Source organism: Streptomyces sp. NPDC005811 (genome assembly GCF_040630405.1).
Classification (GTDB): Bacteria; Actinomycetota; Actinomycetes; order Streptomycetales; family Streptomycetaceae; genus Streptomyces.
Genome location: NZ_JBEXXK010000013.1, coordinates 57341 through 172683 on the forward strand (window position 1 = coordinate 57341; position 115343 = coordinate 172683).

At 71.7% G+C, this 115343-nt stretch carries 96 protein-coding genes, 1 pseudogene and 1 riboswitch (2 of these 98 running past the window's edge); of the genes and pseudogenes, 30 read left to right on the forward strand and 67 right to left on the reverse strand.

The genetic code is table 11. The annotated features are described in order from the left end of the window. Positions 1–1757: the 5' portion of an APC family permease gene (locus tag ABZ490_RS15960; RefSeq protein ID WP_358989662.1), read on the reverse strand. 325 nt of this gene lie to the left of the window's left edge; only the first 1757 of its 2082 coding nucleotides appear in the window; the start codon lies at positions 1755–1757; its stop codon lies beyond the left edge, outside the window. A gap of 414 nt (positions 1758–2171) precedes the next feature. Here ABZ490_RS15960 and ABZ490_RS15965 point away from each other — a divergent pair, with 414 nt between their 5' ends. Continuing rightward, positions 2172–2840, forward strand: coding sequence for a TrkA family potassium uptake protein (locus ABZ490_RS15965; RefSeq protein ID WP_358989664.1), 669 nt, complete (start codon positions 2172–2174; stop codon positions 2838–2840). Beyond that, on the forward strand, positions 2840–3508 hold the full coding sequence (locus ABZ490_RS15970; protein WP_133914085.1) for a TrkA family potassium uptake protein: 669 nt from the start codon (positions 2840–2842) through the stop codon (positions 3506–3508). Before ABZ490_RS15965 ends, ABZ490_RS15970 begins: the two co-directional genes overlap by 1 nt. Positions 3509–3600: 92 nt before the next feature. On the opposite strand, the gene ABZ490_RS15975 is transcribed toward ABZ490_RS15970, so the two are convergent. From ABZ490_RS15975 to ABZ490_RS16005, 7 genes are all read right to left on the reverse strand, one after another. Continuing rightward, a complete protein-coding gene (locus ABZ490_RS15975; protein ID WP_358989667.1) occupies positions 3601–4350 on the reverse strand; it encodes a DUF3159 domain-containing protein in 750 nt (249 codons plus the stop codon). A 3-nt stretch (positions 4351–4353) separates the two neighbouring features. After that, on the reverse strand, positions 4354–4752 hold the full coding sequence (locus ABZ490_RS15980) for an OB-fold nucleic acid binding domain-containing protein (RefSeq protein ID WP_358989669.1): 399 nt from the start codon (positions 4750–4752) through the stop codon (positions 4354–4356). 51 nt (positions 4753–4803) lie between these two features. Next, complete coding sequence (locus ABZ490_RS15985) at positions 4804–5520, reverse strand: response regulator (RefSeq protein ID WP_358989671.1); 717 nt, start codon at positions 5518–5520, stop codon at positions 4804–4806. After that, entirely contained in the window at positions 5514–8111 is a 2598-nt protein-coding gene (locus ABZ490_RS15990; RefSeq protein WP_358989673.1) for an ATP-binding protein, read from the reverse strand. The genes ABZ490_RS15985 and ABZ490_RS15990 overlap by 7 nt, the downstream gene beginning before the upstream one ends. Positions 8112–8380: 269 nt before the next feature. Beyond that, a complete protein-coding gene (locus ABZ490_RS15995) occupies positions 8381–9148 on the reverse strand; it encodes a DUF3710 domain-containing protein (RefSeq protein WP_358989675.1) in 768 nt (255 codons plus the stop codon). Position 9149: 1 nt separating this feature from the next. After that, positions 9150–9692, reverse strand: coding sequence for a dUTP diphosphatase (dut, locus tag ABZ490_RS16000; protein ID WP_358989677.1), 543 nt, complete (start codon positions 9690–9692; stop codon positions 9150–9152). Further along, positions 9689–10273 (reverse strand): PaaI family thioesterase, encoded by a 585-nt coding sequence (locus ABZ490_RS16005; RefSeq protein ID WP_358989679.1) that lies wholly within the window; start codon positions 10271–10273, stop codon positions 9689–9691. Before ABZ490_RS16005 ends, dut begins: the two co-directional genes overlap by 4 nt. Before the next feature lie 58 nt (positions 10274–10331). On the opposite strand from ABZ490_RS16005, the gene ABZ490_RS16010 reads away from it, so the two are divergent. Continuing rightward, a complete protein-coding gene (locus ABZ490_RS16010; RefSeq protein WP_055633557.1) occupies positions 10332–10796 on the forward strand; it encodes a DUF3093 domain-containing protein in 465 nt (154 codons plus the stop codon). Between the two features lie 16 nt (positions 10797–10812). Here ABZ490_RS16010 and ABZ490_RS16015 read toward each other — a convergent pair whose 3' ends face one another. The 4 genes from ABZ490_RS16015 to ABZ490_RS16030 all read right to left on the reverse strand — a co-directional run bounded on the left by ABZ490_RS16015 (position 10813) and on the right by ABZ490_RS16030 (position 14379). Further along, entirely contained in the window at positions 10813–11760 is a 948-nt protein-coding gene (locus tag ABZ490_RS16015) for a hypothetical protein (protein ID WP_358989682.1), read from the reverse strand. 13 nt (positions 11761–11773) lie between these two features. Continuing rightward, positions 11774–12070, reverse strand: a complete 297-nt coding sequence (locus ABZ490_RS16020) for a DUF4193 domain-containing protein (protein ID WP_003993510.1) — start codon at positions 12068–12070, stop codon at positions 11774–11776. Between the two features lie 396 nt (positions 12071–12466). Next, complete coding sequence (locus tag ABZ490_RS16025; RefSeq protein ID WP_358989684.1) at positions 12467–13720, reverse strand: HAMP domain-containing sensor histidine kinase; 1254 nt, start codon at positions 13718–13720, stop codon at positions 12467–12469. A 5-nt stretch (positions 13721–13725) separates the two neighbouring features. Continuing rightward, entirely contained in the window at positions 13726–14379 is a 654-nt protein-coding gene (locus tag ABZ490_RS16030; protein ID WP_003993508.1) for a response regulator transcription factor, read from the reverse strand. A gap of 412 nt (positions 14380–14791) precedes the next feature. On the opposite strand from ABZ490_RS16030, the gene ABZ490_RS16035 reads away from it, so the two are divergent. Continuing rightward, the gene (locus ABZ490_RS16035) at positions 14792–14965 is read left to right on the forward strand and encodes a hypothetical protein (protein WP_358989686.1); all 174 of its coding nucleotides are present in this window, start codon (positions 14792–14794) and stop codon (positions 14963–14965) included. Between the two features lie 111 nt (positions 14966–15076). On the opposite strand, the gene ABZ490_RS16040 is transcribed toward ABZ490_RS16035, so the two are convergent. Together ABZ490_RS16040 and ABZ490_RS16045 are read right to left on the reverse strand one after the other, a co-directional pair. After that, positions 15077–15892, reverse strand: a complete 816-nt coding sequence (locus ABZ490_RS16040; protein ID WP_358989688.1) for an inositol monophosphatase family protein — start codon at positions 15890–15892, stop codon at positions 15077–15079. An 8-nt stretch (positions 15893–15900) separates the two neighbouring features. Next, complete coding sequence (locus ABZ490_RS16045) at positions 15901–17028, reverse strand: ferrochelatase (protein WP_358989690.1); 1128 nt, start codon at positions 17026–17028, stop codon at positions 15901–15903. Positions 17029–17287: 259 nt separating this feature from the next. Between ABZ490_RS16045 and ABZ490_RS16050 the strand changes: the two genes are divergently transcribed. The 3 genes from ABZ490_RS16050 to sepH all read left to right on the forward strand — a co-directional run bounded on the left by ABZ490_RS16050 (position 17288) and on the right by sepH (position 21284). Next, complete coding sequence (locus ABZ490_RS16050) at positions 17288–18526, forward strand: MFS transporter (protein ID WP_358989692.1); 1239 nt, start codon at positions 17288–17290, stop codon at positions 18524–18526. Next, positions 18486–19805, forward strand: a complete 1320-nt coding sequence (locus ABZ490_RS16055) for a D-arabinono-1,4-lactone oxidase (RefSeq protein WP_358989694.1) — start codon at positions 18486–18488, stop codon at positions 19803–19805. The genes ABZ490_RS16050 and ABZ490_RS16055 overlap by 41 nt, the downstream gene beginning before the upstream one ends. Before the next feature lie 441 nt (positions 19806–20246). Further along, positions 20247–21284, forward strand: coding sequence for a septation protein SepH (gene sepH, locus ABZ490_RS16060; RefSeq protein ID WP_358989696.1), 1038 nt, complete (start codon positions 20247–20249; stop codon positions 21282–21284). Between the two features lie 137 nt (positions 21285–21421). On the opposite strand, the gene ABZ490_RS16065 is transcribed toward sepH, so the two are convergent. Then, complete coding sequence (locus ABZ490_RS16065) at positions 21422–22273, reverse strand: sulfurtransferase (RefSeq protein WP_358989697.1); 852 nt, start codon at positions 22271–22273, stop codon at positions 21422–21424. Between the two features lie 221 nt (positions 22274–22494). Here ABZ490_RS16065 and ABZ490_RS16070 point away from each other — a divergent pair, with 221 nt between their 5' ends. Beyond that, positions 22495–23298, forward strand: coding sequence for a VOC family protein (locus tag ABZ490_RS16070; RefSeq protein WP_358989699.1), 804 nt, complete (start codon positions 22495–22497; stop codon positions 23296–23298). 10 nt (positions 23299–23308) lie between these two features. Here ABZ490_RS16070 and ABZ490_RS16075 read toward each other — a convergent pair whose 3' ends face one another. From ABZ490_RS16075 to ABZ490_RS16090, 4 genes are all read right to left on the reverse strand, one after another. Continuing rightward, positions 23309–23953 carry a thymidine kinase gene (locus tag ABZ490_RS16075; protein ID WP_358989702.1) on the reverse strand — a complete coding sequence of 215 codons (645 nt, stop codon included), beginning with the start codon at positions 23951–23953 and terminating at the stop codon, positions 23309–23311. Between the two features lie 44 nt (positions 23954–23997). Next, positions 23998–25188, reverse strand: a complete 1191-nt coding sequence (locus tag ABZ490_RS16080; protein WP_358989704.1) for a nucleotide pyrophosphatase/phosphodiesterase family protein — start codon at positions 25186–25188, stop codon at positions 23998–24000. Beyond that, on the reverse strand, positions 25188–25784 hold the full coding sequence (locus ABZ490_RS16085) for a DUF5998 family protein (protein WP_358989706.1): 597 nt from the start codon (positions 25782–25784) through the stop codon (positions 25188–25190). Before ABZ490_RS16085 ends, ABZ490_RS16080 begins: the two co-directional genes overlap by 1 nt. Positions 25785–25859: 75 nt before the next feature. Further along, positions 25860–28679, reverse strand: a complete 2820-nt coding sequence (locus ABZ490_RS16090) for a GNAT family N-acetyltransferase (protein WP_358989708.1) — start codon at positions 28677–28679, stop codon at positions 25860–25862. A gap of 193 nt (positions 28680–28872) precedes the next feature. Here ABZ490_RS16090 and ABZ490_RS16095 point away from each other — a divergent pair, with 193 nt between their 5' ends. After that, the gene (locus ABZ490_RS16095) at positions 28873–29154 is read left to right on the forward strand and encodes an HPr family phosphocarrier protein (RefSeq protein WP_358989710.1); all 282 of its coding nucleotides are present in this window, start codon (positions 28873–28875) and stop codon (positions 29152–29154) included. Between the two features lie 184 nt (positions 29155–29338). Here the strand turns inward: ABZ490_RS16095 and ABZ490_RS16100 are convergent, their stop codons facing one another. From ABZ490_RS16100 to ABZ490_RS16115, 4 genes are all read right to left on the reverse strand, one after another. After that, positions 29339–30034, reverse strand: coding sequence for a GntR family transcriptional regulator (locus tag ABZ490_RS16100; RefSeq protein WP_358989712.1), 696 nt, complete (start codon positions 30032–30034; stop codon positions 29339–29341). 199 nt (positions 30035–30233) lie between these two features. Further along, the gene (locus ABZ490_RS16105; protein ID WP_358989714.1) at positions 30234–30977 is read right to left on the reverse strand and encodes a M23 family metallopeptidase; all 744 of its coding nucleotides are present in this window, start codon (positions 30975–30977) and stop codon (positions 30234–30236) included. Positions 30978–30991: 14 nt separating this feature from the next. After that, positions 30992–31154, reverse strand: a riboswitch (cyclic di-AMP (ydaO/yuaA leader). Positions 31155–31356: 202 nt separating this feature from the next. Then, on the reverse strand, positions 31357–32745 hold the full coding sequence (locus ABZ490_RS16110) for a pitrilysin family protein (RefSeq protein WP_358989716.1): 1389 nt from the start codon (positions 32743–32745) through the stop codon (positions 31357–31359). Continuing rightward, a complete protein-coding gene (locus tag ABZ490_RS16115) occupies positions 32742–34091 on the reverse strand; it encodes a pitrilysin family protein (RefSeq protein WP_358989718.1) in 1350 nt (449 codons plus the stop codon). Before ABZ490_RS16115 ends, ABZ490_RS16110 begins: the two co-directional genes overlap by 4 nt. A gap of 268 nt (positions 34092–34359) precedes the next feature. On the opposite strand from ABZ490_RS16115, the gene ABZ490_RS16120 reads away from it, so the two are divergent. Then, on the forward strand, positions 34360–36816 hold the full coding sequence (locus ABZ490_RS16120) for a DNA topoisomerase IV subunit A (protein WP_358989720.1): 2457 nt from the start codon (positions 34360–34362) through the stop codon (positions 36814–36816). On the opposite strand, the gene ABZ490_RS16125 is transcribed toward ABZ490_RS16120, so the two are convergent. Further along, the gene (locus ABZ490_RS16125; protein WP_358989722.1) at positions 36813–37883 is read right to left on the reverse strand and encodes a CobW family GTP-binding protein; all 1071 of its coding nucleotides are present in this window, start codon (positions 37881–37883) and stop codon (positions 36813–36815) included. The genes ABZ490_RS16120 and ABZ490_RS16125 overlap by 4 nt on opposite strands. A 321-nt stretch (positions 37884–38204) precedes the next feature. Here ABZ490_RS16125 and ABZ490_RS16130 point away from each other — a divergent pair, with 321 nt between their 5' ends. Both ABZ490_RS16130 and ABZ490_RS16135 read left to right on the forward strand, forming a co-directional pair. Next, entirely contained in the window at positions 38205–38762 is a 558-nt protein-coding gene (locus ABZ490_RS16130; RefSeq protein ID WP_358989724.1) for a DUF6082 family protein, read from the forward strand. Between the two features lie 212 nt (positions 38763–38974). Next, a complete protein-coding gene (locus ABZ490_RS16135) occupies positions 38975–39214 on the forward strand; it encodes a hypothetical protein (protein ID WP_358989726.1) in 240 nt (79 codons plus the stop codon). Between the two features lie 166 nt (positions 39215–39380). Here ABZ490_RS16135 and ABZ490_RS16140 read toward each other — a convergent pair whose 3' ends face one another. After that, on the reverse strand, positions 39381–40559 hold the full coding sequence (locus ABZ490_RS16140; protein WP_358989728.1) for a citrate synthase: 1179 nt from the start codon (positions 40557–40559) through the stop codon (positions 39381–39383). Between the two features lie 121 nt (positions 40560–40680). Here ABZ490_RS16140 and ABZ490_RS16145 point away from each other — a divergent pair, with 121 nt between their 5' ends. The 4 genes from ABZ490_RS16145 to ABZ490_RS16160 all read left to right on the forward strand — a co-directional run bounded on the left by ABZ490_RS16145 (position 40681) and on the right by ABZ490_RS16160 (position 45513). Continuing rightward, entirely contained in the window at positions 40681–41934 is a 1254-nt protein-coding gene (locus tag ABZ490_RS16145) for a citrate synthase (protein WP_358989730.1), read from the forward strand. 127 nt (positions 41935–42061) lie between these two features. Then, positions 42062–43003 carry a sucrase ferredoxin gene (locus tag ABZ490_RS16150; protein WP_358989732.1) on the forward strand — a complete coding sequence of 314 codons (942 nt, stop codon included), beginning with the start codon at positions 42062–42064 and terminating at the stop codon, positions 43001–43003. Positions 43004–43165: 162 nt separating this feature from the next. Next, complete coding sequence (locus tag ABZ490_RS16155) at positions 43166–44836, forward strand: sensor histidine kinase (protein WP_358989734.1); 1671 nt, start codon at positions 43166–43168, stop codon at positions 44834–44836. After that, positions 44833–45513, forward strand: coding sequence for a response regulator (locus tag ABZ490_RS16160; protein ID WP_358989736.1), 681 nt, complete (start codon positions 44833–44835; stop codon positions 45511–45513). Before ABZ490_RS16155 ends, ABZ490_RS16160 begins: the two co-directional genes overlap by 4 nt. 21 nt (positions 45514–45534) lie before the next feature. Here the strand turns inward: ABZ490_RS16160 and ABZ490_RS16165 are convergent, their stop codons facing one another. The 3 genes from ABZ490_RS16165 to ABZ490_RS16175 form a co-directional block, all read right to left on the reverse strand. Next, the gene (locus tag ABZ490_RS16165) at positions 45535–46590 is read right to left on the reverse strand and encodes an ABC transporter substrate-binding protein (protein ID WP_358989738.1); all 1056 of its coding nucleotides are present in this window, start codon (positions 46588–46590) and stop codon (positions 45535–45537) included. A gap of 111 nt (positions 46591–46701) precedes the next feature. Beyond that, positions 46702–47565 (reverse strand): ABC transporter permease, encoded by an 864-nt coding sequence (locus ABZ490_RS16170; RefSeq protein ID WP_358989740.1) that lies wholly within the window; start codon positions 47563–47565, stop codon positions 46702–46704. Further along, positions 47555–48370: an ABC transporter ATP-binding protein gene (locus ABZ490_RS16175; RefSeq protein ID WP_358989742.1), complete on the reverse strand. Its 816-nt coding sequence runs from the start codon at positions 48368–48370 to the stop codon at positions 47555–47557. The genes ABZ490_RS16170 and ABZ490_RS16175 overlap by 11 nt, the downstream gene beginning before the upstream one ends. A 161-nt stretch (positions 48371–48531) precedes the next feature. Here ABZ490_RS16175 and ABZ490_RS16180 point away from each other — a divergent pair, with 161 nt between their 5' ends. After that, entirely contained in the window at positions 48532–49224 is a 693-nt protein-coding gene (locus ABZ490_RS16180; protein ID WP_358989744.1) for a response regulator, read from the forward strand. A 14-nt stretch (positions 49225–49238) separates the two neighbouring features. Here ABZ490_RS16180 and ABZ490_RS16185 read toward each other — a convergent pair whose 3' ends face one another. From ABZ490_RS16185 to ABZ490_RS16210, 6 genes are all read right to left on the reverse strand, one after another. Beyond that, the gene (locus tag ABZ490_RS16185) at positions 49239–50831 is read right to left on the reverse strand and encodes a cation acetate symporter (protein WP_358989746.1); all 1593 of its coding nucleotides are present in this window, start codon (positions 50829–50831) and stop codon (positions 49239–49241) included. Beyond that, positions 50828–51397 (reverse strand): DUF485 domain-containing protein, encoded by a 570-nt coding sequence (locus ABZ490_RS16190; RefSeq protein WP_358989748.1) that lies wholly within the window; start codon positions 51395–51397, stop codon positions 50828–50830. Before ABZ490_RS16190 ends, ABZ490_RS16185 begins: the two co-directional genes overlap by 4 nt. Positions 51398–51476: 79 nt before the next feature. Next, positions 51477–52160 carry a response regulator transcription factor gene (locus ABZ490_RS16195; RefSeq protein WP_358989750.1) on the reverse strand — a complete coding sequence of 228 codons (684 nt, stop codon included), beginning with the start codon at positions 52158–52160 and terminating at the stop codon, positions 51477–51479. Then, complete coding sequence (locus tag ABZ490_RS16200) at positions 52157–53308, reverse strand: histidine kinase (protein WP_358989752.1); 1152 nt, start codon at positions 53306–53308, stop codon at positions 52157–52159. Before ABZ490_RS16200 ends, ABZ490_RS16195 begins: the two co-directional genes overlap by 4 nt. Then, positions 53305–53829 (reverse strand): DUF1453 domain-containing protein, encoded by a 525-nt coding sequence (locus tag ABZ490_RS16205; RefSeq protein ID WP_358989754.1) that lies wholly within the window; start codon positions 53827–53829, stop codon positions 53305–53307. The genes ABZ490_RS16200 and ABZ490_RS16205 overlap by 4 nt, the downstream gene beginning before the upstream one ends. Before the next feature lie 298 nt (positions 53830–54127). Further along, positions 54128–56251 carry a DNA topoisomerase IV subunit B gene (locus ABZ490_RS16210; protein WP_358989756.1) on the reverse strand — a complete coding sequence of 708 codons (2124 nt, stop codon included), beginning with the start codon at positions 56249–56251 and terminating at the stop codon, positions 54128–54130. A 444-nt stretch (positions 56252–56695) separates the two neighbouring features. Between ABZ490_RS16210 and ABZ490_RS16215 the strand changes: the two genes are divergently transcribed. Further along, positions 56696–56926, forward strand: a complete 231-nt coding sequence (locus ABZ490_RS16215; protein WP_067247462.1) for a hypothetical protein — start codon at positions 56696–56698, stop codon at positions 56924–56926. Between the two features lie 165 nt (positions 56927–57091). On the opposite strand, the gene ABZ490_RS16220 is transcribed toward ABZ490_RS16215, so the two are convergent. From ABZ490_RS16220 to ABZ490_RS16250, 7 genes are all read right to left on the reverse strand, one after another. Continuing rightward, on the reverse strand, positions 57092–57982 hold the full coding sequence (locus ABZ490_RS16220) for a serine protease (RefSeq protein WP_358989758.1): 891 nt from the start codon (positions 57980–57982) through the stop codon (positions 57092–57094). Between the two features lie 175 nt (positions 57983–58157). Next, positions 58158–59708 (reverse strand): RNA polymerase sigma factor, encoded by a 1551-nt coding sequence (locus ABZ490_RS16225; RefSeq protein WP_358989760.1) that lies wholly within the window; start codon positions 59706–59708, stop codon positions 58158–58160. A 433-nt stretch (positions 59709–60141) separates the two neighbouring features. Then, complete coding sequence (locus tag ABZ490_RS16230; RefSeq protein WP_358989762.1) at positions 60142–61029, reverse strand: FCD domain-containing protein; 888 nt, start codon at positions 61027–61029, stop codon at positions 60142–60144. A 163-nt stretch (positions 61030–61192) separates the two neighbouring features. Then, complete coding sequence (locus ABZ490_RS16235) at positions 61193–63253, reverse strand: ABC transporter ATP-binding protein (protein WP_358989764.1); 2061 nt, start codon at positions 63251–63253, stop codon at positions 61193–61195. Between the two features lie 143 nt (positions 63254–63396). Then, positions 63397–64155, reverse strand: a complete 759-nt coding sequence (locus tag ABZ490_RS16240; RefSeq protein WP_358989766.1) for an NUDIX hydrolase — start codon at positions 64153–64155, stop codon at positions 63397–63399. A 131-nt stretch (positions 64156–64286) separates the two neighbouring features. Continuing rightward, the gene (locus tag ABZ490_RS16245; protein ID WP_358989898.1) at positions 64287–66212 is read right to left on the reverse strand and encodes a glycogen debranching N-terminal domain-containing protein; all 1926 of its coding nucleotides are present in this window, start codon (positions 66210–66212) and stop codon (positions 64287–64289) included. 411 nt (positions 66213–66623) lie between these two features. Beyond that, the gene (locus tag ABZ490_RS16250; RefSeq protein WP_358989768.1) at positions 66624–68258 is read right to left on the reverse strand and encodes a DUF4192 domain-containing protein; all 1635 of its coding nucleotides are present in this window, start codon (positions 68256–68258) and stop codon (positions 66624–66626) included. Between the two features lie 122 nt (positions 68259–68380). Here ABZ490_RS16250 and ABZ490_RS16255 point away from each other — a divergent pair, with 122 nt between their 5' ends. Further along, positions 68381–70561 (forward strand): RecQ family ATP-dependent DNA helicase, encoded by a 2181-nt coding sequence (locus ABZ490_RS16255; protein WP_358989770.1) that lies wholly within the window; start codon positions 68381–68383, stop codon positions 70559–70561. A 255-nt stretch (positions 70562–70816) separates the two neighbouring features. Continuing rightward, the gene (locus ABZ490_RS16260; RefSeq protein ID WP_358989772.1) at positions 70817–71437 is read left to right on the forward strand and encodes a hypothetical protein; all 621 of its coding nucleotides are present in this window, start codon (positions 70817–70819) and stop codon (positions 71435–71437) included. 387 nt (positions 71438–71824) lie between these two features. Here ABZ490_RS16260 and ABZ490_RS16265 read toward each other — a convergent pair whose 3' ends face one another. The 3 genes from ABZ490_RS16265 to ABZ490_RS16275 form a co-directional block, all read right to left on the reverse strand. Next, positions 71825–72451: a hypothetical protein gene (locus tag ABZ490_RS16265; RefSeq protein ID WP_358989774.1), complete on the reverse strand. Its 627-nt coding sequence runs from the start codon at positions 72449–72451 to the stop codon at positions 71825–71827. A gap of 68 nt (positions 72452–72519) precedes the next feature. Then, complete coding sequence (locus ABZ490_RS16270; protein ID WP_358989776.1) at positions 72520–73221, reverse strand: ribonuclease HII; 702 nt, start codon at positions 73219–73221, stop codon at positions 72520–72522. A gap of 94 nt (positions 73222–73315) precedes the next feature. Beyond that, complete coding sequence (locus ABZ490_RS16275; protein ID WP_358989778.1) at positions 73316–73939, reverse strand: TetR/AcrR family transcriptional regulator; 624 nt, start codon at positions 73937–73939, stop codon at positions 73316–73318. Between the two features lie 189 nt (positions 73940–74128). Between ABZ490_RS16275 and ABZ490_RS16280 the strand changes: the two genes are divergently transcribed. Then, on the forward strand, positions 74129–75676 hold the full coding sequence (locus ABZ490_RS16280; RefSeq protein WP_358989780.1) for an MFS transporter: 1548 nt from the start codon (positions 74129–74131) through the stop codon (positions 75674–75676). A 298-nt stretch (positions 75677–75974) separates the two neighbouring features. Here ABZ490_RS16280 and ABZ490_RS16285 read toward each other — a convergent pair whose 3' ends face one another. From ABZ490_RS16285 to ABZ490_RS16295, 3 genes are all read right to left on the reverse strand, one after another. Next, positions 75975–76880 (reverse strand): ADP-ribosylglycohydrolase family protein, encoded by a 906-nt coding sequence (locus tag ABZ490_RS16285; protein WP_358989782.1) that lies wholly within the window; start codon positions 76878–76880, stop codon positions 75975–75977. Beyond that, positions 76870–77553, reverse strand: coding sequence for a histidine phosphatase family protein (locus tag ABZ490_RS16290; protein ID WP_358989784.1), 684 nt, complete (start codon positions 77551–77553; stop codon positions 76870–76872). The genes ABZ490_RS16285 and ABZ490_RS16290 overlap by 11 nt, the downstream gene beginning before the upstream one ends. A 130-nt stretch (positions 77554–77683) precedes the next feature. Next, positions 77684–78289, reverse strand: a complete 606-nt coding sequence (locus ABZ490_RS16295) for a YdbC family protein (RefSeq protein WP_358989786.1) — start codon at positions 78287–78289, stop codon at positions 77684–77686. A gap of 153 nt (positions 78290–78442) precedes the next feature. On the opposite strand from ABZ490_RS16295, the gene ABZ490_RS16300 reads away from it, so the two are divergent. Beyond that, positions 78443–78973 carry a TerD family protein gene (locus ABZ490_RS16300; RefSeq protein WP_358989788.1) on the forward strand — a complete coding sequence of 177 codons (531 nt, stop codon included), beginning with the start codon at positions 78443–78445 and terminating at the stop codon, positions 78971–78973. Positions 78974–79063: 90 nt separating this feature from the next. Here the strand turns inward: ABZ490_RS16300 and ABZ490_RS16305 are convergent, their stop codons facing one another. Next, positions 79064–81967 (reverse strand): vitamin B12-dependent ribonucleotide reductase, encoded by a 2904-nt coding sequence (locus tag ABZ490_RS16305; RefSeq protein ID WP_358989790.1) that lies wholly within the window; start codon positions 81965–81967, stop codon positions 79064–79066. Between the two features lie 164 nt (positions 81968–82131). Continuing rightward, on the reverse strand, positions 82132–82701 hold the full coding sequence (nrdR, locus tag ABZ490_RS16310; RefSeq protein ID WP_358989792.1) for a transcriptional regulator NrdR: 570 nt from the start codon (positions 82699–82701) through the stop codon (positions 82132–82134). A 586-nt stretch (positions 82702–83287) separates the two neighbouring features. Here nrdR and lexA point away from each other — a divergent pair. Continuing rightward, a complete protein-coding gene (lexA, locus tag ABZ490_RS16315; RefSeq protein ID WP_055635752.1) occupies positions 83288–84067 on the forward strand; it encodes a transcriptional repressor LexA in 780 nt (259 codons plus the stop codon). 84 nt (positions 84068–84151) lie between these two features. Here lexA and ABZ490_RS16320 read toward each other — a convergent pair whose 3' ends face one another. The 4 genes from ABZ490_RS16320 to ABZ490_RS16335 all read right to left on the reverse strand — a co-directional run bounded on the left by ABZ490_RS16320 (position 84152) and on the right by ABZ490_RS16335 (position 91096). Continuing rightward, a complete protein-coding gene (locus tag ABZ490_RS16320) occupies positions 84152–86134 on the reverse strand; it encodes an ATP-dependent DNA helicase (RefSeq protein ID WP_358989795.1) in 1983 nt (660 codons plus the stop codon). 238 nt (positions 86135–86372) lie between these two features. Continuing rightward, the gene (locus tag ABZ490_RS16325; protein ID WP_358989901.1) at positions 86373–87053 is read right to left on the reverse strand and encodes a GNAT family N-acetyltransferase; all 681 of its coding nucleotides are present in this window, start codon (positions 87051–87053) and stop codon (positions 86373–86375) included. Between the two features lie 9 nt (positions 87054–87062). Then, positions 87063–89231, reverse strand: a complete 2169-nt coding sequence (locus ABZ490_RS16330; protein WP_358989797.1) for an IucA/IucC family protein — start codon at positions 89229–89231, stop codon at positions 87063–87065. 356 nt (positions 89232–89587) lie between these two features. After that, positions 89588–91096: a diaminobutyrate--2-oxoglutarate transaminase family protein gene (locus ABZ490_RS16335; RefSeq protein ID WP_358989904.1), complete on the reverse strand. Its 1509-nt coding sequence runs from the start codon at positions 91094–91096 to the stop codon at positions 89588–89590. Between the two features lie 389 nt (positions 91097–91485). On the opposite strand from ABZ490_RS16335, the gene ABZ490_RS16340 reads away from it, so the two are divergent. Continuing rightward, on the forward strand, positions 91486–92706 hold the full coding sequence (locus tag ABZ490_RS16340) for a hypothetical protein (RefSeq protein WP_358989799.1): 1221 nt from the start codon (positions 91486–91488) through the stop codon (positions 92704–92706). A gap of 86 nt (positions 92707–92792) precedes the next feature. Here ABZ490_RS16340 and hflX read toward each other — a convergent pair whose 3' ends face one another. The 6 genes from hflX to miaA form a co-directional block, all read right to left on the reverse strand. Further along, on the reverse strand, positions 92793–94286 hold the full coding sequence (hflX, locus tag ABZ490_RS16345) for a GTPase HflX (protein WP_358989801.1): 1494 nt from the start codon (positions 94284–94286) through the stop codon (positions 92793–92795). A 204-nt stretch (positions 94287–94490) separates the two neighbouring features. Continuing rightward, positions 94491–96062 carry a M1 family metallopeptidase gene (locus ABZ490_RS16350; RefSeq protein WP_358989803.1) on the reverse strand — a complete coding sequence of 524 codons (1572 nt, stop codon included), beginning with the start codon at positions 96060–96062 and terminating at the stop codon, positions 94491–94493. Between the two features lie 131 nt (positions 96063–96193). Beyond that, the gene (locus ABZ490_RS16355) at positions 96194–98392 is read right to left on the reverse strand and encodes an HD domain-containing protein (RefSeq protein WP_358989805.1); all 2199 of its coding nucleotides are present in this window, start codon (positions 98390–98392) and stop codon (positions 96194–96196) included. Between the two features lie 298 nt (positions 98393–98690). Further along, entirely contained in the window at positions 98691–99560 is an 870-nt protein-coding gene (gene dapF, locus ABZ490_RS16360; protein WP_358989807.1) for a diaminopimelate epimerase, read from the reverse strand. Positions 99561–99594: 34 nt separating this feature from the next. Beyond that, positions 99595–100116: a hypothetical protein gene (locus tag ABZ490_RS16365; protein WP_358989907.1), complete on the reverse strand. Its 522-nt coding sequence runs from the start codon at positions 100114–100116 to the stop codon at positions 99595–99597. A gap of 108 nt (positions 100117–100224) precedes the next feature. Then, positions 100225–101163 carry a tRNA (adenosine(37)-N6)-dimethylallyltransferase MiaA gene (gene miaA, locus ABZ490_RS16370; protein WP_358989809.1) on the reverse strand — a complete coding sequence of 313 codons (939 nt, stop codon included), beginning with the start codon at positions 101161–101163 and terminating at the stop codon, positions 100225–100227. A 103-nt stretch (positions 101164–101266) separates the two neighbouring features. On the opposite strand from miaA, the gene ABZ490_RS16375 reads away from it, so the two are divergent. Beyond that, entirely contained in the window at positions 101267–101539 is a 273-nt protein-coding gene (locus ABZ490_RS16375) for an Rv0909 family putative TA system antitoxin (protein WP_358989811.1), read from the forward strand. A 15-nt stretch (positions 101540–101554) separates the two neighbouring features. Here ABZ490_RS16375 and ABZ490_RS16380 read toward each other — a convergent pair whose 3' ends face one another. The 5 genes from ABZ490_RS16380 to ABZ490_RS16400 all read right to left on the reverse strand — a co-directional run bounded on the left by ABZ490_RS16380 (position 101555) and on the right by ABZ490_RS16400 (position 105730). Continuing rightward, on the reverse strand, positions 101555–102271 hold the full coding sequence (locus tag ABZ490_RS16380) for a class III extradiol dioxygenase subunit B-like domain-containing protein (RefSeq protein ID WP_358989812.1): 717 nt from the start codon (positions 102269–102271) through the stop codon (positions 101555–101557). Between the two features lie 367 nt (positions 102272–102638). Next, entirely contained in the window at positions 102639–104168 is a 1530-nt protein-coding gene (gene miaB / locus ABZ490_RS16385; protein ID WP_358989814.1) for a tRNA (N6-isopentenyl adenosine(37)-C2)-methylthiotransferase MiaB, read from the reverse strand. Positions 104169–104222: 54 nt separating this feature from the next. After that, entirely contained in the window at positions 104223–104486 is a 264-nt protein-coding gene (locus ABZ490_RS16390) for a hypothetical protein (RefSeq protein ID WP_358989816.1), read from the reverse strand. Next, the gene (locus ABZ490_RS16395; RefSeq protein ID WP_358989818.1) at positions 104483–104863 is read right to left on the reverse strand and encodes a VOC family protein; all 381 of its coding nucleotides are present in this window, start codon (positions 104861–104863) and stop codon (positions 104483–104485) included. Before ABZ490_RS16395 ends, ABZ490_RS16390 begins: the two co-directional genes overlap by 4 nt. A 66-nt stretch (positions 104864–104929) precedes the next feature. After that, a complete protein-coding gene (locus tag ABZ490_RS16400; protein ID WP_358989820.1) occupies positions 104930–105730 on the reverse strand; it encodes a protein phosphatase 2C domain-containing protein in 801 nt (266 codons plus the stop codon). Between the two features lie 264 nt (positions 105731–105994). On the opposite strand from ABZ490_RS16400, the gene ABZ490_RS16405 reads away from it, so the two are divergent. Beyond that, positions 105995–108916, forward strand: coding sequence for a SpoIIE family protein phosphatase (locus ABZ490_RS16405; protein WP_358989822.1), 2922 nt, complete (start codon positions 105995–105997; stop codon positions 108914–108916). A 15-nt stretch (positions 108917–108931) separates the two neighbouring features. Here ABZ490_RS16405 and ABZ490_RS16410 read toward each other — a convergent pair whose 3' ends face one another. Then, the gene (locus ABZ490_RS16410; protein ID WP_358989909.1) at positions 108932–109582 is read right to left on the reverse strand and encodes a response regulator transcription factor; all 651 of its coding nucleotides are present in this window, start codon (positions 109580–109582) and stop codon (positions 108932–108934) included. 680 nt (positions 109583–110262) lie between these two features. Beyond that, positions 110263–111168: pseudogene (locus tag ABZ490_RS16415) on the reverse strand (sensor histidine kinase); the annotation flags it as partial. 183 nt (positions 111169–111351) lie between these two features. Here ABZ490_RS16415 and ABZ490_RS16420 point away from each other — a divergent pair. The 3 genes from ABZ490_RS16420 to ABZ490_RS16430 all read left to right on the forward strand — a co-directional run bounded on the left by ABZ490_RS16420 (position 111352) and on the right by ABZ490_RS16430 (position 114719). Beyond that, positions 111352–111837 carry a TrkA C-terminal domain-containing protein gene (locus tag ABZ490_RS16420; protein ID WP_358989824.1) on the forward strand — a complete coding sequence of 162 codons (486 nt, stop codon included), beginning with the start codon at positions 111352–111354 and terminating at the stop codon, positions 111835–111837. A 4-nt stretch (positions 111838–111841) separates the two neighbouring features. Further along, a complete protein-coding gene (locus ABZ490_RS16425; protein ID WP_358989826.1) occupies positions 111842–113068 on the forward strand; it encodes a cation:proton antiporter in 1227 nt (408 codons plus the stop codon). A gap of 253 nt (positions 113069–113321) precedes the next feature. Continuing rightward, positions 113322–114719 (forward strand): hypothetical protein, encoded by a 1398-nt coding sequence (locus ABZ490_RS16430; protein WP_358989828.1) that lies wholly within the window; start codon positions 113322–113324, stop codon positions 114717–114719. On the opposite strand, the gene ABZ490_RS16435 is transcribed toward ABZ490_RS16430, so the two are convergent. Next, positions 114716–115135, reverse strand: a complete 420-nt coding sequence (locus ABZ490_RS16435; protein ID WP_358989829.1) for a MazG nucleotide pyrophosphohydrolase domain-containing protein — start codon at positions 115133–115135, stop codon at positions 114716–114718. The genes ABZ490_RS16430 and ABZ490_RS16435 overlap by 4 nt on opposite strands. 102 nt (positions 115136–115237) lie before the next feature. On the opposite strand from ABZ490_RS16435, the gene ABZ490_RS16440 reads away from it, so the two are divergent. Continuing rightward, positions 115238–115343 carry the beginning of a TAXI family TRAP transporter solute-binding subunit gene (locus ABZ490_RS16440; protein ID WP_358989830.1) on the forward strand. 893 nt of this gene lie beyond the right edge of the window, so 106 of the gene's 999 nt are visible here — the first part of the coding sequence; it begins with the start codon at positions 115238–115240; its stop codon lies beyond the right edge, outside the window.

Genomic DNA, 115343 nt, shown 5'->3' on the forward strand with positions numbered 1-115343 from the left:
TCGATGATCGGCCGCGTGATCTCGCGGTACGGCGAGTCCAGGACCTTCAGCGGGACGTCGATCCCGCGCCGCTCCCACTCCTCGCGCAGCGCCTTCGTCTCGGTCGGGTCGACGTTGACGGTGAGTGCCTCCAGGGTGTCGGAGCGCATCAGCTTGGCGTAGGCGAGGGCCCGCAGGGTCGGGCGGTGGATCTTCGAGATCAGCACGACGGAGTGCACGCGGGACGGCCGTACGCTGTCGTCGCTCGGGCCCTCGGGCGCCGCGATCTCGTCGGAGACCCGGTCGTAGTGCTTACGGATCGCCGTCATCGTCGCGTAGAAGATCACCATGCCGAGCAGGGCGACCCAGGCGCCGTGCGTGAACTTGGTGACGAGGACGACGACCAGGACGAGGCCGGTGAAGAAGGCGCCGAAGGTGTTGATCGCCCGGGAGCGGACCATGTGGCGGCGCTTGGCCTGGTCGGTCTCGGTGGCCAGATGGCGGTTCCAGTGGCGGACCATGCCGGTCTGGCTGAGCGTGAAGGACACGAACACGCCGACGATGTAGAGCTGGATCAGACGGGTGGAGTCGGCGCCGTAGATGATGATCAGGAAGGTCGCCGCGCCGGCCAGGAGCACGATGCCGTTGGAGAAGGCGAGCCGGTCGCCGCGGGTGTGCAGCTGGCGGGGCAGGTAGCGGTCCTGGGCGAGGATCGAGCCGAGCACCGGGAAGCCGTTGTAGGCGGTGTTGGCGGCCAGGAACAGCACCAGCGCGGTGGCCGCCGCGAGGACCACGAAGAAGAAGCTGCCCTTGCCGAAGACGGCCTCGGCGACCTGGGTGATCACCGGGTTCTGGACGTAGTCGGGGCCGACCCCGACGCCGTTCTTCAGGAGGTCGACGGCCGGGTTCTCGGCCATGCGGACGTCGGTGGTCAGGGCGAGGACGATGATGCCGCAGAACATGGTGACGGCCAGCAGGCCCATCGCCGCGAGCGTGGTCGCCGCGTTCTTGGACTTGGGCTTGCGGAAGGCCGGCACACCGTTGGAGATCGCCTCGACGCCGGTGAGCGCCGCACAGCCGGAGGAGAAGGCGCGCAGCATCAGGAAGACCAGGGCGAAACCGGCCAGGCCCTGGTGCTCGGCCTTGATCGTGTACCCGGCGGTCGGCGCCCGCATGGTGTCGCCGAGGGCGAGCCCGCGGAACGCGCCCCAGGCGATCATGATGAAGACGCCCGCGACGAACACGTAGGTCGGGATGGCGAAGAGCTTCCCCGACTCCTTGACCCCGCGCAGGTTCATCAGCGTCAGCAGCACGACGACGGCGACCGCGCAGACCACCTTGTGCTCGACGACGAAGGGGATCGCGGAACCGAGGTTCTCGATGCCGGAGGCGATGGAGACGGCGACGGTGAGGACGTAGTCGACGAGCAGCGCGCTCGCGACGGTCAGGCCCGCCTTGGCGCCGAGGTTGGTGGTGGCCACCTCGTAGTCGCCGCCGCCGCTCGGGTAGGCGTGGACGTTCTGACGGTAGGAGGCGACCACCGTGAACATCAGCACGACGACCGCGAGGGCGATCCACGGACTGAAGTGGTAGGCCGACACGCCCGCGATGGACAGGACCAGCAGCACCTCCCCGGGCGCGTAGGCCACGGAGGACAGCGGGTCGGAAGCGAAGACGGGCAGGGCGATGCGCTTCGGCAGGAGCGTTTCTCCGAGCCGATCACTGCGCAGGGCGCGCCCGATGAGGATCCGTTTGGGCACGTCGGTCAGTTTGGACACAACAGAGGATCGTATGCCTTCGAACTGGGGCGCGCCCACCCTCCCCCGGGGTGAGCCGGGTGACGCAGCACGACGTCTGCCTCACGAGTGAAATCGGCCACGCGTCGGCTGCGGATTCCCTGGCCGCATCGATCGTCATGTCTATATGACAAACCCCGTCCCGCCGCCGCCCATCGGAGGTCCCATGCACACGACCGCGGAGCTGATCGGAGCCGTCGGTACCCTCGTCGGCCTCGGAATCCTTACCGTTCTCAGTCTCCTGAGCATCAGCCGGCGCTGATCGCGCAAAGCGTGCACGGGGGTGCCCTGCGCGGACCGCGGCTGTGTAGCTTGGGCGGCGGTCTGAGACTCTGTTCAGAGCCACGCCAGAGAATTTATTGACTTCTTGACTTCTTTACTTCCGGAAGGACGGTCGTGCACATCGTCATCATGGGCTGCGGCAGAGTGGGCTCCGCCCTCGCCCAGACCCTGGAGCAACAGGGGCACACGGTCGCCGTGATCGACCAGGACCCCACGGCCTTCCGACGACTGGGCTCCGGGTTCGGCGGCCGTCGTGTCACCGGGGTCGGCTTCGACCAGGACACCCTGCGCGAGGCGGGCATCGAGGAGGCCGGCGCGTTCGCCGCCGTCTCCAGCGGTGACAACTCCAACATCATCGCGGCCCGGGTGGCCCGCGAGATGTTCGGCATCGAGAACGTCGCCGCCCGGATCTACGACCCCCGGCGGGCCGAGGTCTACCAGCGCCTGGGCATCCCCACCGTCGCCACCGTCCGCTGGACGGCCGACCAGATGCTGCGCCGGCTGCTGCCCTCGGGCGCCGAGCCGCTGTGGCGCGACCCCACCGGCGGCGTCCAGCTGGCCGAGGTGCACGCGGCCCCGTCCTGGGTCGGCCACAAGATCAGCAAGCTCCAGGAGGAGACGGGCGTCCGGGTGGCGTTCCTGACCCGCCTCGGCGAGGCGATGCTGCCCACCTCGCAGACGGTGCTGCAGGAGGGCGACCTGGTGCATGTGATGATGCGTACCGACGAGGTCGAGAAGGTCGAGGCGTCGTTCGCCGAGGGCCCGAAGGAAGGCGGTCACTGATGAGGGTCGCCATCGCCGGAGCCGGTGCCGTCGGCCGCTCGATCGCGGGCGAGCTGCTGGAGAACGGCCACGAGGTCCTGCTCGTCGACAAGGCGCCGACCGCCATCTCGGTCGAGCGCGTCCCCCAGGCGGAGTGGCTGCTCGCCGACGCCTGCGAGATCACGTCGCTGGACGAGGCGGCGCTCCAGCGCTGCAACGTCGTGATCGCCGCCACCGGTGACGACAAGGTCAACCTGGTGGTGTCCCTGCTGGCGAAGACGGAGTACGGCGTCCCGCGCGTCGTCGCCCGGGTCAACAACCCCAAGAACGAGTGGCTCTTCAACGAGTCCTGGGGCGTCGACGTCGCGGTCTCCACACCCCGGCTGATGTCCGCCCTGGTCGAGGAGGCGGTCTCGGTCGGCGACCTGGTCCGGCTGCTGCGCTTCAGCCACGGCGACGCCAACCTCGTCGAGCTGACCCTCCCCGAGGAGTCGGCGCTGGCCGGCACCCAGGTCGGCGACGTCGAGTGGCCCGAGGACACCTCCCTGGTCACCATCATCCGCGGCACCAGGGTCCTCACCCCGACCAGGGAGGACTCCCTGGAACCGGGCGACGAACTGCTCTTCGTGGCCGCACAGGCGCGGGAGGAGCAGCTGGAGGACCTGTTGTCCGTACGGCGCGACACATAGCCCGTCTGGGGGTCCCCCCCTCCGGGGGAGTTTGAGGACGAGGCCCGTTTCAGGGCCGGAGCGGGGGTCCGGGGGCGGCAGCCCCCGGGCCCTCAGCCGTCCCTGCGGTGCCGTCCGCCCGCGGCCTCGGCGGCAGCCTTCTCCGCCTTCTCCTCCGCCTCCATCTCGGCGAACACGTCGATCGGCGCGGGCGCCTTCGCCAGGAAGACCCAGGTCAGCCAGACGGCCAGCAGGAAGGGCGGGATCTTCAGCGCGATCAGGACCCAGCCGAGCTGCGCGGTGTTCGCCCACCAGTACAGCGGGAAGAGGATCGCGCACTTGGCGAGCAGGATCAGGCCCCAGGCCCAGCTCGCCTTGGCGTACGCCTTCTTGCGGCCCGGGTTCCGCGTGCGCCAGGAGAGGTTCTCCTTGAAGACCGGGCCGAGGATCAGACCGATCAGCGGGACCCCGCACAGGGTCGTGATGATGTACGCCAGCGCCAGGCCCAGCGTGTAGATCATGCCGGGGAGGTAGAAGTCCTTGGCGTTGCCGGTCATCATCGCGAAGACGACGCCGAAGGCGACCCCGAAGACCCCGCTGAAGGCGTGCTTGACGGTGTCCCTCATCGCCAGCCGGACCACGACCAGGACCAGCGACACCGCGAGCGCGGCGATCGCGGACATGTGCAGGTCCTTGTTGATCGTGAAGATGGTGACGAAGAGCAGGCCGGGCACGACCGTCTCGATCATGCCCCGCAGGCCGCCGAACGCCTCGAACAGCGCGGCCTCGGTCACCGCCCGGGCGTCGGCCGCGGCGGTGTCCTCCGCGGTCGTGTCTTCGGTCGGCTTGTCGAGCGACGTCACCGGCTACTCCCTACCGAGGGGTCTCAGTTCGTACTTCGGGTTGAACAGCACCCGGCGGCCTCTGCTCATGGAGACCCGGCCCGATGCGATGAGCCTGCGCCCCGGCTCTATGCCCACGATGGAGCGCCGGCCCAGCCACACCACGTCCAGCGCGGCGCTGCCGTCGAACAGCTCGGCCTCCAGGGCCGGGACTCCGGCACGCGGACGCAGGGTGACCGTGCGCAAGGTACCAGTAACCGTGACGATCTGCCGGTCCTGGCAGTCGCCGATCCGGACACAGCCGGCCGTCTCGGCGTCCTCCCGCAGCTCCTGGGACTCCAGGTCCTCCTGGGACGAGGAGAGCCGGTCGAGCATGCGCCGGAACCGGCCCACCGGCTTCTCGGAACTCGGAACACCACTCATGTCCGAAAGCGTACCGGGGCCCGCCGACAAGGCCCTAACCCGTCCCGCGGCTCACTTCTCGAAGCGGTAGCCCATCCCCGGTTCGGTGATGAAGTGTCTCGGGTGCGCGGGATCCGTCTCCAGCTTCCGTCTGAGCTGGGCCATGTAGACCCGCAGGTAGTTCGTCTCGGTGCCGTACGACGGCCCCCACACCTCCTGGAGGAGCTGCTTCTGCCCGACCAGGCGCCCGGTGTTGCGCACCAGCACCTCCAGCAGATGCCACTCGGTCGGGGTGAGCCGGACGTCCCTGCCGTCCCGGTGGACCTTCTTCGCGGCGAGGTCGACGGTGAACCCGTCGGTCTCCACCAGGACGTCGTCCTCCCCGCCGCCGGCCGGCTCGGCCCGGCGCACGGCGGCCCGCAGCCGGGCCAGCAGTTCGTCCATGCCGAAGGGCTTGGTGACGTAGTCGTCGGCGCCCGCGTCGAGCGCCTCGACCTTCTCGTCCGAGGAGTGCCGGGCCGACAGCACCAGGATCGGCACCCGGGTCCAGCCCCGCAGCCCCCGGATCACCTCGACGCCGTCCATGTCGGGCAGTCCGAGGTCGAGGACCACCACGTCCGGGTGGCGGGCGGCGGCGAGCCGGAGGGCGGTGGCGCCGTCGTGGGCGGCGTCGACCTCGTACTTGCGTGCCTTGAGGTTGATCACGAGGGCGCGCACGATCTGCGGCTCGTCGTCGATCACCAGCACCCTGGTGGCGGTCTGGGAGGTTCCCCCAGCAGGACTCACCATGAAGCCTGCCTTTCCGGTCGTACCGAACGTCCTGGTGCCGCGGGCGGTGCCGCGGTGTCCGCGCCGGGCGGTGCCGGCGGCTGTGCCGTCACCGCCGCCGCGCGCAGTGTGAGGACCATGGTGAGGCCTCCGCCGGGTGTGTCCTCGGCGTCGAGGGTGCCGCCCATGGCCTCGGCGAAGCCCCGTGCGACCGCGAGGCCCAGTCCCACGCCCGCCCCGCGCGGTGCGTCGCCGTACCGCTGGAAGGGCGCGAAGATCCGCTCCTTGGCCTCGTCGGGGACACCCGGCCCGCGGTCCACCACCCGGACCTCGACCCGGTCGGACAGCGCGCTCGCGGCGACCAGCACCGGTTCGCCGGCCGGGCTGTACTTGACCGCGTTCTCGACCAGGTTGGCCACCGACCGCTCCAGCAGTCCGGCGTCGACGGCGACCATGGGCAGGGTCTCGGGGATGTCCAGCTCGACGCTCTCCTCCGGGTCGGGGACCCCGCCGAGGGCCATCGGCACCACCTCGTCGAGGTCGATCTCCCGGATGATCGGCGTGACCGTCCCGGTCTGGAGGCGGGACATGTCGAGCAGGTTGCCCACCAGGTGGTCGAGCCGGTCGGCGCCCTCCTCGATGCCTTCGAGCAGCTCCGCCCGGTCCTCCTCGGACCAGGCCACGTCGTCGGACCGCAGACTGGAGACCGCGGCCTTGATCCCGGCCAGCGGGGTGCGCAGATCGTGGCTGACGGCGGCCAGCAGCGCGGTGCGGATCCGGTTGCCCTCGGCCAGCGCGCGGGCGTGTTCGGCCTCCTCCTGGAGCCGTCTGCGGTCCAGGACGACGACGGCCTGCGCCGCGAACGCGGCCAGCACCCGGCGGTCCTCGGCGGGCAGTACCCGGCCGGTGAGCGCCAGCGCCGCGCGGTCGCCGACCGGGACGTCCACGTCCGCCTCGTCCGGGCGCTGCACCGGCCGTCCGAGGCCCACATGGCCCGCGCAGGTCCACGGGGCCCGGTCGTCCGCCCGCTCCAGCAGCGCCGCCGACTCCATGCCGAAGGTCTCCCGGACCCGTTCCAGCAGGGCCTCCAGGCTGGTCTCGCCGCGCAGCACATTGCCCGCGAGGAAGGACAGGATCTCCGACTCGGCCCTCAGCCGGGCCGCCTGGTGGGTGCGCCGGGCCGCCAGGTCGACCACCGACGCCACGGACACCCCCACGCCCACGAAGATCACTATGGCGATGATGTTCTTCGGGTCCGCGATCGTCCACCGGTGCAGGGGCGGGGTGTAGAAGAAGTTCAGCAGCAGCGAGCCCAGCGCCGCCGAGGCCAGCGCCGGCAGCAGCCCGCCGAGCAGCGCGGCCGCCACGGTCACCGCCAGGAACAGCAGCATGTCGTTGGCGAGCCCGAGGTGGACGGTGTTCAGCAGCAGCGCGAGGACCACCGGGCCGCCCAGGCCGACGAGCCAGCCCCAGATGATCCGGGCCCGGCCGAGCCGGGCGCCCCGGGCCACGGGCAGCCCCCGGCCCTTGGCCACCTCGCCGTGCGTGACGATGTGCACGTCGAGGTCGGGACCCGACTCGCGGGCGACCGTGGCGCCGACGCCCGGCCCGAAGACGTACTGCCAGGCCTTGCGGCGCGAGGAGCCGAGGACGATCTGGGTGGCGTTCACCCCCCGGGCGAAGTCGAGCAGCGCGGCCGGTATGTCGTCGCCGACCACATGGTGGAAGGTGCCGCCGAGGTCCTCCACGAGGGTGCGCTGGACGGCCAGTTCCTTGGGCGAGGCCGAGGTCAGTCCGTCGCTGCGCGCGATGTAGACGGCGAGGACCTCGCCGCCGGCGCCCTTCTCGGCGAGCCGGGCCGCGCGCCGGATGAGGGTGCGCCCCTCCGGGCCGCCGGTGAGCCCGACGACGATCCGCTCGCGCGAGCCCCAGATCGCCGACACCCGGTGCTCACTGCGGTACTGCTTCAGGTACGCGTCGACCCGGTCGGCCACCCAGAGCAGGGCGAGTTCCCGCAGGGCGGTGAGGTTGCCGGGCCGGAAGTAGTTGGACAGGGCCGCGTCGACCTTGTCCGGCCGGTAGATGTTGCCGTGCGCCATCCGGCGGCGCAGGGCCTCCGGTGACATGTCCACCAGCTCTATCTGGTCGGCCCGCCGGACGAACTCGTCGGGCACGGTCTCCTGCTGCCGTACGCCCGTGATGGACTCGACCACGTCCCCGAGGGACTCCAGATGCTGGATGTTGACGGTCGAGACGACGTCGACGCCGGCCGCGAGGAGTTCCTCCACGTCCTGCCAGCGCTTGGCGTTGCGCGAGCCGGGGACGTTGGTGTGCGCCAGTTCGTCCACCAGGGCGACCTGGGGACGGCGGGCGAGGACCGCGTCCACGTCCATCTCGGTGAAGACGCCGCCCCGGTACTCCAGCTCGCGGCGCGCGACCTGCTCGAGGCCGTGCAGCATCACCTCGGTGCGGGTGCGGCCGTGGTGCTCGACGAAGGCCACCACGCAGTCCGTACCGCGTTCCACCCGGCGGTGCGCCTCGGACAGCATGGCGTAGGTCTTGCCCACGCCGGGTGCCGCACCGAGGTAGATCCGAAGCTTGCCGCGCGCCATGGCCCCATTGTCTTCCCGTGACTCCTGCCTACGCAGCGTCGACCCTACGGCCATCGGGTCCGGCAAAGGGGGCGAGCGGTGCGCCGGGGGGCGCCTTTGACGCAACCCTGACGCGGCGGGTCTCCCGGGCGACGAACAGGCTGGTGGTCCCGGCCGGGCGGTTCTGCCGGGTCAGCGCCTCGGTGCCAAGCCCACCCGCACGAAAAGAGCCGCACCCCCCGGGGGGTACGGCTCTTCGTCTCGGCCTTTCCGGCCGGGCGCTGCTCGGCTCAGCGGACCTCGGTGATCTCCGGTCCGCGCTGGAGCTGGCCCATGCCTCCGGAGAAGCGGGAACCCTCGTCCTGCTGCTGGATGCCCTCGGGCACCATCTGCGCGTCGTTCGGCAGCTTGAGGACGATGGGGTCGCGCGGCGCCATCGGGCCGTCGCCGCGCACCACGACCGTGTCCCGGAAGATCTGCTCGAGCAGCCCGGCGGCCTGCGGCTGCACCGCGCCCTGACCGGAGATCACTCCGCGCAGGAACCAGCGGGGGCCGTCCACACCCACGAACCGGACGACATGGAAGCCGCCGGTGCCGTCCGGCAGCTGTACCGGGACCTGGGCCCGCAGCTCCCAGCCCAGCGGACCCTCGACCTCGTCGATGATGCCGCCCTGCTGGGTGATGCCCGAACCGATCTCCTCGCGCACCTCGCCCCAGATGCCCTCGCGCTTGGGCGCGGCGAAGGCCTGGAGCTGGACGGCGCTGTCGCGCAGGACGACGGTGGCGGCGACGATCGCGTCGCCCGCGACCTCGACGCGCAGCTCCATGCCGTCGACGCCCGGCACGAACAGACCGCCCAGGTCCACCCGGCCCTCGGCCGGGTCGCGGACCTCGGTGCTGTCCCAGGGTCCGTCGGGCCGCGGCTCGGGCTCGAGCCGGACGCGCTCACGCTCGCCCGTTACCTCTTCGTCCGCCTCAGTGTCGACACTGTCGACGACCTGCTCGGCCTCGCCGGCCGCGTCCTCGGCGGCACCCTTCTTCTTGCGACGTCCGAACACGTCACTGTCCTTCCCGGTCGGATACGACCGAAGCGTATCGATACCCACCCACACTGCCGCCCAGGGCGGCCTGACCGCTTGCATCGCCCACCGCGGCATGCCCGCCGGTGGACCCGAAGCCCCCCGCGGCCCGTGCCGATTCGGGAAGTTCCGCGACCTCCTGGAAGCGGACCCTCTCGACCTGCTGGACGACCAGTTGGGCAATCCGGTCGAAGCGCTCGAACCGCACGGACTCGCGCGGGTCGAGATTCACCACGATCACCTTGATCTCCCCACGGTACCCGGCATCAACCGTCCCCGGGGCATTCACGAGTCCGACTCCGCAGCGGGCCGCGAGCCCCGACCGGGGATGCACGAAGGCCGCGTACCCCTCGGGCAGCGCGATCGACACCCCCGTGGGCAGGACGGCCCGTTCGCCGGGCCCCAGTGCACAGGCCTCGGTGGTCCGCAGATCCGCCCCCGCGTCCCCGGGGTGCTCGTACGCCGGAAGCGGTACGTCGGGGTGGACGCGCCGGATCAGGACGTTCAGGGGGTCGCGGCTCACGGGTTCACCTCGAAGGCGCGCGTGCGCCGGACCTGGTCGGGGTCGCTCATGGCCGCCTGGATCTCCTCCTCGCGGCCGTGCTGGACGAAGTGCGCCACCTCGACCTCGACGAAGAGCGCGTCGGCGCGGACCGCGACCGGGCCCTCGGGACCGCCGATGCGTCCGGTGGCCGTCGAGTAGATCTTCCGCCGGGCCACCGCGGTCACCTCGGCCTCCAGGTACAGCGTGGTGCCGACGGGCACCGGCCGCACGAAGTCGGTCTCCAGCCGACCGGTCACCGCGATGGTGCGCAGCAGCCAGTTCAGCGAGCCGAGCGTCTCGTCGAGGGCGGTGGCCAGCACTCCGCCGTGCGCGAGCCCCGGGGCGCCCTGGTGGGCGGACTGCACCGTGAACTCGGCGGTGACGGCGACCCCCTCACCGGCCCGCGCCTGGAGGTGCAGCCCGTGCGCCTGTCCGCCGCCGCACCCGAAACACTGTTCGTAGTGGGCACCGAGGAGCTCGCCGGGCGCGGGAGCATCGGGGTGCCGAACGGGTTTCACGGCGTCGGCGGGAGGCTGAAGAGCTGCAGAAGTACCACTCACAGGCGCAGACCTTACCCGCGCGTCGGCCAATACCGGGCACCGTGCCAAGCTTGACGGCATGCAGCTCTCCGCCACCCCTTACGAAGAACGTCTCACCGCCCCGCGCACCTGGTGGCTGATCTCGTTCCTCGTGGGCGTCTCCTTCGCCCTGATCCTGCTGCCCTTCGGCACCCTGCCGCTGCTGGGCGGCCTGGTCGGCGGCACCGCGGTCGCCGCGGTCGCCGCCAGCTCGTACGGGTCCGTGCGCATCCGGGTGGTCGGGGACGCGCTGATCGCCGGCGAGGCGAAGATCCCGGTCGCGGCCCTCGGCGAGGCGGAGGTGCTGGATCCTGAGGAGGCGCGCGCCTGGCGCACCTACAAGGCGGACGTGCGCGCGTTCCTGCTGCTGCGCGCCTACATCCCCACCGCGCTGAAGGTACAGGTCACCGACCCGGACGACCCGACGCCGTACCTGTATCTGTCGACGCGGGAGCCGGAGCGGCTGGCGCAGGCGCTGCGCACGGCGCGGGAGGCCGCGGTCTAGGCGGCGACGCCCCGGCTCAGTACCCGAGCTCCCTGGGATGTCCGGGGAGCTCCGTCATGTCCAGGGGGTGTTCCGGTTTCTCCAGCGGCGGCAGGTCCGCCAGGGCCTCCCAGGGCACCTGGGCCTTGCGCAGATCGGCGCGGATCCTCGCGGCCAGCTTCTTGGTGTCGCGCCGGTTCATGGCGGCGCCCACCACGGCGCCCACCAGGAAGGGCACCAGCATCGGCAGGTCGCGGACGAGCCGTTTCATGATCTGCTGGCGCAGTTCGCGTTTCATCTGGCCGCCGAGCGCGGAGTTGACCGAGGACGGCTTGAGCGGGTCGATGCCGCGCTCGCCCGACCAGGCGCGCAGATAGGCCGTGCTGCGGTCCTTGAGGCTGCCGGGCGGTCTGAGGCCGTACACCTCGTGCAGTTCGGCGATGAGCTTCAGCTCGATCGCCGCCACCCCGGTGATCTCCGCGGCCAGCTCGGTCGGCATCGCGGGCGGCACGGGCAGCATGGCCGCCGCGCCGACGCCCGCGCCGACCGTGGACGTGGCGTTCGCCGCGCCCGCCACGAGCTTGTCGGCGAGCTGTTCCGGCCCGAGGCCGGGGAACTGCCCGCGGAGCGTCCTGAGGTCCCGTACGGGGATCCTCGGGGCGATCTCGATGATCCGGTCCGCGAGGTAGGCCAGACCGGCCCTGGCTCGGTCCCCGCCCTTGCGGACGCCTTCCCGGGCCAGGTCCCTGGCCTTGTCGCGGATCACCGCGACCCGTCGTCTGGCGACGGGTGCGGGTCCTCGCCCAGGCTCCGGGAGGTCAGCCCCGTCGCCTGCTGTACCGAGCGAGGCCGATCCCGCAGGGACCACTCCCGTACCGGATGAGCCTCGCTCGTCGTCACGCACGCCGTGAGAGCCGTCGGACGGCCCTTGGTCCGCTTCCGGCTTGCCGAAGCGGCGCTTCCGAGAGGGGGTCGAGCCAGTCACGGCCGACCCCGCCTCAGTCGCAGTCGCGGCAGATCGGCTGGCCGTTCTTCTCCCGGGCCAGCTGGCTGCGGTGGTGCACCAGGAAGCAGCTCATGCAGGTGAACTCGTCCTGCTGCTTCGGGAGCACCCGGACGGCCAGTTCCTCGTTGGACAGGTCCGCTCCGGGAAGCTCCAGTCCTTCCGCGGCCTCGAACTCGTCGACGTCGACGGCGGAGGCGGACTTGTCGTTCCGCCGGGCCTTCAGCTCTTCAAGGCTGTCGGAGTCGACATCGTCGTCGGTCTTGCGTGGGGTGTCGTAATCGGTTGCCATTTCGCCTCTCCCCCTCTGGGTGAATGCGGTGTCTCCAGCGCACGTAACGCGTGAGAGGCCGGACTTGTGCCCGCCTCGAGGCGGAGATTTTGCCTCACATCAAGGTCTGTTACTCAATCGACACCCAACCGGACTCCTCATGAGTGATCGGCTTGGATGGCGATCGGGACCGTACACGGTCCTGATGCCGCACTTCAAAGGCGTCTCACCGTGTACTTCCCGTGATCAGGACCCCCGAAAACCCGGATTTTCCGGGCTTTCCGGCGGGCCTCATGATCACGGAGAGTAGATGGCCGGAAATTCGCCTTTGTGATCGATCACACACAGGGACGCCAGGGCTGAGTCCTGAGAATTCCGCGCAAAGCGAACATCCCCGCGTGTGTCGGCGACATGATCTCAGACGGGCAGGGTGACCCGCATCACGAGCCCTCCCCCCTCCCGCGGCTGGGCCGCGATGTGCCCGCCGTGCGCCCGGGCCACGGACCGCACGATGGACAGCCCGAGCCCGACCCCCTTGTCGCTGCCCGTGCGCTCCGTGCGCAGCCGCCGGAACGGCTCGAAGAGGTTGTCGATCTCGTACGCCGGCACGACCGGCCCGGTGTTGGACACGACCAGGACCGCGTGCCCGTGCTGGACCTCGGTGGTCACCTCGACCCAGCCGTCCTCCGGGACGTTGTAGCGCACGGCGTTCTGCACCAGGTTCAGGGCGATGCGCTCCAGCAGGACACCGTTGCCCTGGACGACCGCGGGTTTCTGCTCGCCGCGGATCACCACGCCCTTGGCCTCCGCCTCCGCGTGCACCTGGTCGACGGCCTGCTCGGCGACCTCGGCGAGGTCCACCGGCTTGCGCTCGACGATCTGGTTGTCGCTGCGGGCGAGCAGCAGCAGGCCCTCCACGAGCTGCTCGCTGCGCTCGTTGGTGGCCAGCAGGGTCTTGCCGAGCTGCTGGAGCTCCACGGGCGCGTGCGGGTCGGAGAGGTGCACCTCCAGCAGCGTGCGGTTGATCGCCAGCGGTGTGCGCAACTCGTGCGAGGCGTTGCCGACGAAGCGCTGCTGGGCCGTGAAGGCCCGCTGGAGGCGCTCCAGCATGTCGTCGAAGGTGTCCGCGAGCTCCTTGAACTCGTCGTCCGGGCCGTCCAGCTCGATGCGGCGGGAGAGGTCCGAGCCGGCCACGGCGCGCGCGGTGCGGGTGATCCGCCCGAGGGGCGACAGGACCCGTCCGGCCATCGCGTAGCCGAAGGCGAAGGCGATCACGGCGAGGCCCAGCAGGGCCAGCAGCGAGCGGCTGAGGAGGTTGTCCAGGGCGGCCTGGCGCGAGTGGTCGATGCAGTCGCTGATCGCCGAGTTGAACTGGGTGAGCGTCAGACCGGTGGCGTTGTTGACCGCGGGGCAGTCGGCGCTGGCGACCTTGATCTCGTTGCTGGCGCTCACGATCTTGAACGGCGGCTGGTTGCCCGTGCTGATGGCCTGTGCGGCCAGCAGGTAGATGATCGACAGCAGCAGGATGCCGGCGATCAGGAACATGCCGCCGTACAGCAGGGTCAGGCGTATCCGGATCGTGGGGCGCAGCCAGGGGAAGGGGGCCTGGGGCCTCCTGGGGTCCCAGGTGGGCTTCGGGGGCGCCTGGGGAGGCGCGGGTGCGGCGGCCACGGCCGTCAGATCCGGTAGCCGGAACCGGGCACGGTGACGATCACCGGGGGTTCGCCCAGCTTGCGGCGGAGCGTCATGACGGTCACGCGGACGACGTTGGTGAACGGGTCGGTGTTCTCGTCCCACGCCTTCTCCAGAAGCTGTTCCGCGGAGACGACGGCGCCCTCGCTGCGCATCAGGACCTCCAGGACGGCGAACTCCTTGGGCGCGAGCTGGACCTCCTTGCCGTCGCGGAAGACCTCGCGGCGGTTCGGGTCGAGCTTGATGCCGGCGCGCTCCAGGACGGGCGGCAGCGGCACGCTGGTGCGCCGGCCCAGGGCCCGCACGCGCGCGATGAGCTCGCTGAAGGCGAAGGGCTTGGGGAGGTAGTCGTCGGCGCCGATCTCCAGGCCCTCGACGCGGTCGCTGACGTCGCCGGAGGCCGTGAGCATCAGCACGCGCGTGGGCATGCCGAGCTCGACGATCTTGCGGCACACGTCGTCGCCGTGCACGAGCGGGAGGTCACGGTCGAGGACGACCACGTCGTAGTCGTTGACGCCGATGCGTTCCAGGGCGGCCGCACCGTCGTACACGACGTCGACGGCCATGGCCTCCCGGCGCAGTCCGGTGGCCACCGCATCGGCGAGCAGCTGCTCGTCCTCGACGACGAGTACGCGCACGTCGCTTGTCCTTCCTGTGTCCACCCGTAGCGCTCCGTGAGCGCACGCGGGCAGGGATCCTGGTGGGTGTGTGCTTCCATCCTGCCCTTTTCGGCCATAAGTCGGCGGTAAGACGGTGAGGGCGCGATGAAGGACAGGTATGAACCCCGGGAATGCGAGATTTTCTCGTTCGGTTGAGGTTTCCGTGGAAGGGAGCGGGGGGAGGACGGCTTTACACCCCGCGATCACGCTCTGCATGTGCCACAACACCATGTGGTACTCCGCGATCCGCTTGCCGCAGAGTGGGCGTGGGTGTCCGGCACCGTCGCCGCCCGGCAGGGCAGCGCTGGGCACCTATGGAGACGTGATCGCCCCTTCCGAACCGGCACACCCCCGTGCCATCGACCCACGACCCAGGACGAGGGGGCGCAGCATGGACGCATTCACCGCAGGACTTCTGCAGCGCATAAGGGCGACCGAGACCGATCTGACCAGGGCTCTCGACGAGGGCGACGACTTCCTCGTCGAGGTGGAGCAGGCAGAGCTCGACGACCTGCGACGCCTCGCCGCCGAACACGGTGTGGAGGTCGGCGCGACCAGCGTCTGAGCGGTTGGTACGCGTCGTTCGCACGCGTGACGGAGGGGCCCCGGCGAATCCAGCGCCGGGGCCCCTTCGCGTGCGCGCCGCGGGCCGTCCCCCGGGTGCGTGCTCCGGACCTCAGTCGTGCCAGGCGCCGAAGTCCTCCAGGAGGCGCTGGAGGGGCTCGAAGACGGCCGGGGTGGCGGCGATCGCCAGATCGCGTGAGGGGCGCTCTCCGGGGCGTCCACCGGTCAGGGCGCCCGCCTCCCGGGCGATGAGGTCGCCCGCCGCGAGGTCCCACGGGTGCAGACCGCGCTCGTAGTAGCCGTCGAGGCGGCCGGCGGCCACGTCGGCCAGGTCCACGGCGGCCGATCCGCTGCGCCGGATGTCCCGCAGCAGAGGGACGATCCGCCGGGCCACCTCGGCCTGGTGGGTGCGGACCTCGGTGACGTAGTTGAAGCCGGTGGAGACCAGGGCCTGGTCGAGCGGGGCGGGGGCGCGGCAGGAGAGCTCCCGCTCGCCCTCCCAGGCACCGGTCGCGCGGGCGCCCCTACCGCGTACGGCGTGGTACGACTCCCCGCGCATCGGGATCTCCACGACCCCGACGACGGCCTCGCCGTCCTGCTCGGCGGCGATGGAGACGGCCCAGGTGGGCAGGCCGTAGAGGTAGTTGACCGTGCCGTCGAGGGGGTCGATCACCCAGCGGATGCCGGTGCTGCCCGGGCTGGCGGCGCCCTCCTCGCCGAGGAAGCCGTCGTGGGGGCGGTGCTCGGAGATCAGGCCGGTGATCAGCTTCTCGGCGGCGATGTCCATCTCGGTGACCACGTCGATCGGGCTCGACTTGGTGGCGGCCACGGCGAGGTCGGCCGGGCGGCCGTCCCGCAGCAGCTCGCCGGCCCGGCGGGCGGCCTCCCGGGCGAGTGCGAGCAGATCCTGGTGGAGGGGGTCGGTCACGGGGCTCCTCACGCGTAGGGGCTGTCGGCGCCCGCGGCGGCCGGCCGGGGCGCGCGGGCCGGGCAGCACCCGACGGGGCACAGGTCGTGGCTCGCGCCGAGCGCGCCCAGGGCGCACGGGGCGACCGGGCGGCCGCTCTCGGCGGCGGCACGCTCCTGGACCAGCTCGCGGACGGCGGCGGCGAACCTCGGGTCGGCGCCGACGGTGGCCGAGCGGCGCACCGGCAGACCCAGCTCCGCGGCCTTGGCCGTGGCCTCGGTGTCGAGGTCGTAGAGGACCTCCATGTGGTCGGAGACGAAGCCGATGGGGGCCATCACGACCGCGGGGATGCCGGCCGCGTGGCGCTCCTCGAGGTGGTCGCAGATGTCGGGCTCCAGCCAGGGGATGTGCGGGGCGCCGGAACGGGACTGGTAGACGAGCTGCCAGGGGTGGTCGACGCCGGTGCGGTCGCGGACGGCGTCGGCGATCAGGCGGGCCACGTCCAGGTGCTGCCTCACGTACGCGCCGCCGTCGCCGTGGTCCTCGACCGGGCCGGAGGCGTCGGCGGAGGCGTCGGGGATCGAGTGGGTGGAGAAGGCGATGTGGGCGCCGTCGCGGACGTCCTCGGGGAGATCGGCGAGGGACCGGACGACACCGTCGATCATGGGCTCCAGGAAGCCCGGGTGGTTGAAGTAGTGCCGCAGTTTGTCGATCTTCGGCAGCGGCAGGCCCTCCGCCTCCAGGGCGGCCAGCGCGTCGGCGAGGTTCTCGCGGTACTGGCGGCAGCCCGAGTAGGAGGCGTAGGCGCTGGTGGCGAGGACGAGGATGCGGCGGCGGCCGTCGGCGACCATCTCGCGCAGGGTGTCGGTGAGGTAGGGGGCCCAGTTGCGGTTGCCCCAGTAGACCGGCAGGTCCAGGCCGTGGTCGGCGAAATCCTTGCGCAGGGCGTCCAGGAGGGCGCGGTTCTGGTCGTTGATGGGGCTGACCCCGCCGAACAGGAAGTAGTGCTGCCCGACCTCCTTGAGGCGTTCCTTCGGGATGCCGCGCCCGCGGGTCACGTTCTCCAGGAACGGGACCACGTCGTCCGGGCCTTCCGGGCCGCCGAAGGAGAGCAGGAGCAGGGCGTCGTAGGGGGTGGCATCGAGCGCGTCTGGCATGAGTCCGATCCTGCCACCCGCCTCCGACAGCCGGGAAACGGCGGGGCGTACCGGGGCCGCGCCGGACGCGGTGCCGGACGCGGCGCCGGGGGCCCGCGCGGGGCGTGCGCGCCGGTGCATTAGGGTTGCCTAATTCGTAAGCTGTATGGGCTGCCTTCACGCCTTACCGAGCGTTACCGGGCACGCACCGACGAGCCGTTTTCATGTCCCGCCGCGGGGAGCCGCCACGCGCGCGTGACCGGACCGACCGGAGACACCCGTGCCCAGCCCCTACCGCGCCCTGTTCGCCGCCGCCGGCTCCAAGGGCTTCTCCGCCGCGGGGTTCCTCGGCCGGATGCCGTTGTCGATGATGGGCATCGGTGTGGTCACGATGGTCTCCCAGCTCACCGGGCGCTACGGCCTCGCGGGCGCGCTGTCGGCGACGATCGCGCTGGCGGCCGCGGTGGCCGGCCCTCGGATATCCCGTCTGGTGGACCAGTACGGCCAGCGCCGGGTACTGCGTCCCGCGACCCTCTTCGCACTGGCCGCGGCGGCCGGGCTGCTGCTGGCCGCGCACTTCCGGTGGCCGGACTGGGTGCTGTTCGTGTGCGCCGCGGGCATCGGCGCGGTGCCGAGTCTCGGCGCGATGGTGCGGGCCCGCTGGGCGGCCCTGTACCGGGGCACCCCGCAGCTGCACACGGCGTACTCCTTCGAGTCCGTGGTGGACGAGGTGTGCTTCATCTTCGGGCCGATCATCTCGATCGGACTGTCCACCGTCTGGTTCCCGGAGGCGGGCCCGCTGCTGGCGGCCTGTTTCCTCGCGGTCGGGGTCTTCTGGCTGACCGCGCAGCGGGCCACCGAGCCCGTGCCGCACCCGCGCGAGCAGCGCGGCGGCGGCAGCGCCCTGCGCTCGCCCGGTCTCCAGGTCCTGGTGGTGACGTTCGTGGCGACCGGCACGATCTTCGGGGCGGTCGACGTGGTCACGGTCGCCTTCGCCGACGAGCGGGGCCACAAGGGCGCGGCGAGTGTGGTGCTGGCGCTCTACGCGGCCGGTTCCTGTGTCGCCGGGCTCGTCTTCGGTCTGCTGCGGCTGAAGGGGGCGCCGGAAAAGCGCTGGCTGTTGGGCGTGTTCATGATGGCCGTGAGTATGATCCCCCTCCTACTGGTCGGAAACTTGCCGTTTCTGGCCGTGGCGCTGTTCGCTGCGGGACTGGCCATCGCTCCGACGATGATCACCACCATGTCCCTCATCGAAGAGCACGTACCACGCGCACAATTGACCGAGGGCATGACCTGGATCAGCACCGGGCTCGCGGTCGGGGTGGCGCTCGGCTCCTCCATCGCCGGCTGGGTCATCGACGCGGCCGGGGCACAGGCCGGGTACGGGGTTCCGGCGGTGTCCGGGGCCGTCGCGGTCGCGGTCGGTTTCCTCGGGTACCGCCGGCTCGGCAGGCCGGCTCCGGGTCGGGGAGGCACCCTTGAGCACCACAACGAGCGGGAAGAACGGCACGTGGCGTAACTGGGGCGGCAATGTGACCGCCCGTCCCGCACGGGAGGTCATGCCCGCCTCCGTCGACGAGCTGGCCGCGGCGGTACGCCGGGCGGCCGAGGACGGTCTGAAGGTGAAGGCGGTCGGTACCGGCCATTCCTTCACGTCGATCGCCGCCACGGACGGTGTATTGATCCGCCCTCAACTGTTGACCGGTATCCGCAAGATCGATCGGGACACCATGACGGTCACGGTCGAGGCCGGTACCCCGCTCAAGAGACTCAACATGGCGCTCCTGCGCGAGGGGCTCTCGCTCACCAACATGGGCGACATCATGGAGCAGACGGTCTCGGGGGCCACCAGCACCGGCACCCACGGCACCGGCCGCGACTCCGGCTCGATCGCCGCGCAGATCAAGGGCCTGGAACTGGTGACGGCGGACGGCTCGGTGCTCAGCTGCTCGGAGAAGGAGAACCCGGAGGTCTTCGCGGCGGCCCGGATCGGCCTCGGCGCCCTCGGCGTCGTCACCGCGATCACCTTCGCGGTGGAGCCGGTCTTCCTCCTCACCGCGCGCGAGGAGCCGATGGCGTTCGACCGGGTGCTCGCCGACTTCGACGAGCTGTGGGCCGAGAACGAGCACTTCGAGTTCTACTGGTTCCCGCACACCGGGAACACCAACACCAAGCGCAACAACCGCAGCGCGGGCCCGCGCGAGCCGGTGAGCCAGGTCTCGGGCTGGATCGAGGACGAGTTCCTCTCCAACGGGGTGTTCCAGGTGGCGCAGTGGGTCGGCCGGGCGGTGCCCGCCACGATCCCGACGATCGCCCAGGTCTCCAGCAAGGCCCTGTCGGCGCGCACCTACACCGACGTCCCCTACAAGGTCTTCACCTCTCCGCGACGGGTGCGCTTCGTGGAGATGGAGTACGCCGTCCCGCGCGCGGCCGTCACCGAGGTGCTGCGCGAGGTGAAGGCGATGGTCGAGCGCTCCGGCCTCAGGGTCAGCTTCCCCGTCGAGGTGCGCACCGCGCCGGCCGACGACATCGCGCTGTCCACCGCCTCCGGCCGCGACAGTGCGTACATCGCCGTCCACATGGTCAAGGGGACGGCGTACCAGGGGTACTTCACGGCCGCCGAGCAGATCTTCACCGCGCACGAGGGCCGGCCGCACTGGGGCAAGGTGCACACGCGCGACGCGGAGTACTTCGCCCGGGTCTATCCGCGTTTCGAGGAGTTCACGGCGCTGCGCGACCGGCTGGACCCCGGACGTCTGTTCCAGAACGACTACCTGCGGAGGGTTCTCGGGGCGTAGCCGGACCCCGTCGCCGTGGCGGAAACGCATCAAGCGCTCCCGATGGTTCCGATTCGGGAGATTGCGTGAAGTGCACCACTTTCAAGATCACAGAAACCGCTTAACGGACGGCCAAGTCGCACCTCTTGCCAGAAGTTGAGCGGCGCGCCAATCCACGCACGTGGCCCAAATGGAGTACTGTTGCGAGCCTTGGGCCTGGGCTCCCTACAGGGTGTCCTGGGCCTTGCTGGACCGCCGGGAGGGGACTAGTTGCACAGGGTGACGGTGTTGGTTACTTAGCGTGGCGAATAGGTAACCGTGCCATAACGGCGATCCAGGGCCCGCGCCCGACACGCCGGGCAACTCGGCAAGGTTGTGGCAGGCTGCACCCGGGCAGGCCACACTCGACTAGCGGAAGCAGCGACGCACGTGACGTCGGCAGGCACCACCCGGGAGGTCCCCATGCCCGAACTGCGTGTCGTGGCCGTCTCGAATGACGGCACACGGCTGGTGCTGAAGGCTGCGGACAGCACGGAGTACACGCTTCCGATCGATGAGCGTCTGCGCGCCGCCGTCCGCGGCGACCGTCCCCGCCTCGGCCAGATCGAGATCGAGGTGGAGAGCCATCTCCGCCCCCGAGACATCCAGGCGCGTATACGAGCCGGTGCGACCGCGGAAGAGGTCGCCCAGATGGCGGGCATCCCCGTCGACCGGGTCCGCCGCTTCGAGGGTCCCGTGCTGGCCGAGCGCGCCTTCATGGCCGAGCGGGCCCGCAAGACACCCGTCCGCAGGCCCGGTGAGAACGCCGCGGGGCCCCAGCTCGGCGAGGCCGTCCAGGAGCGGCTGCTGCTGCGCGGCGCCGACAAGGACACCGTCCAGTGGGACTCCTGGCGCCGCGACGACGGGACCTGGGAGGTCCTGCTCGTCTACTGCGTCGCGGGTGAACCGCACTCGGCGAGCTGGACCTACGACCCGCCCCGGCGCCTCGTCCAGGCCGTCGACGACGAGGCGCGCTCGCTGATCGGCGAGTCCGACGACCTCGCCGCCCCGGAGCCCAGCTTTCCGTTCGTGCCCCGTATCGCACGGCTGCCGCGCGACCGGTCGATGGACCGGGCGCTGGAGCGCCCGAGCCTGCCCGCCCAGCCGTCCGAACCGGCCGAGGAGAGCATCGGCGAGCGGGAGCGGGACTCGCTGACCAGCCTGCTGGAGGCGGTGCCGAGCTTCCGCGGCGACATGGTCGTGCCGGAGCGCCCCGCCGAGCCCCCGGAGGAGCCCGAGGAGCAGGAGCCGGAGGCCGAGGAGCCCCCGGCGCCCGCCGCCTCCGCCGGCTCCGCCTACGCGGACGTCCTGATGCCGCGTTCGGTGGGCAGCCACCGCGACCGGCTGATCGGCGCCACCGACCGGCAGGCCGAGGCGGACGGGGTCCGTCCCGGACGCCGGGCCGCCGTGCCCAGCTGGGACGAGATCGTGTTCGGGACGCGCCGCAAGAAACAGGAGTGACGGGACCGGGACGCCGTACGGCAACCCGGTCCCGGCCCGCGCCGGTTCGGATAAATCGCTTCGCACGACCATGCATACGTACGGAAGGGCCGCACCTGTTCGGTGCGACCCTTCCGGATGCCCGGATGCGAGGCAGGTCACTGCGGGTCGGGGCCCACCGCCACCGGCCGGGACGGGTCCGAGGACCACTCCGACCAGGACCCGACGTACAGTGCCGCCGGAATGCCCGCCACCGCCAGCGCCAGCACCTCGTGGGCGCCGGAGACGCCCGAGCCGCAGTACACGCCCACCTCGGTGCCGTCGGACACGCCCAGCGCCTTGAAGCGGTCGTGCAGCTCCTCGGCGGGCAGGAACCGGCCGTCGGGGGCCACGTTGCCGGTGGTGGGCGCCGACACCGCGCCCGGGATGTGCCCGCCGACCCGGTCGATCGGCTCGACCTCGCCCCGGTACCGCTCCCCCGCGCGTGCGTCGAACAGCACCCCGGAGCGGGCCCGTTCGGCGGCGCCGTCCGCGTCGAGCAGGCCCGCGGCGCCCGCCACCGGCACGAAGTCGCCCTCCCCGCGCGCGGGGACATCGGTCGAGAGCTCTCCCCGCCACTGCGGCAGCCCGCCGTCGAGGACCCGCACGTCCGGGTGACCCGTCCAGCGCAGCAGCCACCACGCGCGCGCGGCGGCCCAGCCCTGGCCTCCGTCGTGGACGACGACCGGCCGGGCGGCCGAGACACCCGCCCGGCGCATCGCCGCGCCGAACTCCGCCAGGTCGGGCAGCGGATGGCGGCCGGCCGCGCCCGCCGCGCCCGCCAGCTCGGCGTCGAGGTCGACGTAGACCGCGCCGGGCACATGTCCGGCCGCGTAGGCGGCCCGGCCGTCGAAGGGCGGCTCGCCCGCCGCCTTCGCCACGGTGAGCTGCCAGCGGACGTCGAGGACGACGGGCGGGTTCTCCCCCGCCAGGTCGCCGGCGAGTTCGGTTGCGGTGATGATGGCGTTCATGGTCCCCATCCTCGCGCACGGGGGTGGCCCCCACGCCCCGCACCGGCTACTCTGCTCGGCCGGACAGGGTCGATCACGGGGCGTGCGGGATCGAGCACATGCCGTACAGGCGATCGCCATACGGCGACAACCAGGTGTATCCCGGCGGGAAACCCCCCATCAGGCATCCTCCGAGGGCGGAAGCGACACGGCCACCGCTAGGGGCCGGGGAGAGAGGGACGATGACCGAGGCACCCGGGTCGGCCGGCCCGAGCGGCGCAGCGCAGGCCCGGTACGCGCCCGGTACACCCTGTTGGGTGAGTCTGATGGTGCATGGATTGACGGCCACACAGGAGTTCTACGGAGCACTCTTCGGGTGGGACTTCCGGCCCGGTCCGCAGCAGCTCGGCCCCTACGTCCGGGCCTTTCTCGACGGCCGTGAGGTCGCCGGGGTCGGCCAACTGCCCCCGGACCGCCATCTCCCGATCGCCTGGACGCCGTACCTCGCCTCCGACGACGTGGACGCGAGCGCCGAGACGGTGCGGCTGTGCGGCGGCACCATCGGGGTCGGCCCGCTGGACGCCGCCGAGGCCGGGCGGCTCGCGATCGGCTCCGATCCCTCCGGGGCCGTCTTCGGCATCTGGCAGGGGGCGGCCCATCGCGGCACGAACATCACCGGGGTGCCCGGCACCCCCGCCTGGAACGAGCTGGTGACCTTCGAGACCGCGAGCGTCGCCAAGTTCTACGAGACGGTGTTCGGCTACACGCAGGAGGCGGAGGTGTCCGCCGACTTCGACTACGTGACCCTGCACATCGGCGGGCAGCCGGTCGCCGGTATCCACGGGGTGGGCAGCGCCCTGCCCCGGGACCGGGGGCCGCACTGGGTGACGTACTTCGAGGTGGCCGACGCGGACGCGTCCCTCGCCCTCGTCACCGACCTCGGCGGCCATGTCCTCGGCGCGGCCCGCGACAGCGCGTACGGCCGCGTGGCCACGGTGACCGACCCCGAGGGCGCCCGCTTCGCCCTGATCGAGGGGCCTCGCTGACGCGCGGTCACTAGGAGGAGACCGGCAGGACGTCCGGCGAGAGCGCGCCGGCGCGGGCGGAGGCGCTGGTCATACGGCGGCGGAAGTGCCGGCGGCACAGGACCTCGTAGGCGACGGCGTCCGCCTGGTTGACGTCCCCGACGACGACCTGCGCGCCCTCGACCACCATGGCGCCGCCGACCGTACGGGCGTTGTGGGTGGCGCGGGCGCCGCACCAGCACAGCGCCTCGACCTGGAGGACCTCGACGCGGTCCGCGAGTTCGACGAGCCGCTGGGAGCCGGGGAACAGCTTGGAGCGGAAGTCGGTGGTGATGCCGAACGCGTAGACGTCCACCCCGAGGTCGTCGACCACGCGCGCGAGCTGGTCGATCTGCTCCTCGGCGAGGAACTGCGCCTCGTCCGCGATCACATAGTCCGCGCGGCCGCCCTGGGAGAGGTGGTCGACGAGGTACGCGTACAGGTCCTGGCCGTCCGCGACCTCGACCGCGTCGGTGACCAGGCCGAGGCGGGAGGAGAGCTTGCCCTGGCCCGCGCGGTCGTCGCGGGTGAAGATCATGCCCTGCAGTCCGCGCGCGGAGCGGTTGTGCTCGATCTGGAGAGCCAGCGTCGACTTCCCGCAGTCCATGGTTCCGGAGAAGAACACCAGCTCGGGCATGGTGGGTGGGGCACCTTTCGGTGGAGAGGATGAGGGCGTGGGCGTCAGGAGCGTACTTCGAGCAGCGGGACGAGCTGCTCGGCAGGGGTCATCGAGCCGTGGTTGCCGACCATGGCCGACTCCTTGGGCTCGCGCTCGGAGGCGATGATCAGGACGTCGTCCCGGGCGGCCGCGATCACATCGCCGAGACGGTCGTACACGCGTTCGTCGATGTGCGGGCCGAACCAGCCCGCGGCGATCGCCTCGTCCCGCGAGGCCACCCAGAACTGTTCGCCGAGCACCTCGCGCCAGCAGGTCAGCACGTCGTCGGCGGCCCCCGGGACGGCGTAGACGTGGCGGGCGCGGCCCTCGCCGCCGAGCAGGGCGACTCCGGCGCGCAGCTCCCAGTCCTCGTCGAAGTCGATGCGGTGCTGCTCGTCGAAGGGGATGTCGACCATGCCGTGGTCGGCGGTGACGTAGAGCGCGCTGCGCGGGGGCAGTTGCTCGGCGAGGCGCTGGACCAGCCGGTCGACGTACATGAGCTGGCCGCGCCAGGTGTCGGAGGCGACGCCGTAGCGGTGGCCCGCGCCGTCGAGTTCGGCGTAGTACGTGTAGACGAGGGAGCGGTCGCCGGCGGCGAGCTGCGCGGCGGCGAGGTCCATGCGCTCCTCGCCGGTGAGCCGTCCGTGGAACGTGCCGCCGCTGAGCGCGACCTTGGTCAGCGGGGTGTTCTGGAAGGCGGGCGAGGAGACCTGCGCGGCGTGCACGCCCGCGCGGTCGGCGAGCTGGAAGACGGTGGGGTACGGCTGCCAGGTGTGCGGGGCGGTCCAGGGGTGCCAGCGGAGCTGGTTCATCAGCTCGCCGGTGGCCGGATTGCGCACGGTGTAGCCGGGCAGACCGTGGGCGCCCGGCGGGAGACCGGTGCCGACGGAGGCGAGGGAGGTCGCGGTGGTCGCCGGGTAGCCGGCGGTGAGCGGCCGTCCGGTGCCGCCGCGGGAGCCGCCGAGCAGGGCGTGCAGATACGGCGCCTCGTCCGGGTGGTCCTTGATCTGCTCCCAGCCGAGGCCGTCGATCAGGAAGACGCAGTTGCGGTCGGCCGGGGTGAGCTCCTCGATCGCCGCGGTCACTCCGGGTACGCCCATGCCGGCGGCGAGCGTGGGCAGCAGATCGGCCAGGGATCCGGTGCCGTACTCGGGGACGGGGGCGGAGGAGACGGCGAGGGGTTCGGGGTGGTCCCAGGAGGCGGGGGCGGCCATCAGCGGGCGGTGTCCGCGGTGGCCTCGGAGAGCGCCTGGGCGAAGACGAGCGCCTGGCGCACCGTCTCCGGGCCGTCGCCCGCCTCGCTGACGCGCAGGCTGAGGTCGTCCGCCGTGGAGTTGCCCGTGTAGCCGTGGTCGGCGTCGCAGTTGGGGTCGCCGCAGGCGGCCGGTTCCAGGTCGATGCGGGAGACGGCGCCCCAGCCGATGGTCAGCACGACCTCGCGGGGCAGGGTGCCCGGGGTGTACGACTCCGGGTTCGCGACCACACGGCTGAGGACGACCGACGAGATCCGGCCGAGCTTCACCGACTCCGTGGACGTCGTGGCGTACGGCGTCGGGGAGGTGGTGTCGGAGGCCTGCTCGTCGGTGTGGCTGACGATGAAGCGGTTGCCGGTGAGGACCAGCACGGTCACATGCCGGCGCACCTCGTTCTGGTCGAACGTGGTCTCCTGGTGGACCAGGTACGACCGGATCGGCTCGCCGCCCACCGCGGCCTCCACCGCCTCGGCCACGAGGGCCGGGTAGTAGCCGCTGCGCTCGATCGCCGCGCGCAGCCCCTGGGTCGTCGTACTGGTCTTGGCCATGCCGTCCATCCTACGGGGACCCGCTGACTGCGAGGCACCGCTCGTGGGGGCCCGGTCCGGGGCCGCGCGGGGACGCCGGGCCCGTCAGTACACCGGCAGGGTCCGCGGCCCGAGATCGTCGCGGGCCGGGGGCGGGGCGAGGCGGACCGAGGCGCCCAGGACGCTCACGCCGTGCCGGGCGACGACGACCGGTTCCAGGGTGACCGCGACGACCTCGGGGTGGTCGTCGAGGAGGCGGGAGACGCGCAGCAGCAGTTCCTCCAGGGCGGGGGTGTCGACCGGGGCGGCACCGCGCCAGCCGAAGAGCAGGGGGGCCGTGCGGATCGAGCGGATCAGGGAGGTCGCGTCGCGGTCGGTCACCGGCACCAGGCGGTGCGCCATGTCGCCGAGCAGCTGGGAGGCCGCTCCGGCGAGCCCGAAGGAGAGCACGGCCCCGGCCGCCGGGTCGATGACCGCGCGGACGACGGTGTCGACCCCGCGCGGGGCCATCGCCTGGACGACCGGACGGATCTCCTCCGGCCTGCCGAACAGCTCGGTCAACTCGGTGTACGCCCGCCGCAGTTGCTCCTCGTCGGCGAGGTCGAGGCGGACGCCGCCCAGGTCGGCGCGGTGGCGCAGGTGCGGGGCGGTGGCCTTGAGGGCGACGGGGTAGCCGAGGGTGCCGGCGGCGCGGGCCGCGTCGTCGGGGGTGGGCGCGGGGGTGGCCCGGCGGGGGTGGACGCCGTAGTGGCCGAGCAGCTCGCAGGTCTCCTCGGTGCCGAGGGTGAGGCCCTGCCCGCGGGAGAGGAGCCCGTCGATCAGCCGGGCGGCGCCCTTCTCGTCGATGTCGTCGTACTCGGGCACCTTGCCCGGGTCGGCGGCCTCGCGTCGCCACTGCCCGTACTTCACCGCTTCGGCGAGGGCGCGTACGGCGCGTTCGGCGGCGGGGTAGGCGGGGATGAGGCGGGCGCCCTCGGGGGCCTCCACCGCGGGGGCTCCCCCGGGGCCGCCGGGCCTGGGCGGTGTCGCGTCACGCGTGCGTGCGCCGGCTCCGGCGCGCGGTGCGGTGGCGGCCGCGGCGGACAGGGCGGCGGCGAGGCCGCCGAGTTCCACGTGGACGACCAGGACCGGCTTGGCGGGGGCCGCGGCGGCCGCCGAGCGCAGGGCTTCCGCGAGGGCCGCGTCGCTGGGCGAGGTCTCGCCGATCGCGGGGATCGCCGTCACCACGACCGCGTCGCAGGTCTCGTCGGCCAGCGCCCGGGCGAGCGCGGCGTGGAAGTCGTCCGCCGAGGCCTCCGTGGTCAGGTCCAGCGGGGGCAGCGGGCGCAGTCCCTCGGAGAGGCAGGCGTCGTACGTCAGCAGGCCCAGCGACTCGGAGTTGCCGAGGATGGCGACCCGGGGGCCCCTCGGCAGGGGCTGGCGGGCGAGCAGCAGGCCCGCGTCGACCAGCTCGGTGATGGTGTCGACGCGGATCACGCCGGCCTGGCGGAGCAGCGCCGACACGGTGGCGTGCGGGAGCCGGGTCGCGCGGACGGCGTGGCCCTGCGGGGCGGAGCCGGAGCCCTGGACGACCACCAGGGGCTTGGCCGCCGCGGTGCGCCGGGCGAGGCGGGTGAACTTGCGGGGGTTGCCGATGGATTCGAGGTACATGAGGGCGACGTCGGTGTCCGGGTCGTCGTACCAGTACTGGAGGACGTCGTTGCCGGAGACGTCCGCGCGGTTGCCGGAGGAGACGAAGGTGGACACCCCGGTGGTGCCGGTGACGCCGCCGCCGCGCCGGTGCAGCCGGGACAGCAGGGCGATGCCGATGGCGCCGGACTGGGCGAACAGTCCGATGCGGCCGGGGCGCGGCATCTCGGGGGCGAGCGAGGCGTTGAGCCGGACCTGGGGGGAGGTGTTGATGACGCCGAAGGCGTTGGGGCCGATGATCCGCATGCCGTACGCGCGTGCGTGCCGGACGAGGGCGCGCTGGCGTTCGCGGCCGTCGGGGCCGCTCTCGGCGTACCCGGCGGAGAGGACGACGAGGCCCTGGACGCCGTGCTCCCCGCACTCGGTGACGACCTCGGGGACCTGCTCGGCGGGGACGGCGACGATCGCGAGGTCGACGGGGCCGGCGATCTCGCGCACGGAGCGGTGGGCGGGGATGCCGTCGAGGTCCTTGAGGTCCTCGGGGAAGGCCCGGTTCACGGCGTGGAGCGGGCCGGTGAAGCCGGCCTCGCGGAGGTTGCCGAGGACGCTGCGGCCGACGCCGCCGGGGGCGCGCCCGGTGCCGACGACGGCGACCGAGCCGGGGGCCAGCAGCCGGCGTACGGAGTGGGACTCGGCGCGCTGCTCCCGCGCGCGCTGCACGGCCAGGGAGCGTGCGGTGGGTTCGAGGTCGAACTCCAGGCGGACGACGCCGTCCTCGAAGCTGCGCTGCTGGGTGTAGCCGGCGTCCGTGAACACCTTGATCATCTTGGTGTTGGCGGGCAGCACCTCGGCGGCGAACCGGCGGATGTCCCGCTCGCGCGCCACGGCCGCGATGTGTTCGAGGAGGGCGGAGGCGACGCCGCGCCCCTGGTGGGCGTCCTGGACCAGGAAGGCGACCTCGGCCTCGTCGGCGGGCGCGGAGGCGGCCATGCCGTCGGCACCAATGCGGTCATAGCGTACGGTTGCGATGAACTCGCCGCCGACCGTGGCCGCGAGTCCCACCCTGTCCACAAAGTCGTGGTGCGTGAAGCGGTGGACGTCCTTCGCGGACAGTCGCGGGTAGGGCGCGAAGAAGCGGTAGTACTTCGACTCGTCCGAGACCTGCTCGTAGAAGCTGACCAGGCGCTCGGCGTCATCGACGGTGATGGGGCGGATGCGCGCGGTGCCGCCGTCGCGCAGCACCACGTCGGCTTCCCAGTGGGCGGGGTACTCGTGCCGGTCCGAGGCGCTCTGCATGGGGCCCAGAGTACGGCTCGCGTACGACAACGGCGCGAGGCAGTCTGTGGAGGACGGAAGCCGGATCGAGGCCGCGATCCGGCGACCACCCGGGGGACGGGACGTCCGACCCGTTCCTCACCGGCTTCACGTGTGGAACACTGGTCTAGACAACACCGGTCTAGACAACCTGAAAACCGAAGGGCAGCAACACATGGCTGAGCGCCGCGTCAACGTCGGCTGGGCCGAGGGCCTCCACGCCCGCCCCGCTTCCATCTTCGTCCGAGCCGCCACGGCCGCAGGCGTCCCGGTGACGATCGCCAAGGCCGACGGCAACCCCGTCAACGCGGCCTCCATGCTGGCCGTCCTCGGCCTCGGCGCGAAGGGGGGCGAGGAGATCGTCCTCACCTCCGACGCCGAGGGCGCGGACGTCGCGCTGGACCGGCTGGCCAAGCTGGTCGCCGAGGGGCTCGAGGAGCTCCCCGAGACCGTCTGAGTCACGCACGGGGCCGCGTCACCTTCGAGGGTGGCGCGGCCTCGCCGTTTTTACCGGCGGCATAACCGGAAACCCGGGTCCGGGCACACCGAATGCGCACCTTCGAGAATTCCCGGGCGCGCAGGAAAAGGGCAGCGGAAATACTGCTCCGCCAAATATCCCTTATTTGTATACGGCCCCCGTGTTAATGCCGCAGACCCGTCATGTTTACGGGAGGTTGCGAAGTCCTCACACGGTCGGCGCGGTCCGCGCCGACGCCGAAACGCAGCCGGTGGGCGGTCGTCGCGCGCTCGGTGTGCAGCGCCGTGACCGTCCGGGCGCGCTCCTGGTCGCCGCGCGCCACCGCGTCCACGATCACGCCGTGCTCGGCCCAGGACTCCACGGGGTCGGCGGGCGCCTCCACGGCGTACATCCAGGCGATCTTGTGGCGGAGCTGGGTGAGCATCGACGTCAGGGCGTGACTCCCGGAGGCCTGGGCGAGCGTCTCGTGGAACCAGCCGCCCAACGAGCGCAGATCCTCACTGTTGCCCCTGCGGGCCCGCTCCTGGCCCAGCCGGACGAGGCCGCGCAGCACCTTCAGATGCGCCTCGGTGCGCCGCTGGGCGGCCCGGGCGGCCCCCAGCGGTTCCAGGAGCATGCGCATCTCCAGGAGGTCGGCCGCCTCCTGCTCGGTCGGCTCCGCGACGCACGCGCCCGCGTGCCGCCGGGTGACGACGAAACCTTCGGCCTCCAGGGTGCGCAGCGCCTCCCGGACCGGGACGCGGGAGACGCCGTAGCGGCGGGCCAGGAGTTCCTCGGTGAGGCGGCTGCCGCGCTCGTAGACACCCGCGACGATGTCGTCCCGGATGGCCGTGCACACCGAGTGCGCCGGAATACGCATGACCGCCTCCGTCTTAATCCCCGTGAAACGTCGCCGAGCTCCGCCGATTGACGTGTGTTCCGTGACTCTATTGCAATGAGCCGGAATTTCCGACGGCGGACCGGAATCCAGGGATATTTTTTGGACAGCCCGGTGCCGAAAACGGCGAAAGCCCCGGCCGCTGGGGCCGGGGCTCGAAACGCGGTGTCGCCGGGTGGCGTCAGACGTTGACGCCGTGCTGGCGGAGGTAGGCGACCGGGTCGATGTCGGAGCCGTACTCCGCCGTCGTACGGGCCTCGAAGTGCAGATGCGGACCGGTGACGTTGCCGGTCGCGCCCGACAGGCCGATCTGCTGCCCGGGGGTGACCTGCTGGCCCACCGAGACCCCGATGGAGGACAGGTGGGCGTACTGGGTGTACGTGCCGTCGTTCATCTTGATGACGACGTTGTTCCCGTAGGACCCGCCCCAGCCCGCCTCCACGACGGTGCCCAGGCCGACCGCGTGCACGGAAGTGCCGCTGGCGGCGTGGAAGTCGATGCCGGTGTGGCTGCCGGAGGACCACAGCGAGCTGCTCGCGTGGTAGCCGGTGGAGACGTAGGAGCCGGTGATCGGCAGCACGAAGGCGTTCAGACGCTTGCGCTCGGCCTCTCGGGCGGCACGCACGCGTGCCTCGCGCTCCTCCACGGCCTTCTTGGCGGCGGCCTTGCGCGCGGCCTCCTCGAAGGCGGCCTTCTTCTGCACGGCGACCTGGTCGTCGACCTGTTCGACGACGGCCTCGCCGGCGGTGACGACCGGGATGAGGCCGGTCTGCTCGGGGGTCGGCTCCGCGGCGAACGCCGGGGTGGAGGCGACGGTGGCCATGACACCGGTGGTGGTCAGCGCCGCGAAACCCGCCGCGCGGACGGTGGTGCGCTGCATCCGGCTGGGCCGGCGGTGCTTCCCGGTGGTGCAGGTGTACGCCATGAAGGGCGAGCGGTCCTTTCCTTCCCTCTCGCCTACCGGGTTAGCTGACGGGTTCGGAGCAGGAAGGTCTCCTACGGACCCCCTCGTTCACACGCGGGCGTCCGATTCACCCCAGGGACTTCATGGGTCCCCGGCTCCCCTGGCTCGCGCCGTACGGGGACTCGGCGATGACTGTCCGGTGCCGCGGATGCGGCGCGATGCCTGACGAACAGCCGGGCCGACCGTATGCGGGACCGTTATCAATCCTCAAACGGATCACGGTTTTTGTAGCGTACGCCACAGCGCAGACACACAACCTCCGCATCAATTCGGACATCTTGCGGCCCCGAAACGACGCCTCCGTCGCCCCGGGGCCGCAGCACGTCCGTCTCTCCCGCGTCTACTCTGCGGGGACGACGGTGACTTCGCCGATCCCGAGCGCCTCGACGGGCTCCTTGATCTGCGCGGCGTCACCGACGAGGACGGTCACCAGACGGTCCACCGGGAAGGCGCTCACGGCCGCCGCGGTGGCCTCGACCGTGCCGGTCGCGGCGAGCTGCCGGTAGAGCGTGGCCTGGTAGTCGTCGGGCAGGAACTGCTCGACCTGGTCGGCCAGCGTGCCCGCGACGGCCGCCGCGGTCTCGTACTTCAGCGGCGCCACGCCCACCAGGTTCTGCACGGCGACATCGCGCTCGGCGTCCGTCAGGCCCTCCGCCGCGAGGGTGCGCAGCACCTTCCACAGGTCGTCCAGGGCCGGACCGGTGTTCGGCGTGTCGACGGAGCCGCTGATGGCGAGCATCGCGGCGCCCGAGCCGTCCGGGGCGGAACGCAGGACCTGGCCGAAGGCGCGCACGCCGTACGTGTAGCCCTTCTCCTCGCGCAGGACACGGTCCAGCCGGGAGGTGAGGGTGCCGCCGAGGCAGTACGTGCCGAGGACCTGGGCGGCCCACACGCGCGCGTGCCGGTCGGCGCCGATCCGGCCGATGAGCAGCTGGGTCTGGACCGCGCCGGGGCGGTCCACGATGACGACGCGGCCGGTGTCGTCGGCGGTCACCGGCGGAACGGGCCGCTGCTGGGCCGGGGAGCCCTTCCAGGCGCCCAGGGTCTCGCCCAGGAGCGCGGCCAGGTCGACGTCCGTGAGGTCGCCGACGACGACCGCGGTGGACGTGGCCGGCCGGACGTGCCGCTCGTAGAACGCCCGTACGGCGGCGGAGTCGATCTTCTCGACGGTCTCCGCGGTGCCCTGGCGCGGCCGCGACATGCGCGCGGTCGCCGGGAACAGCTCCTTGGAGAGCTCCTTGGCGGCACGGCGGGAGGGGTTGGCCAGCTCGTGCGGGATCTCGTCCAGCCGGTTGTGGACGAGACGCTCGACCTCGCTGTCGGCGAAGGCGGGCGCGCGCAGGGCGTCGGCGAGCAGGCCGAGCGCCTTGGGCAGCCGGGAGGCGGGCACCTCCAGGCTGATCCGGACGCCGGGGTGGTCGGCGTGCGCGTCGAGGGTGGCGCCGCAGCGCTCCAGCTCGGCGGCGAACTCCTCGGCGGAGTGCTTGTCGGTGCCCTCGGTGAACGCGCGCGCCATGATCGTGGCGACGCCGTCCAGACCGGACGGCTCGGCGTCCAGGGGCGCGTCGAGGAGGACCTCGACGGCGACGACCTGCTGGCCGGGGCGGTGGCAGTGCAGGACCGTCAGACCGTTGTCCAGCGTGCCGCGTTCGGGCGCCGGGAACGCCCACGGCCTGGCCTCGCCCGCCCGGGGCTGCGGGTGGAAGTCCATCGTGGCGAGCTCCGTCACTGGGCCGCCTCCTCGTTCTCGTCCTGGTCGGCGGGGGCTTCGGGGGCGGTCGGCTCGTAGACGAGGACCGCGCGGTTGTCGGGGCGCAGGCGGGCCTGGGCGACCTCCCGCACCTCCTCGGGCGTGATGTCCAGGACACGCTGGACGGCGGTGAGCGCGAGCTGCGGGTCGCCGAACAGGACGGCGAACCGGCACAGTTCGTCCGCGCGGCCGGCGACGGTGCCGAGCCGGTCGAGCCACTCGCGCTCCAACTGGGCCTGGGCGCGCTCCATCTCCTCGGCCGTGGGGCCCTCCTCGGCGAACCGGGCGAGCTCCTCGTCGATGGCGGTCTCGATGACGGGCACCTCGACGTCCCCGGACGTCTTCACGTCCAGCCACCCCAGGGAGGGCGCCCCGGCGAGCCGCAGCAGCCCGAAGCCGGCCGCGACGGCCGTACGGTCGCGGCGCACCAGCCGGTTGTACAGGCGGGAGGACTCGCCGCCGCCCAGGACGGTGAGCGCCAGGTCGACCGCGTCGCACGCGCGCGTGCCGTCCTGCGGCAGCCGGTAGGCGGCCATCAGCGCGCGGGCCGGGACCTCCTCCTCGACGACCTCGCGCAGCTGCTCGCCGATGACGTCGGGCAGGGTGCCGTCGCGCGGCTCGGGCTTGCCGTCGTGCGCGGCGACGGAGCCGAAGTACTTCTCGATCCACGCGAGCGTCTGCTCGGGGTCGATGTCGCCGACGACGGACAGGACGGCGTTGTTGGGCGCGTAGTACGTGCGGAAGAACGCGCGCGCGTCCTCCAGCGTCGCCGCGTCCAGGTCGGCCATCGAGCCGATCGGCGTGTGGTGGTAGGGGTGGCCGTCCGGGTAGGCGAGGGCGGTCAGCTTCTCGAAGGCGGTGCCGTACGGCACGTTGTCGTAGCGCTGGCGGCGTTCGTTCTTGACGACGTCGCGCTGGTTCTCCATGGACTCGTCGTCCAGGGCGGCGAGCAGGGAGCCCATGCGGTCGGCCTCCAGCCAGAGGGCGAGCTCCAGCTGGTGGGTGGGCATGGTCTCGAAGTAGTTGGTGCGCTCGAAGCTGGTGGTGCCGTTGAGCGAGCCGCCGGCGCCCTGGACCAGTTCGAAGTGGCCGTTGCCCTTGACCTGGGCGGAGCCCTGGAACATGAGGTGCTCGAAAAGGTGAGCCAGACCGGTGCGGCCCTTGACTTCGTGGCGGGAGCCGACGTCGTACCAGAGACACACCGCCGCGACGGGGGTCAGGTGGTCCTCGGAGAGCACCACGCGAAGGCCGTTGGCCAGGCGGTGCTCGGTCGCTGTCAGGCCCCCGGTGCCTGCCTGGTCTGTGGCCGTGTGACCCATGGGCATGTACGTCCCTTCCGATCGCGGACGCGGTCGTGCGAACCGCGTGTTTCCTGCCGGTCCTGTCACTGTATGCAAGCGCGCGGTGGGTCGGCGAAGTTCCCGGGGGCGGTACGCCGAGAGCGAGAATCCGGGACGTCGCACCGGATCGGACATGACGTACCCTGCGGGCAATCATGAGAGGGCCGGGGTCCTGGGCCCGTCTTGTCAGTGCCACGGTCCACAATGGACCGCGTCAGCATCCGTCACACGCCTCAGCAAGGAGCCGGCAGCGATGGCCCGCCGCAGCACGAAGACCCCGCCGCCCGACGACTCGTACGAGGAGCGGATCCTCGACATCGACGTCGTCGACGAGATGCAGGGCTCCTTCCTCGAGTACGCGTACTCGGTCATCTACTCCCGCGCCCTGCCCGACGCCCGCGACGGACTCAAGCCGGTCCACCGTCGCATCGTCTACCAGATGAACGAGATGGGCCTGCGCCCCGACCGCGGCTATGTGAAGTGCGCGCGCGTCGTCGGCGAGGTCATGGGCAAGCTGCACCCGCACGGCGACGCGTCGATCTACGACGCGCTGGTGCGCATGGCGCAGCCGTTCTCCATGCGCGTGCCGCTGGTCGACGGCCACGGCAACTTCGGCTCCCTGGGCAACGACGACCCGCCGGCCGCCATGCGGTACACCGAGTGCCGTCAGGCCGAGGCGACGAGCCTGATGACGGAGTCGATCGACGAGGACACCGTCGACTTCGCGCCGAACTACGACGGCCAGGAGCAGGAGCCGGTGGCGCTGCCCGCCGCCTTCCCGAACCTGCTGGTCAACGGCGCGTCCGGGATCGCGGTCGGCATGGCCACGAACATGCCGCCGCACAACCTGGGCGAGGTCGTCGCGGCGGCCCGGCACCTGATCCGCTACCCCAACGCGGATCTGGACACCCTGATGAAGTTCGTCCCGGGGCCGGACCTTCCCACGGGCGGCCGGATCGTCGGCCTGTCCGGCGTCCGCGACGCCTACGAGACCGGCCGCGGCACCTTCAAGATCCGCGCCACGGTCGCGGTGGAGACGGTGACGGCCCGCCGCAAGGGCCTGGTCGTCACGGAGCTTCCGTTCACGGTCGGCCCCGAGAAGGTCATCGCCAAGATCAAGGACCTGGTCGGTTCGAAGAAGATCCAGGGCATCGCCGACGTCAAGGACCTCACCGACCGTCAGCACGGCCTGCGCCTGGTCATCGAGATCAAGAACGGCTTCGTGCCGGAGGCCGTCCTGGAGCAGCTCTACAAGCTGACGCCGATGGAGGAGTCCTTCGGCATCAACAACGTGGCGCTGGTGGACGGCCAGCCGCTGACGCTGGGCCTCAAGGAGCTCCTGGAGGTCTACCTCGACCACCGCTTCGACGTGGTCCGCCGGCGCAGCGAGTACCGCCGCGGCAGGCGCCGCGACCGGCTGCACCTGGTGGAGGGCCTGCTGACGGCGCTCGTCGACATCGACGAGGTCATCCGGCTGATCCGCTCCAGCGAGAACAGCGCGCAGGCCAAGGAGCGCCTGATGGAGCGCTTCTCGCTGTCGGAGATCCAGACCCAGTACATCCTCGACACGCCGCTGCGCCGTCTCACCAAGTTCGACCGGATCGAGCTGGAGGCGGAGAAGGAGCGGCTCAACGCGGAGATCGCGGAGCTGACCCGGATCCTGGACTCGGACGCGGAGCTGCGCAAGCTGGTCTCGTCCGAACTGGCCGCGGTGGCCAAGAAGTTCGGCACCGAGCGGCGTACGGTGCTGCTGGAGTCGTCCGGCACCCCGGCCGCCGCCGTGCCGCTGCAGGTCGCGGACGACCCGTGCCGGGTCCTGCTCTCGTCCACGGGTCTGCTGGCCCGCACGGCGAGCGGCGAACCCTTCACCGGTGAGGACGACGGCAGGCGCGCCAAGCACGACGTGATCGTCTCGGCGGTACCGGCCACCGCGCGCGGGGAGATCGGCGCGGTCACCTCGGCGGGCCGGCTGCTGCGGATCAACGTCGTCGACCTGCCTCAGCTGCCGGACACGGCGTCGGCACCGAACCTCGCGGGGGGTGCCCAGCTGACGGAGTTCGTCGCCCTGGAGGGCGACGAGACGCTGGTCTGCCTCATCACGCTCGACGAGTCCTCCCCCGGTCTGGCGCTCGGCACCGAGCAGGGCGTGGTCAAGCGGGTGGTCCCCGACTACCCGACCAACAAGGAGGAGCTCGAGGTCATCACCCTCAAGGAGGGTGACCGGATCGTCGGCGCGATCGAGCTGCGCACCGGCGAGGAGGACCTGGTCTTCATCACCGACGACGCCCAGCTGCTGCGCTACCAGGCCGCTCAGGTGCGTCCGCAGGGCCGTCCGGCGGGCGGCATGGCGGGCATCAAGCTCGCCGAGGGCGTGAAGGTGATCTCGTTCACCGCGGTGGACCCGTCGGTGGACGCGGTGGTCTTCACGGTCGCCGGCTCACGCGGCACGCTGGACGACTCCGTCCAGACGACGGCCAAGCTGACCCCGTTCGACCAGTACCCGCGCAAGGGCCGTGCCACCGGCGGTGTGCGCTGCCAGCGGTTCCTGAAGGGCGAGGACTGCCTGGCCTTCGCCTGGGCGGGCCCGGTCCCGGCGAAGGCCGCCCAGAAGAACGGCCTGCCGGCCGAACTGCCCGAGATGGACCCGCGCCGCGACGGCTCGGGCGTCTCCCTGCCGAAGACGGTGGGCGTGGTGGCGGGCCCGGTCTAGACCGGTTCCCCGGGATCGGATGTGCCGTCCGGGTCCTGTACGTAGCGCAGGACGCCCCACATGCCGTGCTCGTCGGCGTGCGGGGCGTCGCTCCTGCACGCCTGGAGCTCCTTGCCGAGGGCCTCGGCGTCGATGCCGGTACCGATGAGGACGAGCTGGGTGAGGCGGTCCCCGGCGGCGCTCCGGCGCTCCGGGTAGAAGCGCAGGAAGCGGCCGACGGCGTGCACGGCGTAGCGGTTCAGGACGTCGTGCGGGCCGAAGTCGACGTACCCCTTGATCCGGTAGAGCCCCTCGGGCCTGCTGTCGAGGAAGGCCATCAACCGGCGGGGGTCGAGGGGGACTTCGGAGACGAAGGAGACGCTGTCGTAGGCGGCGTGCAGATGCCCGCCGTGGTGGTCGTGGCCTTCGTCGGCGTGCTCGTGCAGGTCGTCGAAGGACAGCTGCCCGATGCGTTCCTCGCCGGGCCGGCAGTCGAAGAGGAACTCCGGGTCGACCCGGCCGTACGTCGCCGGGACGACGGCCGCGCGGTCGGTGAGCGAGCGGACGAGGTCCAGGACGCGCCCGGCCTGCGGAGCGCGGTCGATCTTGTTGACGACGACCAGGTCGGCGAGGGCGAGATGCCGGTCGATCCCGGGGTGCCTGGTGCGGGTGTCGTCGAACTCGGCGGCGTCGACGACCTCGACGAGACCTCCGTACACGATCCCCGGGTGCTCACTGGCGAGCACCATCCGCACCAGTTCCTCGGGTTCGGCGAGACCGCTGGCCTCGATGACGATGACGTCGATGCCGGTGCCGGGGTGGGCGAGCCGCTCCAGATAGACGTCGAGTTCACTCGCGTCGACGGCACAGCACAGACAGCCGTTGCCGAGGGAGACGGTGGAGTCGCCGAGCGCGCCGGCCACGGCCATGGCGTCGATCTCGATCGCCCCGAAGTCGTTGACGATCGCCCCGATGCGGCTGCCGCCGCTGCGGTGCAGGAGATGGTTCAGCAGGGTCGTCTTGCCGGAGCCGAGGAATCCGGCGAGTACGACGACCGGGATCTGCTGCGGACTGCGGCTCTGCGTCACCGTGCGACCTCTCTGACACCTGCGCGCACTCCGGCTCACGGCCGCGGAGCGCGTACGACGATGGAACGCGCCCCAGGATACGAGTCCACCGAATCCCCCCGAAGTGAACGATTGTTAGCAGCACTTGCGGGGCAGACGTCTGGCAAGGCGCCCTGGCGTGCGACCCTCGCTTCCCTCCGTGCGCCTCCCCTCCGCCTCCCCCGCCGATCAGAGCGGCTCGGCACCCTGGGAGACGGCAAGCGCCGCCCACCGCTCGCCGGTCCCCGTCACTCCACCCGCACCCCGACGACCGGCGCACGGCCGCCCGAATCGGGGGTTGACATGGCCACACGGAAGTCTCGGACCCGGGGACTCGCTCCCGTCGCTGCGGCGGGCCTCGGCATCGCGGCCGGGGCCCTCGCAACACTGACCGTCCAGCGGAACACCCTCAACGCGCTGCGCACCCGACTCGAGCGCCTGGAGCAGGCGGTCGCGGCACCGCCCGACACGAACCTCGCCCATCAGCAGCGGCTGCACTGGGAACTGCTGAGCAAGGCGATCGACAGCCCCGAGCTGGCCGAAGTGCTGGACATCTTCGAGGTGCCGGCGTCACCCCAGAAGCGACGGCAGTACCTCTTCGCCAACGCCCTGTACACGAACCTGCTGTTCTACTACCGCATCGGCAATCTGACCCGCGAGGAGTTCCACGGCCGGATGCGCGGACTGCTCCAGAACCCCGTCGTCCGGGAGTACTGGTACGCCACCCAGGGCCAGCGGGCGACCCTCCCCGCCGATTCGACCGAGGCCGACCTGGGGCGCATGGTCGACGAGCTGCTGCGTCAGCTCGAAGAGGCCGACGTGGACGAGTGGTGGGTGGTGGGCGAGCCACCGGCCGAGTAGACGGCGCGCGCCACGAGGTTCACGCCGACGGCCCATAACGAACCGGTCAAGTGCGCAGTTGATGGGGACGTCAGGGAGTTGACTCGCGCTTGATCGCGTAGAGGACCCCACACCATCGTCGCCTACGCCGCCGGATGACGAGTGCACCCCACAGGGTCCGCCTTGCATCGAGCAGTCGTCGTGCGCAAGCCAATGGACCAAGGGAAGCAACAGTGAGTCAGATCATCCGTCGGATCGGTGCGGCCCCAGCCGAGCGGGGGAGCACGGGAGGGGGCAACTGCCCCGACATCTTCGAGTTGGCCGACGGGAACTTCGCCGTGATCGGCACGGACGCCACGGATTCGCTGGACCCCGACCTCCCGTCCGACGCCTCCCGCGCCGACTACGAACGCATCGTCGTCATCACGCGCGAGACGCTCATCCGCGCGAAGGCCGACATCCCGGACGCGTGACACGGCTCCGGGGAGAGCCGTCGAACTCCCCCGCAACGGGCCCGGTACACCGTGCGCGACACCGGGCCCACGGCGCGTGCGCCTGTCGTGCGCCGTGCGCGCCCCCACCGACGCGATCTGTCCGCGGTCACGCCCTCTCCCCGGCGCAGGCGTCCAAGCCCGCCCTTCAGGCGGCCTCCGGCACCGCCACCGGCGCCCCCGGCCCCACGTACCGTGCCACGGGACGGATGATCTTCGCGTCCTCGGCCTGCTCCAGAATGTTGGCGCTCCAGCCCACCACCCGCGCCGCGGCGAACGTGGGCGTGAACATCTCGCGGGGCAGCCCGCACAGCTCCATGACCACGCCGGCGTAGAACTCCACGTTGGTGTGCAGCTCACGGCCCGGCTTCAGTTCGGCGAGGATCGCCTCCACACGCCGTTCCACCTCCACCGCGAACGCGACCCGCGCCCCGCCGAACCGCAGCGCCGTCTCCCGGAGCAGGCGCGAGCGCGGGTCCTCCGTGCGGTACACGGCGTGACCGAAGCCCATGATGCGCTCACCGGCGAGGACCCGCTCCCGGATCCAGGGGTCGATCCGGTCGGGCGTGCCGATCGCGTCCAGGGTGTCCAGGGCCCGGCTGGGCGCACCCCCGTGCAGCGGCCCCGACAGCGCACCCACCGCCCCCACCAGGCACGCGGCCACGTCGGCCCCGGTCGAGGCGATCACCCGGGCCGTGAACGTCGACGCATTGAAGCCGTGATCAATGGTGGAGATCAGATACTGCTCGACCGCCCGGACCCGCTCCGCTTCGGCCTCCGTCCCGGTCAGCATGTAGAGGTAGTTCGCCGCGTACGACAGATCCTCGCGCGGCTCGACGGGGTCGAGCCCCTTCCCCAGCCGGTACAGGGCGGTGAGCAGGGTCGGCACGGCCGCGGCCGCGACGACGGTGTCCGCGCGGCGCCGGTCCGCGTCGATGTCGTACACGGGCCGGAAGTCCTTCTCCGCGCCCAGCAGCGACAGGGCCGTCCGCATCCCGGCGAGGGGGTTCGCCCCCGCGGCCGCGGCCGCGGCGGGCAGCGCCGCCGCCACCGTCCGGGGGAGCCGTCGCAGGGCGGCGGTCTCGGCGGCGAAGGCGGCGCTGCGTTCCGCGTCCGGCAGCTCGCCGTGGACGAGCAGGTGCCATACGTCCTCGAAGGGGCGGGCCTGTGCCAGGTCGACGGCCGAGTACTGGCGGTAGTGGTAGAAGCCCTCGCGCCCCCGGACGTCACCGACCTCGGTGTCGGCGACGACGACACCGGCGAGACCGCGTGGTGCGTCGAGGCGTGCGGGTGTGGGTGTGGGTGTGTACGTGGGTGTGGCGGTCATGACTTCCCTCCAGGCCAGGGGAATCGACTTGATTCAACTTGATTCGACTGTCCATGATTGACGAAATCTCTGTCAATATTGATTGAATCAATGCAAGTCCTCTGCGGATACGGTGACCCCCATGCGCGATCACGAACCCGCCCCCGGCCACCCGGACCGACGGCTGAGCACCAGGGAGGCCGCCGACCTGCTCGGCGTGAAACCCGAGACCGTGTACGCGTACGTGAGCCGCGGTCAGCTCAGCAGCAGACGCACGCCCGGCGGCCGGGGCAGCACCTTCGACGCCCAGGAGGTCGAGGCGCTCGCGCGGCGCAACAGGCGGCAGGGCGACGGGAGTCCGGGGACGAGCGGCGAACTGTCCGTGCGGACCCGGCTCACGTTCATCGACAAGGACCGGTACTACTACCGCGGTGTCGACGCGACCGAGCTGGCCGCGCGGCACCCGTACGAAGAGGTCGCGGAGTGGCTGTGGACGGGCCGCCTGCAGACCGGCACCTCCTTCACCGCCCCTGCCGCCTCCGTCGAGGCCGCCCGCCGCGCGGTCGACGCGCTGCCCGGACACAGCGGCCCCACCGACCGGTTGCGGGTGGCGGCCGTCGCCGCGGCGGTCGCCGATCCGCTGCGGTTCGACCTGACCGAGGAGGCCGTGCTCGGCACCGCGCGCCTCCTGATCCCCACCCTGGTCACCGCTCTCCCGCCCGTACGGCCCACCCACCGCGACGAGGGCTCCCTGGCCCGGCGCCTGTGGGCACGGCTGTCCGGGCGGCGCGTCGACGAGGCGAAGCTGCGCGTCCTGGACACCGCCCTCGGGCTGCTCGTCGACCACGACCTGGCGGCCTCGACGCTCGCGGTGCGGGTCGCCGCCTCGGCCCGCGCACACCCCTACGCCGCGGTCTCGGCCGGTCTCGGCGTCATCGAGGGGCCTCTGCACGGCGCCGCGAGCGGGCTCGCGCACCGGCTGCTGGAGGAGGTCCTGGAGCTGGGCGACGCGGGACCGGTGATCGCCCAGGAGCTGCGGGCCGGCCGCCGCATCCCCGGTCTGGGCCACCGGCTCTACCCCGGCGAGGACCCACGCGCGCGTGCCCTGTTCGCCCTCCTGGAGGAGATTCCGGACGCGGCTCCCGCCCTCGCCGCGGCCCGCGACATCGTGACGACGACCGCCCGCCACACACCGTTGCACGCCAACGTCGACCTCGCGCTCGGCGTCCTGACCGCCTCCTTCGGCATGGAGCCCGCGGCGGGCGAGACGATCTTCGCGGTGGCCCGGACGGCGGGCTGGATCGCCCACGCCCTGGAGGAGTACGGCGAACGGCCCTTGCGGATGCGCCCCAGCGGGCAGTACGTGGGACCGAAACCGCCCCAGCACCTCCCCTGAGCCGTGTCCGCATGGCCCCGCCCGCCTCGGGGCGGGGCCGCCCGCACAGCCCCGCCCCGAGGACTCCACAGCGATCCACAGGCACTGCGGGAGGTGCGGCGCGCCAAGTCAGGTTAGGCTCACCTCTGTGAGTACGTGCGCGACCGACTCGCGGAACCTCGGCGAGCCCATGCCCGGAACCGCGGCCACCGCCTCGACCTGGCTCCTGCTGGAGCAGGCCGGTCCGTGGGGTGCCAAGGCGCTCACCTCGAGCCACCTGGACCCCGTACTCGGCCGAGCCCTGGAAGCGGCCGCGAAGGACACGGGTGTGCGGATCGCGCTCATCCGCCGCCCGGGCCGGCACGCCGACCCCGGTATGCCACCGCCCGTACGGCATGTGTACGCGGCCCACACCGCACCGGGGAACGCCTGGCTGCACACCGCCACGACCACCGACCCCGCGCGGCTGCTCGACCTCGACTTCGCCGCGCTGGGCCGGGGCGAGCACCGCGGCTTCGACACGGCGCTGCGCGGCGGCCCGCACACCGGTGATCCGCTCGCCCTCGTCTGCACCAACGGCAAGCGCGACCGCTGCTGCGCCCTGCTGGGCCGCCCGCTCGCGGCCGAGCTGGCCGCCTCGGGTGTCCAGGGCGTGTGGGAGGTCACTCATCTGGGCGGTCATCGGTTCTCCCCGACGGTCCTCGTCCTGCCGCAGGGCTACGTGTACGGCCGCGCCGAGGCCCACACCGTCAAAGAGGTCCTGCACGGCGTCCAGGAGGGGCGGGTCGTCGTGGACGGCTGCCGCGGGCGTTCCGCCTGGGAACGGCCCGGACAGGCGGCGGAGCTGGCCGTGCGCCGGGCGACCGGCGAGGACCGCGCCGAGGCGCTCGGCATCGTCCTCACCACCGGCGGGGCACCGCGCTGGGAGGTGACCGTCGCCCACACCGACGGGCGCCACTGGCGGGTCGTGGTGGCCCAGGGCGCGTCCGAGCCGCCCCGCGCGGAGAGCTGCGGGGCGTCGGTCCTCGGTTCACCCGCGCGGCTGGACGTCGTGGCGGTGCGCGAACTGGCGGTGGCGGGGGTCGGCTGACGCGGCCGCGTCCACAGGTGGTCCCGGGTTGATCCCGGGTTGATCGCAGGCCTCGCGGGGCCCGGCCGAACCGTTTCCTCTTGAGCCGGCCAAGAGCCGGTCAAGAGATCCACACCACACACCCCTACGGCTGCACCGCCCCGCCCACGTACCGTCTTGGGTATGAGCCCCTCTCCCCCCGCCCGTCGCCTGCGCCTCGGCATGCCCCGGCGCGTCTTCTCGCAGGTGCTGCTGATGCAGCTGGCGATCGCCGCGGGAGTCGTGGTGCTCGCGACCGGCCTGTTCCTCGCCCCGCTCAGCAATCAGCTGGACGACCAGGCGATGCGCCGCGCCCTCGCCATCGCGCAGACCACGGCGGCGGTCCCCCAGATCGCCGAGGACCTGCGACGGACCCCGCCCACGGTCGACGGCCCGGTGCAGCGCGAGGCGGAACGGATCCGCAAGGCCAGCGGCGCCGAGTACGTCGTCGTCATGGACCTGAACGGCACCCGCTGGTCGCACACCGACCCCGACGAGGTGGGCGGCCATGTCTCGACGGATCCGAAGAAGGCACTGGCCGGCCAGGACGTGATGGAGATCGACAGCGGCACCCTGGGCCGCTCGGCCCGCGGCAAGGTGCCCCTGCGCGACAGCGCCGGCGACATCGTCGGGGCGGTCTCGGTCGGTATCGAGTACGACAGCGTGCGCGCCCGACTGATCCATGCGATCCCGGGCCTGTTCGCCTACGCCGGCGGTGCGCTCGCCGTGGGCGCGCTGGCCGCCTGGCTGATCTCCCGAAGGGTCCAGCGGCAGACCCGTGATCTGGCCTTCTCCGATATCTCGGCCCTGCTCGCGGAGCGTGAGGCGATGCTGCACGGCATCCGCGAGGGCGTCGTCGCGCTGGACCGGAGCGGCCGGGTCCGGCTCCTCAACGACGAGGCGCAGCGGCTCCTGGGCATCGGCGACGAGGAGGTGGGCCGCTCCCCCGACGAGGCGCTCGGCGAGGGACGTACGGCCGACGTCCTGGCCGGCCGGGTGACCGGCACCGACCTGATCGCCGTACGCGGACAGCGCGTCCTGGTCGTCAACCGGATGCCCACCGACGACGGCGGTGCCGTGGCCACCCTGCGCGACCGCACCGAACTGGAGCAGCTCGGCCGTGAGCTCGACTCCACGCGCGGGCTGATCGACGCGCTGCGCGCCCAGGACCACGAGCACGCCAACCGGATGCACACCCTTCTCGGTCTGCTCGAACTGGAGATGTACGACGACGCCGTGGACTTCGTCGGGGAGGTGGTCGGGGACCACCGCGTCACGTCGGAGCAGGTGACCGAGAAGATCGAGGACCCGTTGCTCGCCGCGCTGCTGGTCGGCAAGGCGACCGTCGCGGCCGAGCGCGGGGTGGCCCTGTGGGTGTCCGACGGCACCCGGCTGCCGGACCGGCTCGTCGACCCGCGCGGGCTGGTCACGGTCGTCGGCAACCTCGTGGACAACGCGCTCGACGCCGTCGCCGGCACTCCGCACGCGCGCGTGGAGGTCGAGCTGCGCGCGGAGGGCCGTACCGCCGTCCTGCGCATACGGGACACCGGCCCCGGCATCCCCGCCGAGCAGCGCGAGCTGGTCTTCACCGAGGGCTGGTCCACGAAGAAGCCGCCCGCGCACGGCAAGCGCGGCATCGGACTCTCGCTGGTGCGCAGGCTCGCGGAGCGGCAGGGCGGCAGCGCCGCGGTCGGCGAGGCGGTCGGCGGTGGCGCCGAGTTCACCGTCGTCCTTCCCGAGGCGCTGGCCGGACCGGACCTGGAACCCGCGTTGACCGCATCGGTGAACGGCACGGTCGAGGAGGAGGCGCGATGATCGAGGTCCTGGTCGTGGACGACGACACCAGGGTCGCCCAGGTCAACGCGGCCTATGTCGAGAAGGTGCCCGGCTTCCACGTCGCCGGCGAGGCCCACAGCGCGGCCGAGGCGCTGCGCCAGCTGGAGCAGCATCCGCGCCTCGACCTGGTCCTGCTCGACCACTACCTGCCCGACGAGACGGGCCTGGAGGTCGTCCAGGAGATGCGGCGACGCGGTCACCAGACCGATGTGATCATGGTGACGGCGGCACGGGACGTCTCGACCGTGCAGGCGGCGATGCGCCACGGCGCGCTGCAGTACCTGGTGAAGCCGTTCAACTTCGCGGGCCTGCGCGCCAAGCTGGAGGCGTACGCCGACCTTCGTCGCACGCTCGACGGCGGCGGCGAGGCCGAACAGGCGGACGTGGACCGTATCTTCGGCGCGCTGTCCGCCCCCTCGGAGCCCGGGCTGCCCAAGGGGCACTCCCCCACCACGGCCGAGCTGGTCCGTCAGTCCCTGATGAACGCCGAGGGGCCGCTGTCGGCCCAGGAGATCGCCGAACGGACCGGGGTGAGCCGCCAGACCGCCCAGCGCTATCTGAAGCTCCTGGAACGCACGGGGCGGGCCCGGCTGACCCTGAAATACGGCGACGCGGGCCGCCCGGAACACCGTTACGTGTGGGCGACCCGCGCCTGAGGGCACGGCGGGGCGGGGCCGTCAGCCGGCCGCCTTCTCGACGAACTCCGTGGTGTAGGTCTTGCTCAGGTCGACGTCGGCGTTCTGGATGGCGGGGTTGAACGCCTTGAGGACCTTCTCCACGGTCTCGGGTCCCTGCTCGGGCATCACGCCGTCCTTGGTGAACATCGGCAGCGTGCTCTTGATGGCCACCGCGTACAGCGTCTTGTTGCCCTGCGAGTAGTCGGCCGGCATCTTGTCGGCGATCTCGCTGGCGCTGTGGGTGGACATCCACTTGAGCGTCTTGACGAATGCATTGGCCAACTTCTGGACGGTGTCCTTGTGGCTGTTGACCCAGTCGGTCTGCATGTACAGGCTTGACGAGGGGTACGGCCCGCCCAGCGCCTCCATGGATCCCTGCGGCGTCCTCATGTCGATGAGGACCTTGCCGGCCTTCTTGTCCAGGATGTTCGCCACGGTCGGGTCGGTCGTCATGCCCGCGTCGATGGCGCCCTGCTCCAGCGCCGAGATGAACGTGGGACCGGCGCCCACCGCGACCGGGGTGAACTCGCTGACCTTCACGCCGTTCTTGACGGCGAGGTACTTGGTGAGGAAGTCGGTCGAGGAGCCGAGGCCGGTCACACCGAGCTTCTTGCCCTTGAAGTCCTCGGGCGAGGTGATCTTGTCCTCCGCCTTGGTGGAGACGATCTCCACCTCGCCGGGCGCCTGCGAGAACTGCACGACGGACTCGACGGCCTTGCCCTTCACCTGGAGGTCGAGCGTGTGGTCGTAGAAGCCGACGGCGCCCTGGACCTGGCCGGAGACGAGCGCGGTCTCGGCCTGCACACCGGCCGGCTCGCTCAGCAGCTCGACATCGAGGCCCTCGGCGTCGAAGTAGCCGAGGCGCTGGGTGAGCATCGCGGGCAGATAGATGACCTTGTCCAGGCCACCGACCATGATCTTGACCTTCGTCCCCTTGCCGTCCCCGCCGGAGCCGGTGGAGGCGGTGCTCGCCGCGTCGTTGGCACAGGCGGTGAGGGAGGAGAGGGCGAGCAGGCCGGCGGCGGCCAGGGCGGCGTGTCTGGCGGAGAAGCGCATGGCGGGTTCACGTCCTTGTGAGAGGGGTGGTGGTGCGGGGTGGGGCGGCCGGGATCGGCGAGGACCGTTCGCGGGCGGCTGACGGAGCGACCGAGGCGCGCTCGGCGGGCCTCAGCTGTCGGAGCCCGACGGCTTCCAGCGGAAGATGCGCCGTTCGGCGAAGGTGAGCAGTCCCTCGGCGACGAGTGCCACGACGGCGAGGATGACCATCGCCGCGTACACACCGGCCGCGTTGAACGTGCCCTGGGACTGCGCGACGAGCAGGCCGATGCCCTTGGTGGCGCCGATGTACTCGCCGACGATCGCGCCGATGAGGGCGAAGCCGAAGCTCACGTGGAGGCTGGTGAAGATCCAGGAGGTGGCGGAGGGGATGACGACCTGAAGCGTCACCCTGCGGTCGCTCGCCCCGAGGATGCGGGCGTTGGCGACCAGGTTGCGGTCGACCTCGCGGGCGCCCTGGAAGGCGTTGAAGAAGACGGGGAAGAACACCAGGACGACGGCCGAGGCGACCTTGGAGGCGGGGCCGAGTCCGAACCAGATGACGAAGATCGGCGCAAGGACGATACGGGGGATCGAGTTGAGCACCTTGATGTATGGACCAAGGACATCGGCGAGGAAGGTGATCCGCCCCAGCGCGATACCGCACACGACACCGGCGATCACACCGATGACCCAGCCGAGCAGTGCCTCGTAGAGCGTGTACCAGATCTGTTCGCCGAGGGAGCCGAGCGCGGTCCCATGGGTGATCCAGGTCCAGATCTGGTCCCAGATCTTGGAGGGCATCGAGAAGTTGAACGGATCGATGGCCTTGGCCCGGGAGAGCGCCTCCCACAGGGCGAGGACGAGCACCAGGAGCAGGACCCGGGAGGCTCCGACGACGATCTTGCGTCGGCGGGCGGCCCGCGCGCGCGAGTGGGCGCGATCCGGCGCCTTGACCGTGTCCGCGACGGGGGTACTGAGGACGTCAGGCGACATGGGCGGCACCTCTTTCGCGGGTGATGCGGACCTCTTCACCGAGGGACTCCCAGATCTCGCGGTAGATCTCGATGAACCGCGGCTCCAGACGCACCTTCTCGACCTTGCGAGGGCGCGGCAGGTCGATGTCGAAGACCTGCTTCACGGTGGCCGGCCCCGCGGTCATGACCACGACCTTGTCGGCCAGCGCGATGGACTCCTCCAGGTCGTGGGTGACGAAGACGACCGAGGCGCCCGTGCCCTCCCACAGCTCCAGGAGCTCGTCCGACATCAGCGCCCTCGTCTGCACGTCGAGTGCCGAGAACGGCTCGTCCATGAGCAGGATCTCGGGGTCGTTGACGAAGGTGGCGGCGAGGGCGACGCGCTTGCGCTGACCGCCGGAGAGCTGGTGCGGGTAGCGGTCCTCGAAAGCGGCGAGCCCGACCCGGGCCAGCCATTCGCGGGCCTTGTCCCTCGCCTCCGCCTTGGGAACGCCGCGGAAGCGAGGGCCCGCCATGACATTGGACAGGACCGTGCGCCAGGGGAAGGTGGCGTCCTGCTGGAAGACGAAGCCGACCTTGTCGCCGACCCCGCGCACCGGCTGCCCGGCGACGAGGACCTCGCCCCGGGTCGGCTCCTCCAGGCCGCTGACCAGGGTCAACGTGGTCGACTTACCGCAGCCGGTGGGGCCGACGACGGCCACGAACTCACCGCGCCCGACGGTGAGGTCGAGGTCCCGGACGGCCGTGTGCAGGCCTCCCGAGGGGGTCCTGAAGACCTTGCTCGCGCCCCGCAGCTCGATGGCGGGGCTGGTGTGTGCGCTCATGGCCGGGGACGGTAGATGTGAGCCGGGACACGGCATCAGCCTTGTGGGCGCATGCGCTTCTTTTGCTTGCAAGAGGCTGTTGTGCTCTTTTTGCGCGCGCTACAACAGCGGAGCCGAAACATGGGCTTAACGCCCAGCAGGCCTTGAGGGAAAGAGGCCCGATGATTGACGTCCTGGTCGTGGACGACGACTTCCGCGTCGCCGAGATAAACGCCAAGTACGTGGGGAAGGTTCCCGGCTTCCGGGTGGCCGCCCGCGCGCACAGTGCCGCCCAGGCGCTGGCCACCGTGCAGCGCGGAAGCATCGACCTGGTCCTGCTGGACCACTACCTCCCCGACGGGACGGGCCTGGAGCTGGTGCACCGGATGCGGGAGCAGGGCCATGGCACCGACGTCATCATGATCACGGCAGCGGGTGACGTCACGACCGTGCAGACCGCCATGCGCCTGGGGGCCCTGCACTACCTGGTGAAACCGTTCACCTTCGCCGCGCTGCGCACCCGGCTCGACTCCTACGCCGCGCTGCGCCGCACGGTGGACCGGGTCGGCGGCCGGGGTGTCGCCGGCCAGGAGCAGGTCGACCGGATCTTCAGCGCCCTGCGCACCACCCCGGTCCCGTCCTCCCCCGGCCTGCCGACCGGCCACTCGGAACCGACCACGGACCTGATCTGCACCGTCCTGCACCGCGCCGACCACCCGCTGTCGGCCCACGAGGTGGCCGCCGAGACCGGCCTGAGCCGCTCCACCGCCCAGCGCTACCTCCGCCATCTGGAACAGGCCGGCCGGCTGCGCCTCTCCCTCAAGTACGGCGACACCGGCCGCCCGGAACACCGGTACGCGTGGGTGGCGCCCTAGCCGCCGCGCCCCGGTCAGACGGCGCCCGCCCCCGTCAGCGACCGCACCTCGGTCTCCGCGTGCTTGGCCTCGTCCGGGGTCTCGGCCGAGGTGACCGTGCCGAGCCAGCCCGCGAGAAAGCCCAGGGGGATCGAGACCACGCCGGGGTTCTGGAGCGGGAAGTACTGGAAGTCCACACCGGGGAAGAGCGACTCGGGGCTGCCCGACACCACCGGCGACAGCACCACCAGCGCCAGCGCCGGCACCAGTCCGCCGTACACCGCCCACACCGCGCCCCGCGTGGTGAAGCCGCGCCAGAACAGGGAGTACAGCAGCACCGGAAGGTTCGCGGACGCCGCGACAGCGAACGCCAGACCCACCAGGAAGGCGACGTTGAGATCACGGGCCAGCAGCCCCAGGGCGATCGCGATCACCCCGATGCCGACGGCGGCGATCCGCGCCACCGCCACCTCGCTGCGCGCCTTCGCCCCGCGGGGGCGCAGCGAGGCGTACAGATCGTGCGCCACCGACGCGGAGGAGGCCAGCGTGATCCCGGCGACCACGGCGAGAATCGTCGCGAACGCGATCGCCGCCACGAACGCGAACAGCACCGTGCCGCCCGTCGAGTCGGCTCCGCCGCCCAGGTCGAGCGCGAGAAGCGGAACCGCGGTGTTCCCGGCCACGTTCGAAGCGCGCACCGTCTCCGGTCCGAGGATCGCCGCCGCGCCGAACCCGAGGACGATCGTCATCAGATAGAAGCCGCCGATGAGCCCGATCGCCCAGACCGTGGACCGCCGGGCGGCCCGCGCGGTCGGCACCGTGTAGAAACGCGACAGGATGTGCGGCAGCCCCGCCGTGCCCAGCACCAGCGCCAGACCGAGGCTGATGAAGTCGAGGCGGGCGGTCCAGTCCCCGCCGTACTTCAGCCCGGGCGCGAGGAACGCGGCGCCGTGACCACTGCGCTCGGCCGCCGTGAGCAGCAGCCGGTCGAAGTCCCCGTGGAAACGCACCAGCACGAGCACCGTGAGGGCGATCGTGCCGCAGAGCAGGAGCACCGCCTTCACGATCTGAATCCATGTGGTGGCCCGCATCCCTCCCAACGACACATAGATCACCATCAGCGCCCCGACCCCGATGACGGCCCACGCCCGGGCCGCCTCACCGGTGTTCCCCAGCAGCAGCGCGACCAGGCTGCCCGCACCCACCATCTGCGCCACCAGGTAGAGCACGGACACGGTGACCGAGGAGGTCCCCGCCGCGATCCGCACCGGCCGCTCGCTCATCCGGGCCGCGACGACATCGGCGAGCGTGAACCGCCCGCAGTTGCGCACCAGTTCGGCGACGAGGAACAGCACCACCAGCCAGGCCACGAGAAACCCGACCACGTAGAGCAGCCCGTCGTAGCCGAAGAGGGCGATGAGACCCGCGACACCGAGGAAGGAGGCGGCCGACATGTAGTCGCCCGCGATGGCAAAACCATTCTCCATCGGGGAGAACAACCGCCCTCCCGCGTAGAACTCCTCCTCCGATCCCTGCCGGTTGCGGCTCACCCAGGTTGTGATCCCCAGGGTGACCGCGACGAAGGCGCTGAACAGCGCCAACGCCAGCGCCTGATGGTGTCCGGTCACGACGCTCCACTCCTCGCCCCGCGCGTCAGTTCCTGTGTGTCCCAGCGCAGTTCGAGCGCCGCGCGATCCCGGCGCAGCCGCGCGTGCCGCGCATACGCCCAGGTGAGCAGGAACGTCGTGAGGAACTGACCGAGCCCCGCGATCAGCGCCACGTTCACCGCGCCCACGACCGGCCTCGCCATGAACCCCGGCGCGGCCGTCGCGGTCACGACATAGCCCACGTACCAGAGGAAGAACCCCGCGCACGCCGGCCCGACGAACCGCCGGTAGCGACTGCGTACTTCCTGGAAGGCGGCACTGCGCTGCACCTCGAGATAGACCTGCGCCGCCGCCACGGCCCCGTCCTCCCGCTCCCGGCGGGCCGCCGGCACCTCGGTCCCGCGGGTGCCCGCCGGAGCCGTCGCCCCCTGCTCGCCCCAGCCCGACGCGAGCGCGTCGTACCAAGGGTCCTCGTAGCGCACCTCGCCCGGCGCCTCGACGAACTCCGGGCCCCGGCCGTGATGGTGCGCGCCGGATCTCTCAGGGCCGTCCCCGCCGCCGCGGGCACGGCCATCACTTGACTGCATGCCCAAGGATGGACAGATCGGGTAGACCCCCGGTTCCCCTTCCCCGCCTGCTTCACCCCATCAGGTGACGAAAGGCCACTCATCGCGTAGGCGGCCGGACCAGCCCCTTTGCATATGCGTAACGCACCGCCTGCGCACGGTCCTTGAGCCCCGTCTTGGTGAACATGTTGTTGATGTGGGTCTTCACCGTCGCCGTGGACACCTGGAGCCGTCGGGCGATCTCCTGGTTGCTCAGGCCGTCGGCGATCAGCGTCAGCACCTCCGTCTCCCGTGTGGTGAGACCGTCCGGCGGAGCGGCGGGGGCGACCGGTTCAGGATCGGGTGCCGAGAGTCGCTCCAGCAGCCGCCGCTGCACACTCGGCGACAGCCCCGCGTCCCCGGACAGCACACTGTGCACGGCCCGCACGATCTCGTCCCCGCCTGCGTCCTTGGTGAGATATCCCCGCGCCCCCGCCTGCAGTGCCGGGAACAGGGACTCGTCGTCCGCGTACGTCGTGAGCACCACGACCTGCGTCCCGGGGTGCTCGGCCCGGATCCGCCGGGTCGCCTCCACCCCGTCGCAGCGCGGCATCCGCAGATCCATCAGCACCACGTCCGGGGCGAGTTCGGCGACGAGCCGCACGGCCTCGTCGCCGTCGCCGGCGGCCCCCACCACCTCGACTCCGGGCAGCAGCCCGAGCAGCATCACGATGCCCTCCCGGACGACGGTCTGATCGTCCGCGACCACCACCCTGGCCGGCTTCCGCTCCGCCGTCTCCGTCATACCGGCACCCTCAGCGTCACCACGAACCCTTCCTCGTCCGGCCCGGCCTCCAGCGACCCGCCCAACAGCTCGGCGCGCTCGCGCATCCCCAGCAGACCGTACCCGCCGCCGGCCCCGGCGAGTTCACCCGGCGAACCGCCCGAGTCCCGCACGTCCAGCATCACTTCACGGGGTCCGTACTCCAGCCGCACCCTCACCTCGGCGCCGGGAGCATGCTTCCGGACGTTGGTCAGGGCCTCCTGGGCGACCCTGCGCACAGCCTGCGACGCCTCGGCCGACAGTGCTCTGCGATCACCCGCAACGGTGACCCCGGCACCGTCGGCCGACCCGACGAGGTCGGTCAGGAAGTCCTCGAGCGGAGTCAGATCGCCGCGCAGCGCGGACAGGGCGTGCCGGGTCTCGTCCAGGCCGTCGCGGGCCATCCCACGGGCCGCCACCACCCGTTCGAGGATCTGCTCGCGGTCCGCGCCTCTCTCGATCAGCAGCCGGGCGGCTTCCAGATGCACCAGTTGCGCCGAGAGGCTGTGGGCCAGCACGTCATGGATCTCCCGGGCGATCCGGGCCCGCTCGGCCAGCGCGGCCGACTCCGCCTCCGCGAGCCGCGCCGCGCGCTCCTGGGCGAGCAGGCGCTGGGCGTTGCCACGGGCTTCTGCGTCCAGGCGAAGGGTGTACCCGGCGAGAGCCATCCCGCCGACCGTCGCGGCCGTGGTCAGCCATACGTCGTTGTTGACCGCGGCGTACGAGGCGAGCGCGACCGAGGCGACGGGCAGCGCCGCCGCCAGCGGCATCCGCTCCAGCACCGCGATACAGCAACCGCACCACACGACGAGGGCGGGTTCCCGGAATCCCACGGCCTGGGCTGCGACGGCGAGCCCCAGCAGGAGGAGGATCAGCGCCATCGACGGCCAGAACCGGTGCTGGAGCGTGGTCCGCCAGAAACACCAGGCCAGCCCGCCGGTCACCAGGACTCCCGCGGCTCCGGCCACCGCGACCCAGCCGTGCACCCGGCTGTTGTGGAACGCGCCCCACAGGAGGATGCCGAGCAGCAGCAGCCGCACCACCCAGGCGAGCAGGCGCCGGGGGGTCGTCGTGCCCTGCCGGCTCAGCGCTTCCCGAGAGGGCCAGCGCATCCAGGCGTTCTCCGTCACACGCGCTCCTTCCACGTGGCCCGGACCGTCCGCTCACCGTACGCCGTGCCGTACTCAGGACTCCGGTCCAGACGCTGCGCGCGCCGGATCAGGATCCCGGAGCGGACCAGCAGGGTGCCCGCCAGCGCCAGCAGCAGGGCCGAGCTGTCCTGGCGGACGCCGAACAGGGCGCCCAGGGCGAACAGACCCACGCGCAGGCCTATGCCGAGGATCAAGACGCCCACGCTGGCTCTGGTGCTCTTGCTCCACACCGCGCCGCCGGATTCCACCCACATGCGGGTGGTCCAGGCCCAGCCGGCTCCCGCGGCAAGACTGACCAGCAGTTCCGCACCGAGGATCAGGGACGACGCGAGGAAATGATGGGCGTCCAGCAGGTGGTGCTCGCGCAGGGCCACGACGGCCAGGACCGCCGGGAGGAGCCACCAGCGCCGGTCCGTGTCGACGCGGCGCGCACGGAACTGGCGCACGATCACCAGCGCGGCGACCGCCACGATCACCAGTGCGTCGATCAGCCCGGACATCACGGCCTCCGTGAGCGAGAAGGGGTGCCGGCGGCGAGCGCTGCCGACGCCTTCGACGCTACGGATTCGCGCAGGCCGGGGGATCGGAGCCAGGGTGGATCATGGGTTGATTACCGCGGTGGTGGAACTCCACCCCCGGGTGGAGGGACCGGCGCGCGAGCGGCACGGCGGAGCCGACGCCGGACCCTTCGTGGCCGGGAAACCGTGCGTCGGCGGGGACCCATGCGCCGACGGGGGCCGGATTCCTCGCGGAACCAACCCCCGTCGTGCCGATCTTCCTGCGGGCTCTGCCCGGCGGCTACGCGTCGATGCGTGACCGGTCGAGGGTCGCCGCCGAGCTGGAGATGAACTCCTTGCGCGGCGCGACGTCATTACCCATGAGCAGATCGAACACCTGCTCGGCCGCCTCCAGGTCGGAGAGGTTGATGCGGCGCAGGGTGCGGTGACGCGGGTCCATCGTCGTCTCGGCCAGCTGGTCGGCGTCCATCTCACCGAGACCCTTGTAGCGCTGGATGGAGTCCTTGTACCGGACACCCTTGCTCTGGAACTCCATGAGCTTGTCGCGCAGCTCACGGTCCGAGTAGGTGTACACGTACTTGTCCTGACCCCGCTTGGGCTGGACGAGTTCGATGCGGTGCAGCGGCGGCACCGCGGCGAACACCCGGCCGGCCTCGACCATGGGCCGCATGTAGCGGTGGAACAGCGTCAGCAGCAGGGTCCGGATGTGGGAACCGTCCACATCGGCGTCGGTCATCATGATGATCTTGCCGTAGCGGGCGGCGTCGATGTCGAAGGTGCGCCCGGAGCCGGCCCCTATGACCTGGATGATCGCGCCGCACTCGGCGTTCTTGAGCATGTCGGTCACGGACGACTTCTGGACGTTGAGGATCTTGCCCCGGATCGGCAGCAGCGCCTGGAACTCGGAGTTCCGGGCGAGCTTGGCGGTGCCGAGCGCGGAGTCTCCCTCGACGATGAACAGCTCGCTGCGGTCGACGTCGTCGCTGCGGCAGTCGGCGAGCTTGGCGGGCAGCGAAGAGGATTCCAGGGCCGTCTTGCGGCGCTGCGCGTCCTTGTGCTGACGGGCCGCGATGCGGGTCCGGGCGGCGGCGACCGCCTTCTCCATGACGACGCGGGCCTGGGCCGCCGCGTCGCGCTTGGTGGAGGTCAGGAACGCCTTGAGCTCCTTGGAGATCACCGTGTTCACGATGCGCCGGGCCGCCGAGGTGCCGAGGACCTCCTTGGTCTGACCCTCGAACTGGGGTTCGGCGAGGCGGACGGTGACGACCGCGGTCAGGCCCTCCAGGGCGTCGTCCTTGACGATGTCGTCCTCGGCGACGCGCAGCATCTTCTTGGTGCGCAGGACCTCGTTCATGGTGCCGGTGACGGCCGTCTCGAAGCCCGCGACATGGGTACCGCCCTTGGGGGTGGCGATGATGTTCACGAAGGACTTCAGGGTCGTGTCGTACCCCGTGCCCCACCGCATCGCGACATCCACTTCGAGCTCGCGCGTGACCTGCGTGGGGGTCATCTGCCCGTGCTCGTCCAGGACGGGGACGGTCTCCCTGAACGTGCCCTGCCCGGTGAAGCGGAGGACGTCGCAGACGGCCTTGTCCGTGGCCAGGTACTCGCAGAACTCGCTGATGCCGCCGTCGAAGCGGAAGGACTCCTCGCCCTTGCTGCCGCCCTCGCCGAGTCCGTACTCGTCGCGGACGACGATGGTCAGGCCGGGCACCAGAAACGCGGTCTGGCGGGCGCGCTGATGGAGGTGCTCCAGGGAGAGCTTGGCGTCCTTGAGGAAGATCTGGCGGTCGGCCCAGTAGCGCACGCGCGTGCCGGTGCGGGCCCTGGCGATCTTCTTGGTCTTGCGCAGGCCGCCCTGGGCCTCGAACTTCGCGTCGGGGCCGTCCGCGCCAAAGGCGCCCGGCACACCGCGCCGGAAGCTGATCGCGTGCGTGTGCCCGCTGCGGTCCACCTCCACGTCGAGGCGGGCCGAGAGGGCGTTGACGACGGAGGCGCCGACGCCGTGCAGACCGCCGGAGGCGGCGTAGGAGCCGCCGCCGAACTTGCCGCCGGCGTGCAGCTTGGTCATGACGACCTCGACGCCGGAGAGGCCGGTCTTGGGCTCGACGTCGACGGGGATGCCCCGGCCGTTGTCGCGCACCTCGACCGAGGCGTCGTCGTGGAGGATCACCTCGATGTGGTCGCAGTAGCCCCCGAGGGCCTCGTCCACGGAGTTGTCGATGATCTCCCACAGGCAGTGCATCAGACCACGGCTGTCGGTGGATCCGATGTACATGCCCGGGCGCTTCCGCACGGCCTCGAGGCCCTCGAGGACGAGCAGGTGCCGCGCGGTGTAGTTGGAACCGTCCCGGTCTGCTCCTGCCAGCAGCGCAGTGGACGGCACGGACGTTTCGGCGGTCACGCGGTTCGCTCCTCGCTGAATTTCAGGTGGGGCCCTTCTGGGTAAGGGCACGGCTTCGTTCGCCGCCAAGAGGGTACCGAGGCCTGGTAGAGCCGTTGTCACGCCACCCTCGTCTGAACTCAGACTAGTCCAGGGTCGCATGCGTGTTCGATCCCTCGTTGGAGTGAAGTACATATCACGTTCCCTTCGAGGCATGAACCATTTAGGCTCCGGGCACGTCCTCATGAACAAACCGGCAATCCAGCCGGGGAGGATCGAGACCATGACCGACAGCGCGAAACCGTAAGCACCACCGAGACGCAATACGGCACATTCGCCGCCAAACCGGCAGCAGACGGCCGCCTCGAAGATTTTTTTCGAGGAGAAGCCACGAGCGGGAACGTTTTGGGGCTGGTTGGATGTTGACCCTGGTACGACAGCTCGTCGAGCTAGAGAAGAGGCGACGTGACTACTGTTCTGACCCCCGCGAGCCCGCTGACGGCCGCTGACCGCTGCGACCGCTGCGGCGCCCAGGCGTACGTGCGCGTGGTCCTGCTCAGCGGCGGAGAACTGCTCTTCTGCGCCCACCACGGCCGCAAGTTCGAGCCGGAACTCAAGAAGATCGCCGCTGAAATACAGGACGAGACGGAGCGGCTGACGACCGTTCCCGCATCCGCCTCCGACGAAGAGCGCTGATCCGACGCGTCCACGACGAGCCAGCATCGGCACAGGCCGGTACTCGGGCGGCGGCCCCTCGAAACAGGGGCCGCCGCCCGCTCTCATGGCTTCCTGGTCACCCGACGCGCTTCCCGGGCGGCGCCGCGCCGCCCACAGAGGCGAGGAGAACCGGCTCAGGAGTCGTCAGGGGGTCTTTCCGGCCCCTCGTGGGGCTCTTGCCCCGTGCGGGTCTCTTGCCCCGTGCGAAGCCCCGCCCCGGCCGAGCACCCGGACGATGTCGGAGACGCGGGTGTAGACCCCGGGACTCTCCGGCCTCCCGCAGCCACTGCCCCACGACACGAGCCCGATCAGCCGGCCCTGTGCGACCAGCGGCCCGCCGCTGTCCCCCTGACAGGCATCCCGCCCGCCCCGCTCGTCCCCGGCGCACACCATGCTCGTCGAGAGGTACTTGCCGTCGGCGGAGCCCGGGTACGCCCGCTCGCACAGCGCGTCGGCCAGCACATGGACGTGAGAGGCCCGCAGTCGACGGGGATAGGCACCGAACCCCGTGGTGTCGCCCCAGCCCGTGATCACGGCCTCCGTCCCGGGCCGGTATGCCGTGTCGCCCGGTCCGGCCAGGGCGATGGCCGAAGCCCTGGGCAGGGGCTCGGCCAGGGTGAGCACCGCGAAGTCCCCGGCGTTGGTGCCGCTGTCGTAGGCCGGGTTCACCCAGGTCTCCCGGACGGCGATCTCCCGCCCCTCGTCCGTGTAGAGATCCGTACGGCCCGTGATGACCTTCAGATCGCGGGCCCGGTCCGGCGGTGCCCCCAGGACGTCCTCGGCCATACAGTGGGCCGCCGTGAGCACCGTCGTGGGATCCATCACGACACCGCCGCAGAACTGTCCCGACCTCATACGTCCGAACCGGTCACGGCTGGACAGCGCGACCGTCCACGGGCTCTGGGCGGCCTCGACGGGATATCCGCCCAGGACGACGTCGGAGGCCGCGGGGGCGGCGGACAGCAACGGTATGGCCACCGCGGTGGCCGCCAGTGCCACTGGCCGGGCCAGCGCCCGGACAAAGCGACGACGCATGCACACTCCTCACTCCGAAGTGATCGATGAACACCCAGAGTGATCCAGTGTGCGACACCCCGCGACCGCGCGCCCACGCCGAAAATCCCCTCTCGGACCGGAGGCCCGGCTCCCCGAGGGGAGCCGGGCCTCCGGCGCCGGACGGACACGACCTGGGTCGTGCCAGCGATCCGGCCTAGTCGAGGTAGTCGCGCAGCACCTGCGAACGCGACGGGTGGCGCAGCTTCGACATGGTCTTGGACTCGATCTGGCGGATGCGCTCGCGCGTCACGCCGTACACCTTGCCGATCTCGTCGAGGGTCTTCGGCTGACCGTCGGTGAGACCGAAGCGCATCGAGACGACGCCCGCCTCGCGCTCGGACAGGGTGTCGAGGACCGAGTGCAGCTGCTCCTGGAGGAGCGTGAAGCTGACGGCGTCGGCCGGGACGACGGCCTCGGAGTCCTCGATGAGGTCACCGAACTCGCTGTCTCCGTCCTCACCGAGCGGGGTGTGCAGCGAGATGGGCTCGCGGCCGTACTTCTGGACCTCGATGACCTTCTCCGGGGTCATGTCGAGTTCCTTGGCCAGCTCCTCCGGCGTGGGCTCGCGGCCCAGGTCCTGGAGCATCTGGCGCTGCACGCGCGCGAGCTTGTTGATGACCTCGACCATGTGCACCGGGATACGGATGGTGCGGGCCTGGTCGGCCATGGCGCGGGTGATCGCCTGACGGATCCACCAGGTGGCGTACGTGGAGAACTTGTAGCCCTTGGTGTAGTCGAACTTCTCGACCGCGCGGATGAGACCGAGGTTGCCCTCCTGGATGAGGTCCAGGAAGAGCATGCCGCGGCCGGTGTAACGCTTGGCCAGGGAGACCACGAGACGGAGGTTGGCCTCCAGGAGGTGGTTCTTGGCGCGGCGGCCGTCCTCGGCGATGATCTCCAGCTCGCGCTTGAGCTTCGGGGCGAGCTTGTCGGCGTTGGCCAGCTTGTCCTCGGCGAACAGACCGGCCTCGATGCGCTTGGCGAGCTCGACCTCCTGCTCGGCGTTGAGCAGCGGGACCTTGCCGATCTGCTTGAGGTAGTCCTTGACCGGGTCGGCGGTGGCACCGGCGGCAGCGACCTGCTGCGCGGGCGCGTCGTCCTCGTCCTCGTCGGAGAGCACGAAGCCGGCGCTCTCGGCGCCCTCGGGCTCGTCGCCGCCCTTGGGGGCGTCCTCGAGGACCTCGTCCTCGATCAGCTCGGCGTCGTCCTTCTTGGCGGTGGTCTTCTTCGCGGCCACCGTCTTCTTGGTGGCCACGGTCTTCTTCGCGGCCGCCGCCTTCTTGGCGGGCGCGGCCTTCTTGGCAGCCGCCTTCCTGGCGGGGGCGGCTTCCTCTGCGGGGTCGTCCACGGCGGGTGCGGCCGGGGCGGCCGCGGTGGTGGCGGTGGCCTTCCTCGTGGTCACCGTCTTCGCCGCGACCGTCTTGGTGGCGGTGCGCTTGGCCGGACTCTTCGCTGCGACGCTCTTTCGTGTGCGCTTGGGCTCCGCGGCACTGACCATCAGCGTCACACCCTCTTCCTCGAGGATCTGGTTGAGGCTGCGCAGTACGTTCTTCCACTGAGTGGCCGGAATCTGGTCAGCTTCGAAGGCCCGACGCACATCGTCGCCGGCGATCTGCCCCTCAGCCTTTCCCCGCTCAATGAGCGCCATGACAGAGACGGACTCGGCGATCTCCGGCGGGAGCGTACGGGATGTGCTGGCCGACACGAACAACCTCTCGGAACGTTGGAAAACGGCTTCCGGCCCCGTCCACGGCGGACAGGAGCCGACCATCGGCCTTGGGGGTGGACCGACGGTGCGGGCGGGGGGCCGGGAAGATGCACAGCGCCTTGAACGGCGTCCGTATTCCCTCCGCGGCTGTCACCTCTTAGGTCATCGCGTTGTTTCCACAAGCGTTACGCCCAATCTTCGTGGCCCGAGTCACACCGCGTAAGCACTCAAAAACGGCCAGACACGGGCAGAGGTGGTCACCCGTAGTACGTACCCAGGTTGCCGCGATCCACCCCGGTCCGTGTCGCACCGTCGGACCCCGCGGCCCCTGAGCGGGGTTCTGCGGGGTCCGACACCGAGGGCGGGGAGCCGGCCGAGGAGGGCGGAAAGGGGGGCCGACACCCCCGGTCACGCTTCCCGCGGCGGGCCGTCAGTGCTCGCGCGGCGCCGGCACGACGCGCTCCACCTCGGGGTGCACGGTGAGGAGCTGCCGCATGGCCGCCTCGGCCGCGCCGCCGTCGGCCGCGGCCAGGGCGTCGACAATCCTGGCGTGGTGCGCCAGGGACGCCTCGGTCGGCCGGTCGCAGCCCGTGACCGGACCGCCGGACACCTGCAGAGCGGCCGAGACGATCCCCGAGAGGTGCTCCAGCATGCGGTTGCCGGCGACCTGGATGAGCAACGTGTGGAACTCGGTGTCGGCCCGGGAGTACGTGAGCGCGTCGCCCTGGCCCATCGCATGTCCCATGATCTCGACCATGTCGCCCAGCCGCTGCTGGATGTCGTCCCGCCCGTGCCCGGCGGCGAGACGGGCGGCGAGCGGCTCGATCGTCCAGCGCAGCTCGCTCAGCTCGCGCCGCTGGTCGTCACGCTGCGGTCCGAAGGCCCGCCATTCGATGATGTCCGGGTCAAGCAGATTCCAGTCACTGACGGGACGCACGCGCGTGCCGACGTTCGGCCGGGCACTGACCAGGCCCTTGGCCTCCAGCACGCGCAGCGACTCGCGGACGACGGTGCGGGACACCTCGAAGCGCTGGCCGATCTCCTCGGGCACCAGCGGACGGTCGGCACCGAGGTCACCCGAGACGATCATCTGGCCGAGCTGCTGGACGAGTTGGCCGTGCAGCCCGCGTCCGCGGCTGCCCGCGGTGCGCCGGCCCACGCGGCCCAGCTCGGGGTCCGCGGCCTCCCAGACAGGGGTTCCCACGCGGTCCGCCACGGGAGCGTCGGCGTAGGGGTAGCGGTCGAGTTCGCCCGGGCCGGCCAGACCGGAGTCGGCGGAGCGGGCGGCGGTCATCATGGTGTGCGCAAGGGTACTCACGCATCCTTTGTCGGCGTCGCCTCCAACTCCCTTGAGGTCTTTGGTGAAAAGCACACGAAAGGGTGATCGCTCACCCCGTCGCAATTGACGCCTTATCGGAAAGAAACGGGCGTTCTCCGGGTAGTTGTGCACACGCCAGGACAGGATGAGTGCACAACAGCCGTCATCGGACCCTGCTCCGCAGGTTCACCAGCACGTACGCGCCCAGCAGCGCGGCCAGCGACAACGCCATGGCCCCGCCCACGGGTTGGGCGATCACGCGCAGCGCCGCGAACAGATAGCGTTCTCCGCCGAAGGGCCACTGGACGAGCAGCACCTCGCGCAACCGCAGCGAGAATCCGGCCGCGGTCCGCACGGATGCGTGCTCGGCGGCCCTCTGTGCGACGGGTACCACGGCTACCGGTACGGCCAGCACGGCGGCGAGTCCGGCCGTGGTCGACCGGAAGACACCGGCCGCGAGGACCCCGGCCCAGGCACAACCGACCACGAGGGCGAGCCAACTCGCGCTCAGCGAAACCCACTCGGCGGGAACCTTCGCGAGCTCCCGGCCGTAGAGGAGATAGAGCATCTCGGCGTCGCAGCCCACGGTGAGGAAGGCCAGCAGCAGCGCGGTGAGCCCGGCGACCAGGAGCTTGGCTCCGAGCAGCCCGAGCCTGCGGGGCACGGTGCCGCGGTCGGCCGCCAGGGCGGGGTGGCGGAACTCGTCCCCGAAGGCGAGCGCACCGAGCAGCCCCGCACCGAGCGCCGCCGGCGGCAGCGGCAGCTCCACGGGCCACGCGGCGAGCAGCCGCGCCTGCGACGTGTGTCCCGCACGCGCCTGGAGTACGGCGATGACGGCGGACGAGAGGAGCACGGCGGCGCCGGTCAGGAAGCCGGTGCCGATTCCGGCGGCACGGCGGAGTTCGTAGCGCAGGGGGCGCAGGGGGCTGGGGGCGGAGCGGACGGAGATCGGGGGCGGCAGGGCCGACGCGGAGTCGAGGTCCTCCGGCATCGTGGCGAAGCGTGACGTCCGGGACCGGGACCGGCGTCGGTCTCGCAGGATGCGGCCGGACTTCCTCGGCGACCGGGGTCCGTCTCCGTCGGGGTCGGCGGCAGGCTCGGGAAAGGCCAGTTGCTCGGCGACCACCAGCGGCAGAGGCAGCAGCTCGGGCCTGGTGGCGAGCGCGGGAGCCGTGACGCCGTCCGGGACCGGAGCCGGGGCGGAAACCGGATCCCCGCCCTCCGCCTCCGCACCGCCCGCCTCCGCGCCGCCTTCCGCCTGTACGGCGCCTTCCTCGCCTGCGCCGCTCTCCGTCCGTACGACATCGGAGTCCCGCGAGCCGGAGGGGCGCGGCTCGGGTACGGCGCGCGGGCCCATGTCCCCTGTCTCGTCGGCGAGTTGGTGGACGAGGATGCCGTGCCGGAACGCCGCCTCGCCGACCTCTGCGCAGGTACTGCCGTACACGCAGAGCCGGTTGCCGTCCTCCTGGACGATCTCGACGGAGCGGTGCCCGGTGCGCGCCTCCTTGGTGAGCTGGGCGGCCAGGCGGGCGGCGTGCGGGCTCCGGACCGCCACACGGGGGCGCAGTCGGGTGCGGGCGAAGTCGGCGACGTCCTGGTCGGCGACGAGCCTGCCCTGTTCGAGGGTGACGACCCGGTCGGCCGTGCGGACGGCCTCCTTGGGGTCGGCCGTGGTCATCAGCACCGTGCCGCCGTGCGCCGCGTGCGCACGCACCATGCCGTGCAGCCAACGGTCTTCGCGGCCGGAGAGTCCCTCGGCCGGTTCGTCGAGCACGAGGGTGTGCGGGTCGGCGAGGAGGGCGCAGGCGAGCCCCAGCCGCCGGTCCATGCCCCGGGACAGGGTGCCGAGGCGCTCATCCCGCAGGCTGATCAGGCCGACCACCTCCAGCACTTCGTCGGCGCGGCGGACCGGGACCCCGGCGGCCGCGCAGAGCATCCGCAGATGCCCGCGGACGGTACGGGCCGGGTGCCCCGGCACATCGCCGAGCAGGACTCCGACCTCGCGGGAGGGGTGGGCGATGCGGTGCAGGGGGCGGCCTCTGAAGTAGGTGAGACCACGGCCCTGTTGGAGTTCGAGCATGAGTCTGAGCGCCGTGCTTTTTCCCGCACCCGGCGCTCCGAGCAGCACGGTGACGCGGCCCGTACCTGCCTCGAAGGAGACGTCGTCGACGGCGGCTGGAAGCTCCTTGCGGGAGTCACTGGTCAATCCGAAGGCCTGGATCACCTTTAGGAAGATAGCGCGCCATATACGGTTTTTCCGGACACAGCATGGCCGACGGGGCGGGACATGTGGACACGTCGGTCCCGTTTCTCCTCAGCTGGGGAACCGACTCCCTTGGCCGGGTGAGTAGTTGCGGTACCCCGGCGTCACACTTCGGGACGCAGCATCGGCGGGTTGAGCAGCGTCGCGCCCCCGGCGCGGAAGAGCTGGGCGGGGCGGCCGCCCTGGCGGGTGGTGGTGCCCCCGGTGGGGACCAGGAAGCCGGGGGTGCCGGTGACCTTGCGGTGGAAGTTGCGTGGATCGAGGGCCACGCCCCAGACCGCCTCGTAGACCCGGCGCAGCTCGCCGACCGTGAACTCGGTGGGGCAGAACGCGGTCGCCAGCGAGGAGTACTCGATCTTGGAGCGGGCCCGCTCCACTCCGTCCGCGAGGATGCGTGCGTGGTCGAAGGCGAGGGGCGCGACGGGTTCGCCGTCACGGCCGTAACCACCCTGCTGCAGCAGTTCCTCGACCGGCGCCCAGCGGGCGTTGCTCGCGTCGCCGCCGGCCCTCGGGGCGGGCAGGTCGGGGGCGAGGGCGAGGTGGGCGACGCTGACGACGCGCATCCTGGGGTCCCGGTCGGGGTCGCCGTACGTGGCGAGTTGTTCCAGGTGGGCGCCGTTGTCCTGGGCCGGGGCGTCGGGGTCGTGGGCCAGCAGTCCGGTCTCCTCCGCCAGCTCCCGCGCCGCCGCCTGGGTGAGGTCCTCGTCGGCCCGTACGAAGCCGCCCGGGAGCGCCCATCTGCCCTGGAACGGGGCCTCTCCGCGGCGCACCGCCAGTGCGCACAGGGCGTGACGGCGCACGGTCAGTACGACCAGGTCCACTGTGACGGCAAAGGGCGGAAAGGCTGACGGGTCGTAGGGCATGCGGCGATCATAGTCGTCTTCCTGACGATAAACACACCCTTCGCCGGACGCTTCGATGGCTGATCCACTTCGGTACGGCATCGCGGCCACCGGCCGCCGCCGGGTCCCGTTCCGTCCCTCGTCATCCGAGGTCACAGTCCCAATTGCAGTCCTTCGGCCGCTTCCTCGACCAGGGCGAGACCGAGTCGGCTGACCCGTACGGAGAAGGGCTCGCCCGCGACCCGTAGTCCGGTCAGGCCGATCTCGCCCAGGGGGGCGCTGCGCTGGGGGCGCAGGGTGATCGTCCCGGCGGGCGCGTCGGGCCGGATGCCGGCCGCGGTGGTCAGCAGCAGGACCCCGGCGGCGGCCGAGGTGGCGGCCGGGCGGCAGGCGGCCGGATGGGGGACCGGGAGGCTTCTTTCGGTGCGCTGCTCCCCGGCGTACATCTCCGGGAGGCGGTACCCGAACGCCTCGGCCGCCGCCAATACCCCGCCCAGCAGTCCGCCCGCCTCCTTCTCGTAGCCCGCGGCGGCCAGACCCGCGACGGCGATCGCCGTCTCGTGGACCCGTACGGCACCGCCACGGTGGCCGAACGGGTTGTGGCCCGCCTCTTTGGCGCTCAGGCTCCGCAGGCCCCAGCCCGAGTCCATCGCGGGGCTGCCGAGCAGCCGGGCCAGGCTCTCGGTCTGCACCTTGTCGAGGAGTCCCGGGGCCATGACACCGCCTCCGAGCAGACCGGTGTCGAGGAGGTGGACCGCTGCGGCACCCAGCTGGGGCACCGGTCGGCCGTCCGGGGTGAGCGCCGCCGGTGGTCTGCCGCCGGCTCGGTCGTCGAGCCAGAAGTCCCGCCGGAAGACGGCCCGCAGCCGCCGCGCCCACTCCCGCAGCCAGACCGTGTCGGCGCTCTCCCTGCCACAGGTCTCGAGCAGGTCGGCGCCCAGCAGGGCCGCCCGATGGGCGAGTGCCTGGGTCTCGCAGCGGACGGGCCCGCCGGGCTGGGGGTCGCGCAGATACGTCCCCTCCCCCACGGCGGTCCGCAGCCAGGCAAGGCAGCGTTCGGCGCTCGGCAGCAGCTCCTCCGTGTCCTGCGCGGACAGCCCCCAGCGGCGGGCCTCGGCGAGGAGCACAGGGAAGAGCAGGGTGGCCTCGGTGCCGGTGCAACTCGGCGGCAGACGGGCGCCCGCGTCCCGCCGCGGACCGGGGATCATGCCGTGGCGCGGTCCCTGCTCTGCGATCTGGGTGCGGGCGAGGGTGCGCAACGTGCCTGCGGCGAGCCGGGTCCCGAGAGGCAGGGTCATACGGGCTGCGGCGAGCGCCTCGGCGGGGGCCGGACCGCAGCGCCACGGCGCCCCCGCCGCGAGATGGGCGTCCGCGGGGTGGGCGGGGTCGCGCACCAGCAGGGCCTGGAGATCCTCGATGCTCGTGGCCATGAGCGCCGCCAGGCGTGGGTCGTCCCCCGTCGCACGGGCGGGTGACAGGGGACTCGTGGCCGCGCGGCCGACGGACCGGACCGGTCCCGCGCCGTCCGGGCGGACCTTCAGTTCCACGCGGACGCTGCCGCCGGGGGGCAGGTCGATGTCCCAGCGCAGCAGTCCCGCGGCGGCGATCGCGTCGGCCGGTGGCGGGTCGGCGGTGACGCTCGAGGTGCCCGCGGAGGACGACCAGCACAAACCGGCGTCACGGACGTGGGCGGGGAGTTCCGGTCCCACGGCGCCGGCCGCGATCGCCGCGATGTCGGCGAGGTCGGTGCCCAGCGCCACCTCGACCGGCAGGCGCAGGGGCCGTGTGGCGGCGCTGCGCAGGGTGATCAGTTCCGTGCCGTCCGCGCAGCGGCTCCGTTCGACGACGACGTCCGGATCGGGCCCGCCGTGCGGGGTGACGCGCACCGTGGCCGTGAAATGCGCCCGGTCGGCCGAGATCATCCGCGCCTGCACCCCGAGCGGTTCACGGCCGGCCACCCGTACCTGGCAGCGCGACAGGATGCGTCGGCCGGCCCGGTAGAAGCCCTCCAGTCCACGACCGGTCAGCTGCCCCTGCTCGGTGGAGACGACGAGGCCCGGCAGGGCGACGCAGATCATCGCGGTGTGGGTGGGCGGCAACTCTCCGACGGGCGGGAGGGCCGACGGGCCGACGGATCTCCCGGGGGTGTGCCGGCTCTGGCCGGTGAAGGCGCCCGCGGGGTCCTCAGCCCGATGAGCGGGCGAGGCGGGTCGAGCGGTGGAGGGCGGAGTCGGCTGGTGCATGAGGTGGCTTCCTCTGCTCTCTGTGCGCCTCGGACAGGGGCGTGGCCGGTGACGGACTCCGGCGCTGCGGGTGCGCTGTGGCGGTGCGTTCGGGTGCGGGTCTACCGCCACTCAGGTGAACGGGGCTGGACTCTCCCAGGTCACGGCCTTGACGGGCGGACCCCACCGATCGGCGGTGGGTCGGGCGCGGCGTCCTGCGGGCGGGACGGCGGGACACGGCCGCCGCCGTCAACGGCTCGACCCGGTTCACCCCTCGCCCTTGGTGTCGTCCCCGTCGGCCCGCACGCCCTCGGGGCAGGCTCCCCGGCGCCGGGCGGAAGGCCTCCCGGCGGCGCGCGGGCGGGAGCCACCCCTGTCGGCGGGGGCAGGGCGCGTCGAGGGCTTCCGGGGGCGGCCGGCGTGCGTGCCTGGTCCGCGCCGTGTCCGCGCGGTCTCGGGGGCGCTGTTCTCCTCCCCGGCGGCGGCCGGATCGTCCGCCTCGCGTGCCTGTGCTGCACGGGCCTGACGCTCCCCGCGCTCCGAGCGCAGACACCGGCGTACCGATTCCGGGTCGAGCCCCTCGTTGCAGGCCTGGTGCAACAGACGGGCGAAGAGGTAGTCGGGGTCCGCGCCCAGGGCCATGGCAAGGGCCTCACGGGCCTCGAGCTCGTCGCCGCCGGACCAGGCGACCCAGCCTGCGAGAGTGAGCGGCGCGGCGGCGTGTTCGCCGAAGGGGCCGACGCAGCGGCGGGCCAGTGCGCGCCACAGGCGCAGGGCGGGCGGCGCCTCGTCACCCTCCATCCATTCCGCCGCCCGGTCGCGTGTCACCCGGTCCTGGAGGCCGAGAATCAGCGCGGCGGCTTCGTCGCAGCCGAGCAGTTCGTCGTCCCTGTGGTCCGCCTCGGCGTTGCCCAGGACGACGGGTGCTTCGGCGAAGCGCTCGATGAGCCGTCCGGCCCGTTCGATCGTCTCTTCGGCGACCACCGCGCGGTTGTTGTCGTCGAGCATCCTCGTGACCAGCGCGATGTTGGCCGTGTCCAGGGCGACCTCCTGCTCGATTGCGACGCGCGTCTCCAGGGGCAGCAGCCGGGCGCGCAGCTCACGCAGGGTGCCGCGGACCTGGATTCCGGCGTAGGTCGCGGCCGCGGCCAGCACGGAGGTGCCGGGCAGGCCCATGGAGGTTCCCTCGACCGGGCAGCAGTTCTCGGGTGGGCAGCAGTAGGACCAGAATCGGCCGTCGGAGATGCAGAGCGCCTCGATGACCGGGGCGTCGAGCTTCCCGCAGGCCACCCGCAGGGCGCCGGCCAGGGGCTTCAGCCGCGCCATGACCTCGCGGCCCGTCTCGCCCTTCGCCGGGTCCTGGCAGAGGTAGGCGACCATCTGAGCCGGGCGGGCGCCTCGCCGTTCGCCTCCCTTCACCAGTCCCTCCGCGAGCTGCCGGGCGACGGCGGGCCAGTCGCCGGGCTGGGCGGGGATCCCGAGCCTGGCCCGGCCGCCGAACCGGCCCCGGCCGGCCCGGTCGCTGAGCGCGACCAGCACGATGCTGTCCTCCGGGCGGTATCCGAGCAGGTAGGGCAGGGCGTCGGCGAGTTCGCCCGGGGTGCGCAGGGTGACGTGGTGGGCGGCGGACCCACCGGTGTAGGGGGTGCTCGCGTCGTAGGGGGTGTGGCTGATGTAAGCCAAGGGGCCGTCGTACGGGGGCGCGTCGTCGCAGGGCCGCTCGTCGCTCTCGACGGACGCGTCACCGCAGGGAAGCGTGTCGCCGTGGCCAAGGGTTTCGGCGTACGGAAAGGCCTCGCCGTGAGCGGGTCGGCCGTCGTGGGACACGGGCCCGTCGGGCTCGCCGCGTCCGGAAATGTCACCGTTTTCGAAGGAGCCGGTCGTTTCGCTGTGGTTCGTCATGCCCCGACGATCTCGCGGATCACTACCCTCCGCTTCGACCTGTGGATAAGTCCAATCAGGGACACATCAATCGGGCGTTCCGGGCGCCGCTCGGGCCCGTTCTGTCAGAGCCGTCCTGTTGTATGGGAGGTATGGAGCACGAGCACACGAGCAACGCGGATCTCCGGGCGGACGCCGACGCCGTTCTCGCCCGCCTCGTCGGCGGCGGCGCGGGCGCGGCCAGACTGCGCGAGGACCAGTGGCGGGCCATCGAGGCGCTGGTCGCCGACCGTCGGCGGGCCCTGGTCGTACAGCGGACGGGATGGGGGAAGTCCGCGGTCTACTTCGTGGCGACCTCCCTGCTGCGGGCCCGTGGCTCCGGCCCCACCGTGATCGTCTCGCCGCTGCTCGCCCTGATGCGCAACCAGGTCGAGGCCGCGGCCAGGGCCGGTATCCACGCACGGACCATCAACTCCTCCAACACGGAGGAGTGGGAGACCGTCCAGGCCGAGATCGCCTCGGGCGAGGTCGACGTCCTGCTGGTCAGTCCGGAGCGGCTCAACAACCCGGACTTCCGCGACCAGGTGCTGCCCGAACTGGCGGCCGCGACCGGCCTGCTCGTGGTGGACGAGGCACACTGCATCTCCGACTGGGGGCACGACTTCCGGCCGGACTACCGCAGGCTGCGGACGATGCTCACCGATCTCCCGCCCGGGGTGCCGGTGCTCGCGACGACCGCGACGGCCAACGCGCGCGTGACCGCCGACGTCGCCGAACAGCTGGGAACGGGCGGCTCGTCGGACGCCCTGGTGCTGCGCGGCCCGCTGGACCGGGAGAGCCTCAGCCTGAACGTGCTGCGCCTCCCCGACGCCGCACACCGGATGGCCTGGCTCGCCGACCATCTCGACGAACTGCCGGGCTCCGGGATCATCTACACACTCACTGTGGCCGCCGCCGAGGAGGTCACGGCCTTCCTGCGGCAGCGCGGGCACGTCGTCGCCTCGTACACGGGCCGGACGGAGAACGCCGACCGGCAGCAGGCCGAGGAGGACCTGCTGGCCAACAAGGTCAAGGCCCTGGTCGCCACGTCCGCGCTCGGCATGGGCTTCGACAAGCCCGACCTGGGCTTCGTCGTGCACCTCGGCTCCCCGTCCTCCCCCATCGCCTACTACCAGCAGGTGGGACGCGCCGGCCGTGGCGTCGAGCACGCCGAGGTGCTCCTGCTGCCGGGCAAGGAGGACGAGGCGATCTGGGAGTACTTCGCGTCGCTGGCCTTCCCGTCCGAGGAACTCGTGCGCCGCACACTGGACGTCCTCGCGCGCGCGGAGCGGCCCCTGTCGCTGCCCGCGCTGGAGCCGCTGGTCGAGCTGCGCCGCTCCCGGCTGGAGATCATGCTCAAGGTGTTGGACGTGGACGGCGCGGTGAAGCGGGTCAAGGGCGGCTGGACCGCGACCGGCCGACCGTGGACGTACGAGACCGAGCGCTACGCGTGGGTCGCGCGGCAGCGCAAGGCGGAGCAGGAGGCGATGCGCGCGTACGCGTCGACGACCGACTGCCGGATGGAGTTCCTCCAGCGACAGCTCGACGACGAGGGCGCCAAGCCGTGCGGACGGTGCGACAACTGCGCGGGGGCCCGCTATGCCGCGGAGACGTCCAACGCCGCGCTGGACGCGGCACGCGTGGATCTGGGGCGTGCGGGGGTCGAGGTCGAGCCGCGCCGGATGTGGCCGACCGGCCTTCCCTCGATCGGCATGGATCTCAAGGGGCGCATTCCAGCCGCAGAACAGGCGCAGCCGGGACGCGCTCTGGGGCGCCTCTCGGACATCGGCTGGGGCAATCGGCTCCGTCCGCTGCTCGCCTCCCAGGCACCTGACGGCCCGGTACCGGACGACGTGGCCACAGCGGTGGTGGGCGTACTGGCCGACTGGGCGAAAGGGCCCGGCGGTTGGGCTTCGGGAGCCGCCGACGCCGTTGCGCGCCCGGTCGGCGTGGTCACTGTCGCCTCCCGCACCCGGCCGCTGCTGATCCGGTCGCTGGGGGCGCGGATCGCCGAGGTCGGGCGGCTGCCGCTGTGGGGAGCGGTGGAGTACGCGGCCGACGCGGCACCGGTCCCACGCAGCAACAGCGCCCAGCGCCTCAAGGCCCTTCACGGTCTGCTGGAGGTACCGCCCGCGCTCGCCTCGGCGCTGGCCGAGGCCCCGGGACCGGTCCTGCTCGTGGACGACTTCACCGAGACCGGGTGGACGCTGGCGGTCGCGGCACGCATGCTGCGGCGCTCCGGCGCTCGGGCGGTGTTGCCTCTGGTGCTGGCTGTGCAAGGTTGATCACACACCGAGTGCGGAAGGTACGGGTACAGCCGTCCCACGCGTCCGCCCATGAATCACTGGGTAGGGATATAAGACACACACTGCCCTATAACGGTCTGTGGCCCCAATTGCTCGTTGCCGCATCCAAGTTCGACAGGAAGAATTGAGGTCCGCTCCCCGCACGGCTGGCCCGTAGTCCGGTAGGGCTCTGCTGCGGCGTGCGCTCCCCCCAATCCGACCCGCCCGCAGTGGGCCGTAGCCGAAGGGAGGATCGTGACCCTCGGATTCGCTCCGTCCTCGGCAGCCTCGTTGTCGTCGTCCACGTCCGCCGCTTCCGCCCATCGTTTGCTCGAGCCCGCGGAGTGGTCCGCGGCCGGCATCCCTTTGCTGCGCAACCCGCGCGAAGTGGTCAGCGGGCTGCACTCGCGGCACCGGCCGGGGCCGGCCACCGCGATCGTGGCCGTGCTCGATCCCGACGAACGGGTGTGCGCGAGCGCGTCGTTCACCCGGCGTCAGGCACCTGCCGACGGCTGGATGTTCCGTAACTCGCTGCTGGCCCAGCTGCGCCGGGTCATCCCGCACGACCTGCGGCGGCGTACGCCGGTGCGGACCGCGGTGCTGCTCTACTGCCGCGACGGCGACGCGCGCTGGACGGAAGAGGACGGGGCGTGGATGTGGGGTCTGCGTGACGCCTGCACCCTGCACGGGCTGCGCTGCGGGGCGTACATCACGCTGACCCGGGACGGCTGGCAGGTGCTCGGGGAGGGGCGCGGAGGACGTCGTCCCAACACGGATTCCGCTCCGGAACCCTTCGGTCTGTCCGAGGCGCCGCCTCCGCTGCCGCGTACCGGCGGCGCGATGTCGGAGGTTCTGCGCCGCGCGGCCGCCCGCTGAGCGGATCGGACGGTACGGCGCCCAGGACGGCCCCGGACCCACCTCGGTGAGTCTCGCGTCGGTGCGTCTCAAGCGTGGCACTGCTCGGCCCCGACCCTGAAGGGCATCCGGCCTCCGGAGCGGGCCGCCTCCTCACGCCTCATGCCGGCAGGTGATCTGCCGGACCTCGGCGGACCCCGAGCCCTGCCGGCTGCGGTGTCCGCCCACCGAAGCCTCCGTCGCCCACCGGGGCGGCCGCCCGGCTGCGGTCATCCGGCGGCCGGATCACGGGCATGCCGAAGCGCGCGCCGAGACTCACGTCGTCCGCGCACGCGAAAGCACACCGTGGAGGTGCCGCGGCAGCGAGGCCTGCCCGGCCCCGGCGCCTCCTGGTCCACCGGGTTCGGCTCAGACTCCTGCGCCGAGCACCGTGTTGATCTGCTGCGGGTCTCCGCAGCAGATCAGCAGGGAGCCGGCCCGGGTGCGAGCCGTCGACAGAGCCGCAGCAGCGGACTCCGCGTCACCGTTGACGGCGACCACGACGACGGGCCGCACGCCCGCGCGGCCCGCGGCGGCGCCATCGGTGTAGAAGACGTCGTCCCCGGCGTCGTGCTGCGCCCAGTAGGACGCCTCGCCGAAGGACAGTTCATGGACGGCCCACGGGTGCTGTTCACCCGTGGTGACCACCAGGACGTCACCCGGGGCGCGCCCCGAGTCCAGGAGCAGGTCCACGGCCTCCTCGGCGGCGTCCAGCGCACCCTGGGCCGAGGCCGGGATCAGCTGGATCTGGGGAGTCGCCGAAGCGGGCGCGGGAGTGGCCGGGGCCGAGGGCCCGGGCTTGGGGGCGGCGTCACGCGGGGTGCGCTGCACCGGCGGCGCGGGCCGGAGGGGGCCGGGACGACCGGGACGCGACGGAGCCGCGGGACGGGGGCCGGGTACGGGTCGAGGGGTCGGCGCTGTACGGCCGCTGGCCGGAGTGGCGCGGGGACCCTGGGCACTCTCGTGAATCTGAGGCTCCTCGGGAATGAGAGGCATGGGCTGATTTTTATCAAACATTGGTGCGGCTCGCGCCGGTGGGTGGCACATCAGTGCGAGCGGAATCGTCAGAAGTCGAAGCCGAGCTGACCCTCGATCTCCGGAACGCTTCCGTCCGCCCAGCTGCGGGCCTTCTTGAGGTGCCGCCACTGGGGCAGCGCATCAAGATACGCCCACGACAACCGGTGGTACGGGGTGGGGCCCCGCTCCTCCAGTGCGGCCTTGTGCACGGGCGACGGATACCCGGCATTGTCCGCAAAACCGAAGTGTGCATGCTCGACACCCAGTTCGGCCATCATTTTGTCGCGCTGAACCTTGGCGATCACCGAGGCCGCCGCGACCGCCACGCACGAACGGTCGCCCTTGATGACCGTACGGACCTGCCACGGGGCACCGAGGTAGTCGTGCTTCCCGTCGAGGATCACCGCGTCGGGCCGGACCGGCAGCGCCTCCAGCGCCCGCCCGGCCGCGAGCCGCAGCGCGGCCGTCATCCCCAGGTCGTCGATCTCCTCCGGGGAGGCGTGTCCCAGGGCGTAGGACGTGACCCACGTCCGCAGCACCTCGGCCAGCGCGGTGCGCCGTTTGAGGGTGAGCAGTTTGGAGTCGGTGAGACCGGCGGGCGGGCGACGCAGTCCGGTGACCGCCGCGCAGACGGTGACGGGGCCGGCCCAGGCTCCGCGGCCCACCTCGTCGACACCGGCAATGACCTTCGCTCCGGTCGTTGCGCGGAGGGAGCGCTCGACGGTGTGGGTGGGTGGTTCGTACGGCATGGCGCCCTTAGCGTACGCCGCCGAGATCCCCTCGCGACACCCCGGTTCGCCACGACCGCCGACCCGCCCCGGACCGGCCCGTCCCCACCATGGTTCAGGAGGCGTCCGGACGCAGCAGCGGAAGCATGAGCCGGTCGATCATCTCTTCGAGTTCTTGATCGCTCCATTCACTTCCGCACACCTTGGATCGGTACATCATCATGGCCGGAATGGCGTCGAAGACATAGCTGTTCGCAGCCCCGGCCCCCACCTCGCCCCGCTCGATTCCACGGGTGATGACCTCGTGCAGCATCCTGACGGCCGGCTCGACGACCCCCTGGACGATCAGCCCCCGGAACCGCTCCGACTGCGATGGATCACATTCGTGAATGATCGAACGCAGCGCGAAGCCGGGGCGCGAGAACATCGCGTCCCGTGCCGTCCGGCACAGCGCCACCAGGTCCTCACGCACGTTCCCGAGGTCGGGTGCCGCGTCCAGCCGGGGCAGCTCGGCACTCAGCGCGTCCGCGACGAGATCCTCCTTGGACGGCCAGCGACGATAGACGGCCGCCTTTCCGGTCTGCGCCCCGGCGGCGACTCCCTCCATCGTGAGGCCGTTCCAGCCGACGGTGCCGAGCTGCTCCAGCGCGGCATCGAGGATCGCGCGTTCGAGCACGGCGCCGCGCCTCCGAGGGGAGGCCGTCCGGGCAGGTGCGGCCGTCCAGCGCGAAGTAACCATCCGAGTGTCTCCAGGCGAGCAGAGGGGGCGGGGAGTTCGAAGCGGTGCGGGGGTGCGGCCGCGGCGACAGCGGGGGACGTGCCGACGGACACCCTGAAAGTGAACGCTTGCGTTCACTAGTGGGGACTCACTACCGTGGACGCGAGAGTGAACGCCAGCGTTCACTAAGGCAGTTGTGGGGGACCCATAGTGACAACCTCTCAGTTGATTCAGGACCAGAAACCGGGTGCGGCCCGCCGGGAGGGGCACCCCGGCATCGCGCTCACCGTCATCGCGGCCTGCCAACTCATGGTGGTACTCGACGCGACGATTGTGAACATCGCACTCCCGCACATTCAAGACGCGCTGAAGTTCAGCACCACCGACCTCACCTGGGTCGTCAGCGCCTACACGCTCACCTTCGGCGGCCTGCTCCTGCTCGGCGCCCGAGCAGGTGACATCCTCGGTCGGCGCCGGGTGTTCATGACCGGAATCCTGCTCTTCACCTTCGCCTCGCTGCTCGGCGGACTGGCTCAGGAACCCTGGCAGTTGCTGGCGGCGCGAGCCCTCCAGGGGATGGGGGGCGCCATCGCCTCGCCCACCGCGCTCGCGCTCATCACCACCACGTTTCCCGAAGGCCCGGAACGCAACCGGGCCTTCGGCGTCTTCGCCGCCGTCTCCGCGGGCGGCGGCGCCATAGGCCTGCTCGCGGGCGGCATGCTCACCGAGTGGCTGGACTGGCGTTGGGTGCTCTTCGTCAACGTGCCCATCGGTGTGCTGATCGCCTCCCTCACACCGCTCTACATCAACGAGTCGGAACGGCATCCGGGGCGCTTCGACATCGCCGGCGCCGTGACCTCGACGGCCGGTATGGCCTCCCTGGTCTACGCATTCATCCGGGCCGCCGGGGAAGGCTGGCGGGACGGTCTGACGCTCACCGCCTTCGGTGCCGCGCTGGTCCTGCTGCTGGCCTTCGTGTTCACCGAGATGCGGGCCAAGGAGCCGATCACCCCGCTGAAGATGTTCGCCGACCGCAACCGGACCGGCACATACCTGATCATGCTGAGCCTGGCCGCGGCGATGTTCGGCATGTTCTTCTACATCGTCCTCTTCGTGCAGAACGTGCTCGGCTACAGCCCCATCAGCGCCGGGCTCGCCTTCCTGCCCGTCACGGCCGCGATCGCGGTGGGCGCGGGCCTGTCCCAGCGCTTCCTGCCCACCCTGGGCCCCAAGCCGTTCATGCTCGCCGGGGCCACGCTGGTCGTGACCGGCCTGTCCTGGCTGACGTTCATCAGCCCCGACAGCTCCTACCTGAGCGGCGTGCTCGGTCCCATGCTGGTGTTCGGGTTCGGCATGGGCCTGAACTTCGTGACGGCGACGGTCACGGCCGTCTCCGGCGTCGCCCCGCACGAAGCCGGCGCCGCGTCCGGGCTGCTCAACGCCACCCAGCAGGTGGGAGGTTCGCTCGGCCTGGCCATCCTGACCACGGTCTTCGGCTCGGCCAGCAAGGACGAGGCCGAGAAGCAGCTGCCGGGCTTCCTCGCCAACGGCACGGCGGAGCAGAAGGCCGAGTTCGCCACAACGCATCAGCTGCCCGCTCCCTGGGGGCACGAGGTCCTCGCTCACGGCATCTCCACCGCCTTCGTCCCGGCCGCCGCGATAGCCTCCATTGCCCTGATCACGGCCTGGTTCGTGATCAAGGTCCGCAAGAGCGACCTGGACGCCCTGTCCGGGTCGGCGGGGCCCATGGCGGGGTGAGGCCTGCGGATGGCCCGGAGCCGCCCCGAGCGCGGCGCGCAGGGGCGGCGCCACGGCCATCCGCAACGCACCGACGGCCCACAGCACCACTCCGGCCACCCGCGCGAACACGACGAACCACATGACCACCACCCCCTGAACAGCCGCTCCCCCGTCGCCCGCTCATGCCTGCACACATCGCACGGCGGATGACTGTCCAACGCCCGAACGGTCACGCAGAGTTCCCGGCGGACACGCAGAGTTTCCACTTGGGGGCACGAGAATCCGGCGCAGGGAACACTGCCGCCGCTCGACCGCGTCAGGCGGGCGTGGCGACCCACTCCGGAAGCGCCTCCACCTGTTCCGCCCAGGCGGCCGGAGGCATGCCGGTCTTCCCCGCGGCCAGCACGCCGCCCACGATGGCGCAGGTGGTATCGACGTCCCCGCCGACCTGCGCGGTCGTCCAGAACGCCGTCTCGTAGTCCCCGAGGGCGCGCGCGGCAGACCAGAGCGCGAAGGGAACGGTGTCATGAGCGGACGTACGCCGTCCGCAGCCCAGCACGGCCGCGACCGTACCGGCGTCGCTGTAGTCGAGCATGTCCCTGGCGCGGCGCAGGCCGGCGCCGACTGCGCTCTTCGGCACCAGGGCGATGACACCGTCCAGCAGCGCCCCGGGGGCGGGTGGGCCACCGGGCGCGCCGGCCAGCGCGGCGGCCGCGGCGACGGCCATGGCGCCGACCACGGCCTCACGGTGCTGATGCGTGGGATAGGAGGAGATCTCCGCCTGATGGGTGGCCTGCTCGGGGTCGTCCGCGTACCAGGCGCCCAGAGGGGCGATCCGCATCGCGGCGCCGTTGCCCCAGGACCCCTGCCCCTTGAACAGGGCCGCCGACAGTTCGCGCCAGTCGGCGCCCTCTCGGACCAGCCTCAGCAGGCGGTTGACCGCGGGGCCGTAGCCCCGGTCGAAGTCGTGGTGCTCGGCGAAGGAACGGGCCAGGGCATCCTGGTCGATGCGGTGGTGAGAGGCCAGGACGGCCACCACCGAGCAGGCCATCTCGGTGTCGTCGGTCCATTGCCAGGGGCCGGGGGGCAGGGCGCGGTCCTTCAGCAGCGGGTAGTTCACGGGTACGAAGAACTGCGACCCGAGCGCGTCACCCACCGCGAGTCCGCGCAGACTGGCGAGGGCGCGCTCCAGGCGCCCGTCGGGAGAGGAGTCAGCGGTCATCGCCCTGCCACTCTATCCGGTGACCCCCGTAGGGCTCAGGATCTCGCCACCGGTCGAAGGGCCGGTCAAGGGTGTACTTGTCGTCGTCCCCGAGGACGAGCATGCGCATCTCGGCATTCCCGGGATTCGACAGCGACTCGAATTCGGCGACCGTCCAGTGGAACCAGCGCATGCAGAACAAGCGCATGGCGAGGCCGTGGGTCACGATGAGCACGTTCGGCGGATGGTCGGGGGCCTCGAAGCTGCGGAACAGGCTCTCCAGGAAGCCGCCGACCCGGTCGTACACATCGGCTCCGCTCTCGCCCTGGGCGAAGCGGTAGAAGAAGTGCCCGTAGGCGTCCCGGTAGGCCTTCTGGAGCCGTACGTCGTCCCGGTCCTGCCAGTTCCCCCAGTCCTGCTCGCGCAGCCGGGGCTCCTCCCGGACCCTGATGCGGTCGGGATCGAGATGGAAGGCCTGCAGGGTCTCGTGAGTGCGGCGGTAGGGGGAGACGTACACGCTGACCGGCTCGTCGCCGAGCACCTCCCGGAGTCTTTTGCCGGTCTCCTCCGCCTGCCGTCGGCCCCGGTCGGTGAGGGCCAGCGCGTGGTCGGGTTCACGCTCGTAGACGGTGTCATCAACATTGCCCGTTGATTCCCCGTGCCGGACAAGGACGATGCGCCGTGGTCGTGCCATGCCAAAACCCTAGATCGGGATGCGGCAGATCGAATACTCGTACGGCGCCCATACGGCGTAGGTCACACGGATCGAGCACCATGAGTCACAGGAGTACACATCTTCCACCACAAGTGGTCAGGACCAGTGCTCATACGGTCCAGGTCGACTCCAGTTCGATGATGTCACCGGTGAGGGCCGCGATGTCCGCCTCGGTCTGCGCGCGCAGCGCGAGCCGCTCCACGCGTTCGGTGCGGTACTTTCCGTGCTCGGCCTCGGAGCGCCACATCGACAGGACCATGAACTCATGGCCGGGCGCCTCGGCGAACAGCCCGCGGATCATGCCGGGCGAACCGGCCATGGCCGGGTTCCACACCTTCTCCTGCATGAGCGTGAAGTGTTCGGCGCGCTCCTCGTGGACCCTGCACAGGGCCACGCGCAGCAGGTCGGAGTCGGTGAAGCGGGGCTCGAAGCCGGTCTTCACGTCGAAGCGGTAGTCGAACAGCCGCACCTGGGCGTCCTTGAACGTGCCTGCCTGGGTCGCGGCCAGCCGGTCATGGGAACGCGCCATGAAGGAGTCGTAGAAGGCACGGCTCTCCCAGAAGGCGAAGACATGCGCGACGGAGGGCCGGCTCCTGCTCCAGCCCCCGCCCTGTCCCCGAAATCCCGGCTCCCCCAGAAGCCCCGCCCACTTTCGCTGCCCCCGTTCGAAACCGCGGCGGTCCACCACGGTGCAGCGAATCCACTTGACCAGCACCGCGCCATGGTAAGGCCACCGGGCGTGGCGTCGGTCACTCTCTGGCGCAGAGCAGCCATCCCGTGGGGCACGCGCGCGTGGCAGGATGGACAACCGGCCCTGATGATCGGGCAGTTCGGGGCGAGGTCAGACGGTGAACGGGGAGGGAAGTCCGTGAGCGGCATCAACAAGGGGATCCGCAAGATCGAGATGGCGCTGAAGTGGGACCCCAGTCCGGCGGGACAGGCGGCCACCGATCTGGACATCGTCGCCGCGACGTACCTCGCGAGCGATCCGTCCGGGGCGCCCGCCTATGTGGTGCACTTCGACAGCCGCTCGCCGGACGGCACGATCTATCTCAACCGGGACAGCAAGGACGGCAAGGGTTTCGGCTGGGACGAGGTCATGACGCTGGAGCTCGAGCGGCTGGACGCGCGGTACACGCGCGTGGTGGTCGGTGTCGTCATCCAGCAGCATGAGGCGCACCGCACCTTCGTCAGCGTCCTCAATCCCGCCTTCCGCATCCGGGAGGGCTACACGGTCCTGGACGAGGACGAGTTCGGTGACGTGCTCGGCGCGACGGCGGCGACGGTCGGGGAGTTCGTGCGCGAGCCCGACGGCTGGACGTTCCACCAGGGCGTCCAGGGATTCGAGGACGACCCGGCGACGTTCACCAGGGTCATGGGCCAGGTACGGCACTCCTGATCCCGTCAGGAGAACACCGAGGGCGGTGGAGCCGAGGACCGGCTCCACCGCCCTTGCCAGATCACGGGGACCTGGCCGGCACGGCGGGGATCAGCTGCAGCCGCTGGTCGAGCCGCAGCCCTCGCAGATGTAGCAGGAACCGGCCCGCTGCATCTTGGTACCGCAGGAGAAGCAGAGCGGGGCGTCGGCCTGGATGCCCAGCTGCATCTCCACCAGTTCTGCGCTGGTGTGGGCCTGCTTCGGGGCGGGCTTGACCACCTCGGCGGCCGCCTTCGGGACGGCGACGGCCTTCAGCTCCGTCTGGCGCGGGGCCGACTGGGCCAGACCCTCGACGTCGACGTCCTCCTCGGCCGGCTCGTAGGAGCCGGTCTCCAGGTGACGCTGACGCTCCTCGGCGGAGTGGATGCCGAGCGCGGAGCGCGTCTCGAAGGGCAGGAAGTCGAGCGCGAGGCGGCGGAAGATGTAGTCGACGATCGACTGCGCCATCCGCACGTCCGGGTCGTCCGTCATACCGGCCGGCTCGAAGCGCATGTTGGTGAACTTCGAGACGTAGGTCTCGAGCGGCACACCGTACTGCAGGCCCACCGAGACGGCGATGGAGAAGGCGTCCATCATGCCGGCGAGGGTCGAACCCTGCTTGGACATCTTCAGGAAGACCTCACCAAGGCCGTCGTCAGGGTAGGAGTTGGCCGTCATGTAGCCCTCGGCGCCACCGACCGTGAAGGAGGTGGTGATGCCGGGACGGCCCTTGGGAAGACGCTTGCGGACCGGGCGGTACTCGACGACCTTCTCGACCGCGGTACGGATCGTGTCCTCGGCCTTCTCGGTGATCTCGGCCGTCTCCTGCTCCTTGGTGTCCTTCGTCTTCGCGGAGAGGGGCTGGCCGACCTTGCAGTTGTCGCGGTAGATCGCGAGCGCCTTGACGCCGAGCTTCCAGGCCTCGAAGTAGATCTCCTCGACCTCCTCGACGGTCGCCGTCTCCGGCATGTTGACCGTCTTGGAGATGGCGCCGGAGATCCAGGGCTGGATCGCGGCCATCATGCGGACGTGGCCCATCGGGGAGATGGCGCGCTCGCCCATGGCGCAGTCGAACACCTCGTAGTGCTCCTGCTTGAGACCGGGGGCGTCGATCACATTGCCGTTCTCGGCGATGTGGGCGACGATCGCCTCGATCTGCTCCTCCTGGTAGCCCAGGCGGCGCAGGGCCTGCGGGACGGTGCCGTTGACGATCTGCATCGAGCCGCCGCCGACCAGCTTCTTGAACTTGACCAGGGCGAGGTCGGGCTCGACACCGGTGGTGTCGCAGGACATCGCCAGGCCGATGGTGCCGGTCGGGGCGAGCACGGACGCCTGGGCGTTACGGAAACCGTTCTTCTCGCCGAGACGCAGCACGTCCTGCCAGGCCTCCGTGGCCGCGGCCCAGACGGGGGTGTCGAGGTCGTCCATGCGGACGGCCGTGCCGTTGGCGTCGGCGTGCTGCTTCATGACGCGGTTGTGGGCGTCGGCGTTGCGGGCGTAGCCGTCGTACGGGCCGACGACCGAGGCCAGCTCCGCGGAGCGGCGGTAGGCCGTGCCGGTCATCAGGGAGGTGATGGCACCGGCGAGGGCGCGGCCGCCGTCGGAGTCGTAGGCGTGGCCGGTGGCCATCAGCAGGGCGCCGAGGTTGGCGTAGCCGATGCCGAGCTGGCGGAACGCGCGCGTGTTCTCGCCGATCTTCTGGGTGGGGAAGTCGGCGAAGCAGATGGAGATGTCCATCGCGGTGATGACGAGCTCGACGACCTTCTGGAAGCGCTCGGCGTCGAAGGACTGGGTGCCCTGGCCGTCGTCCTTGAGGAACTTCATCAGGTTCAGCGAGGCGAGGTTGCAGGACGTGTTGTCCAGGTGCATGTACTCGCTGCACGGGTTCGACGCGGTGATCCGGCCGGACTCGGGGCAGGTGTGCCAGTTGTTGATGACGCCGTCGTACTGGATGCCCGGGTCGGCACAGGCCCACGCGGCCTCGGCGAGCTTGCGGAAGAGCGCCTTGGCGTCGACCTTCTCGATGATCTCGCCCGTCATACGGGCGCGGAGGCCGAACTCGCCGCCGTTCTCGACGGCCGTCATGAACTCGTCGTTCACGCGGACGCTGTTGTTGGCGTTCTGATACTGGACGGACGTGATGTCGTCGCCGCCCAGATCCATGTCGAAGCCCGCGTCGCGCAGGGCGCGGATCTTCTCCTCTTCCTTCACCTTGGTGGCGATGAAGTCCTCGATGTCCGGGTGGTCCACGTCGAGGACGACCATCTTGGCCGCGCGGCGGGTGGCGCCACCGGACTTGATGGTGCCGGCGGAGGCGTCGGCGCCGCGCATGAAGGACACCGGACCGGAGGCGTTGCCGCCGGAGGACAGCAGCTCCTTGGAGGAGCGGATGCGGGAGAGGTTCAGGCCGGCGCCGGAGCCGCCCTTGAAGATCATGCCCTCTTCCTTGTACCAGTCGAGGATCGACTCCATGGAGTCGTCGACGGCCAGGATGAAGCAGGCGGAGACCTGCTGGGGCTGCGGGGTGCCCACGTTGAACCAGACGGGGCTGTTGAAGCTGAAGATCTGGTGCAGCAGGGCGTAGGCCAGCTCGTGCTCGAAGATCTCGACGTCGGCGGCCGACGCGAAGTACTTGTGGTCCTCGCCGGCCTTCGAGTACGTCTTCACGATGCGGTCGATCAGCTGCTTGAGCCCGACCTCGCGCTGGGGGGTGCCGACGGCACCGCGGAAGTACTTGCTGGTGACGATGTTGACCGCGTTCACCGACCAGAAGTCGGGGAACTCGACGCCACGCTGCTCGAAGTTGATCGAGCCGTCGCGCCAGTTGGTCATGACGACGTCACGACGCTCCCAGACCACCTCGTCGTACGGGTGCACGCCGGGGGTGGTATGGATGCGCTCGATACGCAGGCCCTTGGTGGTCTTCGCGCCCTTCGCGCGGGACCCTCGTGCCGGACCGCTCGCCGTCTCTGTCATGCCGCCTCCCTGTACAGGCAAAAACGCCCTGAAATGCCACGATGTTCCCGTGGCACGGTGTGGTGTCTGGTGCTGCGGACGTCGATGCGCCTGGTCCGCAGCAAGTCTTGGTCCGCCGCTGCCCGACCGGATCCGGGGTCTCCGCCCGGTTCCGGTCCGTCGGGTCAGTCGGCGGCGTGGGCGGGCTCGGGGACCCGCGTGGTCCCTCCGCGGCCGCCGTCGTCCTCCCGGCCCCCCATGACAGCGTCGGGGTCGCCTTCGCGGTCGTCGTCGTCCGCGGCGGTACGTCCCGGCTGGTCCCTGAGTTCCGCGATCGCGGCCTCGAAGTCCTCGAGCGAGTCGAAGGCCCGATAGACGGAGGCGAACCGCAGGTAGGCGACGAGGTCGAGTTCCTGCAACGGGCCGAGTATGGCCAGTCCCACGTCGTGGGTGGTCAGCTCGGCGCTTCCGGTGGCCCGCACCGCCTCCTCGACCCGCTGGCCAAGCTGGGCGAGCGCGTCCTCGGTGACGGGCCGTCCCTGACATGCCTTGCGCACGCCGTTGATGACCTTGGTGCGGCTGAACGGCTCGGTGACTCCGGACCGCTTCACCACCATGAGCGAGCACGTCTCCACGGTCGTGAAACGACGGGAGCAGTCAGGACACTGGCGGCGCCTGCGGATGGACGTGCCGTCGTCCGTCGTACGGCTGTCGACGACACGGCTGTCGGGGTGCCTGCAGAAGGGGCAGTGCATGAAGTCCCAACCCTCCTCACAGCAGACTCAATAGCCTCGCCGGGCCTCATGGGCCCCTCGAAGCAGCCCCAAGCATAGGCGATCCACGTGGATGCGAAGACCAAGGGCAACACAACTTGTGGGCCGCTGATGACATCCAAGCACTAGATATGGGGCTTGGCCCATACATCCAGGCCGTATCGCGTGTCGCGCTCGAAGCCCTCACACCGCGCGTTCCCGCCGTCACGGCGAGCACCCGAAACCGGTCCCTACGCGCGCGTGTACAAGCATGTTCGCGCGGCACATACGGCGATATCGTGGGCGCCTCAGGGAGGACCCGTGGGGCTCTCGCGCATGAGTGGGAGCGGCACGCCGGCCTCGGGGAACCTGATGGCAGACTGGGGCGACACCGCGCAAGGGGGGCGCCCCGGCGGTGAAGAGTACAACAACGGGCGCTTCCGTCCGCCGGTCATCACGTTGGCTATACACCCAGACACATGATCAAGTCAGGCTATCCACGCTTTTTCACTCGAACGTGTGTTTGGCGCAACCTTTCGAAAGCTACTACCGTTGTGCAGCAGGGAGACAATCGAGAGGGGCCGACGACGTGACCACCACCGCAGACAGCGCCACCATCACCGCCCAGGACCGCTCCCAGGGCCGACTCGAGCCGGTGCATGCGATGAACGAAGCCGTGAACCCGGAGGGGCACAAGCGCTCCCTGCCGGGCCGACCTCCAGGCATCCGGGCGGACAGCTCGGGCCTGACCGACCGGCAGCGCCGGGTGATCGAGGTCATCCGGGACTCCGTACAGCGGCGCGGCTACCCGCCGTCCATGCGGGAGATCGGCCAGGCCGTCGGCCTGTCCAGCACGTCCTCGGTGGCGCACCAGCTGATGGCGCTGGAGCGCAAGGGCTTCCTGCGCCGCGACCCGCACCGCCCGCGCGCGTACGAGGTCCGCGGCTCCGACCAGGCCGTCTCCGTGCAGCCCACGGACACCGCCGGCAAGCCCGCCGCGTCCTACGTCCCCCTGGTGGGCCGGATCGCCGCCGGTGGCCCGATCCTCGCCGAGGAGTCCGTCGAGGACGTGTTCCCGCTCCCGCGGCAGCTCGTCGGCGACGGTGAGCTGTTCGTGCTCAAGGTCGTCGGCGACTCCATGATCGAAGCCGCGATCTGCGACGGCGACTGGGTCACCGTCCGGCGTCAGCCCGTCGCCGAGAACGGCGACATCGTGGCGGCCATGCTCGACGGCGAGGCCACCGTGAAGCGGTTCAAGCGCGAGGACGGCCATGTGTGGCTGCTCCCGCACAACGCCGCGTACGAGCCGATCCCCGGTGACGACGCGACCATCCTCGGCAAGGTGGTGGCGGTCCTCCGCCGCGTCTGAGCACGGCGGGCGGCCTCACCTCCTCCGCCCCCCTGACTGGGCCCCGGGATCCCTGCGCCGGTTCCGGGGCCCTGTGCTGTTCCCCTACGCCTGCTCGGTCTCGGTCCGCCGTGCCGTCGCGTCGATCGCCGCGAGCGACTTCCGCACCTGGTTGCGGTCCGTGGTGTACCAGAAGTCCGGCAGGGAGGCCTTGAGGTAGCTCCCGTAGCGGGCCGTCGCCAGTCGCTGATCCAGTACGGCGACCACGCCCCGGTCCCCCGACGCGCGGACCAGCCGGCCGGCGCCCTGGGCCATCAGCAGCGCCGCGTGCGTGGCGGCCACGGCCATGAAGCCGTTGCCTCCGGTGTCCTCCACCGCCTTCTGGCGAGCGCTCATCAGCGGGTCGTCCGGACGCGGGAACGGGATCTTGTCCATGACCACGAGCTGACAGCTCGGCCCGGGCACATCGACGCCCTGCCAGAGCGACAGCGTGCCGAAGAGACATGTCTTCGGGTCCGCCGCGAAGTTCTTGATCAGCTCGCCCAGGGTCTCCTCGCCCTGGAGCAGGATCGGGAACTCCGGGATCCGGCCGCGCAGGTCCTCGGCCGCGAGCTGGGCCGCGCGCATGGAGGAGAAGAGGCCGAGCGTCCGTCCGCCGGCCGCCTGGATCAGTTCGGTCAGCTCGTCCAGCATGTCCGCGCGATCACCGTCCCGCGCGGGGCGCGACAGATGCTTGGCGACGTACAGGATGCCCTGCTTGCGGTAGTCGAAGGGCGACCCCACGTCGATGCCCTTCCACGGGGGAAGGTCGTCGCCCTCGGTGCCCTCCGGCGCGAGCCCCAGGGACGCGCCCACGCCGTTGAAGTCCCCGCCGAGCTTCAGCGTCGCCGAGGCCAGGGTCACGGAGCGGTCGGCGAAGAGCTTCTCCCGCAGCAGGCCCGACACGGACATGGGGGCGACGCGCAGGGAGGCGCCGAAACGGTCGTGCCGTTCGTACCAGACGACGTCGTACTCGGAGCCGCCCACGATGCGCTCCGCCACGTCGTGCACGCTCTCCACGGAGGCGAGCGCCTGCTTGCGGACGGCGTCCTCGTCCTGGACGGACTTGTCACGAGTGGTACCGATGGCGGAGATGACGGTGCGCGCGGCGTCGCGCAGGGCCATGAGGGCGTAGTTGAGGTCCTCGGGGATCTCCTCCAGGCGGCCCGGCAGGGCCAGCTCCATCAGGCGCTCGAAGCCCTCGGCGGCGGTCTGGAGCTGGTCGGCCGCCTTCTCGTTGACCAGCTTCGCGGCCCGGCGCACGGCACGGTTGACCTGGCCCGGGGTGAGCTCGCCGGTGGCGACGCCGGTGACCCTCGAGACCAGTTCGTGCGCCTCGTCGACGATCAGCACCTCGTGCTGCGGGAGGACGGGGGCGCCTTCGATGGCGTCGATGGCCAGCAGCGCGTGGTTGGTGACGACGACCTCGGCCAGCTTGGCGCGCTCACGGGCCATCTCGGCGAAGCACTCGGCGCCGTACGCGCACTTGGTCGCGCCGAGGCATTCCCGCGAGGAGACCGACACCTGTGCCCAGGCGCGGTCGGACACGCCCGGGGTGAGGTCGTCCCGGTCGCCGGACTCCGTCTCGTCCGACCAGTCCCGCAGCCGCAGCAGGTCCTGGCCCAGCTTGCTGCTGGGCGCGGCCGCCTCGAACTGGTCGAAGAGGCCTTCCTCCTCGTCCTGCGGGATGCCCTCGTGCAGCCGGTGCAGGCACAGGTAGTTGGAGCGGCCCTTCAGCATCGCGAACTCGGGGCGCCTGCGCAGCAGCGGGTGCAGCGCGTCGACCGTGCGCGGCAGGTCCCGCTCCACCAGCTGGCGCTGCAGGGCCAGGGTGGCGGTCGCGACCACGACCCGCTCCCCGTGCGCGAGCGCGGGCACCAGGTAGCCCAGCGACTTTCCGGTGCCGGTGCCGGCCTGGACCAGCAGGTGGGATCCGTCGTCGATCGCCTCCGCGACGGCTTCGGCCATGGTCACCTGGCCGGGGCGCTCCGTACCGCCGACAGCGGCGACAGCGGCATGGAGGAGTTCGGGGAGTGAGGGCTTCGTCATAGCGCGACCACCCTACGGCTCGGCACTGACAAACGGGTGATCGCGCAGGTGGTCGGCGGGGGCGGCGGTGAGGGAATCGGTGAGGGTTTCACGGTGCGGGGCTTCTCGGATTCGGGGCCGGGAAAGGGCCTGGGGACATCGGCGGGGAAGCGGAAAAATTTCTCGGAGATTCTCGGGACGGGCGGGAACCGGCCGGAATCCCGAGCCGTTGCATGGGTGACGGATCGACTACGGACAGTCACAGAACTTCTCGGAGGTGTCTGTCCCTGACCATGAGGCAGGCCCGCTTCGCAGGCAGGTCGACCTCGGCGCAGAAGCGGAAACCGGCGCGAAGGAAGGCGGCGATGGAGGGGGTGTTGCGCAGATCGGGTTCGGCGACGACACGTGAACAGGCGGGCCTGCTGTCGAGCAGGAGGTCGGCGACGGCTCTCAGCAGCAGTCCGCCGAGCCCTCGCCCGCGGGTGTCCGGGCCCCCGATGAGGAGATGGATACCGGTGTCGTGAGGTCGGGCCGAGTAGTGGCGGGCCAGCGGGTCGAGATCGGCCCGGTAGATCTCCCAGTAGCTCATGGGTGTGCCCTCCAGCAGGCCGAGGCACGGAACGCTGTGGCCGTCGGTGAGTTGGCGGCGCAGGTGGCGTTCGGTCACGGTCCGGGGTCCCGCCAGTTCCCAGAAGGCGGCGACCGCGGGCTCGTTCATCCACCGGCCGATCCGGGGCAGGTCCCGGTCGACCTGGACGGGGACGAGACGGAAGACGCCCGCGGGTGTGGGGGTGGGCCCCCAGCCGCCCGGGCGGTCGAGCAGGGCTGTGGATGCGGTGCCGGTGACGGCGTGCGGGCCGATGGGAGGCACGGCGGGGCTCCTCTCAGCAGATGGGTCGGGGCAGGTTCCTCGGGGACGAAGGGGGTCGGCGTCGCGTATACGGACGGTTCAGGAGTGCAGGGGGTTGGCGATGGTGACGTACACGGACTGGGTGTCCACAGGACCCACGAGTTCGTCCATGCCGTGCAGCCGGGTCAGCAGATTGGCCTTGCAGCGCAGCACGGGTGAGTCGAGGAGCCGGGCGGGCAGCGAGCTGCGCGACCGGTCGGGGCCACAGGCTGCGGTGGTGAGGAAGCGGCGGAAGGCGGCGAGCAGCAGGTGTTCGCCGGCGAGACGCTGTGAGCCGAAGGCGCCGACGAGTCCGAGGACGTTGTTGATACCCAGGTAGTAGGCGAAGCGCTCGTCGGTGACGGCGTCGGAGACGAAGGTGTCGCTGTGCTCGCCGATACCGGGCAGCCGGGCTTCGAGTTCCGCGCGGCGGGAGTCGCGGAAGTAGTAGCCCTGGTTGTCGCGGTACCGGCCGCCCGTGGGCCAGCCGTCGGGGTCCAGCAGGAGGAGCGTGTTCTGCTGGTGGGCCTCGAGGGCGATGCCCGCCTCCCCGTCGAGCCAGAGCACCGGGCGCACGATGTGCTCCAGGTAGCGCAGGAACCACTCGACGGCGACGGCCGCGAGCGGACGCCCTGTTCGTGCGGCGAGACGGGTGACGACGTCGGCCAGCCGGGAGCTCTGCACCGGTTTCGTGTCCGTGGCCGCGGTGGGCGCCTCGACGGCGCGCGGGAACGGCGGCCGGGGCGAGACCAGGCCTGCGACGCAGGAGACGTCGTCCGTGGCGGTGAACGGGTTGTGGCGGATCACCACGTCGAGTCCCGGCACCGGTCGGCCGTCGGTCCCGTCGACGGCCAGCCAGGCCGGGTCGCGGACGATGTCGAACCCTGGGTGGGCGGCCTGCCACCGCCGGGACAGGCCGGCTCGCAGCAGGCGGTGGACCTCGACACCGCGGCGGAGTTCCTTGCGCAGGTTCTCCCGACGGGAGTTGGTGAGGTGCAGCCCCAGCGACAGTTTGAGCATCGCCGGGGCGCCGGACCGGTAGACGGTGCGTACGGAGGAGGTGGGACACCAGGGGATGCCGAGCGGGCCGAGGTCCCGGAGCAACCCGGTTGTGAACAGGGCGGCGACGTCGGGGCGGTGGCCGACCTCGTGCAGTTGCCAGGGGTGCATCGGCAGAAGGGCGTACCCGTCGGGCAGCGTGCGGCGGACGGGCAACGGCAGTCCGGCGTCGGCGAGTCGGGCCGTCAGCCGGTCCGCGGGGACGGTACGGCCGCTTTCCGTCCAGGCTGAGTCGGCGGCCAGCAAGGAAGGAGCGACAGCCAGCCAGTGAAGGGGGAAGGAGCCGCGCACCTCGGGTGAGTACAGCCGTCCCTCCGCGTCGGAGAGGCCTTCGCGGCTCTTCGGGGTGGGGTGCAGGGGGTGTCCGAGGAGCAGGGCCTGTTCGGCGGAGAGGAACAGGTCGGGGCCGTCGGCGGGGTGCTCGCGCCGCTCGCGGATGAAGTCCGTCGTACGGCGGACGGAGTCGGCGACACGGGCCACCAGGGCGACTTGGTCGATGCCGGGGCCGACCGGCGGCCGGGGTGAGGCGGGCGTCCGGGCCGGGTCGGGCAGGGCTTGTGTCCCGGCCAGGGCGTGTGTCCCGGCCAGGTCGGGCATCGCGGCCAGGTCGGGTGTCTGGGCCAGGCCGGGCGGGGTGGCCGCGTCGGCTGGGCCGAGCAGCTCGGGAGCCTCGGTCGTCACAGCTCGTGCCGACGTCAGGGGAGCCTCGGGCGTCACGGCTCGTGCCGACGTCACGGGAGCCTCTGGCGTCACGGCTCGTGCCGACGTCACGGGAGCCTCTGGCGTCACAGCTCGCGCCGACGTCACGGGAGCCTCTGGCGTCACAGCTCGCGCCGACGTCACGGGGGCCTCGGGCGTCACGAGTGGCTCAGGCGTCGCGGGCGCCTTGGGCGTCATGGGCGTCTCGCGGGACAGCAGTGCGGCAAGCAGGACGGCGTCGACCGGTGGGAACTGCTCCGGGGTGTCGGCCAGGCGTGGGAGGCCGAAGTGGTGCCAGCCGGTCGGGGACCAGTAGTGGACGGGGGTGAGCAGGGCGGTGCCGCTGGCGGGAAGCGGCACTCGGAGGGTGCCGTCGGCCGGGGCGCGCAGGCCTGCCTCGCGCACCCAGCAGCGCAGCAGGCTCTCCACGGCCGCCGCCTGTGCCGCGGTGTGCGGGTCGGGATGGTCCAAGGGGTGGGCGGGGACGAAGGGCGCCGGTTCGGCAGGGGTGGCCTGGCGCTGCCGGGGAGGGACGGACCCGGGCGGGGTGATGTGCGGCGACGGAATGAAGGAGGTGGACGCTGGTGGGACGGAAACGGCTGAGGTGGGACCGGAGGAAGAGCGGGAGGGCTCAGGGGAGTCGTTCAAGGGCGTTCCTCATCGGGTGGGGCCGGCGCGGTCGGCGGCGTGACCGGCCGGAACGGCGGTGGGGACGCGGTGGCGTGGAGTGGCCGGGCGGTGTCCGTCTCCTGGGCGGGGCGGGCAAGGGCCCGGGCCACGCGCGGAGCCGCTGCGGCGGCGCCTCCGTACGTCCCGCCGGCCCTGGGTCACCATGTGCGGTCGGCACGGCCGCGTGGCTCCGGAGCCTGCCGGGGCTGCCGCTTGGGCTGGTTCTCGTCGCGCTGGTGCTTGCGGTGGGCGTGGCCGCGGGCGGCCGCCTGGATCGCGTCGGCCAGCCGGTCGATTACGGCGGCGGCCTGTTCGTCGGTGATCGTCAGGGGCGGAAGCAGGCGTACGACGCTTGCGTGGCGGCCGCCCAGTTCGATGATCAGGCCGCGGCGCAGGCACTCGCGCTGTACGGCGACGGCCAGTTCGGGGGCGGCAGGGTGGGGCCCGCGGGCTGGGGTGGCGTCCGGGGCACCGGGGGCCGCGCCCACCGCGGCTCCGCCCGCCCGGCCCGAGGCCTCCCTTGCCGAGGCCTCCCCTTCCGAGGCCTCGCGTCCCGGCGCCTCCCCGTGTCCCCTCTCCTCCTCGGTCTCCGGGTCGACGAGTTCGACCCCGATCATGAGTCCGCGCCCGCGCACGTCGCCCATGCAGGGGAGGTCCTCGGCGAGGTGCCGGAGCCGGCTCAGCAGGTGGGCTCCCAGGATGGCCGCGCGTTCGGCGAGGCGGTTCTCGCGGACGTGGGCGAGGGTGGCCGTGCCGGCGGCCATGGCGAGCTGGTTGCCGCGGAAGGTACCGGCGTGGGCGCCCGGTTCCCAGACGTCGAGGTCGTCGCGGTAGACGACGACGGCCAGGGGCAGGCTGCCGCCGATGGCCTTGGAGAGGACCATCACGTCGGGGGTGATCCCGCTGTGTTCCACCGCCCAGAAGGCGCCGGTGCGGCCGACGCCCGTCTGGACCTCGTCGGCGATGAGGGGAATGGAGCGGTCGGCGGTGATCTGCCGCATGCGCCGCATCCAGGTGTCCGGCGCGGGGATCACACCGCCCTCGCCCTGGACGGGTTCGAGGATCATCCCGGCGGGGCGCCGGACCCCGGACTTGGGGTCGTCGAGGACGGACTCGGTCCAGCGCGCGGCGAGTTCGGCGCCGCGATCGCCGCCGACGCCGAACGGGCAGCGGTAGTCCTGCGGATAGGGCAGGCGGGCCACGCGGACGTCGTGGGCGCCGCCTGAGGCTTCGAGGGATCCGGAGGTCATGCCGTGATAGGCGCCGGTGAAGGCGAGGACGCCCGTGCGGCCGGTGGCGGCGCGCACCAGGGTGAGCGCGGCCTCCACGGCGTCCGTGCCGGCCGGTCCGCAGAACTGCACGCGGGCGCGGTCGGCGAGACCGGGCGGCAGGGTGCGGAAGAGTTCGGTGATGAAGGCGTCCTTGACCGGGGTGGCGAGGTCGAGGACGTGCAGCGGCGCGCCCGAGTCGAGGACCTTGCGGATGGCCTCCAGGACGACGGGATGGTTGTGGCCGAGCGCGAGGGTGCCGGCGCCGGAGAGGCAGTCGAGGTAGCGGCGGCCGTCGGCGCCCTCGATGGTCAGTCCCCGGGCGCGTACCGGCACGATGGGCAGGGCGCGCGCATAGGTGCGCGCCGCGGACTCGCGGGCCGACTGGCGCCGGAGGATCCCTTCGTGCGCGGGTCGTCGGCCGGCCTGGCCGACGGGGGACGTTCCGGCGGGCGACGGTCCGGTGGATCGCCCCGGAGGGACCTCGTCGGGCACTGGCTCGGTCACGGCTCCCTGTCCTCCCGCGGTTCGGGGGGCCGCGCGCGGGCAGCGGACCCCCCACCGCTACCAACCCCGGACGGCCGTCCCGGTTACGGGTTGCCTCAAGATCCTTGCCGTGACGGAACCGTTGCCCTCCTGTCGGAAGTCCCCCACAGCGAACGCATATCGTGTGGGGGCATTGCACAGGGCCGTGAGACCCGGCTGAACTCCGCGTGGGAACACGGTGGGTTCCGCCCGGCGGGGGCGGCCGTAGCTTCAAGTTCGTTGACAGCAGGGGGAGTCAGACCATGCGATCGATACGCCTGTCGTTCACCGCTCGTCGGGGGAGGACCGCGCGCCGCAGGACCTCCCCCGTGCTCGGTGCCGTCGCCCTCGCCTCGGTGCTCGCGCTCACCGCGACCGCCTGCGACTCGGGCGACACCAACGCCGACGGCAAGGCCACCGCGTCGGCCACGGCGGGCGGCGACGGAAAGATCACGATCCCGGACGACATCAAGGACCGGCTCAAGGAGCACGGGATCGATCTGGACAAGTGGAAGAACGGCGCGTGGAAGAACTGGGACAGGGACGACTGGCTGCGTGAGGCCCAGGACTACATCAACCCGATCATCAAGGGCCTGTGGGACCCGGACCGGATGCGGGAGGCGGAGGACCCGGACCGGGGGGTCGACGACAACGACCTCTCCGGCGACCAGGGGGTGACCGACCCGACGCCCGAGCCGGTGGACGCGAAGGCCGTGCCGACGTCGTACCACGCCAACGCCCCTGAGGCGGGCAAGGTGTTCTTCGACGCCCCCGAGGGCACGATGGTCTGCTCGGCGACGGTCGTGGAGGACCCGGCGCACCCGGGCAAGTCCAACCTGGTGTGGACGGCCGGCCATTGTGTGCACGCGGGCAAGAAGGGCGGCTGGTACCGCAACATCGCGTTCGTGCCGTCGTACAACGACAAGGGTCTGTCCGCCGAGCAGCTCCAGACGGCCACCAAGGAGCAGGCCGCGCCCTACGGTGTCTGGTGGGGTGACTGGGTGAAGACCTCGGACCAGTGGATCGCGCAGGGCGGGGAGACGGGTGGTGACGGCGCGCCGTACGACTTCGCCGTGATCCATGTGACGCCGGAGGCGGGCGGTTCCGGCAAGTCGCTGGAGGAGACGGTCGGTTCGGCGCTGCCGGTGGACTTCGCCGCTCCCGCGGTGCCGAAGGTGGACAGCATCACCGCGACGGGTTATCCGGCCGCGGCGCCGTTCGACGGGCAGAAGCTCTACCAGTGCACGGACAAGCCGGGGCGGCTGTCGTTCAGCGAGTCGGACCCGACGATGTACCGGATCGGCTGCACGATGACCGGTGGTTCGTCCGGCGGCGGCTGGGTGGCGACGGGGTCGGACGGCAAACCGGCCCTGGTGTCCAACACGTCGATCGGTCCGGTGCGTTCGGGCTGGCTCGCGGGGCCGCGGCTGGGTGAGGTGGCCAAGGGTGTGTACGACTCGGTGAGTGACAAGTTCGCCAAGTGAGCGTCGCGTTCGCCGGGTAGGACGCACACCGCGGAACAGGACGAAGGCCCGCCCCCCGAGACAGGGGGCGGGCCTTCGTGCGTCGGTCAGGCGAGGGGGGCCGGGACGTACGGTGCGAGGTCCGCGGCCAGTTCCTCGTGCACCCGCGCCTTGAGGAGGGTGCCGTCCGCCGTGTGCTCCGCGGAGATCACCTCGCCCTCGGTGTGGGCGCGGGCGACCAGCTTGCCGTGGGTGTACGGCACCAGCGCCTCGATCTCGACCGAGGGCCGCGGCAGTTCGGCGTCGATGAGCGCGAGCAGTTCCTCGATGCCCTGGCCGGTGCGGGCCGAGACGGCGATGGAGCGCTTCTCGATCCGCATCAGCCGCTGGAGGGTGAGCGGGTCGGCCGCGTCCGCCTTGTTGATCACGACGATCTCGGGCACCTGGGTGGCGCCGACATCGTGGACCACCTCGCGCACGGCGGCCAGCTGCTCCTCCGGGTTGGGGTGCGAGCCGTCGACCACGTGCAGGATCAGGTCGGACTCGCCGACCTCCTCCATGGTGGAGCGGAACGCCTCGACCAGGTGGTGCGGCAGGTGCCGTACAAAACCGACCGTGTCCGCCAGCGTGTAGAGGCGGCCGCTCGGGGTCTCGGCCCGGCGCACGGTCGGGTCGAGGGTGGCGAACAGCGCGTTCTCGACGAGGACGCCCGCGCCGGTGAGGCGGTTGAGCAGGGAGGACTTGCCGGCGTTGGTGTAGCCCGCGATGGCGACCGAGGGCACCTTGTGGCGCTTGCGCTCCTGGCGCTTGATCTCGCGGCCGGTCTTCATCTCCGCGATCTCCCGGCGCATCTTCGCCATCTTCTCGCGGATCCGCCGCCGGTCCGTCTCGATCTTGGTCTCACCGGGACCACGGGTGGCGAGGCCGCCGCCCTTGCCGCCGCCCATCTGACGGGACAGCGACTGACCCCAGCCGCGCAGGCGCGGCAGCATGTACTGCATCTGCGCGAGCGCGACCTGCGCCTTGCCCTCGCGGGACTTGGCGTGCTGGGCGAAGATGTCGAGGATCAGGGCCGTACGGTCGATGACCTTGACCTTGACGACGTCTTCCAGGGCGATGAGCTGGCCCGGGCTGAGCTCACCGTCACAGATGACGGTGTCGGCGCCGGACTCGACGACGATGTCGCGCAGCTCCATGGCCTTGCCGGAACCGATGAAGGTGGCCGCGTCGGGCTTGTCACGGCGCTGGATCACGCCGTCGAGCACCAGCGCGCCCGCGGTCTCCGCGAGGGCGGCGAGCTCCGCGAGGGAGTTGTCCGCGTCCTGCGCGGTCCCCGAGGTCCAGACGCCGACGAGGACGACCCGCTCCAGACGGAGCTGTCGGTACTCGACCTCGGTGACGTCCTCGAGTTCGGTGGAGAGGCCCGCGACGCGGCGCAGGGCCGCACGCTCGGAGCGGTCGAACTGGTCGCCGTCCCGCTCTCCGTCGATCTCGTGGCTCCAGGCGACGTCCTCTTCCATCAGGGCATCGGCCCGAAGACCTTCGGGGTAGGCGTGCGCGAAGCGCTTCGTGTCCTGGGAAGGGGAAGAAGAGGAGGTCATTGGGTCCTTACGTCGTGGGGATACCGATGTCGGCGGGGTTCACCGTCCATGGTGCACAACGCACGAGCACCGCGGGAGATTCCCGCGCCCCGTGCCCCGTGCCGCGCCGACCTGACGATGGTCGCACGGTACGCCCCGTCTCGTCACGGCCTTATTCCGGGCCCAGGTGGCCAGGGGTCCAGCGGCTCCAGGGGGCCCAGGGGCCTAGGGAGCCTTGGTCCCCTTGCGGGCATGGCCCGCCTTGGCGGCCTGCGGGGCCGGGGAGGTCCGTGCGCCCTCCTCTCCCGCCGCCGTCGGCTTCCAGTCCGGGTGGCCGGGCATCGGCGGGGTCTTCTCCCCGTACAGCCAGGCCTGGAAGAAGGCGCCGAGGTCGCGTCCGGAGACCTCCTCGGCGAGCCGCCGGAAGTCCGCGGTGGTGGCGGTGGAGTCCTCGTGGTCGCGCACCCAGTCCCGCTCGACCTGCTCGAACGCCTTCTGGCCGATCTCCTGGCGCAGGGCGTACAGGACGAGGGCGGCGCCGTCGTAGACGTTCGGGCGGAAGATGCTGATCTTCTCGCCGGGATCGGGCGCCTTGGGGAGCGCGGGGGGGCCGCCGGCGGCGCGCCAGCGGTCGGACGCGCCGTACGCCGCCTTCATGCGCTCCTGGAGGGAGTAGCCGCCCTTCTCCTCGGCGTAGAGGGCTTCGTACCAGGTGGCATGCCCCTCGTTGAGCCAGAGGTCGGACCAGGTGCGCGGGCTGACGCTGTCGCCGAACCACTGGTGGGACAGCTCGTGCACCATGATCGACTCGATGTACCACTTGGGGTAGCCGGGCTCGGTGAAGAGGTCCTTCTCGAACAGGGACAGGGTCTGCGTCTCCAGCTCGAAGCCGGTGTCGGCCTGGGCCATGAGCAGGCCGTAGGTCTCGAAGGGGTAGCGCCCGACCTTCTTCTCCATCCAGGCGATCTGGTCGGGGGTCTTCTTCAGCCAGGGTTCGAGGGCCGTGCGGTCCTTCGTGGGCACGACGTCCCGGACGGGCAGCCCGTGCGGTCCGTCGCGGTGCAGGACGGTGGAGCGGCCGATGGACACCTGGGCGAGCTCGGTGGCCATGGGGTGCTGGGTGCGGTACGTCCAGGTGGTCGTGGAGCCGGACCGGTCCGCTCCGGTCGGCAGCCCGTTGGCGACGGCCGTGTAGTCGTCGGGGGCGGTGATCCGGATGGTGAACATCGCTTTGTCGGAGGGGTGGTCGTTGCACGGGAACACCAGGTGGGCGACGTCGGCCTGGTTGGCCATCGCCAGGCCGTCGGCGGTGCGCACCCAGCCGCCGTCCCGGCCGTCGGCGCCCACGGGGTCGCTCGTGTGGCGCACGGTGATGCGTGTCCAGCTGCCCGGCAGCAGCGCGTCCTCGGGCGTGACCACCAGGTCGTCGCCGGCGCTCTCGAAGGTCGCGGGCCTGCCGTCGACCTCGACCGATTCGACGTCACCGTGCGCGAAGTCGAGGTTGATCCGGTCCAGGGTCCCGGTGGTCCAGGCGTCGATGGTGGTGACCGCCTGGAGCGGCTTGCTGTTGGAGCCCGAGTACGTGAAGGAGAGGTCGTACGACGCCACGTCGTAGCCGGGGTTGCCGAGGTATGGGAAGAGGCGGTCGCCGATGCCGAGCGGTGCCGCCGGGGCGCTCGCGGCGACGAGGCAGACGGACACGGCGGAGGCGAGCAGCGCGGACTTCAGCCGGCGGGCGGTGGCGCGGGGGCGGACGGGCCGGGGGCGCGGGACCGTGGCGCGGGGGGTGAGCAGCATGCACCACGGCTACCAGCGCTCGCCTGCCGTACGGCGGCGACTCGCGTCCTTCCCACCCGAACGGGTTGCGTACGCGCGCGTGCGTGTGGGCCGGGCGGACCGGGCGGGACCGGGGCGCGGTGGCGCGGGGCTCAGGAGGCCGGGGCGTGGTGCTGGGCCCTGCTCACGTCGTAGACCCCGGGAACGTTCCGCATGGCGCGCATGAGGGTGGGGAGGTGGGCCGCGTCGGGGAGCTGGAGGGTGTACGTGTGGCGTACGCGCTGCTGGCTCGGGGGTTCGACGGTCGCGGAGACGATCTCGGCACCCTCCAGGGCCATGGCCTCCGTGAGGTCGGCGAGGAGATGGGGGCGGCCGAACGACTCGGCGACCAGCGTGACGCGGCACTCGGTGGTGTCGCCCCAGCTCACGTCGACGGCCGCGCGTCCCGCGTCCGCCATGCGCGCCACCGCGGCGCACTCCACGCGGTGCACGGTCACCACTCCCCCGCGCACGGCGAAGCCGGTGACCTCGTCGGCGGGGACGGGGGTGCAGCAGCCGGCGAGGCGCACGCCCGCGTCGGGGCGGCCGACGACGGTGATCGCGGTGTCGGGGCGCGAGAGCGGGGAGTCGGGGGCCGGGATGTCCGTCACCGTCCGCGCCGCGTCGACGCTCTCCTCGGGCTCGGCCGGGGCCGGGTGGGTCGCCAGCCAGCGCTGGATGGCGATCCGGGCGGCGGGGGTGTGGGCGTGCTCCAGCCACTCCCGGGAGGGCTCGGAGGCGGGGTCCTGGCCCATGAGGAGCTGGACGGTGTCGCCGTCGCGGAGGACCGTGCTGAGGGTCGCCAGCCGGCCGTTCACGCGGGCGCCGATACAGGCGTGCGCGTCCTCTCCGTACTGCGCGTAGGCGGCGTCGACGCAGGTGGCGCCGTCCGGGAGGCCGAGGGTGCCGCCGTCGGGGCGGAAGACGGTGATCTCGCGGTCCTGGGCGAGATCCTCGCGCAGGGTGGACCAGAAGGTGTCGGTGTCCGGGGCGGCCTCCTGCCAGGCGAGGAGGCGGGAGAGCCAGCCGGGCCGGGTCGGGTCGACCCGCTCCCCGTCGGTCCGCTCCCCCTCGGTCCGCTCGCCGTCGGTCCGCTCCCCGTCGAGCCGGTCGCCGTCCGCCGTCGCCCCGTCGCGGGTCTGCTCCTCCTGCGGGCCGGCGTAGGGGTTGCCGAGGGCGACGACTCCGGCCTCGGCGACCTTGTGCATCTGGTGGGTGCGGATGAGGACTTCGGCGACCTGGCCGTCGGCGCGGGCGACGGCGGTGTGCAGCGACTGGTAGAGGTTGAACTTGGGGACGGCGATGAAGTCCTTGAACTCCGAGACGACGGGCGTCATACAGGTGTGCAGCTCGCCGAGGACGGCGTAGCAGTCCGCGTCCTCCCCGACGAGCACCAGCAGCCGTCCGAAGTCGCAGCCGCGCAGCTCGCCGCGCTTGCGCGAGACGCGGTGGACGGAGACGAAGTGCCGGGGGCGGATGAGGACTTCGGCCTGGATGCCGGCCTCGCGCAGGACCGCGCGCATCGCGTCGGAGAACTCGGCGAGGGGGTCGTCCGCGCGGGAGGCGTTGTCGACGATCAGCTCGCGGGTGTGCTCGTACTCCTCGGGGTGCAGGATCGCGAAGACGAGGTCTTCCAGCTCGGTCTTGAGGGCCTGGACACCGAGGCGTTCGGCGAGCGGGATGAGGAAGTCCCGGGTGATCTTGGCGATGCGCTCCTGTTTCTCGGGGCGCATCACGCCGAGGGTGCGCATGTTGTGCAGCCGGTCGGCGAGCTTGATCGACATCACGCGGACGTCGCTGCCGGTGGCGACGAGCATCTTGCGGAAGGTCTCGGGCTCGGCGGCGGCGCCGTAGTCGACCTTCTCCAACTTGGTGACGCCGTCGACGAGATAGCGGACCTCCTCGCCGAACTGCTCGCGCACCTGGTCGAGCGTCACATCGGTGTCCTCGACGGTGTCGTGCAGCAGAGAGGCCGTCAAGGTCGTGGTCTCGGCGCCGAGTTCGGCGAGGATCAGGGTCACGGCGAGCGGGTGCGTGATGTACGGCTCGCCGCTCTTGCGCATCTGGCCGCGGTGCGAGGACTCGGCCAGCACATAGGCGCGGCGCAGGGGTTCGAGGTCGGCGTCGGGGTGGTGGGCGCGGTGGGCCTCGACGACATGGCCGATGGCGTCGGGCAGCCGGCCGCGGGCAGGGCTGCCGAGCAGGGCGGCCCGTCCCAGGCGGCGCAGGTCGATCCGGGGCAGGCTGCGCCTGCGGCTCGTGGCGGGCGCTACCGGGCCCGGCGTCGCAGGGTTCGTGGCCTCCGCACTCATGGGCACCTCCGGCTGCGTGGACCGGCGGACGGGGTGTCCCAGGGCGGACACGGCTCAGGGGACTGGCAAAGGTCCCCCGTCCGGGCCGGTGCTTGATGCTACCGAGCCCATCACGTGCGACCGACCGCCTCTCGCCGAGCGTGAAACGGATCACCCATTCGAGCGACGATTCGGGGGTTTAAGGTTTTGCGCCATCGGAACCAGGCCAGGTCGCCCTTTCGAACCCCTGACCGTGCCTCAGGTGTGCGGTCACCTGTTCCGCGACCGCACAGGCCTGCGATACGAAGACGTCATCACGTCAACGAGCGGCGTTTTCGAGCCACTCGGAATCGATCTCGCCTGTGGCGACGATCACTGCGGGTCCGGTCATCTCGATCTCGCCGTCGGGGCGCTCGGTGATCACCAGGCGTCCGCCGGGGACGTCCACGGTGTACGTCGCGGGGTTGCCCGTGGCGGCCGGGTCCACGCCGTCCCTGCGGGCGGCGGCCACGGCGACGGCGCACGCGCCCGTGCCGCAGGAGCGGGTCTCGCCGGAGCCGCGTTCGTGCACCCGCAGGGCGACGTGCCCGGGGCCGCGGTCGACGACGAACTCGACGTTGACCCCGTCCGGGTAGGCGGAGGCCGGGCTGAAGGGCGGCGGGCTGTACAGGTCACCGGCGTGCGCGAGGTCCTCGACGAAGGCGACGGCGTGCGGGTTGCCCATGTTCACGTTCCGCGCGGGCCAGCTGCGCTCGCCGACGCTCACGGTGACCTCACCCTCGGGGAGGCGCGCCCGGCCCATGCCGACGGTGACGTCGCCGTCCTTGGCGATGTGCACGCTCTTGACGCCCCCGCGCGTGGCGACGGCGATGTCCCCCTCGGGGACGAGTCCCGCGCGCTGGAGGTAGCGCGCGAAGACGCGCACGCCGTTGCCGCACATCTCCGCGATCGAGCCGTCGCCGTTGCGGTAGTCCATGAACCACTCGGCCTCGGCCGCCATGTCCTCCCCCTCGGGGTGAGCGGCGGACCGCACGACGTGCAGCAGCCCGTCGCCGCCGATGCCCGCGCGCCGGTCGCACAGGGCGGCGACGGCGGTCGGGGGGAGGTCGATGACGTTCTCCGGGTCCGGGACGATCACGAAGTCGTTCTCGGTCCCGTGCCCCTTGAGGAAGGCGATCCGCGTGCTCATTCCTCGATCGTACGGCGTACCACCCACAGGCCTCTCAGCGCAGGCGGGCGACTCTCCAGACCGCGAGGACGGCCACCACGGCGACCAGGACGACGTACGCCAGGACGACCCGCCAGTCGAGGCGGCGGCCGGAGCCGCGCGCGGGGAGGCCGGGCCACGTGTAACCAACGCGACGGGCGGCCATCATGCCCCAGCCGGCCGCGCAGGAGCAGATCAGCAGCCCCAGCATGGCGATCACGGCCCCGCTGTCGCCGAAGTCGAAGGCGAGGGGGAAGGCGAACATCAGGGAGCCGGTCGCGGACAGGGCGACGATGGGCGCGAGCTGCCAGATCCGCAGCCGGCGCTGCGGGCGCAGCTCGACCTCGACCTCGGGCCCGCTCGCGAACATCTCCTCGGGCTCGGGACCGTCGTCGGTCACCCCGCCGCCCTGGGTGTCGTCCACCACGTCGGGGTCCACCGCGTCGGGCAGGGCTCGCCCGTCCCGGGGCTCCGGTTCCCCGTGCTCGGGGGTGAGGCCCTCGGTGCCTTGTGCGGTGTCACGAGGGCCGGCCTCCATCGCCACGCGCCCTCCCAACTCGGACTCCACTTGGTCGATCGAAGCTCGATGATGGCACGGCACCGGAGGCACGGATGACGGCCTGGGCGTCCCGATGCCATGACGTGATCAGGCTGTAACCGGTCGTTCCACCAACGCCAGCGCGAGCTCCGGAAGTTCTGTGAGATCTGCCGCAGCCCCACTCAACCAGTGCACCCGCGGATCGCGCCTGAACCATGAATCCTGACGGCGCGCGAAGCGCTTGGTGGCGCGGACGGTCTCGGCTCGCGCCTCGGCGTCCGTGCACTCCCCGGCGAGGGCGGCGAGGACCTGCTGGTAGCCGAGCGCGCGCGACGCCGTACGCCCCCCGCGCAGGCCTTGCGCCTCCAGTGCGCGGACCTCGTCCACGAGTCCGGCGTCCCACATGCGGTCCACCCGGCGGGCGATGCGCTCGTCGAGCTCGGGGCGCGCCACGTCGACCCCGATCTGGACGGTGTCGTAGACCGAGTCATGGCCCGGCAGGTTGGCGGTGAAGGGCCGGCCGGTGATCTCGATGACCTCCAGGGCGCGGACGATACGGCGACCGTTGCCGGGCAGGATCGCGTGGGCGGCCTCGGGGTCGGCGGCGGCCAGCCGGGCGTGCAGCGCCCCGGAGCCGCGCAGGGTCAGCTCCTCCTCCAGCCGGGCGCGGACCACGGGGTCGGTGCCGGGGAACTCCAGGTTGTCGACCGCGCCCCGGACGTACAGCCCGGAGCCGCCGACGAGGATCGGCCAGCGGCCCTCGGCGAGCAGGGCGTCGATCCGGGCCCGGGCCAGCCGCTGGTACTCGGCGACGGAGGCGGTGACGGTGACGTCCCAGATGTCGAGGAGGTGGTGCGGGACCCCGGCGCGTTCCCCGGGGGTCAGCTTGGCGGTGCCGATGTCCATCCCTCGGTACAGCTGCATGGAGTCGGCATTGACGACCTCGCCGCCGAGGCGCTGGGCCAGGAAGACGCCCAGATCGGACTTTCCGGCCGCGGTCGGTCCGACGACGGCGATGACGCGGGGGGTGGGTGCTGCGCTGCTCACCGCACCAGTCTCCCAAACCGGCGGGGGCAGGGCGGGATGCGTCCCGCGCGAGTACCGTATGCATTGGTATGGGCGGTTCAGTACCCGCGAGGGAAGGTGGCCCATGGGTCTCTTGGACAATCTGAAGGCCAGGCTCGCCCCGGCCAAGGGCAAGGTCTCGCACCTCGCCCATGAGCACGGGCACAAGGTCACGCACGGTCTCGACAAGGCGGCGAAGGTCGTCGACGAGAAGACCAAGGGCAAGTACACCGACCGGATCCACACGGGCACCGACAAGGCCAAGGGCGCCATGGACCGGCTCGCGCACCACGACGAACCTCCGGCGGGCGGCGGCGACACGTTCACCCCGCCGCGCACCCCGCCGCCGGCCTCCTGACCCCGCCCCGCCCCGCTAGGACCAGGTCGCGACCACGTACCCCACTCCGTACGGCGCGTCCTCGTACAGCAGCGCGCCGCTGAGCCCGGCGTTCTCGGCGGCGCCCGCGAGGACCTGCCAGGAGGTACGGCCGGCGGCCTTGAGTTCGTGCGCCAGACCGGCGTCGAGCGCCTTGAGCGCGTCCAGGTCCGCGGTGCCCAGCGCCCGGGCGACCTCCGCGTCGAAGGGGGCGGCGCGTTCGTCGAGGTAGCCGGGCGCCTTCAGGGTCCGGCAGGCGCTCGCGTCGCCCATGACGAGCAGCGCGACGCGGGTCGCCTGAGCGCCCAGCTCCCTGCCGACCTCGACGCACCGCTCGGCCGTGAGCGGTTCGCCGACCCCGAGTCCCTCGACGGGGGCGGCGGCCCAGCCGGTCCGTTCCAGCAGCCAGGCGGCGACCGCGAGCGAGGTCGGCAGTTCGCGTGCGGAGGGGGCGTCCACACCCGTCCGGCCGAGCCGTACCGTCACATCCACGCCGAAGCCGCCGAACGAGCCGCGCGCGCCCTCCGGATGCGGGCCGCGCCCCGCCTCCTCGGCGGGCCCGACGACATAGAGCCGGTCCGGGCGGGCGGCCGCGAGCACGGCCAGCGCGTCGGAGCAGGCGGCACGTGCCGCGTCCAGCTCGGGCGCGGCACCCGCGGCCACCTCGGGCACGAGCAGCGGCGGACAGGGACAGACGGCGGCGGCGACAAGCATGGTCGGCAGGGTAACCCCGCAGGTAACCCCGCAGGACACGGCACGACGCGGCACCTGCACCGACACGTCCGTGCGACACGACCGACGCCGGGCTTGCGACGCACACGCCGGGAGCGGGTCCCCGCGCATGCACAGGGCCGACCGCCCCTCTCGAACGCCGGTGCCCCCGACTGCCGCCCCGAACTCGGCAAGGACCCGCCACCCTCACGAACGCCGGTGCCCGCGCACCGGGCCGCTCTCAGACCCGGGGAAGACCGACCCCGAAGACGACAATGTCCCGCCCGCCCCACGAGTATCCGTGCCCACCAGCCCGGGCGCAGCCGCCCCTCCGGCCGGGCCTCGCCCGAGTCGCAGTACCCCGGCGGTGTCAGTCGCAGCCGCAGCCGCTGGCCGTCGGCAGCGGCTCGGGGGCCGGGGCGCCGATCCTGGGGAGGCCCAGCATGACGCCGGCCGGCTTGGCGGTCTTCTCGGCGTTGCGCTTCTCCCAGGCGTCGCCCGCGCGCGTGCGGCGCACGTCGAGGACGGCGCCCTCGGCGAGGAGGTGGTGCGGGGCGGCGTAGGTGATCTCGACCGTGACGACGTCGCCGGGGCGGACCTCCTGGTCGGGCTTGGTGAAGTGGACCAGGCGGTTGTCGGGGGCGCGGCCGGAGAGCCGGTGGGTGGCGCCGTCCTTGCGGCCCTCGCCCTCGGCGACCATCAGCTCCAGGGTGCGGCCGACCTGCTGCTTGTTCTCCTCCCAGGAGATCTCCTCCTGAAGGGCGACGAGACGCTCGTAGCGCGCCTGGACGACCTCCTTGGGGATCTGGTTCTCCATGGTCGCGGCCGGGGTGCCGGGGCGCTTGGAGTACTGGAAGGTGAAGGCCTGCGAGAAGCGCGCCTCACGGACGACGTGCAGGGTCTGCTCGAAGTCCTCCTCGGTCTCGCCGGGGAAGCCCACGATGATGTCGGTGGTGATCGCCGCGTGCGGGATCGCGGCCCGCACCTTCTCGATGATCCCGAGGTAGCGGTCCTGCCGGTAGGAGCGGCGCATGGCCTTCAGGACCGGGTCGGAGCCGGACTGGAGCGGCATGTGGAGCTGCGGCATGACGTTCGGGGTCTCCGCCATGGCCGCGATGACGTCGTCGGTGAAGTCGCGCGGGTGGGGGGAGGTGAACCGGACGCGCTCCAGGCCCTCGATCCGCCCGCAGGCGCGCAGCAGCTTGCTGAAGGCCTCGCGGTCGCCGATGTCGGAGCCGTAGGCGTTGACGTTCTGGCCGAGCAGGGTGATCTCGGAGACGCCCTCGCCGACCAGCGCCTCGATCTCGGCGAGGATGTCGCCGGTGCGGCGGTCCTTCTCCTTGCCGCGCAGGGCGGGGACGATGCAGAAGGTGCAGGTGTTGTTGCAGCCGACCGAGATCGACACCCAGGCCGCGTACGCGCTCTCGCGGCGCGTCGGCAGCGTGGAGGGGAAGGCCTCCAGGGACTCGGCGATCTCGACCTGGGCCTCCTCCTGCACACGCGCGCGTTCCAGCAGGATCGGCAGCTTGCCGATGTTGTGCGTGCCGAAGACGACGTCCACCCAGGGCGCCTTCTTCACGATGGTGTCCTGGTCCTTCTGCGCGAGGCAGCCGCCGACCGCGATCTGCATGCCGGGGCGGGAGGCCTTCTTCGGCGCGAGACGGCCGAGGTTGCCGTACAGCCGGTTGTCGGCGTTCTCCCGGACCGCGCAGGTGTTGAAGACGACGACGTCCGCGTCCCCGTCGGATCCCTCGGGGGCGCGGACGTAGCCCGCCTCCTCCAGCAGCCCGGACAACCGCTCGGAGTCGTGGACGTTCATCTGGCACCCATAGGTGCGGATTTCATAGCTCTTGGGTGCGGGAACGTCCACTGCGAGGCTCCGGTCGCTGCTGCTGGTCATGCCTCAAGGGTAGGTGCTCGCGCGTGAGCCCCGCCCCTGCCCGTTCACCGCCTCTCAGGTCTCGATCACGGCGTCGCAGTCGGGGCAGACCACGGACTCGTGTTCCGGCGGGTACCAGCGCGCTCCCTCGTGCTCCGAGGGCTGGCGGCGGGCCCGCACCATGGCGAAGGTGTCCTTGCCGCACAGGGTGCGCGGCCCGGTCGTACCGGGCGTGCCGGGGGCGGCGGGGGCCGCGTGCACCCTGCGGACGTGGGACTCCGCGCCACCGGGTGCGGCGGCCACCGGGTTCTCTACTTCGTAGACGACGATCTCACTCATGTCCGTACCGGTTCCTCGATGACGGAGAGCACATTGCCCGCCGGGTCGGTGAACCACGCGATCAGCGGACCCCCGCCGCGGAAGATGCCCTTGTCGTCGGCCTGGAGATGGTCGTAGCGCGCGAGGCGCACCCCCCGGCGGGTCAGCTCGTCCACCGCCGCCTCGATGTCGTCGACGGGGAAGTTGAGCACGGTGTAGGTCGCCGGGGTGTGATCGGGCTTGGGGTAGACCAGGATGTCCCGGTCGCCCGCGATGTGCAGGGTCAGCAGCCCGTTCTCCTCGGACACCCGGAGGCCGAGCGTCTCGGCGTAGAACGTCCTGGCCGCGTCAAGGTCGTCCACCGAGAAGCCGCTGAACGCCTTCGTCGTACCGAACATGATCGCCTCCCAGGCGTGGGTTGCCGGGCATGGTTGCCGGTCGTCTGCCGGTCGTCTGCCGGTCGTTCAGGCCCCGAAGCCGTCCGGGACCGCACCGCCCTCCCCGTCCGCCCCGTCCGCCCCGTCCTCGGCGACGCGGACGACCGCGAGCGTGATGTTGTCGGGGCCGCCCGCGGCGATGGCGGACTTCCACAGTTCGAAGGCGGCGCGGACGTCGTCGTACTCCCGCATCACCTCGTCGAGCGCCTCGTCCGGCACGGGATCGCTGAGGCCGTCGGTGCAGATGAGATAGCGCTCGCCGGGGGTCAGGGGCACGGTCGACACATGAGGGTGCACGGGGCGGTGGGTGAGGGAGCCGCCCAGGCACTGGGTGACGAGGGAGGTGATGTGCCGGCCGGGCCCGAGCGGCGGGCTGTCGTCCACGCTGACCCGGCGCAGTCCGTCCGGGGAGGCCGCGTAGACCCGGCTGTCGCCCACGTTGAACACCAGCGCCGAGCCGGGGCGTACGACGACTCCGGCGACCGTGGTCCCCATGCCGGCCAGCTCGTTCTCCGGGTCGCCTGCGGCCTCGTACACCGCGCGGTTGCAGGCGCTCAGCGCGTCGCGCACGGCGTCCTCGCCGGTCAGGAGCGCGCCGACGGCGGCGATCCGGCGGGCGACGAGGGCGCTGGCCACATCGCCGCCGGGATGTCCGCCGAGCCCGTCGGTGACGGCGGCGACGAGGGGGGTGCCGAGCGGGAACACCAGGGTCTGCGGGTTCTCGGTGACGGTGGCGCACAGGGTCCACGGCCCCACGACGAGGCTGTCCTCGTTGCGTTCACGGAGCAGCCCGGGGTGGCTGAGCGCACTGACGGCGACGTACGGCACGGGACGTCACCGCCGGCCCCGGTCGCCACTGCCGGTCTTGCCGGTCATGACTCCAGCCTAGGCGGCCCGCGGGAGGTTTCCACCGGTCGGGGGCCGCGCGCCGCGACTTCCGTGTCTTCCGCGCGACCACCGTGACACCCCTGGACCGCGTTTGATCAACTTGGCTCGTTCTTTAGGTCGTTGAACCGTGAAACTGGCAGGAAACCGCCGGTGAGAATGTGTGAAAGGGGTTTCGTACGAGAACGGGAACGATAGGTTCCCAGCATGAACGCACGGCTCGCTCTGCTCAGCGCTGTGGCCCCCGGTGTCACGGAGAGCGAGGTGTTCCGGCTTGCGTTGCAGCACGCGACGGCCGAACTGGGCGCGCTCGGCGCGGCGATGCATCTGCGGGGTCCGATGTCGGCCCTGCGGCTGGTGTCGGCCGCGGGCCTCCCGCCCGTTCTGACCCGGTCCTGGGAGATCGTCGACCAGGACGGTCCGTCGGCTCCGGCGCGTGCGCTCCGGGGGAGCAAGGGCGTGTGGGTGCCGAAGCCCGCCCGGCCGGTCCCGGGGCCCGTCTGGCCCGGCACCGGACTCGCCGCCCTCCCCGTGTTCAGCGGCACGCGCAGCGTCGGCGCGCTGACCGTGGTGGCCGGCGAGCACGGTGAACCCACGGCGGAGCACTGGGAGTTCCTGCGGTCCCTGGTCGCCTGGGCCGAGGACCGCATGGCCCGGGCGCCGCGCCCGTCCGGGCCGGTGCGGCCGCGGCGGAACGGCGAGCGGCTGCGGCAGGCCCTCAAGGAGGTCCGGGTCGGCTCGTGGGACTGGGACATCCGCAGCGGCGAGCTGATCTGGGACGAGGCGGCGCTGGAGCTGTACGGCACCCGGTCGGCCGACTTCACCGGGAAGATCGACAGCTGGATGCGTGTCGTCCACCCCGACGACCTGGCGCCCACGCTGGCGGCGACCCAGCGGGCGATCCTCGACCGGTCCGTCTACGAGGCCGTGTACCGGGTACGGCGCGCGGACGGCTCGTACGGCTGGACGCACGCGCGCGGCCGGGCCACGTACGACGCGCGGGGCGAGGCGCTGCGCATGATCGGGGTGGGCTGGGAGAGCGACGAGTCGCGGAGCGCCCGCGACACGCTCGGCCGGGCCCTGCGGCACATGAGCGACGGCTTCCTCGCGGTGGACGACGAGTGGCGGATCACCTTCGCCAACCTGGAGGCGGAGCGGTTCCTGGGCTTCTCGGAGGAGGAGCTGTTCGGGCGGCTGCTCTGGGACCTGCCCGCCGCCCGGCAGGTGCCCGAACTGCAGGTCCGGTGCCTGGCCGCCGCGGCCGAGGAGAAGCCGGCCGGCTTCGACGTGCGGGTGCCCTCCTGCGGGTGCCGCTACCACCTGCGGCTGGTGCCGGGACCCGACGGACGCACCCTCTACTTCACCGACGTCACCGAGAACCGGCGGCTCGCCGAGTCACGGCAGTCGGACGAGCGGGCCGCGGCCGAGCGGTCGGCGCGGATCGCGGAGCTGGCCGCGGAGCTGGCGAAGGCGACCACCTCGCAGGACGTGGTGGACGCGGTGGCCCGCCGGGTGCTGCCGCCGTTCGCCGCTGCCGGGGTCCTGGTCCAGGTGACCGAGGACGAGCGGCTGCACTCCGTCGGGGCCGTCGGCTACCCGGAGGACTTCCTGGAACTCATCGACGGCCGCCGCCGGCTGTCCGGCGATCCCTCCTGGGACGCGATCCGCTCCGGTACGCCCCTGTTCTTCTCCTCGCCGCAGGAGCTGACCGCGCACTCCCCCCGGCTGACCGGGCTGCCGGAGCGCGCGGGCAAGCAGGCGTGGGCATTCCTGCCGCTCACCGCCTCCGGACACACGTTCGGGGTGTGTGTCGTGGCCTTCGACCGGCAGCGCCTGCTCACCGCCGAGGAGCGCGCCCTGCTGACCACGATCAGCGCCCTCGTGGCGCAGTCGCTGGAACGGGCCCGGCTGTACGACGCCGAGTACACCCGGTCCCGCGAGCTCCAGCGCAGTCTGCTCCCCCAGGCGCTGCCCGAGCTGGCCGCGTGCACGGCGGCCGCCCGCTATCTGCCGGCCGGGCAGGGCGCGGACGTGGGCGGCGACTGGTACGACATCATCCCGTTGTCCGGGGGGCGGGTCGCGCTCGTCGCCGGTGACGTCATGGGCCACGGGCTGCCGGAGGCGGCCACCATGGGGCGGCTGCGCACCGCCGTCCACACCCTCGCCGACCTGGAACTTCCGCCCGGCGAGATCATGGGCCACCTCAACGACATCGTCGGCGCCATGGGCGAGGGGTCGTACGCCACCTGTCTCTACGCCCTCTACGACTCGACCACCCGGCGCTGTTCCCTGGTCCGCGCCGGGCATCCGCCGCCGGCGCTGGTGCGTCCCGACGGGAGCGTGTACTTCCCGGAGCGGGACGCCGACCCGCCGCTGGGCGCGGCCGAGCCGCCGTTCGAGACGGTGGAGCTGGAGGTGCCCGAGGGCAGTCTGCTCGTGCTCTACACCGACGGTCTGGTGGAGTCGGCCAAGCGGGACATCGACGAGGGGACGGCGGAGCTGGCCCGGCTGCTGAGCGCGGCCCACGCGCGGGGCGCGTTCGACACCGCCGCGGAGCTGGAGCGTCTGTGCGACACGCTGACGGCCGCGCTGCTGCCGGCCGAGCAGCAGGCCGCCGACGACGCGGCGTTACTCGTCGCGCGTCTGCACGCGCTGCCCACCGCGCGGCTGGCCTCCTGGTCGCTGCCCGACGACCCGCGGGCGGCCGGGCACGCCCGCCGTCACGTACGGGAGCAGCTCGCCGTGTGGGACCTGGTCCGGCTCGCCCCCACCGCTGAGCTGCTGGTCAGCGAACTCGTGGGCAATGTCGTCCGGCACGCCCGGGGTCCGGTTCGGCTGCGGCTGCTGTACGGCGCCGAGCTGATCTGCGAGGTCTACGACGGCAGCCAGGCCATGCCCCGCATCCGCCGGGCCACGGAGACCGACGAGGGCGGCCGGGGTCTGCAGCTGATCACGGCATTGTCCGGGCGGTGGGGGGCGCGTTACACGGAGCACGGCAAGTGCATCTGGACCGAACAGCCGCTGCCCGGCCCGGACGGCACGCCGGAGGCGCCGAACGGCGAGCCCGAGCTGATGTTCCTGCCGGCGGCCGGCCTGGACCCGGACGAGGACTGGAGCACGCTGCTGTGAAGGCCGTGCGTCGGCTCAGGGGTCGATGAGGCCGGCGCGGATGGCGTAGCGGGTCAGCTCCAGGCGGTCGCGCATGCCGAGTTTCTGGAGGAGGTTGGCGCGGTGCCGTTCGACGGTCTTGGCGCTGATGTGGAGCAGGGTGCCGATCTCCCGTGAGGTGTGGCCCTCGGCGACCAGTTTGAGGATCTCCTCCTCGCGCTCGGTGATCGGCCGCTCGGGCAGCCCCTCGACACCGTCCCCGCGGTGCAGCCGCTCCAGGTAGGAACGGACGAGGGCTCGCTCGGCGCCGGGGTAGATGAACGGTTCGTCGCGCACGACGGCCCGGCAGGCCTCGACCAGGTCGCGGTCGGCGACGGACTTCAGGACGTACCCGCCCGCGCCCGCCTTGAGGGCCTCGAAGAAGTACTGCTCGTTGTCGTACATGGTCAGGACGAGGATGCGCAGGGAGGGCATCCGGCGGGACAGCTCACGCGCCGCCTGGAGCCCGGTCATCCGGGGCATCGCCACGTCGAGGACGGCCAGGTCGATGTCCCCGGCCCGGGCCCGCTCGACCGCCTCGGCCCCGTCCCCGGCCTCGGCCACGACCTCCAGATCGGGCTCCCCGTCGAGAATGAGCCGGACGCCGCGGCGGACGAGGGTGTGATCGTCGGCGAGGAGCACACGGATCGGCCGGGGGCCGGGCGGGGACGGGGCCGACGGCGCGGCCGATGCGGCGACGGGTGGTACGGGTGGTACCGGTGGTACGACCGGCCGCACCGGGCCGCTCGGGCTCACCGGGCCGCTCGGGCCCACCGGCCCGCCCGGGCTCATCGGCCCGCCCGGCCTCATCGGTCCGCCCGGGCTCATCGGCCCGCCCGGCCTCATCGGTCCGCCCGGGCTCATCGGTCCGCTCCGAACGGGCCTGCGGACGGGCCTGCGGACGGCGGGCTGCCCTCGGCACCACCGGTGACGGACCCGTCCGCCATGACAGGCCCGTCCGCGGTGAGGGGCCCGTCCGCCGTCACAGGCCCGTCCGGGGTGACAGGCCCCGCAGCCGTGACAGGGCCCTCCGCCGTCACAGGCCCATCCGCGGCGGGGGGCCCGTCCGCCGTCACAGGCCCGTCCGGGGTGACAGGCCCCGCAGCCGTGACAGGGCCCTCCGCCGTCACGGGCCCCGCCGCCGTCACGGGCCCGTCCGCCGTGACAGGCCCCACCGCAGTGAGGGGCCCCACCGCAGTGACAGGCCCCGCCGCCGCGGCGGGCTTCGCCGACACCCTCAGCCATACGTCCGTGCCCGCGCCGCCGTCCCCGGGCCGCCCCGCACCGGAAGAACGTTTCTCCGAACCGCCCGCCCCGGCACCGGCACTCCCCCCACCGCTCGGCGACACCACGGCCAGCGACGCCCCTATCAGCAGGGCCCGTTCCCGCATGCCCGTGATGCCGGCGCCTTCCACGGCCGCCGCACGGAGGCCTCTGCCGTTGTCCCGGACGAGGAGTTCGACGCCGTCGCCGAGCGGGCGCAGCCGGAGTTCGGCACGGTCGGCGCCTGCGTGCCGCGCGGTGTTGGTGAGGGCTTCCTGGGCGACCCGGTAGAGCACGAGTTCCGTCTCCTCCGTCAGCGGCGGCAGCCCTGCCTGCACGTCATGGCGCACCGTCAGCCCATGGGTGGTGAACTCGGCCGCGAGCGAGCGCAACGCGCTGAGCAGGCCGAGTTCGTCGAGGACACCGGGGCGCAGCCGGCGCGCGATGTGCCGGATCTCCTCCAGCCCGGCCCGGGTGGCCTCCTGGGCCTGCCCCAGTTCCTCGCGCAGGTCCTCCGGCGCGCGGTCGGCGACCCGCTTGAGCTGGAGGAGGACGGCGGTCAGGGTCTGGCCGACCTCGTCGTGGAGTTCGCGTGCGATGCGATGGCGTTCGCCCTCCTGGGCGGACAGCGCCCGGCCCGCGCTGGCGGCGCGCTCGGCCTCCAGCCGGTCGAGCATCGCGTTGTACGTGGTGATCAGCTCCGCCGTCTCGACCGGCCCGGAGACCACGGCACGGGCGCCCGGCCGCAGCAGGTCGGCACCGGCCATCGCCCGGCCCAGCCGCCCGAGCGGGGCCAGGCCCACCCGCAGCACCAGGACGTTGACGGCCAGGAGCACGGCCAGCCCGCCGAGGACGACGAGCGCCTCGCCCGGCAGCACCGGCGTGGAGACGGTGACCGGGCCCAGAAGCAGCGCGGCGGCCACGGTCAGCCCGACGGCGTTGAGCGTGAAGATCCGCACGAACAACGACACGCTTCTGGTCCCTCCCTTCCCGCCACGCACCCACGGCACAGCCCTGACCAGCCTCTCCGGGCTCCACCACCCCTGTCCATCCGTGACAACACCCATGTCGCCACGGTACGGCCGGATGGCAGCATGACCCGGACCGGCGATCGGCCCGTGGCCATCCGTGACCGACCAGCAAGGGGAAGAAACGTGTCTGCTCCACGCCTCCGCACGACACCGCTGCCAGGCATCGGCGTCCAGTACGACCTGGTGACACGAGAGCAGCGCCATCTGTCCGTGGTGGCCCACCGTGACGGCTCCCGCACCGTCGGCGTGTACCGGGCCGACGACCCGGACTCCTGCGCCCAGTCGCTGCGCCTGACCGGCGCGGAGGCCGCTTCGCTGATCGATGCGCTGATGCCGTCCCACCACAGCCCGAGCCTGCTGTACACCAGCGACCTGGGCCTGGTCGCCGAGCGCATCGAGATCGCGGGGGCCTCCCGCTGGAACGGCCGGCTGCTCGGCGACACCCGGATGCGCACCGAGACGGGCGCGTCGATCGTGGCGGTGCTGCGGCGCGCCGAGGCCATCCCGTCCCCGGCGCCGGACTTCCGGCTGGCGGGCGGCGACACGCTCATCGTGATCGGCACCCGCGAGGGCGTGGACGCGGCCGCGGCGATCCTCGGGCGGGAGTGATCGAGTGCACTCCGCAGTTCTGCTGATCGAGTTCGGTTCCATCATCCTGGCGCTCGGGCTGCTCGGCCGGTTCGCCGCCCGTTTCTCGTTCTCGCCGATACCGCTGTACCTGCTGGCCGGGCTGGCCTTCGGCGAGGGCGGGCTGCTGCCGCTGGGCGCGAGCGAGGAGTTCGTCGCCACCGGCGCCGAGATCGGCGTCATCCTGCTGCTGCTGATGCTGGGCCTCGAGTACACGGCGAGCGATCTGGTCTCCAACCTGAAGTCGCACTACCCGTCGGGTCTGGTCGACTGCGCCCTCAACGCGCTGCCGGGCGCGGCCATGGCGCTGCTGCTGGGCTGGGGCCCGGTGGCGGCGGTGGTGCTCGCGGGCGTCACCTGGATCTCGTCGTCCGGGGTGATCGCGAAGGTGCTGAACGACCTGGGCCGGGTCGGCAACCGCGAGACGCCGGTCATCCTCAGCGTGCTGGTCCTCGAAGACCTGGCGATGGCGGTCTATCTGCCCATCGTCACGGCGCTGGTGGCCGGGGTGGGACTGGCTGCGGGCAGCCTCACCCTGGCCGTCGCGCTGGGCGTCGCGGGGCTCGTGCTGTTCGCGGCGGTGCGCTACGGCCGGGTCATCTCCCGGTTCGTCTCCAGCGACGACCCCGAGAAGCTGCTGCTCGTGGTGCTGGGCCTGACGATCCTGGTCGCCGGTGTGGCACAGCAGTTGCAGGTGTCGGCGGCGGTGGGCGCGTTCCTCGTGGGCATCGCGCTGTCCGGGGAGGCGGCGGAGGGCGCGCACACGCTGCTGAGCCCGCTGCGGGACCTGTTCGCGGCGATCTTCTTCGTCTTCTTCGGGCTGCACACCGACCCGGCGAGCATCCCGCCGGTCATCCTGCCCGCGCTGGCGCTGGCCGTCGTCACCGCAGCGACGAAGATCGCCACCGGCTACTGGGCGGCCCGGCGTGCGGGCATCTCGGTCAAGGGCCGCTGGCGGACGGGTGGCGCGCTGGTCGCCCGCGGCGAGTTCTCGATCGTCATCGCGGGTCTCGCGGTCACCGCCGGGATCGAGCCGTCCCTCGGCCCGCTGGCGACGGCGTACGTGCTGCTGCTGGTGGTCCTCGGCCCGCTCACCGCGCGCTACACGGAACCGCTCGCCCGCTGGTGGACGAACCGCCGGACGCCCCGTGCGGACCTGCCGGAACAGCGGACCGAATCCGTGGCGCGGCCGCAGACGCCGGTGGGCGACTGAGGCACGGCACCGAGGCACTGCGCCGAGGCGGGGCCGCGTTCTTCCCGAGCGCGGTCCCTGCCACATTCCGTGGCACACGTCACATCCCGCGGTGACCGAATCCCGGACCGGCGGCGGGAGGGTCATGGCAAGCTCATGGCTTGTTACCGGCAAGTAGGCACCGGGTGTTCCACCGTGCCCGGCCGGTCCCCCCTCTCACCCCCCATCCCCAGGACTGACCTTGCGCAGACGCCTGAGGCACACCCGTGCCCTCATGCCCACCTTAGCCGCATCCGCCCTCCTCCTCGCCGCGGGCTGCTCCTCCGCCCCGCCCCAGGCCGCCTCGCCCTCCGCGACGGCCGTCCGGGCGTCCGACGCCCCCGACTCCGCCGCCGGCCGCTCGCTGGCGGTGGCGGCCGCTCCGGCCGGTACGGCGACCGCCTCGGCCCGTCCGGCCAGGTCCGACGGCAAGGCCCACCGGACCGAGCTCAGTGTCGCCTCGTACGACAGCAGGACCCGACGGGCCGTCATCTCCTCGAACGACGGTCCCGTCCGGGCGAGTTCCCCGCCCTCGCCCGGTTCCTCCCCCTCGGACCCCGCCTCCCCGAGCGCCTCGGCGGCCCCGCGAGAGCGCACCGCCGTCGGCGACGTGATCGCCAGCGCTCCCGCCCCCGGCGCCCCGCAGGGGCTCCTCGCCAAGGTCACGAAGGTGATCGGCGAGACCGGTCGGGGCACGGAGGTGCAGACCGAACCGGCCCGGCTCAACGCCCTGCTCGGGGACGACACCGCCAAGGGCAGCGTGCCCGTCGACCCGGCCTCCTTCGACGTCGACAAGCTGCTGCCCGACGTCGACGTCTCCTGGTCGGGAGCGGGTGACGTCCATGTCGGGCCGGAGGGCGCGACGGTCCCGCTCGGCAGCCTGCGGCTCGACGTCCGCGCCGAACTGCCCACGGGGGCGCGGGGATCCGCCTCCGCGGACGCCTCCGTCGAGGGCTTCGTCCAGGTCGCCCCGCAGGTGGACTTCCGGTACGGCGGCGAGGGCACCGACACCGCACCCGCCTCGGCGTATCTGGGCGTGTCCGGGGACTGGACCTCGGGCTGGTCCCTCAAGGGCCGGGCCGGCGCCTCCGCCACCCCCACCCGGATCCCCTTCGCCACCCTGCACGCCGACCCCGTCCTCCAGGTCGGTCCCGTCCCCGTCGTGGTCAACCTCGATCTGACCTGTTACGTCGAGATCAGCGGCGACGGAAAGATCACCGTGGACGTGGAACAGAACCTCCAGGGCGACTTCAAGGCCGGCGGGACCTTCGGGCTCGACCGGGGCTGGACGCCGGTCAGCTCCTCCGCCATGACCAGCACCCCCGTCCGCACCTCCGTCACCACCGCGGGAGGCGTCAAGGCGGCCCTGGGCGCCGAGGCCGGCGTCGGCCTCTACGGCAGTGTCGGCGTCGTCGCCGACCTCGCGCCGTACGTCCGCGGCGAGGGCACCGCCACGGTCACCGGCACCGACGAGGTGTTCGACGCCGACGGCACCTGGGCGCTCTACGGCGGGGTCGACCTCACCGGCACCCTCCGGCTCCAGCTGACCATCTTCGGCACACCGGTGTTCGGCAAGGACATCCCCCTGGGCGCACTCCACCGGGAGTGGAAGCTGGCGGGCAGCTCCCCCTAGACGCCGGTCGGCGCGCCGCCGGGTATCCAGCCCTGGCGGCGCAGCACCGCCGAGACGTCCGGGGCCTCGTAGTGCTGCCCCTTGAGTACCTTGCCGTCGGCCCGGCGGGCGACCTGCCCGTCGGGCCCGAGCTTGGTCATGTTCGAGCGGTGGATCTCGGCGATCACCGCGTCGAGGTCGATCCCGTGCACCAGAGCGGTGCCGTACGCGACGTAGACGACGTCGGCCAGTTCATGCGCCAGCCGGTCCAGCGGGCCGCTCACCGACACCTCGGCGACCTCCGCCGCCTCCTCGGCGAGCAGCTCACCGCGGTGCGCGGCGAGGCCCGGCGGCACCTCCGTGGGCGTGCTGCGCGCGTCGAGCCCGAAAGCGCGGTGGAAGTCACGGACCAGGTCCGCGGGCGAGGAAGTGCTCATGCCCCCGACTGTAACGAGCCCCACTGACAGCGGCCGCGGAACGCCCGTCCCTGTGAGCCCCGCCCTGGCCAGCCCCACGCACCGGCTGGCAGGATCGGGCGTATGTCCAAGGTTTTCTCCCGTATCGGCGGACGGCAGGCCCGGCAGGGGGCGGCGGTCGGCGTCGTCGTGCTCGGGCTGCTGCTGTGGTGGCTGCTGCCCCTGGGCG

What these genes read in the sequence shown, in the direction of transcription:
- ABZ490_RS15970 (WP_133914085.1), top strand. Translation starts at nt 2,840, where the DNA reads ATGAGGGTCGCCATCGCCGGAGCCGGTGCCGTCGGCCGCTCGATCGCG.
- ABZ490_RS15980 (WP_358989669.1), bottom strand. Translation starts at nt 4,752, where the DNA reads ATGAGTGGTGTTCCGAGTTCCGAGAAGCCGGTGGGCCGGTTCCGGCGC.
- ABZ490_RS15985 (WP_358989671.1), bottom strand. Translation starts at nt 5,520, where the DNA reads ATGGTGAGTCCTGCTGGGGGAACCTCCCAGACCGCCACCAGGGTGCTG.
- ABZ490_RS15990 (WP_358989673.1), bottom strand. Translation starts at nt 8,111, where the DNA reads ATGGCGCGCGGCAAGCTTCGGATCTACCTCGGTGCGGCACCCGGCGTG.
- ABZ490_RS16010 (WP_055633557.1), top strand. Translation starts at nt 10,332, where the DNA reads ATGCAGCTCTCCGCCACCCCTTACGAAGAACGTCTCACCGCCCCGCGC.
- ABZ490_RS16020 (WP_003993510.1), bottom strand. Translation starts at nt 12,070, where the DNA reads ATGGCAACCGATTACGACACCCCACGCAAGACCGACGACGATGTCGAC.
- ABZ490_RS16035 (WP_358989686.1), top strand. Translation starts at nt 14,792, where the DNA reads ATGGACGCATTCACCGCAGGACTTCTGCAGCGCATAAGGGCGACCGAG.
- ABZ490_RS16045 (WP_358989690.1), bottom strand. Translation starts at nt 17,028, where the DNA reads ATGCCAGACGCGCTCGATGCCACCCCCTACGACGCCCTGCTCCTGCTC.
- sepH (WP_358989696.1), top strand. Translation starts at nt 20,247, where the DNA reads ATGCCCGAACTGCGTGTCGTGGCCGTCTCGAATGACGGCACACGGCTG.
- ABZ490_RS16065 (WP_358989697.1), bottom strand. Translation starts at nt 22,273, where the DNA reads ATGAACGCCATCATCACCGCAACCGAACTCGCCGGCGACCTGGCGGGG.
- ABZ490_RS16070 (WP_358989699.1), top strand. Translation starts at nt 22,495, where the DNA reads ATGACCGAGGCACCCGGGTCGGCCGGCCCGAGCGGCGCAGCGCAGGCC.
- ABZ490_RS16075 (WP_358989702.1), bottom strand. Translation starts at nt 23,953, where the DNA reads ATGCCCGAGCTGGTGTTCTTCTCCGGAACCATGGACTGCGGGAAGTCG.
- ABZ490_RS16080 (WP_358989704.1), bottom strand. Translation starts at nt 25,188, where the DNA reads ATGGCCGCCCCCGCCTCCTGGGACCACCCCGAACCCCTCGCCGTCTCC.
- ABZ490_RS16085 (WP_358989706.1), bottom strand. Translation starts at nt 25,784, where the DNA reads ATGGACGGCATGGCCAAGACCAGTACGACGACCCAGGGGCTGCGCGCG.
- ABZ490_RS16090 (WP_358989708.1), bottom strand. Translation starts at nt 28,679, where the DNA reads ATGCAGAGCGCCTCGGACCGGCACGAGTACCCCGCCCACTGGGAAGCC.
- ABZ490_RS16095 (WP_358989710.1), top strand. Translation starts at nt 28,873, where the DNA reads ATGGCTGAGCGCCGCGTCAACGTCGGCTGGGCCGAGGGCCTCCACGCC.
- ABZ490_RS16100 (WP_358989712.1), bottom strand. Translation starts at nt 30,034, where the DNA reads ATGCGTATTCCGGCGCACTCGGTGTGCACGGCCATCCGGGACGACATC.
- ABZ490_RS16105 (WP_358989714.1), bottom strand. Translation starts at nt 30,977, where the DNA reads ATGGCGTACACCTGCACCACCGGGAAGCACCGCCGGCCCAGCCGGATG.
- ABZ490_RS16115 (WP_358989718.1), bottom strand. Translation starts at nt 34,091, where the DNA reads ATGCCCATGGGTCACACGGCCACAGACCAGGCAGGCACCGGGGGCCTG.
- ABZ490_RS16120 (WP_358989720.1), top strand. Translation starts at nt 34,360, where the DNA reads ATGGCCCGCCGCAGCACGAAGACCCCGCCGCCCGACGACTCGTACGAG.
- ABZ490_RS16130 (WP_358989724.1), top strand. Translation starts at nt 38,205, where the DNA reads ATGGCCACACGGAAGTCTCGGACCCGGGGACTCGCTCCCGTCGCTGCG.
- ABZ490_RS16140 (WP_358989728.1), bottom strand. Translation starts at nt 40,559, where the DNA reads ATGACCGCCACACCCACGTACACACCCACACCCACACCCGCACGCCTC.
- ABZ490_RS16145 (WP_358989730.1), top strand. Translation starts at nt 40,681, where the DNA reads ATGCGCGATCACGAACCCGCCCCCGGCCACCCGGACCGACGGCTGAGC.
- ABZ490_RS16155 (WP_358989734.1), top strand. Translation starts at nt 43,166, where the DNA reads ATGAGCCCCTCTCCCCCCGCCCGTCGCCTGCGCCTCGGCATGCCCCGG.
- ABZ490_RS16160 (WP_358989736.1), top strand. Translation starts at nt 44,833, where the DNA reads ATGATCGAGGTCCTGGTCGTGGACGACGACACCAGGGTCGCCCAGGTC.
- ABZ490_RS16165 (WP_358989738.1), bottom strand. Translation starts at nt 46,590, where the DNA reads ATGCGCTTCTCCGCCAGACACGCCGCCCTGGCCGCCGCCGGCCTGCTC.
- ABZ490_RS16170 (WP_358989740.1), bottom strand. Translation starts at nt 47,565, where the DNA reads ATGTCGCCTGACGTCCTCAGTACCCCCGTCGCGGACACGGTCAAGGCG.
- ABZ490_RS16175 (WP_358989742.1), bottom strand. Translation starts at nt 48,370, where the DNA reads ATGAGCGCACACACCAGCCCCGCCATCGAGCTGCGGGGCGCGAGCAAG.
- ABZ490_RS16180 (WP_358989744.1), top strand. Translation starts at nt 48,532, where the DNA reads ATGATTGACGTCCTGGTCGTGGACGACGACTTCCGCGTCGCCGAGATA.
- ABZ490_RS16190 (WP_358989748.1), bottom strand. Translation starts at nt 51,397, where the DNA reads ATGCAGTCAAGTGATGGCCGTGCCCGCGGCGGCGGGGACGGCCCTGAG.
- ABZ490_RS16195 (WP_358989750.1), bottom strand. Translation starts at nt 52,160, where the DNA reads ATGACGGAGACGGCGGAGCGGAAGCCGGCCAGGGTGGTGGTCGCGGAC.
- ABZ490_RS16205 (WP_358989754.1), bottom strand. Translation starts at nt 53,829, where the DNA reads ATGTCCGGGCTGATCGACGCACTGGTGATCGTGGCGGTCGCCGCGCTG.
- ABZ490_RS16220 (WP_358989758.1), bottom strand. Translation starts at nt 57,982, where the DNA reads ATGCGTCGTCGCTTTGTCCGGGCGCTGGCCCGGCCAGTGGCACTGGCG.
- ABZ490_RS16240 (WP_358989766.1), bottom strand. Translation starts at nt 64,155, where the DNA reads ATGCCCTACGACCCGTCAGCCTTTCCGCCCTTTGCCGTCACAGTGGAC.
- ABZ490_RS16245 (WP_358989898.1), bottom strand. Translation starts at nt 66,212, where the DNA reads ATGATCTGCGTCGCCCTGCCGGGCCTCGTCGTCTCCACCGAGCAGGGG.
- ABZ490_RS16250 (WP_358989768.1), bottom strand. Translation starts at nt 68,258, where the DNA reads ATGACGAACCACAGCGAAACGACCGGCTCCTTCGAAAACGGTGACATT.
- ABZ490_RS16255 (WP_358989770.1), top strand. Translation starts at nt 68,381, where the DNA reads ATGGGAGGTATGGAGCACGAGCACACGAGCAACGCGGATCTCCGGGCG.
- ABZ490_RS16265 (WP_358989774.1), bottom strand. Translation starts at nt 72,451, where the DNA reads ATGCCTCTCATTCCCGAGGAGCCTCAGATTCACGAGAGTGCCCAGGGT.
- ABZ490_RS16270 (WP_358989776.1), bottom strand. Translation starts at nt 73,221, where the DNA reads ATGCCGTACGAACCACCCACCCACACCGTCGAGCGCTCCCTCCGCGCA.
- ABZ490_RS16275 (WP_358989778.1), bottom strand. Translation starts at nt 73,939, where the DNA reads ATGGTTACTTCGCGCTGGACGGCCGCACCTGCCCGGACGGCCTCCCCT.
- ABZ490_RS16285 (WP_358989782.1), bottom strand. Translation starts at nt 76,880, where the DNA reads ATGACCGCTGACTCCTCTCCCGACGGGCGCCTGGAGCGCGCCCTCGCC.
- ABZ490_RS16290 (WP_358989784.1), bottom strand. Translation starts at nt 77,553, where the DNA reads ATGGCACGACCACGGCGCATCGTCCTTGTCCGGCACGGGGAATCAACG.
- ABZ490_RS16305 (WP_358989790.1), bottom strand. Translation starts at nt 81,967, where the DNA reads ATGACAGAGACGGCGAGCGGTCCGGCACGAGGGTCCCGCGCGAAGGGC.
- nrdR (WP_358989792.1), bottom strand. Translation starts at nt 82,701, where the DNA reads ATGCACTGCCCCTTCTGCAGGCACCCCGACAGCCGTGTCGTCGACAGC.
- ABZ490_RS16320 (WP_358989795.1), bottom strand. Translation starts at nt 86,134, where the DNA reads ATGACGAAGCCCTCACTCCCCGAACTCCTCCATGCCGCTGTCGCCGCT.
- ABZ490_RS16340 (WP_358989799.1), top strand. Translation starts at nt 91,486, where the DNA reads ATGCGATCGATACGCCTGTCGTTCACCGCTCGTCGGGGGAGGACCGCG.
- hflX (WP_358989801.1), bottom strand. Translation starts at nt 94,286, where the DNA reads ATGACCTCCTCTTCTTCCCCTTCCCAGGACACGAAGCGCTTCGCGCAC.
- ABZ490_RS16350 (WP_358989803.1), bottom strand. Translation starts at nt 96,062, where the DNA reads ATGCTGCTCACCCCCCGCGCCACGGTCCCGCGCCCCCGGCCCGTCCGC.
- ABZ490_RS16355 (WP_358989805.1), bottom strand. Translation starts at nt 98,392, where the DNA reads ATGAGTGCGGAGGCCACGAACCCTGCGACGCCGGGCCCGGTAGCGCCC.
- dapF (WP_358989807.1), bottom strand. Translation starts at nt 99,560, where the DNA reads ATGAGCACGCGGATCGCCTTCCTCAAGGGGCACGGGACCGAGAACGAC.
- ABZ490_RS16365 (WP_358989907.1), bottom strand. Translation starts at nt 100,116, where the DNA reads ATGGAGGCCGGCCCTCGTGACACCGCACAAGGCACCGAGGGCCTCACC.
- ABZ490_RS16375 (WP_358989811.1), top strand. Translation starts at nt 101,267, where the DNA reads ATGGGTCTCTTGGACAATCTGAAGGCCAGGCTCGCCCCGGCCAAGGGC.
- ABZ490_RS16380 (WP_358989812.1), bottom strand. Translation starts at nt 102,271, where the DNA reads ATGCTTGTCGCCGCCGCCGTCTGTCCCTGTCCGCCGCTGCTCGTGCCC.
- miaB (WP_358989814.1), bottom strand. Translation starts at nt 104,168, where the DNA reads ATGACCAGCAGCAGCGACCGGAGCCTCGCAGTGGACGTTCCCGCACCC.
- ABZ490_RS16390 (WP_358989816.1), bottom strand. Translation starts at nt 104,486, where the DNA reads ATGAGTGAGATCGTCGTCTACGAAGTAGAGAACCCGGTGGCCGCCGCA.
- ABZ490_RS16395 (WP_358989818.1), bottom strand. Translation starts at nt 104,863, where the DNA reads ATGTTCGGTACGACGAAGGCGTTCAGCGGCTTCTCGGTGGACGACCTT.
- ABZ490_RS16405 (WP_358989822.1), top strand. Translation starts at nt 105,995, where the DNA reads ATGAACGCACGGCTCGCTCTGCTCAGCGCTGTGGCCCCCGGTGTCACG.
- ABZ490_RS16430 (WP_358989828.1), top strand. Translation starts at nt 113,322, where the DNA reads ATGCCCACCTTAGCCGCATCCGCCCTCCTCCTCGCCGCGGGCTGCTCC.
- ABZ490_RS16435 (WP_358989829.1), bottom strand. Translation starts at nt 115,135, where the DNA reads ATGAGCACTTCCTCGCCCGCGGACCTGGTCCGTGACTTCCACCGCGCT.